This is a genomic window from Allobosea sp. LjRoot9, assembly GCF_964252745.1.
In the GTDB taxonomy this organism is placed as follows: domain Bacteria; phylum Pseudomonadota; class Alphaproteobacteria; order Rhizobiales; family Beijerinckiaceae; genus Allobosea.
Genome location: NZ_CAXUPC020000004.1, coordinates 55,466 through 166,818, shown reverse-complemented (window position 1 = coordinate 166,818; position 111,353 = coordinate 55,466). Strand labels below are relative to the sequence as shown.

104 protein-coding genes, 2 tRNA genes and 1 riboswitch (2 of these 107 running past the window's edge) are annotated in these 111,353 nt (G+C 65.6%); of the genes, 34 read left to right on the top strand and 72 right to left on the bottom strand.

From position 1 onward, the window contains the following. The 3 genes in view from ACSQ3P_RS18080 to ACSQ3P_RS18070 are tightly spaced (at most 28 nt apart) and all read right to left on the bottom strand, a layout consistent with a single transcriptional unit that may run on beyond the window. Positions 1-784 carry the 5' portion of an ABC transporter permease gene (locus ACSQ3P_RS18080; protein ID WP_436166900.1) on the bottom strand. It extends 155 nt beyond the left edge of the window, so 784 of the gene's 939 nt are visible here — the first part of the coding sequence; the start codon lies at positions 782-784; the stop codon falls past the left edge of the window. Continuing rightward, positions 781-1,758: an ABC transporter permease gene (locus ACSQ3P_RS18075; RefSeq protein WP_436166899.1), complete on the bottom strand. Its 978-nt coding sequence runs from the start codon at positions 1,756-1,758 to the stop codon at positions 781-783. The genes ACSQ3P_RS18080 and ACSQ3P_RS18075 overlap by 4 nt, the downstream gene beginning before the upstream one ends. Positions 1,759-1,786: 28 nt before the next feature. After that, positions 1,787-3,412 (bottom strand): ABC transporter substrate-binding protein, encoded by a 1,626-nt coding sequence (locus tag ACSQ3P_RS18070; protein ID WP_436166898.1) that lies wholly within the window; start codon positions 3,410-3,412, stop codon positions 1,787-1,789. Positions 3,413-3,513: 101 nt separating this feature from the next. Here ACSQ3P_RS18070 and ACSQ3P_RS18065 point away from each other — a divergent pair, with 101 nt between their 5' ends. Further along, positions 3,514-4,386 carry a MurR/RpiR family transcriptional regulator gene (locus ACSQ3P_RS18065; RefSeq protein ID WP_436166897.1) on the top strand — a complete coding sequence of 291 codons (873 nt, stop codon included), beginning with the start codon at positions 3,514-3,516 and terminating at the stop codon, positions 4,384-4,386. A 198-nt stretch (positions 4,387-4,584) separates the two neighbouring features. On the opposite strand, the gene ACSQ3P_RS18060 is transcribed toward ACSQ3P_RS18065, so the two are convergent. From ACSQ3P_RS18060 to maiA, 4 genes are all read right to left on the bottom strand, one after another. After that, positions 4,585-5,412, bottom strand: coding sequence for a Bug family tripartite tricarboxylate transporter substrate binding protein (locus ACSQ3P_RS18060; RefSeq protein WP_436166896.1), 828 nt, complete (start codon positions 5,410-5,412; stop codon positions 4,585-4,587). 269 nt (positions 5,413-5,681) lie between these two features. Beyond that, positions 5,682-6,992, bottom strand: a complete 1,311-nt coding sequence (gene fahA / locus ACSQ3P_RS18055; protein ID WP_436166895.1) for a fumarylacetoacetase — start codon at positions 6,990-6,992, stop codon at positions 5,682-5,684. 79 nt (positions 6,993-7,071) lie between these two features. Next, complete coding sequence (gene hmgA, locus ACSQ3P_RS18050) at positions 7,072-8,433, bottom strand: homogentisate 1,2-dioxygenase (RefSeq protein ID WP_436166894.1); 1,362 nt, start codon at positions 8,431-8,433, stop codon at positions 7,072-7,074. Positions 8,434-8,503: 70 nt separating this feature from the next. Further along, positions 8,504-9,136, bottom strand: a complete 633-nt coding sequence (gene maiA, locus ACSQ3P_RS18045; RefSeq protein WP_436166893.1) for a maleylacetoacetate isomerase — start codon at positions 9,134-9,136, stop codon at positions 8,504-8,506. A gap of 218 nt (positions 9,137-9,354) precedes the next feature. Here maiA and ACSQ3P_RS18040 point away from each other — a divergent pair, with 218 nt between their 5' ends. Then, on the top strand, positions 9,355-9,819 hold the full coding sequence (locus tag ACSQ3P_RS18040) for a MarR family winged helix-turn-helix transcriptional regulator (protein WP_436166892.1): 465 nt from the start codon (positions 9,355-9,357) through the stop codon (positions 9,817-9,819). Between the two features lie 817 nt (positions 9,820-10,636). On the opposite strand, the gene ACSQ3P_RS18035 is transcribed toward ACSQ3P_RS18040, so the two are convergent. From ACSQ3P_RS18035 to ACSQ3P_RS18025, 3 genes are all read right to left on the bottom strand, one after another. Then, entirely contained in the window at positions 10,637-11,620 is a 984-nt protein-coding gene (locus ACSQ3P_RS18035; RefSeq protein ID WP_436166891.1) for an HNH endonuclease, read from the bottom strand. Between the two features lie 121 nt (positions 11,621-11,741). Continuing rightward, on the bottom strand, positions 11,742-12,386 hold the full coding sequence (locus ACSQ3P_RS18030; RefSeq protein WP_436166890.1) for a DarT1-associated NADAR antitoxin family protein: 645 nt from the start codon (positions 12,384-12,386) through the stop codon (positions 11,742-11,744). Continuing rightward, positions 12,386-12,919, bottom strand: a complete 534-nt coding sequence (locus tag ACSQ3P_RS18025) for a DarT ssDNA thymidine ADP-ribosyltransferase family protein (RefSeq protein ID WP_436166889.1) — start codon at positions 12,917-12,919, stop codon at positions 12,386-12,388. Before ACSQ3P_RS18025 ends, ACSQ3P_RS18030 begins: the two co-directional genes overlap by 1 nt. A gap of 318 nt (positions 12,920-13,237) precedes the next feature. Here ACSQ3P_RS18025 and ACSQ3P_RS18020 point away from each other — a divergent pair, with 318 nt between their 5' ends. Further along, complete coding sequence (locus ACSQ3P_RS18020) at positions 13,238-14,977, top strand: DUF6119 family protein (RefSeq protein WP_436166888.1); 1,740 nt, start codon at positions 13,238-13,240, stop codon at positions 14,975-14,977. A gap of 125 nt (positions 14,978-15,102) precedes the next feature. Then, complete coding sequence (locus ACSQ3P_RS18015; protein WP_436167184.1) at positions 15,103-15,996, top strand: HNH endonuclease; 894 nt, start codon at positions 15,103-15,105, stop codon at positions 15,994-15,996. A 151-nt stretch (positions 15,997-16,147) separates the two neighbouring features. Here ACSQ3P_RS18015 and ACSQ3P_RS18010 read toward each other — a convergent pair. Then, positions 16,148-16,222, bottom strand: a tRNA-Gly gene (locus ACSQ3P_RS18010). A gap of 197 nt (positions 16,223-16,419) precedes the next feature. Here ACSQ3P_RS18010 and ACSQ3P_RS18005 point away from each other — a divergent pair. The 4 genes from ACSQ3P_RS18005 (at position 16,420) to ACSQ3P_RS17990 (ending at position 20,113) form a co-directional block, all read left to right on the top strand. Continuing rightward, positions 16,420-17,022, top strand: a complete 603-nt coding sequence (locus tag ACSQ3P_RS18005) for a prolyl-tRNA synthetase associated domain-containing protein (protein WP_436166887.1) — start codon at positions 16,420-16,422, stop codon at positions 17,020-17,022. An 85-nt stretch (positions 17,023-17,107) separates the two neighbouring features. Further along, positions 17,108-18,007 (top strand): thioredoxin, encoded by a 900-nt coding sequence (trxA, locus tag ACSQ3P_RS18000; RefSeq protein WP_436166886.1) that lies wholly within the window; start codon positions 17,108-17,110, stop codon positions 18,005-18,007. Positions 18,008-18,047: 40 nt separating this feature from the next. Further along, entirely contained in the window at positions 18,048-18,719 is a 672-nt protein-coding gene (locus ACSQ3P_RS17995) for an LON peptidase substrate-binding domain-containing protein (RefSeq protein ID WP_436166885.1), read from the top strand. Next, on the top strand, positions 18,716-20,113 hold the full coding sequence (locus ACSQ3P_RS17990; protein WP_436166884.1) for an MFS transporter: 1,398 nt from the start codon (positions 18,716-18,718) through the stop codon (positions 20,111-20,113). The genes ACSQ3P_RS17995 and ACSQ3P_RS17990 overlap by 4 nt, the downstream gene beginning before the upstream one ends. Before the next feature lie 221 nt (positions 20,114-20,334). Here the strand turns inward: ACSQ3P_RS17990 and ACSQ3P_RS17985 are convergent, their stop codons facing one another. The 7 genes from ACSQ3P_RS17985 to ACSQ3P_RS17955 form a co-directional block, all read right to left on the bottom strand. Next, positions 20,335-22,227, bottom strand: coding sequence for a tetratricopeptide repeat protein (locus ACSQ3P_RS17985; RefSeq protein WP_436166883.1), 1,893 nt, complete (start codon positions 22,225-22,227; stop codon positions 20,335-20,337). Further along, entirely contained in the window at positions 22,212-23,339 is a 1,128-nt protein-coding gene (locus tag ACSQ3P_RS17980; protein ID WP_436166882.1) for an SEL1-like repeat protein, read from the bottom strand. The genes ACSQ3P_RS17985 and ACSQ3P_RS17980 overlap by 16 nt, the downstream gene beginning before the upstream one ends. Before the next feature lie 89 nt (positions 23,340-23,428). Next, the gene (locus tag ACSQ3P_RS17975; protein WP_436166881.1) at positions 23,429-24,865 is read right to left on the bottom strand and encodes a homospermidine synthase; all 1,437 of its coding nucleotides are present in this window, start codon (positions 24,863-24,865) and stop codon (positions 23,429-23,431) included. 115 nt (positions 24,866-24,980) lie between these two features. Further along, the gene (locus ACSQ3P_RS17970; protein WP_436166880.1) at positions 24,981-25,808 is read right to left on the bottom strand and encodes a phosphodiesterase; all 828 of its coding nucleotides are present in this window, start codon (positions 25,806-25,808) and stop codon (positions 24,981-24,983) included. 141 nt (positions 25,809-25,949) lie between these two features. Beyond that, the gene (locus tag ACSQ3P_RS17965) at positions 25,950-27,281 is read right to left on the bottom strand and encodes an ABC transporter substrate-binding protein (RefSeq protein WP_436166879.1); all 1,332 of its coding nucleotides are present in this window, start codon (positions 27,279-27,281) and stop codon (positions 25,950-25,952) included. A gap of 12 nt (positions 27,282-27,293) precedes the next feature. Continuing rightward, positions 27,294-28,127: a carbohydrate ABC transporter permease gene (locus ACSQ3P_RS17960; protein ID WP_436166878.1), complete on the bottom strand. Its 834-nt coding sequence runs from the start codon at positions 28,125-28,127 to the stop codon at positions 27,294-27,296. Further along, positions 28,124-28,984, bottom strand: coding sequence for a carbohydrate ABC transporter permease (locus ACSQ3P_RS17955; RefSeq protein WP_436166877.1), 861 nt, complete (start codon positions 28,982-28,984; stop codon positions 28,124-28,126). Before ACSQ3P_RS17955 ends, ACSQ3P_RS17960 begins: the two co-directional genes overlap by 4 nt. Before the next feature lie 237 nt (positions 28,985-29,221). Here ACSQ3P_RS17955 and ACSQ3P_RS17950 point away from each other — a divergent pair, with 237 nt between their 5' ends. Together ACSQ3P_RS17950 and ACSQ3P_RS17945 are read left to right on the top strand one after the other, a co-directional pair. After that, the gene (locus tag ACSQ3P_RS17950; RefSeq protein WP_436166876.1) at positions 29,222-29,473 is read left to right on the top strand and encodes a type II toxin-antitoxin system RelE family toxin; all 252 of its coding nucleotides are present in this window, start codon (positions 29,222-29,224) and stop codon (positions 29,471-29,473) included. A 29-nt stretch (positions 29,474-29,502) separates the two neighbouring features. Beyond that, positions 29,503-29,874 (top strand): helix-turn-helix domain-containing protein, encoded by a 372-nt coding sequence (locus ACSQ3P_RS17945; RefSeq protein ID WP_436166875.1) that lies wholly within the window; start codon positions 29,503-29,505, stop codon positions 29,872-29,874. Between the two features lie 73 nt (positions 29,875-29,947). Here ACSQ3P_RS17945 and ACSQ3P_RS17940 read toward each other — a convergent pair whose 3' ends face one another. From ACSQ3P_RS17940 to ACSQ3P_RS17930, 3 genes are all read right to left on the bottom strand, one after another. Next, positions 29,948-30,499: a GNAT family N-acetyltransferase gene (locus ACSQ3P_RS17940; protein WP_436166874.1), complete on the bottom strand. Its 552-nt coding sequence runs from the start codon at positions 30,497-30,499 to the stop codon at positions 29,948-29,950. Positions 30,500-30,745: 246 nt separating this feature from the next. Next, entirely contained in the window at positions 30,746-31,891 is a 1,146-nt protein-coding gene (locus tag ACSQ3P_RS17935; RefSeq protein ID WP_436166873.1) for a type III PLP-dependent enzyme, read from the bottom strand. Between the two features lie 551 nt (positions 31,892-32,442). Further along, on the bottom strand, positions 32,443-33,036 hold the full coding sequence (locus ACSQ3P_RS17930) for a glyoxalase superfamily protein (RefSeq protein WP_436166872.1): 594 nt from the start codon (positions 33,034-33,036) through the stop codon (positions 32,443-32,445). A gap of 296 nt (positions 33,037-33,332) precedes the next feature. Here ACSQ3P_RS17930 and ACSQ3P_RS17925 point away from each other — a divergent pair, with 296 nt between their 5' ends. Continuing rightward, on the top strand, positions 33,333-34,919 hold the full coding sequence (locus ACSQ3P_RS17925) for a glucan biosynthesis protein (RefSeq protein WP_436166871.1): 1,587 nt from the start codon (positions 33,333-33,335) through the stop codon (positions 34,917-34,919). 135 nt (positions 34,920-35,054) lie between these two features. Here the strand turns inward: ACSQ3P_RS17925 and ACSQ3P_RS17920 are convergent, their stop codons facing one another. Then, the gene (locus ACSQ3P_RS17920; protein ID WP_310158266.1) at positions 35,055-35,444 is read right to left on the bottom strand and encodes a RidA family protein; all 390 of its coding nucleotides are present in this window, start codon (positions 35,442-35,444) and stop codon (positions 35,055-35,057) included. A gap of 294 nt (positions 35,445-35,738) precedes the next feature. Here ACSQ3P_RS17920 and ACSQ3P_RS17915 point away from each other — a divergent pair, with 294 nt between their 5' ends. Both ACSQ3P_RS17915 and ACSQ3P_RS17910 read left to right on the top strand, forming a co-directional pair. Next, entirely contained in the window at positions 35,739-36,449 is a 711-nt protein-coding gene (locus ACSQ3P_RS17915; protein ID WP_436166870.1) for an AprI/Inh family metalloprotease inhibitor, read from the top strand. Positions 36,450-36,454: 5 nt separating this feature from the next. After that, entirely contained in the window at positions 36,455-36,982 is a 528-nt protein-coding gene (locus tag ACSQ3P_RS17910; RefSeq protein WP_436166869.1) for a DUF6653 family protein, read from the top strand. Positions 36,983-37,007: 25 nt separating this feature from the next. Here the strand turns inward: ACSQ3P_RS17910 and ACSQ3P_RS17905 are convergent, their stop codons facing one another. The 17 genes from ACSQ3P_RS17905 to ACSQ3P_RS17825 form a co-directional block, all read right to left on the bottom strand. Beyond that, positions 37,008-37,625 (bottom strand): N-acetyltransferase family protein, encoded by a 618-nt coding sequence (locus ACSQ3P_RS17905; RefSeq protein WP_436166868.1) that lies wholly within the window; start codon positions 37,623-37,625, stop codon positions 37,008-37,010. A 117-nt stretch (positions 37,626-37,742) separates the two neighbouring features. Continuing rightward, positions 37,743-39,161, bottom strand: a complete 1,419-nt coding sequence (locus ACSQ3P_RS17900; protein ID WP_436166867.1) for an ABC transporter ATP-binding protein — start codon at positions 39,159-39,161, stop codon at positions 37,743-37,745. Continuing rightward, positions 39,158-39,907, bottom strand: a complete 750-nt coding sequence (locus tag ACSQ3P_RS17895) for an ABC transporter permease (protein WP_436166866.1) — start codon at positions 39,905-39,907, stop codon at positions 39,158-39,160. Before ACSQ3P_RS17895 ends, ACSQ3P_RS17900 begins: the two co-directional genes overlap by 4 nt. Before the next feature lie 206 nt (positions 39,908-40,113). Next, complete coding sequence (locus ACSQ3P_RS17890) at positions 40,114-41,067, bottom strand: ABC transporter permease (RefSeq protein WP_436166865.1); 954 nt, start codon at positions 41,065-41,067, stop codon at positions 40,114-40,116. Next, on the bottom strand, positions 41,064-42,602 hold the full coding sequence (locus tag ACSQ3P_RS17885; RefSeq protein WP_436166864.1) for an ABC transporter substrate-binding protein: 1,539 nt from the start codon (positions 42,600-42,602) through the stop codon (positions 41,064-41,066). The genes ACSQ3P_RS17890 and ACSQ3P_RS17885 overlap by 4 nt, the downstream gene beginning before the upstream one ends. Positions 42,603-42,626: 24 nt before the next feature. Beyond that, a complete protein-coding gene (locus ACSQ3P_RS17880) occupies positions 42,627-43,439 on the bottom strand; it encodes a class I SAM-dependent methyltransferase (RefSeq protein ID WP_436166863.1) in 813 nt (270 codons plus the stop codon). Positions 43,440-43,566: 127 nt separating this feature from the next. Continuing rightward, a riboswitch (cobalamin riboswitch) is annotated at positions 43,567-43,762 on the bottom strand. A gap of 71 nt (positions 43,763-43,833) precedes the next feature. Further along, complete coding sequence (locus tag ACSQ3P_RS17875) at positions 43,834-46,038, bottom strand: TonB-dependent receptor (RefSeq protein WP_436166862.1); 2,205 nt, start codon at positions 46,036-46,038, stop codon at positions 43,834-43,836. A 57-nt stretch (positions 46,039-46,095) separates the two neighbouring features. Then, positions 46,096-47,325, bottom strand: coding sequence for a GTP-binding protein (locus ACSQ3P_RS17870; RefSeq protein WP_436166861.1), 1,230 nt, complete (start codon positions 47,323-47,325; stop codon positions 46,096-46,098). A gap of 160 nt (positions 47,326-47,485) precedes the next feature. Continuing rightward, positions 47,486-49,144 (bottom strand): OFA family MFS transporter, encoded by a 1,659-nt coding sequence (locus ACSQ3P_RS17865; RefSeq protein WP_436166860.1) that lies wholly within the window; start codon positions 49,142-49,144, stop codon positions 47,486-47,488. A gap of 97 nt (positions 49,145-49,241) precedes the next feature. Beyond that, the gene (locus tag ACSQ3P_RS17860; protein ID WP_436166859.1) at positions 49,242-49,514 is read right to left on the bottom strand and encodes a formate dehydrogenase subunit delta; all 273 of its coding nucleotides are present in this window, start codon (positions 49,512-49,514) and stop codon (positions 49,242-49,244) included. Further along, positions 49,511-50,353 carry a formate dehydrogenase accessory sulfurtransferase FdhD gene (fdhD, locus tag ACSQ3P_RS17855; RefSeq protein WP_436166858.1) on the bottom strand — a complete coding sequence of 281 codons (843 nt, stop codon included), beginning with the start codon at positions 50,351-50,353 and terminating at the stop codon, positions 49,511-49,513. Before fdhD ends, ACSQ3P_RS17860 begins: the two co-directional genes overlap by 4 nt. After that, entirely contained in the window at positions 50,340-53,222 is a 2,883-nt protein-coding gene (fdhF, locus tag ACSQ3P_RS17850) for a formate dehydrogenase subunit alpha (protein WP_436166857.1), read from the bottom strand. The genes fdhD and fdhF overlap by 14 nt, the downstream gene beginning before the upstream one ends. 10 nt (positions 53,223-53,232) lie before the next feature. Beyond that, positions 53,233-54,789, bottom strand: a complete 1,557-nt coding sequence (locus ACSQ3P_RS17845) for a formate dehydrogenase beta subunit (RefSeq protein ID WP_436167183.1) — start codon at positions 54,787-54,789, stop codon at positions 53,233-53,235. 5 nt (positions 54,790-54,794) lie between these two features. Further along, entirely contained in the window at positions 54,795-55,277 is a 483-nt protein-coding gene (locus ACSQ3P_RS17840) for an NAD(P)H-dependent oxidoreductase subunit E (RefSeq protein ID WP_436166856.1), read from the bottom strand. Positions 55,278-55,510: 233 nt separating this feature from the next. Continuing rightward, positions 55,511-56,425 carry a LysR family transcriptional regulator gene (locus ACSQ3P_RS17835; RefSeq protein ID WP_436166855.1) on the bottom strand — a complete coding sequence of 305 codons (915 nt, stop codon included), beginning with the start codon at positions 56,423-56,425 and terminating at the stop codon, positions 55,511-55,513. A 250-nt stretch (positions 56,426-56,675) separates the two neighbouring features. Continuing rightward, positions 56,676-57,125: a MucR family transcriptional regulator gene (locus ACSQ3P_RS17830; protein ID WP_069688922.1), complete on the bottom strand. Its 450-nt coding sequence runs from the start codon at positions 57,123-57,125 to the stop codon at positions 56,676-56,678. Between the two features lie 347 nt (positions 57,126-57,472). Beyond that, positions 57,473-57,548 (bottom strand) — tRNA-Ala (locus ACSQ3P_RS17825). A 133-nt stretch (positions 57,549-57,681) separates the two neighbouring features. Between ACSQ3P_RS17825 and ACSQ3P_RS17820 the strand changes: the two genes are divergently transcribed. The 4 genes from ACSQ3P_RS17820 (at position 57,682) to ACSQ3P_RS17805 (ending at position 59,889) form a co-directional block, all read left to right on the top strand. Next, the gene (locus ACSQ3P_RS17820; RefSeq protein ID WP_310158177.1) at positions 57,682-57,972 is read left to right on the top strand and encodes a YggT family protein; all 291 of its coding nucleotides are present in this window, start codon (positions 57,682-57,684) and stop codon (positions 57,970-57,972) included. A gap of 13 nt (positions 57,973-57,985) precedes the next feature. Further along, positions 57,986-58,300: a DUF167 family protein gene (locus tag ACSQ3P_RS17815; protein WP_436166854.1), complete on the top strand. Its 315-nt coding sequence runs from the start codon at positions 57,986-57,988 to the stop codon at positions 58,298-58,300. A gap of 70 nt (positions 58,301-58,370) precedes the next feature. Continuing rightward, positions 58,371-59,072: a carbonic anhydrase gene (locus tag ACSQ3P_RS17810; protein ID WP_436166853.1), complete on the top strand. Its 702-nt coding sequence runs from the start codon at positions 58,371-58,373 to the stop codon at positions 59,070-59,072. Between the two features lie 136 nt (positions 59,073-59,208). Next, positions 59,209-59,889 (top strand): cold-shock protein, encoded by a 681-nt coding sequence (locus ACSQ3P_RS17805; protein ID WP_310158173.1) that lies wholly within the window; start codon positions 59,209-59,211, stop codon positions 59,887-59,889. Positions 59,890-60,041: 152 nt separating this feature from the next. Here the strand turns inward: ACSQ3P_RS17805 and ACSQ3P_RS17800 are convergent, their stop codons facing one another. The 6 genes from ACSQ3P_RS17800 to ACSQ3P_RS17775 all read right to left on the bottom strand — a co-directional run bounded on the left by ACSQ3P_RS17800 (position 60,042) and on the right by ACSQ3P_RS17775 (position 65,489). Further along, entirely contained in the window at positions 60,042-60,599 is a 558-nt protein-coding gene (locus tag ACSQ3P_RS17800; protein WP_436166852.1) for an MOSC domain-containing protein, read from the bottom strand. A gap of 191 nt (positions 60,600-60,790) precedes the next feature. After that, positions 60,791-61,276, bottom strand: a complete 486-nt coding sequence (gene bfr / locus ACSQ3P_RS17795; protein WP_069688927.1) for a bacterioferritin — start codon at positions 61,274-61,276, stop codon at positions 60,791-60,793. Positions 61,277-61,378: 102 nt separating this feature from the next. Beyond that, positions 61,379-61,666: a (2Fe-2S)-binding protein gene (locus ACSQ3P_RS17790; RefSeq protein WP_310158168.1), complete on the bottom strand. Its 288-nt coding sequence runs from the start codon at positions 61,664-61,666 to the stop codon at positions 61,379-61,381. Next, complete coding sequence (gene irrA / locus ACSQ3P_RS17785; RefSeq protein WP_310158167.1) at positions 61,663-62,196, bottom strand: iron response transcriptional regulator IrrA; 534 nt, start codon at positions 62,194-62,196, stop codon at positions 61,663-61,665. The genes ACSQ3P_RS17790 and irrA overlap by 4 nt, the downstream gene beginning before the upstream one ends. A gap of 209 nt (positions 62,197-62,405) precedes the next feature. Then, positions 62,406-63,995 carry a DHA2 family efflux MFS transporter permease subunit gene (locus tag ACSQ3P_RS17780; RefSeq protein ID WP_436166851.1) on the bottom strand — a complete coding sequence of 530 codons (1,590 nt, stop codon included), beginning with the start codon at positions 63,993-63,995 and terminating at the stop codon, positions 62,406-62,408. Between the two features lie 300 nt (positions 63,996-64,295). After that, entirely contained in the window at positions 64,296-65,489 is a 1,194-nt protein-coding gene (locus tag ACSQ3P_RS17775; protein WP_436166850.1) for an HlyD family secretion protein, read from the bottom strand. Between the two features lie 143 nt (positions 65,490-65,632). Between ACSQ3P_RS17775 and ACSQ3P_RS17770 the strand changes: the two genes are divergently transcribed. Both ACSQ3P_RS17770 and ACSQ3P_RS17765 read left to right on the top strand, forming a co-directional pair. Further along, positions 65,633-66,310 (top strand): TetR/AcrR family transcriptional regulator, encoded by a 678-nt coding sequence (locus tag ACSQ3P_RS17770; protein ID WP_436166849.1) that lies wholly within the window; start codon positions 65,633-65,635, stop codon positions 66,308-66,310. A gap of 236 nt (positions 66,311-66,546) precedes the next feature. Beyond that, the gene (locus ACSQ3P_RS17765; protein ID WP_436166848.1) at positions 66,547-67,500 is read left to right on the top strand and encodes a phosphoribosylaminoimidazolesuccinocarboxamide synthase; all 954 of its coding nucleotides are present in this window, start codon (positions 66,547-66,549) and stop codon (positions 67,498-67,500) included. Positions 67,501-67,741: 241 nt separating this feature from the next. On the opposite strand, the gene ACSQ3P_RS17760 is transcribed toward ACSQ3P_RS17765, so the two are convergent. Further along, positions 67,742-68,191: a YybH family protein gene (locus ACSQ3P_RS17760; RefSeq protein WP_436166847.1), complete on the bottom strand. Its 450-nt coding sequence runs from the start codon at positions 68,189-68,191 to the stop codon at positions 67,742-67,744. A gap of 149 nt (positions 68,192-68,340) precedes the next feature. Here ACSQ3P_RS17760 and ACSQ3P_RS17755 point away from each other — a divergent pair, with 149 nt between their 5' ends. The 3 genes from ACSQ3P_RS17755 to arsB are packed head-to-tail and all read left to right on the top strand — an operon-like array spanning position 68,341 to position 70,210. Further along, positions 68,341-68,673, top strand: a complete 333-nt coding sequence (locus ACSQ3P_RS17755) for an ArsR/SmtB family transcription factor (RefSeq protein WP_436166846.1) — start codon at positions 68,341-68,343, stop codon at positions 68,671-68,673. An 11-nt stretch (positions 68,674-68,684) separates the two neighbouring features. Then, entirely contained in the window at positions 68,685-69,116 is a 432-nt protein-coding gene (gene arsC / locus ACSQ3P_RS17750; RefSeq protein WP_436166845.1) for an arsenate reductase (glutaredoxin), read from the top strand. Continuing rightward, complete coding sequence (gene arsB / locus ACSQ3P_RS17745; RefSeq protein ID WP_436166844.1) at positions 69,113-70,210, top strand: ACR3 family arsenite efflux transporter; 1,098 nt, start codon at positions 69,113-69,115, stop codon at positions 70,208-70,210. The genes arsC and arsB overlap by 4 nt, the downstream gene beginning before the upstream one ends. Positions 70,211-70,231: 21 nt before the next feature. Here the strand turns inward: arsB and ACSQ3P_RS17740 are convergent, their stop codons facing one another. Next, the gene (locus tag ACSQ3P_RS17740; RefSeq protein WP_436166843.1) at positions 70,232-70,717 is read right to left on the bottom strand and encodes an Lrp/AsnC family transcriptional regulator; all 486 of its coding nucleotides are present in this window, start codon (positions 70,715-70,717) and stop codon (positions 70,232-70,234) included. Between the two features lie 254 nt (positions 70,718-70,971). On the opposite strand from ACSQ3P_RS17740, the gene ACSQ3P_RS17735 reads away from it, so the two are divergent. Beyond that, a complete protein-coding gene (locus tag ACSQ3P_RS17735; protein WP_436166842.1) occupies positions 70,972-72,258 on the top strand; it encodes a PLP-dependent aminotransferase family protein in 1,287 nt (428 codons plus the stop codon). 120 nt (positions 72,259-72,378) lie between these two features. Here ACSQ3P_RS17735 and ACSQ3P_RS17730 read toward each other — a convergent pair whose 3' ends face one another. The 6 genes from ACSQ3P_RS17730 to ACSQ3P_RS17705 are packed head-to-tail and all read right to left on the bottom strand — an operon-like array spanning position 72,379 to position 78,378. Continuing rightward, positions 72,379-73,074 carry a GntR family transcriptional regulator gene (locus ACSQ3P_RS17730; protein ID WP_436166841.1) on the bottom strand — a complete coding sequence of 232 codons (696 nt, stop codon included), beginning with the start codon at positions 73,072-73,074 and terminating at the stop codon, positions 72,379-72,381. Further along, positions 73,071-74,105, bottom strand: a complete 1,035-nt coding sequence (locus ACSQ3P_RS17725) for a Gfo/Idh/MocA family protein (protein WP_436166840.1) — start codon at positions 74,103-74,105, stop codon at positions 73,071-73,073. Before ACSQ3P_RS17725 ends, ACSQ3P_RS17730 begins: the two co-directional genes overlap by 4 nt. After that, on the bottom strand, positions 74,105-75,262 hold the full coding sequence (locus ACSQ3P_RS17720; RefSeq protein ID WP_436166839.1) for an ABC transporter ATP-binding protein: 1,158 nt from the start codon (positions 75,260-75,262) through the stop codon (positions 74,105-74,107). Before ACSQ3P_RS17720 ends, ACSQ3P_RS17725 begins: the two co-directional genes overlap by 1 nt. 9 nt (positions 75,263-75,271) lie before the next feature. After that, a complete protein-coding gene (locus ACSQ3P_RS17715; protein WP_436166838.1) occupies positions 75,272-76,132 on the bottom strand; it encodes a carbohydrate ABC transporter permease in 861 nt (286 codons plus the stop codon). A 1-nt stretch (position 76,133) separates the two neighbouring features. Continuing rightward, a complete protein-coding gene (locus tag ACSQ3P_RS17710) occupies positions 76,134-77,090 on the bottom strand; it encodes a carbohydrate ABC transporter permease (protein WP_436166837.1) in 957 nt (318 codons plus the stop codon). Positions 77,091-77,097: 7 nt separating this feature from the next. Next, complete coding sequence (locus ACSQ3P_RS17705; RefSeq protein WP_436166836.1) at positions 77,098-78,378, bottom strand: ABC transporter substrate-binding protein; 1,281 nt, start codon at positions 78,376-78,378, stop codon at positions 77,098-77,100. A gap of 197 nt (positions 78,379-78,575) precedes the next feature. Between ACSQ3P_RS17705 and ACSQ3P_RS17700 the strand changes: the two genes are divergently transcribed. Together ACSQ3P_RS17700 and ACSQ3P_RS17695 are read left to right on the top strand one after the other, a co-directional pair. After that, positions 78,576-80,288 carry an IlvD/Edd family dehydratase gene (locus ACSQ3P_RS17700; protein ID WP_436167182.1) on the top strand — a complete coding sequence of 571 codons (1,713 nt, stop codon included), beginning with the start codon at positions 78,576-78,578 and terminating at the stop codon, positions 80,286-80,288. Next, the gene (locus tag ACSQ3P_RS17695; RefSeq protein ID WP_436166835.1) at positions 80,285-81,166 is read left to right on the top strand and encodes an amidohydrolase family protein; all 882 of its coding nucleotides are present in this window, start codon (positions 80,285-80,287) and stop codon (positions 81,164-81,166) included. The genes ACSQ3P_RS17700 and ACSQ3P_RS17695 overlap by 4 nt, the downstream gene beginning before the upstream one ends. 209 nt (positions 81,167-81,375) lie before the next feature. Here ACSQ3P_RS17695 and ACSQ3P_RS17690 read toward each other — a convergent pair whose 3' ends face one another. After that, the gene (locus ACSQ3P_RS17690; RefSeq protein WP_436166834.1) at positions 81,376-82,278 is read right to left on the bottom strand and encodes a DMT family transporter; all 903 of its coding nucleotides are present in this window, start codon (positions 82,276-82,278) and stop codon (positions 81,376-81,378) included. Positions 82,279-82,487: 209 nt separating this feature from the next. Continuing rightward, the gene (locus ACSQ3P_RS17685) at positions 82,488-83,522 is read right to left on the bottom strand and encodes an aspartate-semialdehyde dehydrogenase (RefSeq protein ID WP_436166833.1); all 1,035 of its coding nucleotides are present in this window, start codon (positions 83,520-83,522) and stop codon (positions 82,488-82,490) included. Positions 83,523-83,971: 449 nt separating this feature from the next. On the opposite strand from ACSQ3P_RS17685, the gene ACSQ3P_RS17680 reads away from it, so the two are divergent. Both ACSQ3P_RS17680 and ACSQ3P_RS17675 read left to right on the top strand, forming a co-directional pair. Next, complete coding sequence (locus ACSQ3P_RS17680) at positions 83,972-85,090, top strand: hypothetical protein (protein WP_436166832.1); 1,119 nt, start codon at positions 83,972-83,974, stop codon at positions 85,088-85,090. 296 nt (positions 85,091-85,386) lie between these two features. Further along, a complete protein-coding gene (locus ACSQ3P_RS17675) occupies positions 85,387-85,692 on the top strand; it encodes a hypothetical protein (RefSeq protein ID WP_436166831.1) in 306 nt (101 codons plus the stop codon). Positions 85,693-85,962: 270 nt separating this feature from the next. Here the strand turns inward: ACSQ3P_RS17675 and ACSQ3P_RS17670 are convergent, their stop codons facing one another. Next, complete coding sequence (locus ACSQ3P_RS17670) at positions 85,963-88,356, bottom strand: transketolase-like TK C-terminal-containing protein (protein WP_436166830.1); 2,394 nt, start codon at positions 88,354-88,356, stop codon at positions 85,963-85,965. A gap of 123 nt (positions 88,357-88,479) precedes the next feature. On the opposite strand from ACSQ3P_RS17670, the gene ACSQ3P_RS17665 reads away from it, so the two are divergent. Further along, positions 88,480-88,965 carry an Lrp/AsnC family transcriptional regulator gene (locus tag ACSQ3P_RS17665; protein WP_436166829.1) on the top strand — a complete coding sequence of 162 codons (486 nt, stop codon included), beginning with the start codon at positions 88,480-88,482 and terminating at the stop codon, positions 88,963-88,965. A 121-nt stretch (positions 88,966-89,086) separates the two neighbouring features. Then, the gene (locus tag ACSQ3P_RS17660) at positions 89,087-90,436 is read left to right on the top strand and encodes an MFS transporter (protein ID WP_436166828.1); all 1,350 of its coding nucleotides are present in this window, start codon (positions 89,087-89,089) and stop codon (positions 90,434-90,436) included. A 175-nt stretch (positions 90,437-90,611) separates the two neighbouring features. On the opposite strand, the gene ACSQ3P_RS17655 is transcribed toward ACSQ3P_RS17660, so the two are convergent. Next, positions 90,612-91,778 (bottom strand): patatin-like phospholipase family protein, encoded by a 1,167-nt coding sequence (locus tag ACSQ3P_RS17655; protein ID WP_436166827.1) that lies wholly within the window; start codon positions 91,776-91,778, stop codon positions 90,612-90,614. Positions 91,779-92,022: 244 nt separating this feature from the next. Here ACSQ3P_RS17655 and ACSQ3P_RS17650 point away from each other — a divergent pair, with 244 nt between their 5' ends. After that, a complete protein-coding gene (locus ACSQ3P_RS17650) occupies positions 92,023-92,805 on the top strand; it encodes a 3-hydroxybutyrate dehydrogenase (RefSeq protein WP_311912431.1) in 783 nt (260 codons plus the stop codon). A gap of 16 nt (positions 92,806-92,821) precedes the next feature. Continuing rightward, positions 92,822-93,568 (top strand): acetoacetate decarboxylase, encoded by a 747-nt coding sequence (locus tag ACSQ3P_RS17645; RefSeq protein WP_069688955.1) that lies wholly within the window; start codon positions 92,822-92,824, stop codon positions 93,566-93,568. Between the two features lie 34 nt (positions 93,569-93,602). Here ACSQ3P_RS17645 and ACSQ3P_RS17640 read toward each other — a convergent pair whose 3' ends face one another. The 9 genes from ACSQ3P_RS17640 to ACSQ3P_RS17600 are packed head-to-tail and all read right to left on the bottom strand — an operon-like array spanning position 93,603 to position 100,878. Continuing rightward, positions 93,603-94,367, bottom strand: a complete 765-nt coding sequence (locus ACSQ3P_RS17640; RefSeq protein WP_436166826.1) for an ABC transporter ATP-binding protein — start codon at positions 94,365-94,367, stop codon at positions 93,603-93,605. Next, a complete protein-coding gene (locus tag ACSQ3P_RS17635) occupies positions 94,364-95,377 on the bottom strand; it encodes a FecCD family ABC transporter permease (protein WP_436166825.1) in 1,014 nt (337 codons plus the stop codon). Before ACSQ3P_RS17635 ends, ACSQ3P_RS17640 begins: the two co-directional genes overlap by 4 nt. A 39-nt stretch (positions 95,378-95,416) precedes the next feature. Beyond that, positions 95,417-96,448, bottom strand: coding sequence for an iron ABC transporter substrate-binding protein (locus ACSQ3P_RS17630; RefSeq protein ID WP_436166824.1), 1,032 nt, complete (start codon positions 96,446-96,448; stop codon positions 95,417-95,419). Then, positions 96,435-96,914, bottom strand: coding sequence for a tRNA (N6-threonylcarbamoyladenosine(37)-N6)-methyltransferase TrmO (gene tsaA / locus ACSQ3P_RS17625; protein ID WP_436166823.1), 480 nt, complete (start codon positions 96,912-96,914; stop codon positions 96,435-96,437). The genes ACSQ3P_RS17630 and tsaA overlap by 14 nt, the downstream gene beginning before the upstream one ends. Before the next feature lie 15 nt (positions 96,915-96,929). Beyond that, the gene (locus ACSQ3P_RS17620; RefSeq protein ID WP_436166822.1) at positions 96,930-97,694 is read right to left on the bottom strand and encodes a molybdate ABC transporter substrate-binding protein; all 765 of its coding nucleotides are present in this window, start codon (positions 97,692-97,694) and stop codon (positions 96,930-96,932) included. Positions 97,695-97,699: 5 nt separating this feature from the next. Then, positions 97,700-98,509 (bottom strand): molybdate ABC transporter substrate-binding protein, encoded by an 810-nt coding sequence (locus ACSQ3P_RS17615; RefSeq protein ID WP_436166821.1) that lies wholly within the window; start codon positions 98,507-98,509, stop codon positions 97,700-97,702. A 4-nt stretch (positions 98,510-98,513) separates the two neighbouring features. Then, a complete protein-coding gene (locus tag ACSQ3P_RS17610) occupies positions 98,514-99,392 on the bottom strand; it encodes an extracellular solute-binding protein (RefSeq protein ID WP_436166820.1) in 879 nt (292 codons plus the stop codon). Between the two features lie 56 nt (positions 99,393-99,448). Continuing rightward, positions 99,449-100,171, bottom strand: a complete 723-nt coding sequence (locus ACSQ3P_RS17605; RefSeq protein ID WP_436166819.1) for an ATP-binding cassette domain-containing protein — start codon at positions 100,169-100,171, stop codon at positions 99,449-99,451. A gap of 5 nt (positions 100,172-100,176) precedes the next feature. Further along, positions 100,177-100,878, bottom strand: coding sequence for an ABC transporter permease (locus ACSQ3P_RS17600; RefSeq protein ID WP_436166818.1), 702 nt, complete (start codon positions 100,876-100,878; stop codon positions 100,177-100,179). A gap of 178 nt (positions 100,879-101,056) precedes the next feature. Here ACSQ3P_RS17600 and ACSQ3P_RS17595 point away from each other — a divergent pair, with 178 nt between their 5' ends. Next, positions 101,057-101,947 carry a substrate-binding domain-containing protein gene (locus tag ACSQ3P_RS17595; protein WP_436166817.1) on the top strand — a complete coding sequence of 297 codons (891 nt, stop codon included), beginning with the start codon at positions 101,057-101,059 and terminating at the stop codon, positions 101,945-101,947. 264 nt (positions 101,948-102,211) lie between these two features. On the opposite strand, the gene ACSQ3P_RS17590 is transcribed toward ACSQ3P_RS17595, so the two are convergent. Beyond that, positions 102,212-102,997 carry a hypothetical protein gene (locus ACSQ3P_RS17590; RefSeq protein ID WP_436166816.1) on the bottom strand — a complete coding sequence of 262 codons (786 nt, stop codon included), beginning with the start codon at positions 102,995-102,997 and terminating at the stop codon, positions 102,212-102,214. A gap of 19 nt (positions 102,998-103,016) precedes the next feature. Continuing rightward, the gene (locus ACSQ3P_RS17585) at positions 103,017-104,153 is read right to left on the bottom strand and encodes a DSD1 family PLP-dependent enzyme (protein WP_310158124.1); all 1,137 of its coding nucleotides are present in this window, start codon (positions 104,151-104,153) and stop codon (positions 103,017-103,019) included. A gap of 179 nt (positions 104,154-104,332) precedes the next feature. On the opposite strand from ACSQ3P_RS17585, the gene ACSQ3P_RS17580 reads away from it, so the two are divergent. Further along, positions 104,333-106,153 carry an ABC transporter ATP-binding protein gene (locus ACSQ3P_RS17580; protein WP_436166815.1) on the top strand — a complete coding sequence of 607 codons (1,821 nt, stop codon included), beginning with the start codon at positions 104,333-104,335 and terminating at the stop codon, positions 106,151-106,153. 135 nt (positions 106,154-106,288) lie between these two features. On the opposite strand, the gene ACSQ3P_RS17575 is transcribed toward ACSQ3P_RS17580, so the two are convergent. From ACSQ3P_RS17575 to ACSQ3P_RS17565, 3 genes are all read right to left on the bottom strand, one after another. Further along, entirely contained in the window at positions 106,289-106,876 is a 588-nt protein-coding gene (locus tag ACSQ3P_RS17575; protein ID WP_436166814.1) for an invasion associated locus B family protein, read from the bottom strand. Between the two features lie 116 nt (positions 106,877-106,992). Next, positions 106,993-108,036 (bottom strand): GTPase ObgE, encoded by a 1,044-nt coding sequence (obgE, locus tag ACSQ3P_RS17570; protein ID WP_092172299.1) that lies wholly within the window; start codon positions 108,034-108,036, stop codon positions 106,993-106,995. A 202-nt stretch (positions 108,037-108,238) separates the two neighbouring features. Further along, the gene (locus ACSQ3P_RS17565; protein WP_436166813.1) at positions 108,239-109,105 is read right to left on the bottom strand and encodes a LysR family transcriptional regulator; all 867 of its coding nucleotides are present in this window, start codon (positions 109,103-109,105) and stop codon (positions 108,239-108,241) included. A 108-nt stretch (positions 109,106-109,213) separates the two neighbouring features. Here ACSQ3P_RS17565 and ACSQ3P_RS17560 point away from each other — a divergent pair, with 108 nt between their 5' ends. Beyond that, a complete protein-coding gene (locus tag ACSQ3P_RS17560; RefSeq protein ID WP_436166812.1) occupies positions 109,214-110,125 on the top strand; it encodes a DMT family transporter in 912 nt (303 codons plus the stop codon). 27 nt (positions 110,126-110,152) lie between these two features. On the opposite strand, the gene ACSQ3P_RS17555 is transcribed toward ACSQ3P_RS17560, so the two are convergent. Beyond that, positions 110,153-111,353: the 3' portion of a molybdopterin guanine dinucleotide-containing S/N-oxide reductase gene (locus ACSQ3P_RS17555; protein WP_436166811.1), read on the bottom strand. It continues 1,133 nt past the right edge of the window; only the last 1,201 of its 2,334 coding nucleotides appear in the window; its start codon lies off the right edge, out of view — the gene reads right to left on this strand; it ends in the stop codon at positions 110,153-110,155.

The following is a 111,353-nucleotide window of genomic DNA, read 5'->3' as shown; positions in this document are numbered from 1 at the left end:
GCTGTGTCACCGGCACGCCGACGCCGAGGAAGGACAAGGTCGCCTCCAGCGTGATCGCCGAAGCGATGCTGATGCTGGCGACGACGAGCACGGCGCCGACCGAGTTCGGCAGCAGATGCGCCAGCATGATGTGGCGGGTCGGCAGGCCGAAATTGACGGCGGCCTCGATATACTCCTTGCGCCGCTCGACCAGCGCTGCCGCCCGCATCAAACGGGCGTACTGCGCCCATTGCACCAGCACGATGGCGAGGATGACCTTGTCGACGCCGCGCCCGATCGAGGCCAGCAGCACGAGCGCGACCAGGATCGAGGGAAAGCCGAGCATGAAGTCAACGATGCGCATCAGCACGGCGTCGACCGCGCCGCCGAACTGCGCCGCGGCGAGCCCGGCGAGGATGCCGATGGTGAGCGCGCCAATGGTCGAGGCGAGGCCGACGAGCAGGCTGGTGCGCAGGCCGTAGAGGATGGCGCTGAACATGTCGCGGCCCTGGGCATCGCTGCCGAGCCAGTAGGTGAAGCCGCCCATGCCCTGCTCGCCGGGCGCCAGCCGGTTGTCCATCACGCTGAGCGCGCCGAGATCATGCGGGTTCTGCGGCGCGATCACCGGCGCCAGCAAAGCGAGCACCACCATGATGCCGAGCAGGATCACGGCGCCGCGCGTCGTCGGCCGGTTGCGCAGGCGGGCCAGCACCTTTTCGCGCAGGGGCGTATCGGCCTGCACCGGCCCGGCGAGGCGGGGCAAGTCCGGGCGAGGCAAGTCCGAGCGGGGCATGTCGAGGCTCATGCCTGCTCTCCGGCGAGCTTCACCCGCGGGTCGAGCGCGGCATAGAGCACGTCGACCAGGAAGTTGACGGTGACGAAGAGCAGCGTTGCCAGGAGGACGTAGGCGACGACCACAGGCCGGTCGAGCTGGTAGACCGAATCGATCAGGAGCTTGCCCATGCCCGGCCAGGCGAAGACGGTCTCGGTGATGGTCGAGAACGCGACGAGGCTGCCGAACTCGACGCCGACCACGGTGACGATCGGGATCAGGATGTTGCGCAGCACATGCCGATTGACGATGCGCCGGGGCCGCACACCCTTGGCGCGGGCATATTTCACATAGTCCTGCGTCATCGTCTCGGTGGTGCCGGCGGCGACGAGGCGCACGATCAGCGCGAGGTTCGGGATCGCCAGGTTGAGGGCGGGCAAGGCGATGTGCCTGAGCCCGTCCAGCGTCAGCAGGCTGGTCTGGAGGCCGAGCAGCGAGACCGTCTCGCCACGCCCTGCCGTCGGCAGCCAGCCGAGCAGCACGGCAAAGAGCAGGATCAGCATCATGCCCTTCCAGAAGCTCGGCAAGGAGAAGCCGAGCACGGTTCCCGCCATGACGATGCGGGCGCGCCGGCTGTCGGGGTTGAGGCCGACCATCAGCCCGAGCGGGATGCCCGCAGTGAGCGCCAGCGTCATCGCCAGCAGCACCAGCTCGAAGGTCGCCGGCAATCGCGCCAGGATCAATTGCAGCGCCGATACGCCATGGACGAAGGAGCGACCGAGATCGCCCTTCAGGGCGTTGCCCATGAAGGTCAGGTATTGCTGCCAGACCGGCAGATCGAGCCCGAGCCGGCGGATCAGCGCCTGCCGCTCGGCATCGCTGACCTGTGGCGAGACCAGGAGCTCGATCGGGTCACCGATACCGTAGACGGCAAAGAAGACCACGACCGAGACCGCGAGCAGCACGAGCACGCTCTGGATCAGCCGCTGCAGGACATAGGCGGTCATGCCGAACCTCGAAGAGTTGGCGGCCGGCTTACTTGGCCGGCTTCACCGACATGGCGAGCATGAACTGGTCGGCACGGCCTGCGACCGCCAATTCGGACTTGAAGGCCCAGATGCCGCTTTCGAAGTGCAGCGGGATGAAGGCGCCGTCGGCAAGGACGAGTGTCATCGCCTGCTGCAGCAATTCGGCGCGCTTCTTGTCGTCGAGCGTCGTGACCGCGGCGCGGATCACCTTGTCGAATTCGTCGTTCTTGTAGCCGCCATAGTTCGAGCCACCGAGCGTCTTGGCCTCGTTGGGGGTCGGCGGCCACTGGCGCAGGAAGGAGGCGGCCTCGCCGGTCCCCGAGCCCCAGCCGCCGAGCGCGACGCTGAATTCCTTCTTGGCGCGGCGCGGGAAATAGATCGCCCGCGTCATCGCATCGACCTCGGTCTTGATGCCGATCTGGGTCAGGTACTGCGCGACGGCCTGGGTGATTTGGCTGTCGTTGATGTAGCGGTCATTGGTCGAGGACAAAGTGAGCTGGAAGCCGTTGGGGTAGCCGGCCTCGGCCAGCAGCTTCTTGGCCGCAGCCGGGTCATAGGCAAGCTTGGGCGGGTTCGCCAGCGTGCCGGACATGCCGGTCGGCAGGTACTGGTAGGCCGGCTCGGCGGCGCCATCCATGATGCGCTTGACGATGGCGTCGCGGTCGATGGCGAGCGACATCGCCTTGCGCACGCGGGCGTCCTTGAGCGGGTTCTTGCCGTCCTCGGCCTTGACGAAGGGGCTCTGGTCGCGGCCGACGTCGAGCTGGAAGTAGATCACCCGGGTCGAAGGCGTGATGACATGGCCGAAGCGCTTGTCGCCCTTGATCCGAGCAAGGTCGCGCGCGGCGGGGTTCTCGATCACGTCGTAATCGCCGGCGAGCAAGCCAGCGAGGCGCGGGCCGGCATTGGTCACCGGCACGAAGCGCACGGTTGCCCAGGGCTCGGCAGGGCCCCAATAGGTCGGGTTGCGCTCGAGCTCGATCGCCGAGCCACGCACATAGGACTTCAGCTTGTAGGGGCCGGTGCCGATCGCGGCCGTGCCGTCGTTGAAATTATTGACCGCAGGCCAGGGCCCGGTGACGCCGCAATTCTTGGCGACGTCGTAGCTGATCGGGCCATGCTCGACGATGGAGGCCGTGAGGATCGGCAGGCCCGAGAGCAGGGTCGGCAGCAGCGGCTCGGGCTCGGTCGTGTTGATGACGAGCGTGTGCGCATCCGGTGTCTCGACCGAGGCGAAATTGCCGGTGATGTCGGCGAAGGAACCGGAGACCTTGGTCTCGTTCTTCAGCGTGCGGCAGAAGGTGAAGACCACGTCCTCGGCGGTGAAGGGCTTGCCGTTCGTGAACGTCACGCCCTGGCGCAGCTTGAAGGTCCAGCGATTCTTGCCGTCATTCTCCCAGGACGCGGCAAGGCCGGGCCGCAGCGCCTGCTTCTCATCCTGAAGCACGAGCCCGTCGAAGATATGCATCGCGAGCGCGTTGTTCGGGGTAAGGTCGTGATAATGCGGATCGACGGCGGTCGGCTCTGAGGCGAGCGCGATGCGCAGGGTCTGCGCCATGGCAGGAGCGCTGAGCATATTGGCGCTCAGCAAGCTGGCGCCGAGCAGGATGGTGATGAGCGCGCGCTGACGCATCGGTTTCGTCTCCGTTCCCGTAGCTGGTCGATTTTTTGACAGCTTTATTTTCACGGTCTAGAAAACATGAAAATTATCCGACGTCAATCAGCGGGAAAGCCATGTCACGCGCCCTGAAGCCGACGACGGACCTCGCCAATCGCATCGCCCAAATCTACCCCTCGCTTAGCGAGGGCCATCGCAAGGCGGCCGACTTCGTGCTGCAGAGCCCGCTCGATTCCGCGACCGTGACGATCGAGGGGCTGGCCGAAAAGAGCGGCACCTCGACCGCGACTGTAACCCGCTTCGTCCGGGCCCTGGGCTACCGCAATTACGGCGATTTCCGCGCAGCCTTATCGACGGCGCTCAAGGTCGCGATGGGGCCGGTGGAAGGCCTCGCCGATGCCCGCGCCACGGCCGGCTCGGTCTTCGCCACCATGGCGGCGACCCTGAAGCGCGAGGCCAACAATCTCGACGAGGCGATCGCGACGCTGGAGGAGGAGACGGTCAACCGCGCCATCGCCCTGTTCCTGAAGGCGCGCCGCATCTTCATCGTCGGCTCCGGCGCTAGCTATTATGTCGGCGCCTTCCTGGAGGACGGGCTTGCGCTCTATCTCGACGCCGACGTCGTCTTCGCCTCCTCGCGCGGCGGGCCGGAACGCGCCGTCCGCCATATGCTCTCGGCCGGGCCCGACGACGTCGTCATCGCGATCTCGCTGCCGCGCTATTCGCGCAACACGCTCGAGCTCGCCAAATTCGCCAGGAAGCGCGGCGCCGTCCTGATCGCCCTGACCGACGGACCGTCATCGCCGCTGGTGCCGCTGGCCGACATGACCTTCTTCGCACCGGCTCGCAACAGCTTCCTGCCGAACTCGCCGACCGCAGCCTTCGCCGTCGCTGGCGCGCTGATCACCACGCTGGCCCGCGAGCGCCCCGATGCGGTCGAGGCGCTGAAGGGGCTGAGCGAGAGCCTGCTCTGGACCTTCCACTATTAGAGCAATCCCCGGGGAATAGGCCCCAAACTCTCCGTGAAGATTATGGGATACTCTAGGGCGGTTTTCGATCTGAGTGAAACACAGATCGTCATTGCGAGAAGCGAAGCGACGAAGCAATCCAGGAGGACGTAGAGCTCTGCAGTTCCTGGATTGCTTCGCTGCGCTCGCAATGACGATTCAGTCAGATCGAAAACCGCTCTAGTTGAGATTGAGCCCGAGCTCACGGATGAGCGGCACCCATAATTGTCTTTCGGACTGGATCAACTGCGCGAATTCCGCAGGCCCGCCCGCCAAGGGCTCCACGCCCAACTCGTTCATCCGCGCGCGCAAGGCAGCGTCTCCCAGGGCGGCGGCGTGAGCCTTGCCAAGAATTCCGGCCACCTCGTCGGAGGCCTTCCCGGTCGTCATCAAACCCTGCCATGCATAGGCTTCGAACCCTGATCGGCCATAGGCCTCGTCGATCGTCGGGACGTCCGGCAAGGCCGCCAGTCGCTTCGGCGAGCACACGGCGAGCGGGCGGACCTGGCCTGAGCGCATCAATTCGCCGCCTGCGGCGTAGTCGACCATTCCGGTTTCGACGCTGCCTGACAGCAGGTCGGCGATCATCGGCGCCATCCCGCGATAGGGCACATGGGTCAGGCGCAGGCCCAGATCCCGCGTCAGCCTCGCCATGGTCAGGTGATGCGGAGATCCTACGCCAGGCGAGCCGAAATTGAGGCCATCTGGCGTCGACTTGGCGCGCTCTGCAAAATCTTTCGCGCTCGCGATCGGCGATGAGCGTGCTGCGCTCAGCACGAGATGGAAGCGTGCCAGCAGCCCGACCGGCCGCAGGTCGCGATCCGGATCAAAGGGGAGTTTTGCGAAGAGGGCGGTGTTGTTGACCAGCGTGCCGTTATCCGCGGTCAAGAGGGTGTAGCCGTCCGGAGGCGCCTTTGCCACCGCGTCCGCCCCGATATTGGTCGACGCACCCGGCCGGTTCTCGATGACGATCGCTTGACCCAGCTTCGCGCTCATCGCGCTGCCCACAAGGCGCGCGATGATGTCGGCTCCGCCGCCGGCAGCATATGGCACGATCCATTTGATCGGCCGGTCCGGATAGGCAGCGTAGGCTGGCGAAGCCAAGGCCAGGGCACTAGCGCCGGTTGCCGCCAGGAAGCTTCTGCGTGTCAGTGTGTTGGTATCGGTCATCATCTCCCCCTTTGTGATGTCTTCTTGGAAAACTCGGTTGCGTGACCCCAGGATTGACTGTGATCGCCGGCCTCAATGCCGGGGATGGCTGATTTCATGGACCTGTCTCACGGCGCCGCCTGGATCTGTGCGCGGCACTCGCCAAAGCCGATCGCGGCGAAGCCGGGCCGGCGGCAGCGGGCGCGCAAGATGACCTCGTCACCATCCTCGAGGAAGCGCCGTTCCTCGCCACCTGGCAACAGGATCGGGTTCCGCCCGCCCAAGGTTGCTTCCAGGAGCGAGCCGGCCTCAGTCGGCGCAGGGCCCGATATCGTTCCGGTGCCGATGAGATCGCCGGGCCTGAGGTTGCACCCGCCGCTGGCGTGGTGAGCCACGATTTGGGCTGCCGTCCAATACATGTAGCGCGCATTCGAGCGCGCCAGGCTGTGGGCGGCCAGCTCCTGCATGGCCATCATCCGGCTCGAAATCAGCACTTCCAGCTCGATGTCGAACGCGCCGGTCAGCATATCATCGGCATCGACGAGATAAGGAAGCGGCGACGGGTCGCCCTCGGGACGTGCCGGCTGAGCTATCGCATAGGGCGCCAACGCCTCCGGCGTGATGATCCAGGGCGATACGGTCGAGCTGAAGTTCTTGGCGAGGAAAGGCCCGAGGGGCTGATACTCCCAAGCCTGAATATCCCGAGCCGACCAGTCATTCAGCAGGCAGAAGCCCGCAATATGCTCCGACGCCTCCGCAATCGGAATTGGGCTTCCCAGATCGTTGCCAGGACCGATCCAGATTCCCAGTTCCAGTTCGTAGTCGAGCTTGCGGCAGGGGCCGAAATCAGGCGGCGAACCTCCCTCGCCCCTGGTCTGCCCGTTGGGTCGGCGGACGGACCGTCCGGATGCGCCGACGGAGGATGAGCGTCCGTGATAGCCGATCGGGACATGCTTATAATTAGGCAATAGCGGGTTATCGGGCCTGAAGAGCTGACCGACGTTTCTCGCGTGATGGATGCCGACGAAGAAGTCGGTGAAATCACCGATCGTGACAGGCAAAGGCAAGCTGCACGAAGCGGCGTGGTGCAGCATCGGCTCCACCCTGGAGCGCTCGACCGCACCCGTCCGAAGCAATTCGGAGAGCCTGATCCTCAACGCGCGTCGTGCGGCCGAGCCCAATGCCAGGGCATCATTGAGCACCCCGCTCCCGGCAGCCTCCACGAACGCCGCACTCCCGCCCGATAGCAAGCCCGCACTCAAAGCAGCGGAAAGGTCGAAGATGCCGTCACCGATCGCCGTGCAGGGCCGCCTCCGACCATCCTCGGCAGTAAAGATGCCGACCGGCAAGTTCTGGATCGGGAAATCGGCATGACCATTCGCCGATGCCACCCAGCTCGTCAGCTGCACATCGTGCGTTTCATCGATACGCTGTCTCATGGGGTCACTGTTTGCACTGACGGGCCGATCCATTCAGGTCGAGTTCCATTCGCGCAGAAATCTGCGCGCTGCAGGGCGCTTATCGCGGTTCGCGACGTCCCGGATCGAAATGCTTGGCGAGCTTGGCTCCGTAGTGTCCATAGTCCCGCTGCAAGGTGCCGTTCTCAGCGGCATAGGGGGTCACGGCCTGCGGGAAACGGGACTCGAACATGAAAGCGAGGGTGTTCTCGAGTTTGTGGGGCTTCAACTCGCTGTTCGAGGCCTTCTCAAAAGCGTCGACATCGGGACCATGCGGCAGCATGGTGTTGTGGAGGCTGATGCCGCCCGGCACGAAACCGCCTTCGGTCTTGGCGTCGTAGACGCCGTAGACCAGCCCCATGAACTCGCTCATGACATTGATGTGGTACCAGGGCGGCCGGAAGGTGTTCTCCGCCACAAGCCATCGGTCGGAGAAGAGGACGAAGTCGATATTGGCGGTGCCGGGCGTCTCGGAAGGCGAGGTCAGCACGGTGAAGATCGAGGGATCTGCGTGATCGAACAGGATCGGGCCGACCGGCGCATATCGACGCAGATCGTATTTGTACGGGGCATAGTTCCCGTGCCACGCCACGACATCCAGGGGTGAATGGGCGAGATCGCAGGCCCAAAGGTCTCCCCCCCATTTCACCATCATCTTGCCCGCCGCATCCCGGTCCTCATAGGCGGCAACGGGCGTGAGGAAGTCGCGCGGATTGGCAAGGCAGTTCGCGCCGATGGGACCGCGCTCCGGCAGCGTCAAGGCGCCACCATAATTCTCGCAGATGTAGCCGCGAGCCGATCCCTCAACGAGTTCGACAGTGAACTTGATGCCACGAGGAATCACGACGATCTCGCCGGGCTCGATCGTGATCACGCCAAATTCGGTTCGAAACCTCAGCCGGCCCTGCTCGGGCACGATCAGCATCTCCGCATCGGCATTGTAGAAATACTCGTCCTGCATCGAGCGTGTGGCGACGTAGACATGAGCCGCCATGCCGCTTTGCGCGCTGACATCGCCGCAGGTCGTGATCGTGCGAATGCCCTCGATGAAGGAGATCGGCTCGCTCGGGATCTCCTGCGGGTCCCAGCGCAGCGGCCCGATCGGCAGATCCGCTGCCGGATGCGGCGCCGAACACCACAAACCGGGAGCCATCCTGGTGAAGCGTCCCCAATGCGCCACGGTCGGGCGGATCCGATACAGCCAGGATCTCTCATTGGTGGTGCGCGGTGCCGTAAAAGGCGAACCCGAGATCTGCTCGGCATAGAGACCGTAGGGACATTTCTGGGGCGAGTTACGGCCGACCGGCAGGGCTCCGGGCAGTGCCTCGGTCTCAAAGCCGTTGCCGAAACCCGACATGTAGCCCGCCGTGATTCCCGAGCCCGACGCGATCTGGCCGAGGGGCGATGGTGCTGGAGCGTTCATGGTCGCCTCTTTTGTTGCCGGTGTTTGGATTGGCGGCGTTCGATCTTGAAGCAGATGGCAGCGCGGCGCCTCACTCGGCATCCGCCTGCTTGTCAGGGGCGGCCTCAGTAAAAGCGGCGAGTGCCATGCAGCTCGCTTCTGCCGCCAGCAGGCGTGGCACGGCCGACAAATCGCAGCCGAAGCGGCGGGCGTTGGAAAGCTGCGGAACGAGACAGATATCCGCCAGAGTGGGCGAGGCGCCAAAGCAGAACGGCCCCGGCGCGCCGACGAGCAGCGCTTCGCAGGCCTTCAGCCCGTCCTCGATGACATCGCGAGCCCAGCCCGTGACCGCGGTCTCGGGCAAACCGAGTGTCCGGAGCCGCGCCAGAACCCTCAGATTCTGCACGGGATGGATGTCCGCCGCGATAGCGAGTGCAAAGGCCCGCACGCGCGCGCGAGGCAGCGCATGTTCGGGCAGCAGCGGCGGCATCGGATGGGTTTCCTCCAGCCATTCGCATATCGCCAGCGACTGCGTCAGAACGCCTCCGGCCAGCTCCAGAGCGGGAACCAATCCTTGCGGATTCAGTCGCAGGAAATCCGGCGCCCGCTGCTCGCCATGGCGCAGATGGTGCGAGACATGCGTCGCCGCGAGGCCCTTGAGGTTGAGCGCGATGCGCACGCGCCACGCCGCGCTCGAGCGAAAATAGCCGTGGAGGGTGAGCACCCCTGCTCCCTCCCCGCCCGAAGGCGCGGTATTTGCGTCGAGGCCTGAGCGATCCGGATCCTGCGCTGTGCCGTCGCGCGCCACGACTTCCCCCTATGTGCAACGAGAAACGTTGGATACGATATCAATATCCCGGCCATTTAATATCATTTCATATGAAATCAAACAAGCCGCCTGACCGGAAATTTTCCCAGAGGGGCGATGGGAAGGATCCGGATATGCCTGCCGTTTCGGACGAGCCGCTGGTGCTGGCGCGTTTTCTGCCCTATCGATTCTCCATCCTGGCCGAGCGCATCAGCCGCGCCTTCGGAGCGCGCTATGGCGCCGCCTTCGGCCTCGGCATCCCCGAATGGCGGGTGATGGCCGTGCTCGGCGAGCTGAACAAATGCTCGACGAAAGAGATCATCGCCCGCACCGAGATGGACCCCGTCAAGGTCAGCCGCGCAGCGGGCCGGCTGGTGGATCTCGGCCTCGTCCAGCAAAAGCCTCACCCCGAGGACAAACGCGCGCAGATGCTGAACCTGACCCGCAAGGGGGGCGATGTTTACGGCAGGATCCTGCCGATGGCGCGCTCGCTCGAGGCTGAATTCACCAGCGTGCTGGATGCCGAGGAGAGGCGCGCTTTGGATCTCATCCTGACCAAGCTGCATGTCAGCGCAGGGCGCCTCCAGGAAACGTCTTGAGGACCGGGCCGTGGTCACGGCCGATCGTGACCCTGCGTGGCTCATGCGTGACGACAAGACATCCGTGGTCGACAAGACTTCCGCCGAAATGCTGGAGGCATATATCGCCGGACGTCTGATCGCGGATCACCACGCTGGCACGCGAGCGCCCCGATGCGGTCGAGGCGCTGAAGGGGCTGAGCGAGAGCCTGCTCTGGACGTTTCATTATTAGGCGCGGTGGCGGGTTTTGGGGTGGCCGCGTGCGGGTTTCTGTGGGGCGTTGGTCCGCTCGCATTGGGCGCCGGCTTTGGCTTACCCCCATCAATCTCCAAGGCAGCTTTCATCGGGGCCTTCTCGTCGTACTGATCGTAACAGTCATTCACGCGGCCTACTTCGACACAATCATCACCAAAGAAGCCGCCGTTGATGCATCTAAGATCTATGCGCGACAGCTCATGCTAGCAACGGAATCGCCGCACCTGAAGAAGGTTGATGACACTAAACGAAGGCGGGAAACGGCCTGACTATTGGCGATACCCTTCCAGCCAGATGCCTGCCCCATTGCGCCGAGGATCATGACGACGATACCGTGGTTTGAGGTACATGAAGGGCTTCGGCGATGACGAGCAGCGACCGCACATACGTATGGTGGCCGCTCACTCAAGGGGCGCTGCAGCAACCCAGTCGCCCGGTCGACCATCAACGAATTGAGCTTCGGAATCGAAGCACGGGTGTCATTGAAGCAATGCGTCCTAGCGAATTGGATCCGGCGCTCGACACGGTGATTTATGAATGGCGACCTGTCGAGGTCGGGAGCGAAGGCTCTGAGGAGCAGCGTTAGAGAGACCCGGCCGGCGAGCTTGTGCGCGCGATGGCTTCCCGCAGGCGGGCGTGCTCGACGCGATGACAAGTTGGACAGAGCAGAGCAAAGTCGCCCGTCGTCGTGTAACGAATCCCTTCATCGAGCGGGTTTTTGTGGTGCACGTCAAGCAAAGATCGCGGTCTGATTAGCCCCGAAGGAAATAACGGTGCGGGGTCGAAACTACACTCGTCGCATAAGAGCTTCCCGTCTCGAATTCTCATTCTGATAAACTTGCCAGCGAGCCAAACAGCACGTCGGCGCACTTTCCTACGACGCTCTTCCTCTATTCCTTCAAACGCGCCGGCCGAGAAGTCTTCGTCTAAATCCTTGGCAAAACGTCTGCTTATCGGACTCGCATCCGCGAGTGCGAATTCGTCCTCAATACCTATCCATGCATTTTCTGATGGCATGATCTCAATTTCGAGCATCGCAATCTTTTCGCGATCAGCGTCATTGAGATCTCTCAGAACAGCGGACGGTCTTTTATACAGGCGGTGGTAGGAATCCTCGCCGAAAACTTCAGCGGCGATCGGATTTCCGACGATTGAATAGCTCTCAACAATCGGGAAAGCTACTGACCACCGCCAACGTTGGTCCGGATCCGCCCACATATCTTGGATCTTCTTGAATTCGATAGCGCCCAGAATCTGTTCGAGTGGTCTCGATGTTGTGCGGAGCTTGTGAATCCCCACAAGCCTACCGGCGATAGCCTTGTGTGCTGCTCGCTCGGCTAGGAAATCGGGATCGCGCTCGAATCCCGGATTTGGTTGGCCGAAATTCTTGACGATGTATTCAAGCACGTACCCTCTGCCGAACTGACGTTGGATGGTGCTTTGCCGAAGGTTTCTGGCTTTCAGGCCGCCGTCTTCTGGGGTGAAGCCAAGCCAAGTCGAGGCAGCGAGCCAATCGGCCTTGGATACAGTGACAGGGTATTTCAAATCTTTGATGAGCAAGGGCATTGTACGGCTGGAAACGGCGACAATTGAAGATGATCGCGCTGAGCAGAATTGGCTGCCCAGCTGTCAACATGGCCGGAGCCTTGGCGATCTTTATGGTAAAGACGTATCAAGAAAAGGCCGCCTAAATCGGCGATAACCTGGATGCAAAATAGTCAAAGTCGCCTACCGCCTGCTCAAGCTCTGATCTTGCGGAGAGACTCTTGAGTTCTGCGAAAGCTCGTGCCTGGCAGTTGACTTGTTTCTCAGGATTAAACTCAATGTCCGTGTAGCCGTCGTAATCGATGTTCGCCGCAATCCACTCGGAATGCCCGGCCAAGGCTCGAATATAGAGCCAGTCATAGTAAGCGTTCTTCGGGCTGAGCGGGAAGCGCTTCGTCTCCAGTTCAAAACCGACCAGGTTGCCGGCGTCGATTTCGCGGATGAAGCGTTTCGCCTCGCGCGGCTGGAATTCGAATATCTCTGGGAACGGTCCCTGACGCTCGAAGACCTTCGAGCCTTGGTAGACGCTTTCCAGGGGGTATTGAAACCCTTGCAGATTGATCCTGAGGCTGAAGGCGCTCAGCCTGCGGCCAACCTCGACATCGGATTTTGTCGAGATTTCGAGGACGTTTTCCAGACCGGCGCGCTTGGCGGCATTATGCAGCGCGACGACGTTCTTCTTTTTCTGACTTTCTGCGAACCCCGAGGACCAGTTGAACTCGAAGGATCGCTCATGGGTCAGTTGGGCGCCCGCTAGGGTCGGAATGAATACCGGTCTGCTGGCCACTAGTAACGCACCATGATCATTGCCCTGGGTACCAAAGTTGGAACGAGCACTTCGAACTTTTCGGCTGTGCGCAGTCTCGTCTGGATCGCCGCGTCGTTCCAATCGGTCCGACTATAGAGGACCTCAATGTCCATATGGGCGATCGCCTCGGCTATCGGCAAGATCAATACGCCGTTTGCGTTGGCCACGCCAAGGGCGACCTTCACTCCTGGAGTGGCCAGCACCGCTGGACTGATGCCGAGATAGTGCGGCTTTGGAAGCCGCCCGGCCTGTTGCGCCAAGAACTTCATGCCATGGTTTCGGGTCATGCATAGGCTGACGTATGGATCGATCCCCCGCTCCAAATCCAGCCTCTGGCTTAGATCATTTCCACCGGTAGCGCTTGGCGGCCAAAGGCTTTTGGCGCGTAGCTCTGCCTTCGACAGGATGCCGTACTTGTTGATTCCCTCGAAATTCCCTTCATCCGTGAAATGGTAGAGATGCTGATGCTGCGGGCTCGCGGCGATATATCTTACCAGTTCGTCGACTGTCATTTTTGGCCCCCCCGCGCCATCTAACGGCGAGAAGGAGCGCTCTGACAACCTATGCGTTAGGTGTATCGTCATGCCTCCATTAGCGGCCGCCAACTTGCGAAGGCCAGTCGTCACCGGCTCTCCCGCATCAGCGGAGCTATAGCCATGGCCGAGTCAGCGTGTCTGTCCGCTTTCTGGCAGAGGGGTATGGCAGCTAGTGGCGCTTAGATCTCTAGTGACAATGTCTGAGGGGGATTTCTGGGCAAGCGCTCGTATAGCGCTCAGAATTCGATGTTCACAGCCTGGCCTTGTGTTAGCGATGTAGCCAGGGAGGGCATCATGGACAAAGAAAACGCCGAACTTGCTCAGATTTCGTTTTACCTGGCCAAGCAAGACCAGACCTTCGACACCATTATCGATTCGGAGGCGGCGATCACCGCTCAAGTAGCGTATCAAGCGCACGACTTCGAGGTCGGCCACGCGGCATGCCGTTTTCTGTACTTCGAGCACGTATCCAAGAAATCCAATCCGCCGTGGCTGGATTTCGCCAATGAGCAGCTGTCGGCGGCGGCTCCTTTAAATTTCTCGGCGACCAGCCGCAGTCCAAACGGATTGATCCTAATCGCGCTGGACGGGCGGTTATTGGCCGCCGTATTTGGGCGAAGCGCCTCCAGTTGCCTACTTAGTAGGGCACTGGAGCCTGACTTCGGCATCCGCACGGCGATGAACCTGTGCGGCAATGAGGAAATTCGCCAGACTAGGAGCCAGAGCAACACCATTACGCCGACGCACATTGACCGTCAGGTCGCCAAGCCAGCGGACACTTTTGCCTTCGGCATGAACGAGGCGGAAGACCTTCGCTACATCTCAGCCCACGTGAAGGGCGATCGCAAAGTCACACTGCAAGGACGGAACAGCCTCACCGTCAAGGTGATCGGCGAAGATAAGCTGAGTTGGGACAAGATTATCGTTCAATGCCGGAGCTTCCTAGAGGCATTCGTCAGCCATGACTTTGCCACGCTGTTTCCCAACTACAAGAATTTCCGCCCGGCGAACGAGGAGCAGACTGCCAAACTCGACGATGCCCTTATCAAGGCACTGCAGGCGCGCGACTTCTATCGGCTGAACATAGGCATTCCGGAATTCGTGTCAGAGGAAGAGTACGGATTTAGCTATTCGAACCACGCTAAACGCGATGACATCATCCACGCGTTCCTCGATCCAGCGCAGCTGAAGGATTGCCTGCCGCTCGACGGCGTCACTATAGACCAACTCAAGCACAAGAAAATCTATGCCTACTCACCGGTGGAGAACCGAGTGCTGTCTTGGAAGAAATGGTACGTTTACGACTGCCTGAACTTCGAGCATGAGCTCGACGGCTGCTACTTCATCCTCAGCGATGGTCGCTGGCTAAAGATTGATGTCGATTTCTACAAGGCCATAGAAACCTTCATTGAGGCTCTGCGGGTCGAGCCCTGTGAAGCGGTCTACGCCGGCATCGATATCAGCAACCCTCAAGCCATGCGCAACGAGGAGCGGATTTTTAACGACCAGGTCTGCGCTCTCCGCCCTTCGAACGTTAAGTTTGATCGGGCTAAGCTGAAGATCGGGACCGGGCGTCGCGACAAGGAGTTCTGCGACATTCTTGACTTAGAGGACGATGGGGTCATCCGGATCGTGAACTGCAAGCCATGGAAGGATGCGGCCTCGATGAACTACCTATTCTCGCAGGCGAAGTTCTACTGTGAGTCCTTCTTGCGCGATGAGACCTTCCTAGCCGAAATCCGGGGGCACATCGCTAAATCGAACAACCCGCGCAAGGATGATTATCTGGCCCGCATTTCCGAGCGGATTGAGGACTTAAAGGGGCAAGACTACCGCGTCTGCCTCTGGCTGCTCTACGACCAAAGGGAGCCGCCACCGAGCCCATCTGACATACCGTTTATCGCGCGTTACGAGTTGAAGCTGATGCATGAGCATCTGCGCAAAGTCTGCAAGTTCAGGGACATCATCGTTCGTTTCGTGCCGGTGCATCTCACCCGCTTCCGTACCGCCAAGGCGCCAGCACAGGCCGCGTGAGTAGATTCCCACGTCAGCGGAATGTACGCTTCCCGACACAGCGCCAAGCCCTTCTTTTGGCGCACTACCAGAGCAGGTTATCGGATCGGTCTCGCCAACTCTGAATGTCGCGCTATCATACCGGCATGGCCTTCGGCGTCTTCATCCACCGTCACGATTCGATCTACGACGACAGCCCTGCCGAGCGCTATCAGTTCCCGCGCCAGTATCTCGGCCGCGTGCAGGCCTGTATTGGCGATTGGATCATCTATTACGAGCCGCGCAAGGTCGCCGAGACGCGCGGATATTTCGCCATTGCCAGGGTTCAGCAGGTGATCCCGGACCCTGCCGCGCCTGACATGTTCATCGCGATCATCGAGCCAGACAGCTATCTCGACTTCGCCCGTCCTGTCCCCTTCAGCGATGCGAATGGCGTCGTCGAGCGCGGCGTCCTGAATGAACAGGGGCAGATATCGGGCCGAGCCCAGGCGGCCGTGCGCGCGATCTCACCGGTCGACTTCGACCACATCCTGGCTCTCGGCCTCGACGAGAACGAACCACTGCTACCGCGCGTCGATCAACCCCTTTCCGGCTTCGCCGAGGAGCAGACGCCCTTCGCGTTCGATCAAGAGCGTGAGCGGCTGACGTTGATCACATCGCGGCTGGTCCGGGATCGGGTGTTCCGGCGCGTCGTCCTGCGCGCCTATGACGAGCGCTGCGCGGTGACTGGGCTGAAGCTCATCAATGGCGGTGGGCGTGCCGAGGTCGCGGCCGCCCATATCCGCCCCGTCGCAGCACATGGCCCCGACATCGTCAGCAACGGCATCGCCCTCTCAGGCACTGCCCATTGGATGTTCGACCGTGGCCTCATCAGCCTGTCCGACGATCTCGACATCCTGGTGTCGCGACAAGCCAACGACCCGGGTGGGATTCGCAGTTTCATCAATAGGACGGGACGCGCCTTCGCGCCGATGAAGCCGCGCGAGCGACCGCACCCACCGTTTCTGAAGTGGCACCGGGAGAACTGCTTCAAGCAGTGAGATCGCGCCGAGGACATCGCCTGGCCTTGTAACCACGGCAACCGTGGTCTTTCGAAAACCCGCGCCGGATCTCCCGTGCGCTCCCAGCCCCAAAACGCAAAAAGCGCCGGAAAACCCGGCGCCTTTGGCAGTCTGTAAAGCTAAGATGTCCTGGAGCGGGAGAAGGGATTCGAACCCTCGACCCCAACCTTGGCAAGGTTGTGCTCTACCCCTGAGCTACTCCCGCGTCAGGACATGGTCGCGTCGTTGCCGGCGCGAGGCCGGCTTATTGCCCCAATCCGGAGCGCAGCGCAAGCGCCTAAATCCAACAAATTTCACAACCCCGGCTTTTCGCAGGCCTGACCGCTTCGGCCTGAGCTTGCCGCTGGGCTCAGCACATGGTTAGGCATCGCTTCGACCCGCTTAAGCCCCATATGAGCCGCAATGCCCGCTCCCCTGACGCCAGACGAACTCTGCGCCCATCTCTCCACCCAGGGCCTGTCCTTCCACCGGCTCGACCATCAGGCCGTGTTCACGGTCGAGGAATCGGCGTCGCTGCGCGGCAAGGTTCCGGGATTGCACTCCAAAAACCTGTTCCTCAAGGACAAGAAGGGCCGGCTCTTCCTGGTCTCGGCGCGGGAGAACGCCCGCATCGACCTGAAGCGCCTGCATGAGGTGATCGGCGCGAGCGGGCGGCTGTCCTTCGGCTCGGCCGAATTGCTGCTGGAGAAGCTCGGCGTCACGCCGGGCTCGGTCACCGCCTTCGCCGTGATCAACGACCGCGCCAACGAGGTCACCATGGTGCTCGACGCCAATCTGATGACCGGCGGCGAGATGAATTTCCACCCGCTGATCAACACTGCGACGCTGCGAATCGGCCGCGACGATATGCTCGCCTTCCTGCGCGGCACCGGCCATGAGCCCATGATCGTCGATTTGCCGATCCCTCCCGACGGTTTGCCGACCTCTCCCAATGGACAGAACGACTCATCCTCCCCATCTATGGGCGGGATTGCGGCAATGGCCCGGTCCGAGGCTAAAATTTGAGAGCATTGCTCCTGCGAAAAACCGGTACCCAGTTTTTCGCGCAATGCTCTAATTCCGACGATCTGATAGCGACGAAGGACGACCCATGCTGGTCAATGGCGATGCGGCCGAACAACCCGGCCTGATCAAGGACACCACGACGCAAGCGTTCCGCCAGGATGTCGTGACCGAATCGATGACGCAGCCCGTGCTCGTCGATTTCTGGGCGCCCTGGTGCGGCCCCTGCAAGCAATTGACCCCGATCATCGAGAAGGCGGTCAAGGACGCCAAGGGCAAGGTCAAGCTCGTCAAGATGAACATCGACGAGCATCCGCAGATCCCCGGCCAGCTCGGCATCCAGTCGATTCCCGCGGTGATCGCCTTCAAGCAGGGCCAGCCGATCGACGGGTTCATGGGCGCGCAGCCCGAAAGCCAGGTCAAGGCCTTCATCGAGAAGCTGGTCGGGCCGGTGGGGCCGGGCGAGGCCGAGGAACTGATCGCGGCCGCCCAAGCCGCCATCGAGGCCGGGGACGCCGCTGGTGCGAGCGAACTCTATGCCGGGGTCCTCGAGCTCGAGCCCGAGAACCTCAGTGCCATCGCCGGCCTCGCCCGCCTGCATCTCGATATGGGCGATCTCGAAGGTGCCAAGGGCATCCTGGCCATGACGCCGGAGGACAAGGCGGCCGACCCGGCGATCGCTGCGGTGCGGGCCGCGATCGAGCTCGCCGAACAGGCCGCCTCGCTCGGCGACACCGCCGAACTGGAAGCCAGGGTCGCGGCCGATCCCAAGGACTATCAGGCCCGTTTCGACCTCGCCGTGGCGCTGAACGCCCGCGACCGGCGCGAGGAGGCGGTCGATCATCTGATCGCCATCATCAAGGCCGATAGAACCTGGAACGACGATGGCGCGCGCAAGCAGTTGCTGCAGTTCTTCGAGGCCTGGGGCCCGATGGACGAGAACAGCCAGGCCGGCCGCCGCAAGCTCTCGACCCTGCTGTTCTCTTAAAGCCGTCCAGGGTCTCGTAAGCACTAAGGAGCCACCGCAGATGGGCATGAATGCCGTCTACAACGGAGCGCAGGATTGCCCGCTGGTGATCCCTGTCTTCCCGCTGGCCGGCGCCCTGCTCCTGCCGCGCGGGCAGATGCCGCTCAACATCTTCGAGCCGCGCTACCTCGCCATGGTCGATGACGCGATCCGCACGCATCGCGTCATCGGCATGATCCAGCCCGAGCCCGAGAATGGCCGCCAAACCGGCGAGCCGGAATTGCTCAAGGTCGGCTGCCTCGGGCGGATCACGCAATTCGCCGAGACCGGCGACGACCGCTATGTGCTGACGCTGACCGGCATCAGCCGCTTCCGGATCGTCGAGGAGCTCACGGTCAGCACGCCCTATCGCCAGGCCCGCATTTCCTATGACGATTTCCTGATCGACTTCACCGCCCGGGCCGGCGAGGACGAGGTCGATCGCAACGGCCTGCTCAAGGCGCTGCGCGCCTTCGCCAAGGCCAATGAGCTCAAGATCGACTGGAAAGGCGTCAACGAGGCGCCCAACGAGGCGCTGGTCAACGCGCTCTCGATGATGTGCCCTTTCGGCCCGCGTGAAAAACAGGCGCTGCTGGAGGCGCCCAGCCTGAAGAACCGTGCCGAGGTGCTGGTTGCGATCACCGAGATCGAGATCGCGCGCGGCGGCGGCGCCCCGGAGACCACGCTGCAGTGAACCTGGCCGTCGCGAGCGCGGATGCGCAAACCATCAGCTATCCGCCGCGTCGCGCCGTCACGGCCTGGCTGTTCTTCGATTGGGCGGCCCAGCCCTTCTTCACCCTGATCACCACCTTCGTCTTCGCGCCCTTCTTCGCCGCGGCGCTGGCCTCGGACCCGATCGAGGGCCAGGCGCTCTGGGGCTATGCGACCGGCTTCGCCGGCCTCTGCATCGCCTTGCTCTCGCCCCTGCTCGGCGGCATCGCCGACCGCACCGGCCCGCGCAAGCCCTGGATCGCGACCTTCGGGGCGCTGCTGGTGCTGGGCTCCGGCATGCTCTGGTTCGCGGTGCCGGGCTCTAGCTTGGCGGTGCCGATCGCGCTCGCCGGCTTCGTCATCGCGACCATCGGCGCCGAATTCGCCACCACCTTCAACAATGCGATGATGACGCGGCTCGTCCCGCCGGAGCGGCTGGGCTGGCTCTCGGGCACCGGCTGGGCGATCGGCTATCTCGGCGGCCTGCTCTCCCTGGCGATCACGCTGGCCTTGCTTGCAGCCGACCCGCAGACCGGCAAGACCCTGGCAGGGCTGACGCCGATCCTGGGGCTCGACGCCGCGGCCCGCGAGGGCGACCGCTTTTCCGGGCCGCTGACAGCGCTCTGGTTCATCGTCTTCGTCGCGCCGATGTTCTGGCTGACGCCGGATTCGGCCAAGACCGGCATGCGGCTTGGCGAAGCGGCCAAGGGCGGCGTCGGCCGGCTGAAAGCCACGCTCGCCGAATTGCCGCGCCTGCCATCGCTTGGCCGCTTCCTGCTCGCCAACATGATCTATCAGGACGCGCTGGTGGCGCTCTTCGCCTTTGGCGGCATCTACGCCGCCGGCGTCTTCGGCTGGCAGACCATCGAACTCGGCATCTTCGGCATCCTGCTCACCGTCACCGGCACGCTCGGCGCCTGGCTGGGCGGCAAGCTCGACGATGCGATCGGCGGCAAGCCCGTGGTGCTGGGCGCGATCGCCTGCCTGCTGATTGCCTGCCTCGGCATCCTCTCGCTCGGATCAGACCATATCCTCTTCGTGGTCACTGCGGCTCCCGCCACGCCCGGCGACGGCCTCTTCGCCTCGCTGCCGGAGCGGGTCTATCTCGGCCTGGGGCTCCTGATCGGCCTCGTCGCCGGCCCCTTGCAGGCCTCCTCGCGCAGCCTGATGGCGCGGATCGCGCCCGAGGGCCGCGTCGGCGAGTTCTTCGGGCTGTTTGCGCTCTCGGGGAAGGTCACATCCTTCATGGGGCCGACGCTGGTGGCGCTGGCGACGACGATCTTCGACAGCCAGCGCGCGGGCCTGGCTGTGCTGATCGCCTTCTTCCTGGCAGGCGGGGCGCTGCTGGCCGGCGTCAACGTGAAACGCGGGCTGTAGGGCGCGGGTCATCCCGCACGCGTTGCGGCACGAAGTGCTGCGACGCAGATGCGGGACCGCATCGGTCAGAAAGAGCCTTGCTCGTCACGCGGTCCCGTGTCTGCGCCGCGGCATTGCATGCCGCAGCGCGCACGGGATGACAGCCCTCACCGCATCAGGATGTTCCGGAACTGCCAGGGATCGCTCTCGTCGATGTCCTCGGGGAAGAAGCCCGGGTGGCCTCAAGGCGACAAGCCCAGCCGCCTGAGCGCCTCGCGCGCCTCCTGGAGCTGCGAATCGAGCGAGAGCGCGCGCCGGTAATCGGCGATCGCCTCGTCGCGACGGCCGAGCGCCTCCCGGACATGGCCGCGCGTGTCATAGGCGTAGGCCGCGCTGGGCGCCTTCGCGATGGCGCTGTCGGCGGATGACAGGGCCTCGCTGGCGCGGCCGAGCTTGAACAATGACCAGGCCCGCAGATTATGCGCCGTCGCCTCGTCCACGCCGCGCGCAAGCGCCTTGTCGACATCGGCAAGCGCGGCTGCAAAATCGTCCTTGTCCGCCATCAATCGCCCGCGCTCGTAAAAGGCCGCGGCGAGCCTCGCCTGGCCGATATCGATCACGGCGTTGAAATCGGCGATCGCCGCTTCGGCATCGCCCTTACGGGCGCGCAATCTCGCCCGCTCGAACAGCACGGCGCCGGGGTTACCCGGATCCAGCTCCAGTACGCGGCCGAGATCGGCGATGGCGCGGTCGAAGTCATCGAGCCTGGCGCGCAGGAAGGCGCGCGACCAGTAGAGCCGCGAATTCGCCGGTTCGCGAGCGATCAGGTAGTCGTAATCGGCCAGCGCCTGATCGACTTTCTGCTGGCGGGTCAGGATCTCGGCGCGCAGGCGCAGCGCCTCCACCGTGTCGGGCGCGCGCAGCAGCGCCTTGTCGAGATCGACGAGTGCCTCCTCGGCGCGATCCCGCTGTGCCAGGACACTCGCGCGCACCGTGAGAGCGCCGGGCGATGCCGGATCGAGCGCCAGCGCCGCCTGCGCATCGGCGAGCGCGCCATCGAGATCGCCGCGCTGCGCCTTGGCCTGGGACCGGCCGAGAAGGCCTTGCAAGGCCTGCGGCGCCAGCCGCACCGCATCGTTGAAATCGAGGATGGCGCGGTCGAGATCGCCGCTCGCGCGATAGGCCTCGCCGCGCCCGGCGAGCACCGCAGCGTCATTGGGGCGCAAGCGCAGCAGATTGGTGTAGTCGGCCACAGCGCGTGCCGGCTCCTTCAGGCGCAGCGCCGCCTCGGCCCGCAATTGCAGGGCCTCGGTCGAGCCCGGCGCCAGGCGCAGGGTCTGCGAGAATTCGGCGACCGCGCGCTGGTCGTCGCCCTTCAGGGCCAGCACCTTGCCGCGTTTGACATGCACCGAAGCGTCCTGCGGCACGAGCCTGACCGCCTCGTCGAGATCCTTCAGGGCATCGTCGAGCCGGCCCTGCTCGAGGCGCAGCACGCCGCGATTATAGCGGGCATTGGCGAATTTCGGGTCCAGCGTCAGGGCCTTGTCGAAATCGGCCTCGGCAGCCGTGAAATCCTGCTTGAGGAAGAAGGCGGCGCCGCGATTGTCATAGGCCTCGTGGAAATCGGGCTTGAGCCGGATGGCTTCGCTGAAATCCGCGATGGCGAGATCGAACTCGCGGCCATCGGCATATTCGACGCCGCGGTTGAAGTAATGCAGCGAGTTCCGCGGATCGCGCGCGATGATCAGGCCGTAATCGGCGATCGCCCGGTCGCGCTCGCCCTTATAGGAATAGGCCACGGCCCGGTTGGAGACATAGCGCAGAGTGTCGGGGTCGAGCGCGATCGCCGCGTTCAGCTCCTGGATCGCCCGCTCCTGGTCGCCGCGCTGACGGAACAGATCGGCGAGGCGGCCATGCGCCCGCGCCCGGACCGCCGGCGCCTCCCGCGCGATGCCGACAGCGGCGCGGCAATGCTTCCACAGCCCGGCCTCGTCGCGCACCGAGAAACAGGCGCGCGCCTCGCGGCTGCTCTGGGCGGATGCGGTCTGCGCCGCGCCCAGCCCAAACAGCAAGGCGGCCGATGCGAGCAAGCTCGCCCGACCGATATGGAGAGCACGCTTCACTCGTTCTCGCATGCCCTCTCCTGGGTTGTGGCGCCGCTACCGGCAGCCGCCGGGCGCGGGCGCCAGCTGCGCGCCATCTCCTCGCCCCGCCGAATCTGCGCCGGGGTCAGCTTCGGCTTCAGCCCGTCGAGGGCGCTGCGCACATCCGCACCGTTCTGCGCGGCAGCCAGCGTCAGCCACATCAGCGCCTGCACCGGATCTGCCGGGACGCGGGTGCCGTCCCGGTAGAAGGCGCCGAGATTGGTCTGGCCGTCGACATTGCCGCGCTCGGCGGAGAGGCGGAACAATCGCAGCGCCTCGCCGAGATTCTGCGCCACCACGGTTCCGCGCATATGCATCACGCCGAGCGCATTGAGCGAATAGGCGAAATCCTGGTCAGCCGCCTTGCGGAACCAGCCGAGCGCGGCGGCATCGTCGCGGGCGACGCCCTCGCCACGGGCATAGCGCAGGCCGAGATTATGCTGCGCCGCCGGATCGCCGGCCTCGGCCGCCTCGCGATAGAGCGCGACCGCAACCGAAAGATCGGCGGGCAGGCCGAGCCCGCGCTGATAGGCGAGCGCCAGCGAGGTCTTGGCCGGGGCGCAGCCGGCAGCCGCCGCCTTGCGCAGCCAGTCGACGGCCTGAGCCGGATCGCGCGCCACGCCGCGGCCGTTCTGGAGCATTTCGGCGAGCCCACGCTCGGCGTTGACATGGCCCTGCTCGGCCGCCTGGCGCAGCAGCCCGGCGGCACGGCGATCGGTCTCGGCCTCAGTCGGCTTCGCCTTCAGCAGGGCTGCCGCCAGATTGTATTGCGCCACCGCATAGCCCGCCGCGGCAGCCCGCTCATACAGCGCCAAGGCACGCGCGGCGTCGGTGCGAACGCCGTCGCCGCGTTCATAGGCGGCGGCGAGATTATTGACCGAAGGCCAGTGATCGAGCGCCGCGGCCCGGCGGTAGAAGGCCAGCGCCTTCTGCTGGTCGTGCCGCACATCCAGGCCATGCTGATAGGCTTTTCCGAGCGCGAACAAGGCTGCCGCATCGCCGCCATCGGCGCGGCGTTGCAACTCTGCGAGATCAGGAGCGGCGCTCGCCGGCGCAGCGAGCGCGAGCGAAACCGCAAGGCATAGCAAGGCCAGGCGCAGCATGATTCCCAGGCAAGCGGCGAAAGACGGCGATTTTGGGGAAAGGACCGGCCGCGTCTCCAAGAGATGCGGCCGGCCCATGATAGCGCGTCTCACCGCACCAGAATGTTCCGGAACTGCCAGGGATCGCTCTCGTCGATATCCTCAGGGAAGAAGCCCGGGCGGTTGTCGAGCGGCGTCCAGTCGGTATAGGCGCCGGTGACCGGCCCGAGATAGGGCAATTGCACCTCGAGGCAGCGGCGGAAATCCATCTCGTCGGCCTCGACGATGCCGGCCTTCGGATTCTCCAGCGCCCAGACCATGCCGGCAAGCACGGCCGAGGTCACCTGCATGCCGGTGGCGTTCTGATAGGGCGCGATCCGGCGCGTCTCCTCGACGGAGAGCTGCGAGCCGTACCAATAGGCATTCTTGCCATGGCCGTAGAGCAGCACGCCGAGCTCATCGATGCCGTCGACGATCTCGTCCTCCTCGAGGATGTGCTGCTCCTCCTGCACCTGGCCGGCATTGCCGAACATCTCGTGCAGCGAGAGCACGGCGTCATTGGCGGGGTGATAGGCGTAATGGCAGGTCGGCCGGTAGACGGCTTGGCCCTTCTCGTCACGCACGGTGAAATAGTCCGCGATCGAGATCGACTCGTTATGGGTCACCAGGAAGCCGTATTGCGGCCCCGGCGTCGGGCACCAGCTCCGGACGCGGGTGTTGGCGCCGGGCTGGAGCAGGTAGATCGCGGCCTTGCAGCCGGCCTCATGCTCGCGGCCGTTCTCCGGCATCCAGGTCTCATGTGTGCCCCAGCCGAGCTCGGCCGGCTGCATGCCCTCGGAGACGAAGCCCTCGACCGACCAGGTGTTGACGAAGACGCCACGCGGCTTGGGGTGCTTGGCGCGCTGCGTGTCGCGCTCGGCGATATGGATGCCCTTGACGCCGACCTGCTGGGCGAGCTTGCCCCACTCCTCGCGCGTCTTCGGCTCTGCCACCTGCAGGCCGAGATCGGCGGCGATGTTGAGCAGGCCCTGCTTGACGAACCAGGAGACCATGCCGGGGTTCGCCCCGCAGCAGGAAACCGCCGTGGTCGTGCCGGCCGGGCGGGCATGCTTGGCCCCGATCGTGGCCTCGCGCAGCGCATAGTTGGAACGCTCGGCCGCGCCCTTGCTGTGGTCGAAATAGAAGCCGAGCCAGGGCTCGTTGACGGTGTCGATATAGAGGGCGCCGAGATCGGAGCAGAACTGCATGATGTCGAGCGAGCCGGTATCGACCGACAGGTTGACGCAGAAGCCCTGGCCGCCGCCGATCGTGAGCAGCGGCTCCAGCAGCGTCTTGTAGTTCTCCTGCGTCACCGCCTCCTGAATGAAGCGGATGCCCCGCTCGTCGAGCAGGTCACGATCGGCATCGTCGGGCGCGATCACCACGAAGCGCGACCGGTCGTACTCGAAATGCCGCTCGATCAGCGGCAGCGTGCCGCGGCCGATGGAGCCGAAGCCGATCATCACGATCGGGCCGGTGATCTTTCCGTGTACAGGCCAGTTGCTCATTCTCGGGTTGTCTCCTTCGCGATTGCGCGTCGTTGGTGGAAATGGCCTTGCATGGCCATCGCCGGCTCGTAGGGGGGAAGCGCTCCTTGAGTCAAATCCTGACCGGCCGGTTCTGCTAATGGGCCCCGGGATAATCGGCATCGAGCACGAAGGGATACGGCCCCGCGAAACGCTCGACATAGGCCGTGTGACTGACGAAGCCCGCGCCCTCGCGCCAGCGATGCAGCAGATAGGCCGCCGGCTCCATATGGAAGGTCGCGGCGCCGTCATCGCTCAGATCGAGCGTGACCTGATGCGTCACGCTGGGTGCGATCTGCGCGATGGTGCCGGCAAAGCGCGTCACGATCGGCCGGTGGTGATGGCCGCAGACGATGCGCTCGACATTGGGATGGCGCGCGACGATGGCGGCGAAATCCGCCGCGCCCTCGAGCAGGCGGATGGCATCCATATGCGCGATGCCGCAATCGAAGGGCGGGTGGTGCATGAAGATCGCCACCGGCTTGCCGTTCGCCTCGGCGAGCGCCCGTTCGAGCACGGCAAGCCGCGCCGAGCAGAGCTCGCCAAAGCTCTGCCCCGGCACCAGCGTGTCCAAGCCGATCAGGCGCATCGGCCCGAGATCGGCGACGAACTGGATGAAGCCGCCATCGCGTACGGTATGCGGATCGAGCTTCAGCCCGGCGAGCAGCGTCTCGCGGCGGTCGTGATTGCCCGGCAACAGCAGAACCGGCATGTCGAGCCGGCTCAGCAGGCTCTGCAGCAACTCATATTCCTCGGCCAGCCCGCAATCCGTCAGGTCCCCGGTGATGACGAGGACATCGGGACGCGGCCGCAGGGCGGCGACCGCGTCGAGCGCGCGCTCGGTCAACGTATTGGTCTCGGAGACGCGATAGGCCGGCTTGCCGCGCGGGCGGACATGCAGGTCGGTGATATGGGCAATGAGCATGGCTGGTCTCTGAGATGGCAGCTGCGCCGTCATGGCCGGGCTTGTCCCGACCATCCACGTCTTCATCTGCCGAGGCTGGTGTTCAAGACGTGGATGCTCGCCACAAGGGCGAGCATGACGGTTGTGCGCAGGCGGCCGGCCTCAATTCGTCGGCAGCTTCAGCGCGGTCTGCTCGACATAGGGGCGCATGACCTCGTCGGCGGTTTTCTGCGCCGCGACGAGCGCTTCCTTCGGCGACTTCTTGCCCGCGAGCACGGCCTGCAATTCGTCCTCGATCGCCTTGCGGACGGGGACGGTCTTGTAGGTCGCGAACCACGGCTTGGCGAAGGCGAGCTGCTTCACCGCGATTCCGGCATCCGGGTTCTTGGCCAGGAACTCCTTCATCTCGGGCAGGTCATAGGCGGCCATGTTCGGCGCGAAATAACCGGTAGCGCGGCTCCACCAGCCGGACTTTTCGGGTGCGGTCATCCATTTGATCAGCGTCCAGGCAGCCTCGCGGCGCGCGCCCTCGACACCCGTCGGGATGACGAGCGAGGCGCCGCCGATCGGCACCTCGTTCTTCACGTTCTTGGGCACGAAGGCGACCTTGTAGGGGAATTTCGCATTGCCGCGGATATGGGTCAGCGAACCGGTCGAGAGCAGCACCATCGAGGACTGGCCCGAGAGGAAGGCGCTGGAGACCGCGCCGCCCGCCTGCACACCGGCGGGATGAACCTTGGCCTTGGCGACGAGGTCGGACCAGAAGGTCAGAGCGCCGAGCATGGACGGGGTGTCGTAATAGACCTCGCCGCCGTAATCGACATTGAACCACTGCCCGCCATTGGACTGGGTCAGCGCCTGCAGGATCCAGCCGCCGTAGTCGTAATTGGAGGGCATCGTGATGCCCCAGCGGGTGACGCGGTCGCCTTCACGCTTGGTCAGCTTCTTGGCGGCGGCAGCGAGCTCTTCCCAGTTGGTCGGCAGCTTGTCGGGGTCGAGGCCGGCTTCCTTGAAGTGGTCGGCATTGATGTAGAGCAGCGGCGTCGAATTGTGGAAGGGCACGCCATAGACCGAGCGGTCGAGCACGGCGTTGCCGTAGAGCGCCGGGAAGAACTGGCCCATGAACTGGTCGTTGCTCTTGCTGTCGGCCTTGATCAACCCGTCGAGCGGCTGGATCTCGCCCTCGATCTTGAGGTCGAGCAGGAAGTTCGCCGACATGATCGCCGCCGCCGGCGGCTTGCCGGCCTTCATCGCGGCGCGGGTCTTGATCAGCGTCTCGTCATAGCTGCCAGTGTAGACCGGCGTCGCCTTGATCGCGGGATGCTTCTCGTTGAACTCCTTGATCATGGTGGCCATGTCGCGGGCGAGCTGCCCGTCGACCGGAACCGGGAAGAACAGTTCGATCTCGGTGGGGGCCTGCGCGAAGGCAGGCTGGAGCGCAAAGCTCGCGGCGAGAGCCGCGCCTGCGAGGACGGAGCGACGCGTGGTCGTCATGTTGGCTACCTCTTACTTGATGCCGGATGAGACGAAGGAATTGACGAAGGCGCGCTGGAACAGCGCAAAGGCGATCAGCAGCGGTGCGCTGACCAGAAGCGTGCCGGCCGCGATGACGCCCCAGGCCTGCGCGCCCTCGGCGCCGCGCGTGAAGCTCGCGAGCCCGACGGTGAGCGGGCGAAGATCGGGCGAATTGATCACCATCAACGGCCAGAGGAACTCGTTCCAATGCGCGGTGACGGAGACGATCGAGAAGGCGATCAATGAGGGCTTCGCCAGGGGCAGATAGATGAAGCCGATGCGCTGCCAGACATTGGCGCCGTCGATCAGCGCCGCATCCTCGAGCTCGCGCGGGATCACCTTGAAGGCCTGGCGCATCAGGAAGGTGCCGAAGGCCGAGGCGAAATAGGGCGCCATCACGCCAAGCAGCGTGTCGTAGAGCCCGAGCTTGGCGACCATCACCAGATTGGGCACCATCAGCACGACCGGCGCGAGCATGAGCTGGAGCAGGAAGAGATAGAAGCAGAGCGTGCGGCCGGGAAACTCGACCCGTGCGAAGACATAGCCGGCTAACGTTACCGTGACGAGCTGGACGGCGAGGATGCCGAAGCTGATGATCATGGTGTTCAGCGTGTAGCGCGGGAAATCGGCCGAGCCCCAGGCCTCGGCGAAATTGGCCAGCGTCGGGATATAGCGCGGCACCAGCGAGGCCATGCCGGCGCCGATGCTCTCGGGGTTGAAGGCCGCGACCAGCATCCAGATGAAGGGCACCATCCAGAGCGCCGCGATAGCAAGCGTGGCGCCATAACCGAGCCTGGGCGAGATCTCGCGATTGGCGACGCTCATGCCTCGCGCTCCCCGAAGGAGCGTTCGAGCGTGCGCAGCGAGGATGCGGTGATGGCGAGCAGCAGCGCCAGCATCACCAGCGTGCCCGCCGCGGCGCGGCCCGCATCATAGCTCTCGACCGCCTGCTGATAGACATAGAACAGCAGGAGATTGGTCGAATCCGATGGCCCGCCCTTGGTCAGCACGAAGACGTGGTCGACCTGCGTCACCACATTGAGCAGGCCGATCACCAGCACGAAGCCGATCGTCGGCTTGAGATAGGGCAGCGTGATGTAGCGCAGGCGCTGCCAGGGGCCGGCGCCATCGAGGATCGCCGCCTCATAGGCGTCCGCCGGCACGGCCTGGAGGCCCGCCAGGAAGAACAGCATGTAGTAGCCGGCATTCTTCCAGATCGTCAGACCCATGATCGAGTAGAGCGCGACATCGGGATCGCCGAGCCAGTTCGGCCCGCTCAAAGCGAGCTTGGCGAGATGGTAGTCGAGCAGGCCGACATTGGGCAGGAACAGGAACAGGAAGATCGAGGCCGCGGCGACCAGCGGGATCAGGACCGGCAGGAAGAACAGCGCTCGGACAAGCGTATTGACCCGGTTCGACCTAGCCAGCGCCATGGCGAAGCCGAGCGCCAGGACGAGGCTCGGAACCACCGTGCCGAAGGCATAGACCAGGTTGTTGGCCAGCGCCTTGCGGAAGGCTGCGTCAGCGAAGAGCTTGAGGAAGTTGTCGAGGCCGACATAGACCTGCGGCCCGCCGACTTTTCGCTGGTTGTGCAGCGCCTGCCAGGCGACCTCGACGACCGGCCAATAGGTGAACAGCGCCAGGAACAGGAGCGAGGGCGCCAGCATCGCGAAGGCAAGCATGGTCGTGCGCCGCGGCCGCCATTTCGCGACCCGCCACTGCGTTGCCATTCCCGTCACAAGTACCGCGTCCGCCATCATCCCACCTTTGGCGGGGGTCATGGCGGCGATGGGCGACGGACAGGTGACGACGCCATGACAGTAGCGTGACATATCCTCTTGGTCCCGAAGACGCCTCTCTCAGCGCGTCGAGCGGGTTAGTCTCTGGGCTTTTTAGTAGCGATATGCGATACTCATGGAATGCGATCCATCGCGTATAGCAAAGACGCCTTGAGAACATTGGCCCGCATCCCGGCCAATACGGCGATGCAGATCCGCAGGAAGATCGAGAGCTACGCGGCCGACCCGGCCTCTCAGGCCAACAATATTCGCGCCCTGACGGGAAGGCCGGGTTTTCTGCGCCTGCGGGTCGGCGATTGGCGGGTGATATGGGATGACGGACGCGTCGTCGCCGTCATCAAGGTCGGCCCGCGAGGCGACGTCTATGATTGACGGAAACTGATGATGGGAAGAACCGAGACATGACCGTCCAGACGCTCAAGACACCCACTGGCGACACGCTCGTGGTCTTGCCGGAAGCCGACTATCTGGCACTGATCAGCGCCGCCGAAGACGCCAGGGACATGGCCGCAGTCGATGCGTTCGAGCGGCGGCTCGCCCTGGGCGAGGAAGAACTGATCCCCTCCGAAATCGCCAACCGTATCCTCGACGGTGAAAACCGCATCCGCGTCTGGCGTGATCATCGCGGCTTGAGCGCGGCTGCACTGGCGGAGAAAGCCGGGCTTGCTCAGTCCTATCTCTCGCAGATCGAGACCGGCAAGCGCAGCGGCACGATCGAGACGATGAAGAAGCTCGCAGACGCGCTTGGCATCGGCCTGGACGACCTTGTCTGAAGCGAGCCCGACCACGCCCAGGCCCGTCGCCACTCGGGGCCTCCGGGTGGCGACGGCAAGACCTAGAACCTGATCAGGCGGCGCGCCGGATCGGCTCCGCCAAGACCGGCACGGCCAAGGCCGGCGCGGCGTCCAGACGCCCCGTCGCGGTCAGCATGCCCCTGGCGCCGGCGAGCGCGCCGTCGCGCAGCTCGAGTGCGAGGAAGCGCTCGCGCTCCACCGGGCCCGGCATGGCGAGATCGCGCGTCAACGCGTCCGAGAAGCCGAAGCGCTCGTAATAGGGCGCATCGCCGACGAGCAGGATCGCGCCATGGCCACGGCAGGCCGCGCGCCAGATCACCTCCCGCATCATCGCCTTGCCGACGCCCTCGCCCTGCAGCTCAGGCGCGACGGCCAGCGGGCCGAGCAGCAGCGCCGGGACGCCGCCGGCCTCGACATGCCAGAGCCGCACGGTCGCGACGACGACGCCATCTCGCTCGGCGGTCAGGGCGAGACCCTGCGCCGGCAGCCGGCCCTCGCGCAGGCGCTCGCTCGACTTCGCCGCCCGGCGCTCGCCGAGGCACAGATCGAGCAGGGCCTCGCGGGCCGCGACATCGGAGGGGATTTCCTCGCGGATCGTGATCATGACGCACCTCCGGCCGGAGCGCCTGCAAGACAACCAAGGTTGCGCAGACCTTCCCGGCGCCGCGCGAACGCGGCCACAAATGACAAACGATGTGGGATAGAGGGTCCGGCGGGAGCCACAATCGAGCACTCCATTCTTGGAGGCATGATTGCTCCGCCCGAATTGCGGGCGGCCTGCCGCTCATGGCAGGGCGCTTCGCCGGACCCGATTGGTGAGGAGCGCTAGTCTAAGTCGCGCCCCGTTTCGTCAGATGACGTATTGCCTCAGCGGCGGGAAGCCGTTGAAGGCGACGGCCGAATAGGTCGTCGTATAGGCGCCCGTGCCCTCGATCAGCACGCGATCGCCGATCTCCAGGCTGAACGGCAGCATGTACGGGGTCTTCTCGTACATGACGTCGACCGAATCGCAGGTCGGGCCGGCGAGCACGCAAGGCACCGTCGCATCGCCGTCGCGGGTGGTGCGGATCGGATAGCGGATCGCCTCGTCCATGGTCTCGGCGAGACCGTTGAACTTGCCGATATCGAGATAGACCCAGCGCACATCATCGCTCTCGGCCTTCTTCGAGATCAGCACGACCTCCGCCTCGATCAGCCCGGCCTCGCCGACCATGCCGCGGCCCGGCTCGATGATCGTCTCGGGCAGCTGGTTGCCGAAATGCTTCGACAGAGCCCGGAAGATCGCATCGCCATAGGACGGCACGCCCGGAATCGGCTTCAGGTAGCGCGCCGGGAAGCCGCCGCCGAGATTGACCATCGACAGCGAGATACCGCGGGTGGCGCATTCCTTGAAGACCGCCGAGGCCGAAGCCAGGGCGGAATCCCAGGCGTTCACATTCGCCTGCTGCGAGCCGACATGGAACGAGATGCCATGGGCGGTCAGGCCCAGACGATGGCCGTGCTCAAGCACGTCCGCGGCCATTTCGGGCACGCAGCCGAACTTGCGCGAGAGCGGCCAGTCGGCACCGGCGCCGTCGCAGAGGATGCGGCAGAAGATGCGCGCATCCGCCACGCCGACCTTCTCGGCCGAACGGGAGACCTTCTCGACCTCGGCCGTGCAGTCGACGGCGAAGAGGCGCACGCCGAGCTCCATGGCACGCACGACGTCGCGCTCCTTCTTGATCGTGTTGCCGAAGGAGATGCGGTCGGCGGTCGCGCCGGCCGCGAGCGCGAGCTCGATCTCGACGACCGAAGCGCAATCGAAGCAGGAGCCGAGCTTGGCCAGCAGCCCAAGCACTTCCGGCGCGGGATTCGCCTTCACGGCGTAGAACACGCGCGTGTCGGGGAGAGCCCGCGAGAAGGCATGATAGTTCTCGCGCACGACATCGAGGTCGATGACGACGCAGGGCCCATCCTCACGGCGGGTGCGAAGGAATTCACGGATGCGCTCGGTCATGAGACGCTACTCCTCCGGCGCAAGCGGCGCCGATGCGACGTGAAGCCGGCTGAGCCGTCAGCGATTCAAGGCGCGATGGAGACGCCGAGAACAGCCGAACAACTAAGTCCGGACTCTGATAACCGTCGCTTGGGGAGACCCCGCACGCCCGGCAATGAAGGACAAGCCTCTTCGGTGCTGGTCTTTGGAGGACCAGCGAGACCAAAAAAAGCCCGTTCCGTCGTTGCTTTAAGCTGCGTCCCCCGTGGAGATTCGGGGTTCGCCGGTTTCGCCTCCGGCTGCCAGTCGCTGTTCGGTGACAGTTCCCTTGGGAGGAACCGGGAGCGTGATTTGAGGGGATATCCATCCCCCTCCATCCGTCTCCAACACCTGGCGGCTGTCCGGCCTCTTGTCCGGATGCCCACCGACTGACACGCGGCCACAGGCACGTGCGAATTGGGTGAACGCGATATACGGATTGCGGACCCCGACTACAAGTTTTTTTTGACCCTCGCCGCGGATTTTTTGACGAACGCGGTCCGCGGGCCGCGTTCGTCTTTCCCGCGAAGAACTCAGGCCCGCTTCTCGCAGAAACGGATGCGGTTTCCGAACGGGTCCGGCACTTCGAGCATGCGCCCGCCCGGCCCCTCCTCCTGGATTCCGGGCTTGGAGTAGGCGTAGTCCCTGCCGATCAGCTCGGCGCGATAAGCATCGACGCCCTGCATCCAGACGAACACGGTCGAGCCCGGGCTGGCATCGCCGTGATGTTCGGAGAGGTGCAGCTTCAGACCGGAGCGCGAGAGCTGCATGTAGATCGGGAAATTCTCGCCATAGCGATGGTCCCAATCCAGGCTGAAGCCGAGAAAATCCAGATAGAACTCCCTGGCCTTCCCAACATCGAAGATCCGCAGGATCGGAATGCCCATCTGCAGGCTGACGCCGTCAGCAGCGGCGCCCTCGCCAGCCGGCGCCGCACCGGCATCGCCGATCTTGTCGCCGATCTTGGCGGCGAGCACGTTCCAGTCGTCATAGCCGAACTGGCGGGCGACGATCTCGAGCGACTCGGAATGGGAAAGCGGGACGTGTCGTGCGGCCCGGGTCTCACGCAGAGATAAGGTCTCGCGCAGAGTCCTGGCCATCAGCTTCGCATCGCGAAAGCTACGCATCCTAGTGATCCTTCTCGTCGGCGGACGCAGCGATCAGGGCTCGCCTTGCTGATGACGTCCACCGGATCGAGCGGGATCAGGAACGGGATCTGGATGCATTCACCATACCCTTGCGGGCGCGAGCGGCTGGCTGCATCCGGCCAGGACGAAAGAGTAGAAATCCGCTTGCGAGATTGTCAACGGCGCGGGGGCGCCGCAGGCTGCCGCGCCTGTGCCCTAGACCGGCCCCAATTCATCGCCTAAGTCACTGTCTCGACACGCCTTCACGGGCAATCGCGATAGGGTTTCCGCGTCACATGATCCAGACCGACCGCCGCCAGATCCTGGCAGGCCTCGCCGCCGTTTTGAGCCTCTCAGCGGCGCCTTCCGCCTTGCTGGCCCAGCAGCCCGAGCCGCAGCAGCCGGCGCCTGCGCCGCCGCAGCCGCGCTTCGGCTTCGATGAGGTGGTGCGCCGCGCCCGCGAGATCTCCGGCGTGCCCTATGAACCCGGCCCGACGCTGCCGGAGCCGCTCTCGAGGCTCGACTTCGATTCATGGCGCGACATCCGCTTCCGGCCCGACCGGGCACTGCTGGCGCAGAACGGCTCGCCGTTCCGGATGCAGATGTTCCATCCCGGTTTCCTGTTCACCCGGCCGGTCGTGGTCAATGTGGTGCGCGACGGCGTGCCGACGCCGGTGCCCTACTCCGCCAGCCTGTTCGACTACGGCAAGGTCAAATTCGAGAAGCCGCTGCCGGTCAATCTCGGCTTCGCCGGCTTCCGGCTGCACTACCCGCTCAACGACCCGCGCGTGCTGGACGAATTGATCTCCTTCATCGGCGCGAGCTATTTCCGTGTGCTGGGCCGCGAGCAGCGCTATGGCCTCTCCGCGCGCGGACTGACCATCGGCGCGGGCGTGCCCGGCGGCGAGGAGTTCCCGATGTTCCGGGAGTTCTGGGTCGAGGCGCCCGCCGCCAATGCCGACCGCGTCACGGTCTACGCCCTGCTCGATTCGGCCTCCGTCACCGGCGCCTATCGCTTCCATATCTACCCCGACGTCGACAGCGTGGTCGACATCGCCGTCACCCTGTTCCCGCGCAAGCCCATCGAGAAGCTCGGCCTCGCACCGCTGACCTCGATGTTCTTCACCGGCGAGAACGATCGCCGCTTCCATGACGATTTCCGCACCGAGCTGCATGATTCCGACGGGCTGATGATCCATTCCGGCACCGGCGAATGGATCTGGCGCCCGCTGCGCAACCCGCGCCAGCAGGCGGTCTCCTCCTTCGTCGAGCGCAATGTGCGCGGCTTCGGCCTGATGCAGCGCGACCGCGTCTTCGAGCACTATCAGGATCTCGACCTGAGCTATGAGTTGCGGCCGTCCTACTGGATCGAGCCGCTGGGTGATTGGGGCGAGGGCGTCGTCGAACTGGTCGAACTGCCGACGACCGACGAGACCAACGACAATGTCGTCGCGCTCTGGGCTCCGAAGGCGCCGCTCGAACCCGGCCGCGAATTCTCCTTCGGCTACAAGCTCACCGCGATGCTCGACTCGGCCGATCTGCATCCCGGTGGGCGCATCATCAACACCTATCAGGCCAAGCCCAAGGCGCTCGGCTCTGGCGAGCCGGTCACGGAAGGCGCCCGCCGCTTCATCGTTGATTTCGCCGGCGGCGACCTCGAATACCATCTGCGCCAGCCCGACAAGGTCGAGATCGTGCCATCGATCGCCTATGGCCGCATCGACCGCGCCTTCATCGTACCCAATCCCAAGACGCAAGGCTTCCGCGCCTTCATCGACATCGTCGTCGAACCCGGCCAGATCGCGGAGATGCGCGCCTTCCTGAAGAGCGGCGAGAAGACCCTGACGGAGACCTGGAGCTATCCCTGGCGGGCGGAAAGCTGAGCAAAAAACGTCATGCTCGGGCGTGACCCGAGCATCTCGGAATCGGGAGCGCGGTCTTCTCGATATGGTCGGGTCAAGCCCGACCCTGACGCGCATCGACTTGAAACCACTCGGCTCCAATCCGCGCGGCCGCTCTCACCCGTCCGAAGCCGCTGCCACGACCTCGATCTCGACCTTGAACGCCGGCAGCGTGAAACCCGAGACGATCATCAGCGTCGAGGCCGGCGGCGGCGAACCGACATGGGCGTCGCGGGCTTCCATATAGCCCTTCATATGGGCGCGGTCGGTGACATAGGCGTTGATGCGGACGATATCGGCCAGCGTCATGCCGGCCTCACCGAGGATTGCCGCGATATTGGAAAAGCAGAGATCGGCCTGGGCGCGGACATCCTCCGGAACCGTCCCGTCCGGGGCGACGCCGAGCTGACCCGAGCAGAAGACGAGCCGCTGGCCGGCCGGCACTTCGACGCCATGGCTGTAGCGGGCGAAGGGTTTGGCGATCGTGGACGGCGCGAGCGGCTTCATGGCAAAGGTCTCCGGGCAGGCGGCAAGACTATGCCTCGCGAATACGCTTGGAACCAGAGCGCGCGACGCGGGTTCGCAAGCAGCCGGGCCTGCTCTGGATCATCGGCCCGAAAAGTCAAACCGGTTTTCGGGGCAAGCCGATGCATGATCAAAAATTTACAGCAAGAGACCGAATACGATATTCGCTCAGTTGCTGTAGAAGGGCCCTAACGATGTCCTGCTCATGCCATGTTCAGCCGGCGTGGCCATGATCGGAGACAAGACGTGCAGAATGATGATCGGACGGAACGCCGCATGACGACCAAGACCGCAGGCAGGCCTCGCACCGCAGGCGCGGCCATGCTCCTCAGGGCCGCCGGCCTCGTGCCTCTGCTCGCCTTGACCGCCTGCGCGGGCTCGCAGCGTTTCAGCTTCGACGGGCCTGGCCGATCAGGCATGCCGACCTATGACCCGCCGCCGCTGCAATCGGCGCCGCCGATCAGCTCCGCGCCCGTGACCTCGGAGCCGTTGCCCCCGCCGGGCGGTTATCCGACCGCCTCCGCGCCGGCCTCGCCCGGCGCCTTGCCGCCGCCGCAGGACCCCTACTACAACCCCAATGCCGGCGCCCCTGTAAACGCGGCCCCGCCCTCGGCCCAGCCCGGCGAAGTGCCGACCTTGCGCGGTGGTGGCGGCCAGGTCGCCACCCTGGGCGGCGGAGCCGGCCCGGCGCGCGGCGCAGTGTCGTCACGCGATGGCGTGGTCGGCAACTGGACAGCGCGCGAAGCCACCGGCGGCTCCTGCAAGGTCCAGCTCTCGAGCGCGCCCGCGCTCGACCTCTACCGCGCCAACGCAGCCGGCTGCGCCAATCGCGACCTGCAGAAAGTCACCGCCTGGGACTATCGCGACGGCGAGGTCTATCTCTATCAGCAGGGCGGCTCGGTGGTTGCGCGCCTGCGCGCCAGCGATGGCGGCGCGATGAACGGCGCGGTGACGAAATCGGGCGCCGCGCTCTCGCTCAACCGCTGAGACGGATGCCCGCCCACCATTCTCAACCCAATCCAACAGCGAGGACGCTGCTCGATCGGATCGCCAGGCTTTTCCGAATGACCGACGAAGCCTGGCGTCGGCACGCTAATCCCTGGAGCGTCTATACGCGCTTTGCCGCCATTCCCGCGCTGGTCCTGGCGATCTGGAGCCGCGTCTGGATCGGCTGGTGGGCATTTGGTGCTTTGGCGGTGGTGATCGTCTGGTTGCTGCTGAACCCACATGTCTTCCGACCGGTCAATGTTCCACAAAGCTGGGCGGCAAAAGGCATCTATGGCGAGAAGCTGTGGCTGGAGAGCAAGGGAAACCTGCCACCCGGCTATCGCACGGCTTTCCGCTGGTTGATGATTCCGGGTCTGGCGGGCATCGCCCTGCTCGTTTGGGGGCTGGTCGCGCTTCTGATCTGGCCGACCGTATTCGGAGCGACGCTGATCGCGCTTGCTCAGCTTTGGCGCATCGACCGGCTTGGCTATCTCTATGACGAGGTCATGCGCCGCAGATTGAACGGGAATTAGCGGCGGCCCAAGCCGGGTCTAGCTCTCATGGATGCGAGGAGACCCGCCCGAAAAACGCCGGCCGCCAGAATTTGCGCTGCAGCGACAGCGCCAGCGTGGCAAAGCCCTTGGCGTTGTCGAAGGCCTCGTCGAGGATGGTGAAGGGCGTCGGTCCGCCGGTCGCGATCGAGCCCTCGACATCGTTGTAGCCGCCGACGAGATCGGCCTCGAACTTGCGTGCGAGGCGGCGCATCGCCGCATTCTCCGGGAGGCAGGTCATATAGAGCGTGCGGATGCCGCGATTGCGCCCGGCCGTGATCAGGCGGCTGAACAATTGCTCGCCGAGCCCGCGCCGGCGCCAGGCCTTCTCGACGCTGAAGGCGGCCTCGCCGGTCTGGGTGACGATGTCCTCCAGCCCGCGCAATTCGGCCGCACCGCGAACCTCGCCCTGTTCGATATAGGCATAGACCAGCCCGCCGACGCCGAAGGTCGTCGCGGCGTAGTTGACGAGGAAATCGTCGTTCACGGCCGTGCCGAAGCGCTCGCGCCGCGTCACCGCGTCGAGCCGGAGCAGATGGGCGGTGAAGAGGTCGCGTTCCGTGGGCCAAAGCCGACGGATTTCACCATGGCCGGTCACAGCGCCGGCTTGTTTGGAACTTGCCAATGTCATCTCCTGTAACAGCGCGAAATCGCTGCGCTACCGACCAGGAGGCGTGTCTTCCCTAACTCGGGCGTTAGATCGTATGTTGCAGCGCACAATGCAAGAGGCACACCGCTGAATTCAACGCCCGATCGTGATCACGTCGTCGGCCGTCGCTGCCAGCAGGGCCCGGTCATGCCCGATCAGCACGAGCCCGACCCCCTCGCCCGCGACGACCTCCCGCAGCAGCGCGATCGTCTCGCGCTGGACCAGCGGATCGAGCCGCGAAGTCGGCTCATCCGCCACGATCAGCTCCGGCTTCATCAGCAGGATGCGCGCCAGCGCCAGTCTTTGCGCCTCGCCGCCCGAGACGTCTCCTGGCCGGCGCCGCAGCAATCGCGGATCAAGCCGCAGCCGCTCGAGCAGGGGCGGCAGATCGCGGGCGAGATCGAGCTCGGGCGCGACCTCCGTGAGGTCGGCAAGTTGCAGGCCGATGCTGCGGCCAGGCAGGAAGACGCTGGCGGGGTCCTGATGCAGCTTCTGGTAGCGGCGACGCAGGCGCTTCAGTGCCGCGCGATCGCGATAAGGATCGGCGCCGGCCCAACTCACCTGGCCGGCATCGGGCGCCTGCAGCCCGAGCAGGATATTGCCGAGCGTGGTCTTGCCGCAGCCGCTGGGGCCGGTGAGTGCGAGCACGCCACCGCGCGGGACATGGATGTCGAGCCCCTCGAACAGCGCAGGCCCGCCCCGGAAGCCGAAGCGCAGACCATGGCCGGCAAGCACCGGAGAATCGACCGCGCAGCAGCGCAGGCTCGGCCGCCAGCGCGAGGGATCGGCCTCGATCCAGGCGCGGGTATAGGGTTGGCGCGGCGCTGCAAAGACGGCCACGCTCTCGCCCTGCTCGACGATGCGGCCCTCGCGCAACACCGCAAGCCGTCCGCCGAGCGCGCGCGCCAGCCCGATGTCATGCGTGATCACCAGGAGCGCCCGCCCGGCCTGGCGAAGCGACAGCAGGAGGTCGCGCGTCTGGTCGAGCCTTTCGGAATCCAGCCCCTTGGTCGGCTCGTCGGCAATCAGCAGCGGCGCGCGCCCGACCAGCACGGAAGCGACGAGCACGCGCTGCGCCATGCCGCCCGACAGCATCAGCGGATAGACCTGCGCAACCTCGGGCGCGAGCCCGACCGCCTGCAGCGCCGCCACCGCATCGCCCCGCCCCGTCCTCTCGAAGAGCTGGCGGCCGATGCGCATCGTCGGATCGAGCGCCGCTCGCGGCTCCTGTGGCAGCAGCATGGTCTCGCGCGCCCAGAACAGCCGCAGGAGCCCGGCTTGCCCGGCATCGACCGCCGCATGGCCGTTGATCGCGATCGTCCCGCTCGCCGTAAAGCCCTGCGGCAAGAGCCCCATCACCGCCTGGGCGATCAGGCTCTTGCCGCTGCCGGTCTCGCCGATCAGGACCAGCGTCCCGCCGGCCTCGACCTCGAGATCGACCTCGGCAACAACCAATGCGCCATGGCCGTCGCGAATGGCGAGACCGCGGATGACGAGGGCGGGCGGGCTCATCGTTCGATCTCCTTACCGGAATCGGGCTCCGACAACGCCTGCCCAAGCAGGGTCGCGCCGAGCACGGAGATGAAGATCGCCAGGCAAGGCGCCGCCATCTGCACCGGCGCTTCGGAGATGTACGGCAGGAGTTCGCTGATCATCGCGCCCCATTCCGGCGTCGGCGGCTGCAGACCCAGCCCCAGGAAGCCGAGCGCCGAGATCGACATGATCGCGGCCCCCAGCCCCAGCGTCGCCAGCGTCGTGGTCTGGCGCAGCACGGCGGGCAGGACGTGGCGGATCAATAGGGTGCGCGCCGGAAAGCCCGCCAGCCGCGCGGCCTCGACATGGGGCTCCTTGAGCTCGCTTTGCGCGATGGCGCGCGCCATCCGGGCGAATTGCGGCCACAGCGTCAATTTGATGCCGATCAACATCGGCAGCACACCGCCGCCGAGAAAACCGGAGATCAGCAGCGCCAGCAGGCTGCCGGGAAAAGCCAGCATCAGATCGGCGAGGCGCATGATCGCCATGTCGCTCCAGCGCCCTGCATAGGCGGCGGTCAGGCCGAGCCCGAGACCAATCCCCGTGGCAGCGCCGACGCAGGCGAGCGCGATCCCCAGCGAGCGGCCCGCCCCATGCGCCAGCCGCGCGAACACGTCGCGCCCGACATGGTCCGTTCCGAGCGGATGCGCGAGCGAGGGTCCTTCGAGCGCATGCAGCAGATCCTGCGCTGTGGGGTCATGCGGCGACAGCAATGGTCCAAACATAACGAGCCCAACTACGGCAGCCAGCAGGACAAGCGGCAAAGCGAGACCGGCCTTTGGTCCGTATCCGCCCACAGCCTTCATCGTGAGGAGCGTTCGGAACGAGTGCCTCTCGAAGGATGAGCCGGCACGCTCTGGATCATCGTTCGAGACGGAGCTGCGTGGCTCATCAGGACGAGGCTTGGTGAGTTCGGAAAACGCCTGGCTGCTCATGCCGCGGCCCTCGCGGCTTGGCGCGGATCCAGCGCGAGGCAGGCGAGATCGGCCAGGAGGTTGACGCCCGCATAGACCAGCCCGATCACCAGCCCCGCGCCCATCACCACCGGCACGTCGCGGGCCAGCAGCGCCTTGACCAGCAATTCGCCCAGCCCCGGATAATTGAACAGCATCTCGACCACGACGAAACCATCGACCATGTAGGCGAATTGCAGGGCCGCAAAAGTCGCGACCGGGATCGCCGCATTGCGCACGCCGTGATGGCGGAAGGCCGATGCGGCCGAGCGCCCTCTGATCCGCGCGAAGGTCATGTAGAAGGCGCCGCGCACCTCGACCACCGCGTTGCGGATGATCCTGACCGAGAAAGCCGCCAGGCCCAGCGCCAGCGTCAATGCCGGCAGGACCATATGCGCGCCCGTCCGGTAGCCGGCCGGCGGCAGCAAGCGCAGGCTGAGCGCGAAGACCGAGATCAGGCCGATGCCGACGAGGAAGCTCGGCAGCGAGGCAAGCGCGACCGCGATACCCGTCGTCACACGGTCGAGCCAGCCGCCCGGCGCAAAACCGCAGGCGATGCCGAGCGGCAGGGCGATGAGATAGGAAACCAGCCAGCCGAGCGCGCCCAGGCCGAGGGTGAAACGGCCGTGATAGGCGATCTCCTGCCGCACCGGCTGACGCGAGACCAGCGACTGGCCGAGATCGCCGGTCGCGATGCGGCCGAGCCAGGCGACGTATTGCACGGCCAATGGCCGGTCGAGACCTTCCTCGCGGCGGATGCGTTCGGTCGTCTCGATCGTCACCCGCTCATCGCCGACACGGGCCGCGGCGACGCGAAGCGCCATGTCGCCGGGCAAGGCATGGATGAAGGCGAAGCACAAAGTCGCCAGCAGCCAGGCCGTCAGCGCGGCCTGCGTCGCGCGTGTCCCGAGCAGCGTGAGCGCCGGCCTCACTTCCAGGTCATCCGTTCGATGAGGTAGCGCATCTCATAGGGGTCGATCGCGACATTCTTGATCCGCCCGGAAACCGCGACACCATGTTCGGTCCAGGAGACCGGGACGACGGGCATCTGGTCGTGCAACAGGGCGATGATCTGCCCGCGCAGCGCGTCCTTGCGGGCGTCGTCGAAGCTCGCGAGATAGGCGTCCGCCAGGGCCTTGACCTGATCCCGGCCATCCCAGCGCACCGTACCCCAGACCGAGCGCTCGCGCGCGAAATCGGGAATGATCGTCGCGATCGGCTCCGGCACATTGACATAGGTGCGCGAGACCAGCGTGAACTGCATGGTCCCGTCCTTGATCGCGGCGGGAACGCTGTTGCCGGGGCCGACCTCGATCGCGACATCCATGCCGATCCCACGCAATTGCGCCTGAATGGCTGAAGCCATGACCGGCAGCTCCGGCCGGTTGACCAGCGTCAGGAGCTTGGCCGCGAGGCGGACGCCGTCCTTGACGCGGATGCCGTCGCCTCCCGCGATCCAGCCGGCTTTGTCGAGCAGCTTGCGCGCCGCCGCGGGATCATGGGCGATGGCGGGCAGACCCTGGCGATGCCAGCCCGTCATGATTGGCGGCAGCAGCTGCGAGGCGCTCGAATCCGGATGGCGCAGGATCGCCTTGGCGATGCCGTCGCGATCCACAGTCATGGCGATGGCGCGGCGGACGCGAAGATCGGAAAATTGCGGCAACCCGCTGTCGAAAAACAGCGCGCGGACCCGCGGAATGGTCAGGCTCTCGACCTTCATCTGGCCGGCGGCATTGATCCGCGGCGTCGCGGTGGGGCTCAGCGTATAGACGAGGTCGGCGTCCCCGGCGATCGCGATATTGGCGCGGGTGTCGCCATTGACCACCGCCGTGTAGCGCAGCTTGGCGATGGCGGGCTTGGTCCGCGCATAGCCTTCGAAGCGGTCGAGCTCCAGCGTCGTCTTGCCGTCGATCAAGGCGAGCTTATAGGGCCCGGTCGCGACGATCTTGATGACCTTGCCCTCAGTGCCGTAAGCGGAGGGCGCGAGCACGATCGAAGCGTAATCGCACAGGAAAGCCGGCAGCACGCTGAAGGGCGTCTTGGTGCGGATCACCACATCGGCGCCATCGAGCGACACGCTGTCGAGCGGCACGGCCGAGAGGCTCTCCCCGATGAAGGACTGCTGCAGGCTCGCCGCCACGGCCTGGGCCGTCACCGGGCTTCCGTCATGGAAGCTCAGCCCCGCGCGCAGCTTGAAGCGCCAGCTCAGCTTGTCCTCGGAGACCGACCAGCTTTCGGCGATGCCGCCGACGAGCTGGCCTTCCGGCTCGACCTGCACCAGCGTCTCCGCGACCCCGAGGCGGGTCAGGATATAGCCGATATCGGCCGGATCGTTCGAGGTGTACTCCCAGGGCGCTACCACGCGCAGGACACGCTCGCCCTGCTGGGCCATGGCTGGCACGGCCGCGAGCGGCAGAATGAATGCGCCAGCAAGCAGGCGGCGGCGGGTCAGGGCCCACGATGTCATGATCAGATCTCCGGTTAAGGCGGTTCAGCCCGGCTTGCGGGCGGACAGGATGAAGGACTGGCCCTGGGCCGCGAGCAGACGCAGTCGCTCGCTCCAGGAGGCCGTCGCGAATTGCCGGTGCGCGATGCCGCTGAGCGGGCCGACACGCAGGGGCTCGAAGCCCACCTCGCGCAACATCGCCTCGAGCGCCGGCGCCCGCAGGCCATCGCGGAAATGCACACCGTTCAGGATGCGTTGATGCGTCGCCTGATCCCAGGTCGAGGCGACCCCGGTAAATCTGTCGATCAATCCCGAGAACCGCTTCAGCAGCACGGATCTGCGCGAGAGCGTGACCCAGTCGCCATCGATCACGACGAGCGTCCCACCGGGCTTGAGAACGCGCAGCCAATCGGCGAGTGCGAGCGCGGGATCGATCAGCGTCCAGACCAGATGCCGGCAGATGACGAGGTCATAGGCCTCATCCGCCATCATCGTGTTCTCGGCATCGCCGAGGTGGAAGCGCACGGCCGCATCCGCATGCTTCGCCCGCGCCCGGGCGATCATCGGTTCGCAGAGATCGACCGCATCGACGCTGCAGCCGAGCGAAAGCAGCACGCGCGTGATCTCGCCGGTGCCTGAGGCAAGCTCCAGCGCCCTGGCCCCGGCGGCGACCGGGGCATGGCTCGCGATCAATCGTGCCCAGGCCTCCAGCTCGGCATCAGAGCGGATCCTGTGGCCATAGGAGAGATCGAAGGTCTCGGCGCGTTTGCTCCAATAGGCGCGGATTTCGTCCTTCAGGCCGAAATTCGTTCCTCCGGAGGCGATCGCCTCGATGTCTAGGGGGGCAGCATTCGACATCCGTCACCGGCTTCCCATGGATGGGACGCGGCCGGTGCTTCGGCGCCGTTCGAACCCGGTTGCGCGACCAGAACGCGCAAGTGAGCGACCGTCATCAGAGCTCCTTCCGGGGCACCCCGCCCGGTTGCATGGCTTCACGACGTCGGCAGGTCTCCTGGCTCGCGGGTCCAAGCTTCGTTCGGCCTTCCCGGGCAAGCCCAGTGGCATGATCGAACGTCGCTCGCCGCTGACAGTTGCGGGGGCAGCTCCGGAATCGCGCACTTGCGCGCGCTCACCGGATTCCCTTTTGATCTCTTTCGAGAACCGACCCCGCCAAGGAAGCACAGCGCCTTGCGTTGCACAAGGCGGGATCGACCGGCCGCGAGACCCGGCTTCACGCCCGATCGCCACGCTTTCAGAACTTCGCGCTCAGGAAGGCGCGCACGCCGCGCCCGGGCGCCACGACATCGTCCTTGCGGAAGGACACCGCGTTGCGGATCGTCTCGTTGAGCAGATTGGTGCCGTTGACGCCGGCAGTGAGTTCGATCGGCCCGAGCGGCCCGTCCTTGAGCTTGACCTTGTAGCTGAGCTCGGCGTTGAGCAGGTTGTAGCCGCTGGTCGGCGTCTCCTCGGGCGCGATACGCCGCTGCGAGAAGGCGTGGATCAGGTTGACCCTGGCGAACCAGGCATCGCCGCCGCGCCAGAACAATCCGCCGCCGAGGCGTTGAGGAGGAATGCGCGGCACATTCTCGTCGCCGGAGAACTTCGCCCGGACAATGTCGTATTGCCCCTCGACCCCGAAGACGTTCGGGCCGATCTCGAAGAGGTCGTATTGCGTCTTGAATTCGCCGCCGAGGAAGGTGGCGTTGCGCTGGGTGTAGACCACCTGCGTCAATGCGTTGCCGGTGCCGCAACTGGCGAAATCATCGTCGCAGTATACGCCGGTGACGCGGCGATAGATGAAGCCCTCATAGCGCGTCGCATAGAGCGAGGCGTCGAAGCGCCAGGGACCTGCCGTGCGGCGCAGGCCCAGCTCGACCGTCTTGGCGGTCTCCTTCTTGAGATTGGGATCGCCGATCTCGAAGGTGCCGGGCGCATCATGCGCGCCGCGCGAGAACAGTTCGGAAGCCTTGGGCGCGCGCTCGGTATAGGACCCGGTCAGGCTGCCGGTGAAGCCGAAAGGCAGATCCTGCAACAGGCCAAGGCTCGCACTCATCGGCATGAAGCGGCGCCGCTTGGCCTGCGAGGTCGGATCGTCCGCCGTCGCAACTTGCGTCGCTGCGCCAGTCTCTGGGTCGATGCTCTCCACAGCCGTGAAGCTCGGCAGATAGCCGGCTGGAAAACGCGTCGCGGTGCCCTTGACGTCGACATAGTCGACACGGCCGGCGGCCTGCAGCTTCGTGCCGGGTAGCAGCTGCAATTCGTTGAAATTGTAGAAGCCAGCGCTGTTGGTGTCGGCCGGCGGCAGCAAACCATCGGCTTCCCCGGAGGTTCCGATCTCCTGGCGGCCGAGTTGCAGGCCGAAGGCGGAGGTCAGGCGGCCGATACCGGTTTCGAGCGGCTTGAGCTGCGCCTCGACGCGCCCCTCGATCTCGCGATTCTTGAACGTAGCGGCGGTCTCGAAACCGCCGCCCTCGTTCAGCCCCTGCTCCTGATGCCTGTAGACGGAGCCGCCGACCCAGAAGCGCAAGGTGTCGATGAAGCCGCCATCGATCTGGAACTCACCCTTGCTCGCGAGTTTTGTCTGTTCGAGGTCGATGCGGGTGCGCGTTGCCCGCGCATCGGCGCCGGGGATGCCGTAGAGGCTGGTGAAATGCGACAGCGAGACGCCGATGAAGCCGCGATTATCGGGCAGAAAATAGGAACCGCCGATCGCCTGGCCGTCGGAGCGGACATAGCTGTTGAACTGGGTGCCGCCGGGGATGTGATAATCCTCGGCATTGCGGTGATAGATGTCGCCATGGACGACGAACTGGCCCGAGCGCGCATCGATCAGCGCCGAATTCTCGATGCCGCGATCGACCGAGGAGACCGAGGAGCGCGTCTCGGCATGGAAGCCCGGCGCGATCAGGAATGACGGGATGCGGTTGTTGTCGACGCTGACGACGCCGCCGATCGCCTGCGAGCCGTAGCGCAAGGTGCCCGGCCCGCGAATGACCTCGACGCGCTGCGCCGCCAGCGGATCGATCGGCACGCCGTGATCCTCGCCGAGATCGGAGACATCCTGCGAGCCGATGCCGTTTTCCTGGATGCGGACGCGGAAATTGTCGAGGCCGCGAATGATCGGGCGGTCGGCAGCCCCCGGCGCGAAGCCGGAATTGGTGATGCCCGGCTGATTGGCGAGCTGGTCGCCGAGCGTGCGGCCGCCATTGCGCAGGAGTTCGCCGGCAGTGAGGAAGGTGACCGTGGAGAAGCTGCGATTGACCGCAACCGCGTCGCCACTCGGCGCGGGCTCGGCATCAGACAGATTGCGCGGCTGGATCGGGCTTGGCGCCGTCACGGTGATCTCGGGCAGTTCGATGGCCGTTTGCGCCAAGGCGCCGGTCGCAATGATGGCGCCAAGCGCGACGCCGGCACTGAGGATGCCGGCGCGCCGCGCCACGGCAAGGTCGATGATCATGACAAGATCCGCTGTGAAAAGGGGCTATGCGGCCGCCCGAAGGCGGCGGGAGACAGCTCAAGCCGCCTGCCGGTCCCAGGCGGGGAACGGGTCGTCGAGCGCGAGCAGGGCTTTCGAGAGGCCTGTCGTGGAACTTCCGGTCAGGCAGGCATCGAGCGCCGCACGGATCGCGGCCTCATCCATCTCCGGCCCGCCGATGAAGACCAGCTCCTGCCGGCGGTCGCCCCAGATCTGCGACCAGTGGCGGCGCATCAGCGAGGCGAACTCCTCCGAGCGCGGCCAGAGCTCTTTCGGCACCGCCGCCCACCAGCTGCCCAGCCCTTCGGTCCGCGTGATCCGCCCGGCGAGCGAGTATTCGCCGACCCAATGCGGCCGCGTCGCCAGCCAGAAATGCCCCTTGGCGCGGATCACGCCGGGAAAGCGGCGGTTCATCAGTTCGTGCAGCTGGCGCGGATGGAACGGCCGCCGCGCCTGGTAGACGAAGGAGCGTATGCCGTATTCCTCGGTTTCCGGCACATGGTCGCGGAAACCGAACAGCTCCTTGTGCCAGAGCGGATGCGTTTCCGCCTTCTCCTCGTTGAACAGCCGCGTGTTCAGCACCTGGTCGAGCACGACCCGGCCGAAATCGGCCTCGACGATCCGGGCATCGGCATTGAGCCCGCGCACGACGCGGCGCACCTTGTCGCGCTCCCCGGCCGAGACCTCGCCGGCCTTGTTGATCACCACGACATCGGCGAATTCGATCTGCTCGACCAGAAGATCGACCAGCGTGCGCGCATCGCCCGCGCCGGCGGTCTCGCCGCGATCACCGAGGAAATCGCGGCTGTCGTAATCGGCGAGCAGGTTGATGGCGTCGACCACCGTCACCATCGTGTCGAGCCGTGCGACATCGTCGAGCGAGCGGTCGTCCTCGTCGCGGAAGGAGAAGGTCGCCGCGATCGGCAACGGTTCGGCGATGCCGGTGCCTTCGATCAGCAGGTAGTCGAAACGATTCTCGGCCGCGAGCCGGCGCACCTCGCTCAGGAGATCGTCGCGCAAGGTGCAGCAGATGCAACCATTGCTCATCTCGACCAGCTTTTCGTCGGTTTTGGACAGGTCCGCTCCGCCCTCGCGCACGAGATCCGCGTCGATATTGACCTCGCTCATGTCGTTGACGATGACCGCGACGCGCTTGCCCTCGCGATTATTGAGGATGTGGTTGAGCAAGGTGGTCTTGCCGGCCCCGAGGAAGCCGGAGAGCACGGTCACCGGCAGGCGGCGGTCGGTCAGGAGCGAGGCTGGAAGCATGATGGGCTCGGGTAGCTGCAGAAGAATTCTGTTACATTATAACATTACTCTTCTGTCAACCCGCGAAATCGCGGACACGCCCGGGCGGCCAGGAAAGCACCCAAGAAAAAGGCCCGCATCGGATGATGCGGGCCTCGGTATCCTCACTGCTGCGGCTCTCTCAGCGGAACAGCGCCAGCGATTTGGACAGGGTGATCCAGACGCCCCAGGCCAGCGGAATGCCGACAACGGCCCAGGCGAGCAGCGCCGTACCGTCGAAGCCACCCTTGCCGATGCCGAAGGAGCCATGCGGGCCGCTCGCCGCGGCGCTGGCCGTCCTGGCCTGGAGGGCTGCGACTTCCGCATCCCTCATGAACCATTTCTGCACCACCGGCCGAACCAGCAGATTGGCGATGAAACCCGCCACCAGCATGCCGGCGAGGATATACATCGTCCGGTCATAGACCTGGGCGCGCGGCACGCCGGCATTGATCTGAGCCTCGCGGATATAGTTGACCACGACCGGGCCGATGATGCCCGCCGTCGACCACGCCGTCAGCAGCCGGCCATGGATAGCGCCGACGAACTGGGTGCCGAACATGTCGGCGAGATAGGCCGGCACGGTGGCGAAGCCCCCGCCATACATCGACAGGATGATGCAGAAGAAGGCGACGAACAGCGCCAGCGACCCGGCATGGGCGGCCCAGGGCGAGAGCCCGTAGAGCACGATGCCCAGGCCGAAGAAGGTCGCATAGGTCAGCTTGCGGCCAAGCTTGTCCGAGAGCGAGGCCCAGAAGAAGCGCCCGGCGATGTTGAACAGCGAGAGCAGGCCGACGAAGGCCGCAGCGATGGTGGCGATCTGCTTCTTCTGCTCGGCGTCGAGCGCCGCGAACCCGATCTCGGGCTTGCCGATCAGCGAGCCGGCGAAGATCTCCTGCAGCATCGGTGAGGCCATGCCGAGCACGCCGATGCCGGCCGAGACGTTGAGGCAGAGCACGGCCCAGATCAGCCAGAACTGCGGCGTCTTATGCGCGTCCTTGAGATGGACATGGCCGGACGTGATCATCGCGTTCTGGGTCGCAGGCGGGGTCCAGCCGTCCGGGCGCCAGCCCGAAGGCGGGATGCGGTAGCCGAAGGCGCCAGCCATCATGAAGACGAAGTAGATCGCCGCCATCACCACGAAGGTCTGCCAGACGCCGACCGAGGTCGAGGTCTTGAAAGCGTTCATCAGGATGTCGGCCAAGGGCGAGCCGATCATCGCGCCGCCACCGAACCCCATGATCGCCATGCCGGTCGCCATGCCGCGCCGGTCGGGGAACCATTTCACCAGGGTCGAGACCGGCGAGATGTAGCCCAGGCCCAGCCCGATGCCGCCGATGACGCCCGAACCCAGCCACATCAGCCAGAGCTGGTGGGTGTAGACGCCGAGCGCCGAGATCAGGAGGCCGCCGCACCAGCACAGCGCCGAGACGAAGGCGGCCTTGCGCGGACCCGAGCGTTCGAGCCAGCCGCCCCAGATCGCAGCCGATGAGCCGAGCAGCACGAAGAACAGCGTGTACATCCAGCCGAGATCGGCGACCTTCCAGTCGCAGGCCGTGGTGAAGAGCGAGCCGATCAGCCCGACATCGGCCGCACAAGTGACCGGCTTGGTGACGCCGATGGCCTGGCTGAGCGGCAGCCAGAACACGCTGAAGCCATAGGCCATGCCGATGCAGAGATGGATGCAAAGCGCAGCCGGCGGCACCAGCCAACGGTTGAAGCCGGCCTTCGCGATGATCCTCTCTCGGTCCAGCAGTCCCGAGGCAGGCGCGACCTGCCCTATATCCTGTGCGATGCTCATGTCAGTCCCTTTCCCCAAGATTCTCTAATCGGGCCGGGTTGCTCCCGGCTCGTTGAAATCGCGTTGTGCACGCCTTTTTCAGGCGCGCTCTGCTCCGCTATCCGCCCCGCGCCGGCCTGATCAGCGCCAAGGCGCGCCGCACAAGGGGTTGGAGCTCCTGGGAATCGCCCTTGAACGCGGCGAGGAAATCCTCGCGCATGCGCCGGCTCCAGAACTGGTTGATGTGGTCGGCGATGGCGGGCACCGCCTGCTCGTCGGGATAGGATTTGAAGAAATCGGCGATCTGCCCGGCCATGCGCGCGAGCTTCTCGCATTGCTCGGCCTTGTGGGCGTCCCGCGCCTCGCTCGTCGACAGCACAGCTTCGCTCATCGTGCCTGCGTCTCCAGTTCCGACGCCAGCGCCCCAGTGAAAACGATGCAGCCATCGTCACGGGCGACGCAGACAAGATTCAAGCCAAGCCGCTTCGCCCGCTCGATCGCGAGCGAGGTCGGTGCCGAGATCGAGACCAGCGTGCCGGCCCCGAAGATCGCCGCCTTCTCCACCATCTCGAAGGAGGCCCGGCTGGTGACGAGCACGAAACCACTGCTGGCCTCATGGCCGGCGCGCAAACGCGCGCCGATCAATTTGTCGAGCGCGTTGTGCCGGCCGACATCCTCGCGCGCCGCCAGGATCGCACCTGAAGCGTCACACCACACGGCGGCATGGACGGCATGGGTGAGCCGGTTCAAGGGCTGGTGGCGCTCCAGGCTCGCCAGCGCCGCATGGATGGCGTTCCGCGCGATCGGTTGCCGCTCCCGCGCTCCCGCCCGCGCCATCGGCAGTTCGCTCAGCGTCTCGACACCGCAGAGCCCGCACGAGGTCCGGCCCGAGAGGTTGCGCCGCCGCGCCAGATGCTCGCGGAAACGGCCGGGCTCAAGATCGACGGTGACGACGATGCCGTCCGACTGCGGCTGGACCGTGATGCCCCTGATCTCGTCGATACCGGTGACGATGCCTTCGGTCAGGCTGAAGCCGGCGACGAAATCCTCGAGATCGGACGGCGTCGCCATCATCACCGCATAGGGCAGGTTGCCATAGACGATGCTGACCGGCGCCTCGACGGCAACCTCGGCGCTCACTGCCAGGCCCCGGCCGCCATCGAAGCGGACCGGCGCGGCCGGCACGGCGCAGGAGGCCGGCGGCTGGGCGGGCGGGCTATTCCGCGGCATCGGGCAGACGCCCCGCGATCTGGCGCAGCGAGATGTCTTCCTCGCGGTTGCGCTCCTGCCATTGCGAATAATAATTCGTCCGCCTGACCTCGACCGCCGTCACCTTGTATTCCGGGCAATTGGTCGCCCAGTCCGAGAAATCCGTGGTGATCACGTTGGCGCCGGTCTCGGCATGGTGGAAGGTCGTGTAGACCACGCCGGGCTGCATCCGCTCCGAGACCTCGGCGCGCAAGGAGATGTCGCCGGAGCGGCTGGCGAGCGCGACGAGATCGCCTGATTTGATGCCGCGATTCTCGGCGTCGAAAGGGTGGATCTCCAGCACGTCCTCGTCATGCCAGGTGGAGTTGGCGGTGCGCCGCGTCTGCGCGCCGACATTATATTGCGAGAGGATGCGCCCCGTCGTCAGGATCAGCGGGAAGCGCGCCCCGGTGCGCTCCTCGGTGGGCACGAATTCGGTGATCATGAACTTGCCCTTGCCGCGCACGAAGCGGTCGACATGCATCAAGGGCGTGCCGGTCGGGGCCTTCTCATTGCAGGGCCATTGCACGGAGCCGAGCTTGTCGAGCTTGTCATAGCTCACCCCGGCGAAGCTCGGCGTCAGCCGCGCGATCTCGTCCATGATCTCGCTGGGATGCGCATAGGCCATCTCGTAGCCGAGCGCCCGGGCGAAATCGATCGTGACCTGCCATTCGGCCTTGCCCGAGAGCGGCGCCATCACTTGCCGGACGCGGTTGATGCGGCGCTCGGCATTGGTGAAGGTGCCGTCCTTCTCCAGGAAGGAGGAGCCCGGCAGGAAGACATGGGCGTATTTCGCCGTCTCGTTCAGGAACAGGTCCTGCACCACGACGCATTCCATCGAAGACAGGCCGGCGGTGACGTGCTGCGTGTTGGGGTCGGACTGGGCGATGTCCTCGCCCTGGACATAGAGCGCCTTGAAGGTGCCGCCGACCGCCTCGTCCAGCATGTTGGGGATGCGCAGGCCCGGCTCCACGTCGAGCGGCACGCCCCACATCATCTCGAAGATCTGGCGCGTCGCATCGTCCGAGACATGGCGGTAGCCGGTGAACTCGTGCGGGAAGGAGCCCATGTCGCAGGCGCCCTGGACATTGTTCTGGCCGCGCAGCGGATTGATGCCGACGCCGTCGCGCCCGATATTGCCGGTCGCCATGGCGAGATTGGCCATGCCCATCACCATGGTCGAGCCCTGGCTGTGCTCGGTGACGCCGAGCCCGTAGAAGATCGCGCCGTTGCCGGCGGTGGCGTAGAGCCGCGCCGCGGCGCGGACATCGGCCGCCGGCACACCAGTGAATTCCTCGCTCGCCTCGGGCGAATTATGCGCCTGCGCGATGAAGCGGGCCCAGATCTCGAAATCGGCCAGGTCGCAGCGCTCGCGGACATAATCCTCGGCGATCAGCCCCTCGGTGACGACGACATGGGCGATGGCGTTGATCAGCGCGACATTGGTGCCGGGCAGGAGCTGGAGATGGTGTTCCGCCTTGATATGGGGCGATTTCACCATGTCGATCCGGCGCGGATCGGCGACGATCAGCTTGGCGCCCTGGCGCAGGCGCTTCTTCATCCGCGAGGCGAAGACGGGGTGGCCGTCGGTCGGATTGGCGCCGATCACCAGGATGACATCGGCCCTGGCGACCGATTTGAAATCCTGCGTGCCGGCCGAGGTGCCCAGCGTCGTCTTCAGGCCGTAGCCGGTCGGCGAATGGCAGACGCGGGCGCAGGTATCGACATTGTTGTTGCGGAAGCCGGCGCGCACCAGCTTCTGGACGAGGAAGACCTCCTCATTGGTGCAGCGCGACGAGGTGATGGCGCCAAGCGATTCCCGGCCATAGCGCGACTGGATGCGCTTGAACTCGCAAGCGGCATGATTGATCGCCTCCTCCCATGACACTTCGCGCCAGGGATCGGTGATCTTCTCCCGGATCATCGGCTTGGTGATGCGGTCCTTATGGGTCGCATAACCCCAGGCGAAGCGGCCCTTGACGCAGGAATGGCCCTCATTGGCCTTGCCGTCCTTGTAGGGCACCATGCGGACGACCTTGTCGCCCTGCATCTCGGCCTTGAACGAGCAGCCGACGCCGCAATAGGCGCAGGTCGTGACCTTGGAATGCTCGGGCTGGCCCATCTGGATGACGCTGTTCTCCATCAGCGTCGCCGTCGGGCAGGCCTGCACGCAGGCGCCGCAGGAGACGCATTCGGAACCCAGGAAATCGGTCGGGCCCGGGGCGACGCGCGAATCGAAACCGCGGCCCGTGATCGTCAATGCGAAAGTGCCTTGCACCTCCTCGCAGGCGCGCACGCAGCGATTGCAGACGATGCATTTGGTCGGATCATAGGTGAAATAGGGGTTGGAGGTGTCCTTGGCCAACCAGTTCTCATTGGCGAGGCCGTCCGCCGTTTTGGCGAAGACATGGTTCTCGCCCTCATAGCCATAGCGGACCTCGCGCAGGCCGACCGCACCCGCCATGTCCTGCAATTCGCAATCGCCATTGGCCGAGCAGGTCAGGCAGTCGAGCGGGTGGTCGGAGATGTAGAGCTCCATCACACCCTTGCGCAGCGTCGAGAGCTGTTCGGTCTGCGTGCGAACGACCATGCCCTCCTCGGCCGGGGTGGTGCAGGAGGAAGGCGTGCCGCGCCTTCCCTCGATCTCGACGAGGCAGAGCCGGCACGAGCCGAAGGGCTCGAGCATGTCGGTGGCGCAGAGCTTGGGGATCTTGGTTCCAGCGCTCATCGCAGCCGCCATCACCGAGGTGCCGGCCGGGACCGTGACGCTCTGCCCGTCGATCGTCAGCGTGACCTGCTTTTCGGAAACGCGGATCGGCGTGCCGAAATCGATCTCCTTGATCAGGCTCATGACAGGCTCCTCATTCGGCGGCCAAAGCAGGGAGCGGCCGGTCGAAATCCTCGGAAAAATGGTTCAGCGCGCTCATCACCGGCATCGGGGTCAAGCCGCCCATGGCGCAGAGCGAGGCGTCGGTCATCAGGCGGTTGAGATCGCGCAGGACCGCCATGTTCTTCGGGCGTTCGGTGCCGGCGATGATGCGGTCCATCACCTCGACGCCGCGCACCGCGCCGATGCGGCAGGGCGTGCACTTGCCGCAGGATTCCTTGGCGCAGAATTCGAAGGCGAAGCGGGCTTGCCTGGCCATGTCGACCGTATCGTCGAAGACGACGATACCGCCATGCCCGAGCATGGCTTTCATGCTCGCCAGCGCCTCGTAATCCATGACGACGTCGAGCTGGCCCGCCGTGAGGTAAGCGCCGAGCGGCCCGCCGACCTGCACGGCGCGGATCGGGCGGCCCGACAATGTGCCGCCGCCCATATCCTCGATGATCTCGCGCAGCGAGATGCCGAAGGCTAGCTCGATCAACCCGCCTCGCCTGACATTGCCGCCGAGCTGCACCGGCAGCGTGCCGCGCGAGCGGCCCATGCCGTAATCGGCATAAGCCTTTGCGCCATGCTGGAGAATCCAGGGCACGGCCGCGAAGGAGAGCACATTGTTGACGACGGTCGGCTTGCCGAAGAGCCCTTGCAGGGCCGGCAGCGGCGGCTTGGCCCGCACCAGCGCGCGCTTACCCTCCAGGCTTTCGAGCAGCGAGGTCTCCTCGCCGCAGATATAGGCGCCTGCCCCCAATCGCACTTCCAGATGGAAGGCATGGCCCGTGTCCAGCACGGAGTCGCCCAGGATGCCGGCATTCTCCGCCTTCAGGATGGCGCGCTGCAGAGTACGATGCGCATGCGGATATTCCGAGCGCAGATAGATGAAGCCCTTGGTCGCACCGACCGCGACGGCAGCGATCGCCATGCCCTCGATCAGCAGGAAGGGGTCGCCCTCCATCAGCATCCGGTCGGCGAAGGTGCCGCTGTCGCCCTCATCGGCATTGCAAACGATGTATTTCTGCTCCGCTTGCGCGTCGTGCACCGTCTTCCACTTGATGCCGGTCGGGAAGCCCGCGCCGCCGCGCCCGCGCAAACCCGAGGCTTTCACCGTTTCGACGATCGCCCCTCCGGTCATCGCCAGCGCAGCTTTGAGTCCGGCCAGGCCGCCATGGGCGCGATAATCCGCAAGCGAGAGCGGGTCGATGACGCCGATGCGCGCAAAAGTCAGGCGCTGCTGGCGCTTCATCCAGTCGAGTTCTTCGGTGACGCCCAATCGCAGTGCATGGGCGCCGTCGGAGAGGAACCCCGCCTCGAACAGGCCCGCGACGTCCCTCACTGCCACCGGGCCATAGGCGATACGCCCCGCCGCGGTCTCGACCTCGACCAGGGGCTCCAGCCAGAGCATGCCGCGCGAGCCGTTGCGAACGAGCTCGATCGCGACGCCACGCGCCTGCGCCTCGCGCAGGATCGCCTGCGCGACGCCCTCGGCCCCGACCGACAGCGCGGCGGCATCGATCGGCACGAAGATTTTGACCGGCACCGGGCTCATGCGCGCGCTCCCGCATGGGAGCCGCAGAGCGCGGCGAGCCGGTCGGCATCGACACGGCCGATCAACTCGCCATCGACCAGCGCAGCCGGCCCAAGCGCGCAATTGCCGAGGCAATAGACCGTCTCGACTGCGACATCCGCCCCAGCCCCATGATCATCGACCGCAATGCCGTGCTCACGCGCCAGCTCCGCGACCAGCGCCTCGCAGCCCAGCGCCTGGCAGGCCTCGGCGCGGCAAAGCTTGATCACGCGCCGTGGCGGCGGCGATGTCCGGAAGTCGTGATAGAACGAGATCGCGCCATGGATTTCGGCGCGCGACAGGTTCAGCGCCTCGGCGATCACCGGCACCGCCTGCGGGTCGACATGGCCGAACTCCTCCTGCAGCGCGTGCAGGATCGGCAGCGTCGCGCCTTCGAGATGCGCAAGGCCCGCAATGATCGAGCGTGCGCTATCCTGGTCCCAGGCGGGGTATCCGGCCATCATTCCTCCATTCGACGCGGTTCACCCGACGATAGCTTTTGATGAATGGTGGTCCATACTGGAATGATTTCAAATCGTTTGTTCCAACTGAATGATAGTTCTTAGCTATCATAAATCACCCCGCCGGCCCTCAAAGAGGGGCGCCATTCTCAATCGGCTTGCGATAATCTTGGCTTATCACCTCATTCTGCGGCGCAGCCATCGTTTCACCGGCGGAAGACGATAGGCCTCGGCTATCGCACAATTGGTCGCCGCGGCAGAGCCGCCTCGGGCACCGGCCGCGACATCATCAAGAGGTTCCTGGCCAGTGGTGCAAAGGGCTGGCGGTCGGCGACGATCAGGCCGATCGTGCGCTGCGCCTCGGGCTCGACCAGCGGCAGGGCCTTGGTGCCCAGGGGCACGCCGAAGAACTCCAGCAATTGCAGCGAGACGATGCTGGAAACGCCCTGGATGCCGGCATGCGAGCATAGATTGAAGATCGAATTGGTCTCGATCGCCGGCCTCGGAGCAAGCCCGACCGAGCGGAAGATGCCGTCGATGATGCGCCGGTTCTGCATATCGGAGGTCAGCAGGCAGAGTTTGAGCTCACCTGCCTCGGCCCAGGAGATGCTCTCATAGCCGCCGAGCGGGCCGTCCTCCCGCGTCAGCAGCACATAGGATTCCTGATAGATCGGCTTCGAGATCACCCGGTCGAGCGGCTCGTTGTCGAGATAGGTCAGGCCGACATCGAGCTCGAAATTGTCGATGCGATCCTGGATCTCGTTCGAGGTCAGCGACAGCACGGTCAGGGAGACAGCCGGATAGCGCGAGGAGAACGGCGCGGTGATATGAGCGATCATCGGCAGGGCGGTCGGGATCGCGCCCAATCTGATGCGGCCGCTGACGCCTTCCTTCAGTTCCGCGATCGATTCCTTCATCAAATCGGCTTCGGCGAGGATGCGCCTTGCATGGGCGAGCACAACCTCGCCCTCCTTGGTCAACCCCTGGAAGCGCCGCCCGCGCTCGACGATCAGCACGCCGAGCTCCTCCTCGAGCTGGACGATGGCCGCCGACAAGGTCGGCTGCGAGACATGGCAGGCCTCGGCCGCCCGGCGGAAATGCTTCTCGCGGGCCAGCGCATCGAGATAGATCAACTGACGGATGATCATGACGGCGGAAGAGCCCGGCTGGGTTGACGGCGCGGCGCTCGGAAACAGGCGCACGCCCAAGAACTGGCATACCAAGAGCTACTGTGCCCACGCGTGAACAGGCAAGCGCATCGGCGCTGGAGTTCTTGGTATGCCAGTTCTTGGGCGTGCGCAGGCCGGAGCGGCAGATCTTCAAAACAAAACGCCGCGCGAAGAGCGCGGCGTCCGTATGCGACAACAGGCTCTCGCGGGTTCCCGCGAAAGCCGCCGATCAGGCCGGGACCTTCTTGCTGCGACGGGCAGGCTGGGTGGAACGCGCGGCGGCAGCCTTGCGGCCGAGGCCCATCGTCTTGGCCAAAGCGGAGCGCGCCTCGGCATAGTTCGGCGCGACCATCGGATAATCCGCCGGCAGGCCCCATTTCGTGCGGTACTCGGCCGGCGTCATGCCGTAGGAGACGCCGAGATGCCGCTTCATCGACTTGAACGCCTTGCCATCCTCCAGGCAGATGATGGCGTCGGGCGTCACGGACTTCTTGATCGGCACGGCCGGCACCAGCGGCCCCGCGGGAGCGGCAGCCGGCTCCTCGCCAAGACCGGCCAGGGCGGCATGAGTGCTGGCGATCAAGCCGGGCAGATCGGCGCGCGGAACATTGTTATGCGCGACATAGGCCGCGACGACCATCGCCGAGAGACCAATAAGCGCTTCGCTATCGTCGGACATTCTTCGACCCTAGACTTGAGACAATAAGCGACAATATTGCTCTACATCAAGGCAGAAGCAAGGCCTTATAGAGAAGCCGGCATCTTTAGCTGCCCGAAAACTCTAGTCGTAAATGCAGATCGCCCAACGAGGGAGCAACCTGCCAGCACAGAACGCCGTTACCCGCCACGACACCACCAACGAGCCGGAAATACAGCGCCATTCGCGCGCGCCAACGATGAAACAGGGATGAGCCAAAGCATTGGGCGAGGGGCTTGCCCAAGAGGCGGCTATCTCAAGACGCGGCCTGCCGCCTGCGCCGCAGCTTGGATATCCACCAGGCCTTTCAACGATCTACGAGAAAAGCCTGGTGGAGCTGAGGGGAATCGAACCCCTGACCTCTGCAGTGCGATTGCAGCGCTCTCCCATCTGAGCTACAGCCCCAAGGCGCTGGCCTTCTAGGCCGTGCGTCGCGTGGATGTCAATCACCCGCACCACGACTTCGCGCATGACGTCGTCGCGGAGTCGGCGGAAGCATCGCGCTGCCGGTCAACACTGATTCTCAAGAGGAATGCCGATGCGTGCCGTTCTCGATGTGGTGATGCTCGCCTTGAACATCTACACATGGCTCCTGATCGCATCGGCCGTGCTGAGCTGGCTGATCGCCTTCAATGTCGTCAACACACGCAACCAGTTCGTCGCGACGGTCTGGGATTCGCTCTACAAGATCACCGAGCCGGCTCTGCGGCCGATCCGCGAACGCCTGCCCAGTCTCGGCGGCATCGACATCTCGCCGATCATCCTCCTGCTGCTGATCTTCTTCATCCAGAGCGTCATCGTCCGCTACATCTACCCCGCCGTCTTCTAGATTCGGGGACTGCGTGCCCGCCTGGCGCGAATCGCCGGACGGCCTCCTCCTCTCCGTCAGACTGACGCCGCGCGGCGGGCGCGATGGGCTCGACGGCGTCGAAACCCTGGCCGATGGGCGCGAGGTCCTGAAGGTCAGGGTCCGCGCCGCACCCAGCGATGGCGAGGCCAATGCGGCGCTGGTCGCGTTTCTGGCCAAGCTCCTGGGCCTGCCGCGCTCGCGGGTGACGCTGGTCGCGGGCGCCTCGGCCCGCTTGAAGAGCGTGCTGCTGGAGGGTGATTCGGCAACGCTTCTGGCGCGGCTGGAGGCATTTCTCGCAGCCGGGTGACTGGTTTCTGCCCAACGCTGCGACGCAACATGCGCTTGACGAAAGCCCCCGCATCCTGTTCGAGAAGGGCATGGACAAGCCAGCGCCCCTATTCCCCGAGCGCCTGACCGAAGGTTATCGCGCCTTCCTCGACGACCGTTTCGACCGCGAGAAGAGCCGCTACGAGGAGCTCGCCGATAGCGGGCAGACGCCGAAGATCATGCTGATCGGCTGCTGCGATTCGCGCGTCTCGCCCGAGATCATCTTCGACGCACGACCGGGCGAGATGTTCGTCGCCCGCAACGTCGCCAATCTGGTGCCGCCGTTTTCGCCCGACGACCAGCTCCACGGCACCTCGGCCGCGCTCGAATACGCCGTGCAGGCGCTGCGGGTCGAGCATATCGTCGTGCTCGGCCATGGCCGTTGCGGCGGCATCCGCGCCTTCGCCGACGATACGCAAGGCCCGCTCTCGCCCGGCGACTTCATCGGCAGATGGATCACGCTGATCGGCCCCGCGGCGCAGCGCACCGGCGGACGCGGTCGCAATGAGAGTTTCGAGGATTATGTCGAGCGGCTCTCGCTCGCTTCGATCCAGCAATCGCTTACCAATCTGCGCACCTTCCCTTGCGTGCAGATCCTGGAAGGCAAGGGCCGCCTGCAATTGCACGGCGCCTATTTCGCGGTGGCGACCGGCGTGCTGATGCTGCTCGATCCGGTAACCGGGCAGTTCGTCCCGGCAGTCGGGGAGATGCCGAAAAAGGTGCAGATGATCCGCTGCGACGAACCGGGCTGAGAGCCTCGCGCGAGTGGCCTCGCGCGGGTGAATGGATGCAACTTCGGGTGCGATAATTTCCTCTCGCGCCCCCGATGACGGCCGGGTCGGCTTGCGCTAGATTGCTGCCTTCCGATCACCGCATTCTTGAAGCTCCATGTTCGATCGTCGCAAGCCTCCCGCTGCCCAGCCTTTCGTCACCCACGAGAATATCGAAGCCAAGGTCAAATGGTTCGACCCCGAAAAGGGGTTCGGTTTTGCCTCGCCGGCCGACGGCTCCGGCGACGTTTTTCTGCATGTTTCGGCCCTTGGCCCGCTCGACCAGCAGGACCTTCAGCCTGGCGCGACGATCATCGCCGATCTCGGCGAGGGCCGGCGCGGCCTGCAGGTCGTCGCCGTTCACGAGATCGACGCCTCGACCGCGCAGCCGGCAGCGCCCCGCTCCGACCGCGCGCCCCGTCCCTTCTCGCCGCGCCCGCCGCGTGACGATTTCGGCGGCGGTGGTGGATATGGCGGTGGTGGCTACAATGATCGCGGTGGCGATCGTGGCGGCTATGGCGGTGGCGGCGGCTACAACGACCGCGGCGGTGATCGTGGCGGCTTCGCCAGCCGCGACAGCGGCCCGATGGAAGGCCCGTTCGACGGCGCCGTGAAGTTCTTCAACTCCGATCGCGGCTTTGGCTTCATCGCCCCCGACAAGGGCGGGCCGGACGTGTTCCTGCACGTCTCGTCGCTCGGCCGCAGCGGCCTGCAGCCGCCGATGGACGGGCAGCGCGTGCGCTTCTCGATCCGCGCCGGCAAGAAAGGCCCCGAAGCGGCCAATGTCAGCTTCATCTGAAGCTGCCGAAAGAACGCGCACCATATCCTGATAGCTGGCCCTTGATGCACGACCTCACGGTCGCGGCATCAAGGGCCATGTTTCGATGAAGCCCCCCGCCTCGTCGCGCTCTTGGTGCCCGGCCCGCGCCAGAGCGCTCTGTAGAACCTGCCTCAGACCCGCTCCAGGGCCCGATGCGGCTGCGCCGGCAATGTGACGCCGACTGCATCGCCGGGGCGGATTTCGCCGCCTGCCAGCACGATCCCCATGATCCCGGCCTTGCGGATGAGCTTGCCGTTTTCGTCGCGACCGAGCACGGCGGCGAGAAGCTTTGGCCGGAACGCCTCGATCTGCGCGCAGGGATTGCGCAAACCGGTGATCTCGACGAGCGCGTCAGGTCCCAGCTGCAATCGCGTCCCGACCGGCAGGCCGAGCAGATCAAGCCCGCGCGTCAGCACGTTCTCACCCATCTGCCCGGGCCCGACGTCGAAACCCGCCGCATTCAACGCGTCGAGCAATTCGGCCTGGAGCAGATGGACTTGGCGCAGATTGGGTTGCGTCGGGTCGACCGCGACGCGCGAGCGATGCTTCACCGTCTCGCCGCAATGGGCATCACCCTCGACGCCGAGGCCGGCGAGCAGGCGGATCGCAGGCAGGTTCGGCTTGCTGAAGGCATGGCTCGAAGCCGCGCTCACCGCGATGACCTTCGCCGCCAAAATCTGCGCCGCCATACCCAGACCTCCATATGCCCCGCAATGGCCGCCTTCTGCCATGGCTCTCGGGCGCTGGCGAGCCCGCAGGCTGCCCGGGCAGGATCAGGCGGGTCGCCCGCCGCGCAAGGCCCACTGCTCCAGACACGAAAACGCCGGACCCGCGATGCGGATCCGGCGCGCGATTCGCGATGGCTGAAAAGGACGAAGGCTCAGTGTCCTTCGTCGAGCCCGCCGACATGCTTCTGGGTGTAGAGTTCGAGACCGATGCGCGCGATCAGTTCGAGCTGCGTCTCCAAGAAATCGATATGGCCTTCCTCGTCCTTCATCAGCGCCTTGAACAACTCCTCGGAAGGGTAATCGCCGACCTCGCGGCAATACTTCGCCGCTTCCTGATAGAGCGCGCGCGCCTCGATCTCGGCCTTGAGATCGCACTCGATCAGTTCGGGAACGGTCTCGCCGATCCGCAGCGCATCCAGCGTCTGCATGTTCGGGAAACCTTCGAGGAAGAGGATGCGGTCGACGAAGCGGTCGGCATGGACCATCTCCTCGATCGACTCCTTCTTCCAAGTCTTGGCCATCTCCTTCAGACCCCAATTATCGAGAATCCGGTAATGCAGCCAATACTGGTTGATCGCAGTGAGCTCCGAGCGAAGCCCCTTATTGAGATACTCGATGACCTTCTTGTCACCCTTCATGGCGGAGCTCCTCAGTACACTGGAATGATACCAATGTAGACTGAGCTTTTACAGAAGGAAAGACCGGAAATCACGCGAAAGGCGCTTTTCTGCGTGGATAGCTCAGGCCGCGACGCGGTCGCTGGCGATCTCCAGCCCATCCATCATCTGGCCGACGGAGATATGCACAGCACATTCGATGTCGCGGCTGGCGCAGGAGCCGCACTGGCTCATGCAGGCGGCGCGCGCCTCGGCCAGGATCGCGCGGACCTGCCGGGCGCAGCCGCCGCAGCTCGCGCTGCAGCCAAGGCAGTCATAAGCCTGGTTCGCCGTCGCCGGGCCACTGCCATCAGGAGCGATCGTGCCCTTGATCTGCCGGCACGACAAAACGTTACAGGAGCAGACGATCACGCGTGACGGCCCCCAGTCATGCGCGTCTCGATTTCCTCGCCATCGGCGCGGCGCAGCCGCACGATGACCTCGACGGAGGAGATTTCCATGCCTTCCGGCGCCTGCGGCAGGCCGGCGACCTGGATCGTCGAGCCCGGGATGTCGACGACCGTCTCGTCGTCCTCATTGTAGAAATGGTGGTGCTCGGAGACATTGGTGTCGAAGAAGGTCTTCGGCCCCGAGACCGAGACCTGGCGCAGCAGCCCGGCTTCCGAGAACTGGCGCAGCGTGTTGTAGACGGTGGCAAGCGAGAGCGGCTCGCGGGCGCGGATCGCCTCCTCATAGAGCATCTCGGCGCTGACATGGCGGTCGCCCTTGGCGAAAAGCAGCCAGCCCAAGGCCATGCGCTGGCGCGTCGGCCGCAGGCCCGCGGTGCGCAGGCGCGCCTTCACCGCGCTGATCGGGCAGGAGGCCGGGCTTTTCTGCGGCCACGGGATATGGTCCGCGGCAATGCGGGGCTGACCCAAGTCCTTCGCAGGCAAAACACTCATGAATAACGCCTTCCAACAATACCGGCTGACCGGCTTCGCAGTTTAGAAAACATCTAAACTACTGATATTGTTGTTATATTTGTCGGAACGACAGGGAAATGTCAATCTGAGCAGGTGCGACATGACGCATCAGGCAGGGACGATCGGCGCGATCTCCGCCGTCATTCCAGGGCGGTCCGAAGAGCCGAGCCCGGAATCACGGCGTGGTCTCAATGCCCCCCGCCGCCGCCGGCCGGCGCGACCTTGGGCGGCTTGCTCATGAACAGCGCCATCAGCACGAGCGCGCCGAAGATCAGGGTCAGCCCGAGGAAGACGTCGCCGAAGGCCATGATCAGCGCCTGCTTATGGGCGCGCTGGTTGATCAGGGCCAATGCCATCGACTGGGCGGCGTCGCCGAAATCGGAGAAGCGCTGCGTCAGCGCCGCGATGTTCTCCTCGGCGATCTGGCGACCCGCAGCGACCATCTCATGCAGCCGCGTGATGTGCAGGTCGGTGCGCGTGTTCAACACCGTGTTGATCAGGGCCAGGCCGACAGCGCCGCCGAGATTGCGGGTCAGGTTGTAGAGGCCCGACGCATTCTTGAGCTGATGCGGCGACAAGGTGCCGAGCGCGAGATTGTTGATCGGCACCATGCACAGCATCAGCGAGCAGCCGCGCAGGATCTGCGGGACCAGCAACTCGTAGAAATCCCAGTCCGCCGTGATCGCAGAGGCGATATAGGTTCCCAGCGCAAAACCGCCGAAGCCGATCATCATCATCACGCGCGGGTCGAGCTTGGTCGAGAGCCGCCCGGCGATCGGCGCGGTCAGGAACATGCACAGGCCGGTGACGAACATCGTCTCGCCGATCATCAGCGCGTCATAGCCGCGGATGCGCCCGAGATAGACCGGGTAGAGATAGGTCAGCCCGTAGAGGCCGATGCCCATGCAGAAGGAGAACAGCGAGCCGAAGGCGAAGTTGCGGTTTGTGAAGGCGTAGAGATCGACCAGCGGGTCGTCCCGCGTCAGCGCCCGCCAGAAGAACAGGACCGCGCCGGCGACCATCACGAAGGAGAAGAACACGATCTCATGGCTCTCGAACCAGTCGAGCCGCGTGCCTTCCTCCAGCACATATTCGAGGCTGCCGAGGAAGGAGGCCATGCCGAGCAGGCCGAGCCAGTCGAAGCGCTTCAGCAGCCCGGCCTGCGGCTTGTCGAAATCGATCAATGTCCAGGCCGCAATCGAGACGCAGATGCCCGGCACGACATTGACCAGGAAGAGCCAGTGCCAGGAGAAGGCATGGCTGAGATAGCCGCCGACGGTCGGCCCGATCGTCGGCGCCAACGTCGCGACAAGGCCGATGATCGGCGAGACGATCGGCCGCTTGGACGCAGGGAAGATGGTGAAGGCCGCGGCGAACACGCCAGGGATCATGCCCCCGCCGATAAAGCCCTGGACGGCGCGCCACAGGATCATCTCGTTGATCGAGGACGACGTCGCGCAAAGCACGCTGGAAATGGTGAAGCCGGCGGCCGCGATCGAGAAGAACACCCGCGTCGAGAAGGCGCGGCTCAAATAGCCCGAGAGCGGGATCATGATCACTTCGGCGATCAGATAGGCGGTCTGGACCCAGGCGATCTCGTCCGAAGACGCGGACAGGCCGGCCTGGATCTCGGCGAGCGAGGCCGAGACGATCTGGATGTCCAGGATCGCCATGAACATGCCGAAGACCATGGCGATGAAGGCGAAGATCCGCCGCCTCGGAATGGCGTCCTCCTTCGGAGGCGCACCGGCTGGACTGGTCAGCGTCGCGGTGGCCATGGCGGCCCGCCTTTCAATTCGCTCGGCGAAGACGAGAGCAGGATGCGAAAAAGTGGGAACCGGTTTTTCGCATTGATCCTGCTCTCACTCTTGGATGAGAGACGGATTCAGATTTCAGATCGGATCATTTTGTGAGCCCATCTGACATCATCCGGCTCTGGGAACTCGAGCCCTCATCCTGAGGAGCGCCGAAGGAGCGTCTCGAATGATGTTCCAGGGGGCGCTGGACCATCCCTCGAGACACCATTTCTCATGAAATGGCTCCTCAGGATGAGGGTTCGAGATTTTTCGAACCGATGCTCAGCGCTGCGAAGCAGGCCGCGGATCGATGCTCACCACGACCGACATGCCCGGGCGCAGCACATGCTTGCCGGCCGATTCCGGCGCAAGCGCGATGCGCACCGGCACGCGCTGGACGATCTTGGTGAAGTTGCCCGTCGCATTGTCGGGCGGCAGCAGCGTGAAGACCGAGCCCGTACCGCCGGCGATGCCGCTGACCTTGCCCTCGAAGACCTGGCCGGGCAGCGCATCGACCGTGATCGAGGCCTTGTCGCCGATCTTCAGCGGGCCGACCTGCGTCTCCTTGAAGTTCGCATCGACATAGACCTGGTCGAGCGGGACGATCGACATCAGGCGCTTGCCGGCGCTGACGAGATCGCCGAGCTGGACATTGGTGTTGGCGACGAGACCGTCAATCGGCGCGGCGACCCTGGTGAAGGTGAGATCGCGCGCGGCCTTCTGCTCGGCCACCTTGAGTTCATCGGCCTGGCGAGCCGCCTCGACGCTCTGCGCCTTCAGCACCTCGACATTGGCGTCAGCCTGCACGACGCCGGCCTTGGCGCTCGCCAGAGAGGCAACAGCCTGGTCGCGCGCCGCCCTGGCGGCGTCGAGCGTGGCCTGCGAACCGTAGGATTTGGCGGCAAGGCTGTTGGCACGGTCGAAATCGGCAGCCGTGCGGGTGACGGCCGCCTCGGCCGAGATCTGCTGGGCCCGCGCCTGCACCAGCGCAGCGCGGCCGGCTTCGATCTGGCTGTCGATACGCAGCAGCGTCGCGGTGGCGGTCGCGCTCTTGGCCTTGGCGCTGTCGAGCGCAAGACGCCAGTCGCCATCGTCGAGCGCCACCAATGGCTGACCGGCCTTGACCTCCTGGTTCTGCACCACGGAGACCGTCGCGATATTGGCCGCGAGCTTGGCCGAGATCGTCGCCATCTCGGCGCCGACATAGGCGTCATCGGTCGACACGATGAAGCGGCCATTCTTCCACCAGTCGACGCCGTACCAGGCGCCGACGCCCACCGCCGCCGTCGCCAGCAGCATCAGGCCGGCCCGGCGTACGCCGCCGCGCTTCGCCTTCGGCGCCGCAGCCGTCTCGGCCGCGTCCTGGGGCGCAGCCTCGCCGGGCTGGCGGGCATGGGCGGGTTGTGTGGTATCCATTGCGGGGTCGACCAGCTTGAGCCGGTCGCGACGCTGGTCGGTGATGGTCTCGGCGGACATGGAAACATCCTGGCGACGTTCAATTCGAACCAGTAGGTTCGATTTCGGTTGAAATAGCGCCATCGATGACGCATATCAAGAGGAATCGAACCAGTCGGTTCGATTCTTTTTTCAGGGCGGCCGAGAGGCGCCGGACGGGCAGTATGAGCGAAATACTTGAGCAAGCCATTAAGTCGACATCGCGGAATCGGCGCATCGCGGGAGCAGACCCCGACAAGCGCCGCCAGATTCTCGATGGCGCGCACGAAGTCTTCACGGCGCGCGGCTTCGATGCGGCGAGCGTGAGCGACATCGCGGCCGCCGCGAATGTCTCCAAGAGCACGCTCTATGTCTATTTCGAGGATAAGGAGCATCTCTTCGTCGCGCTGATCGAGCGCGAGCGCGAGGCGCAGAAGCGCGGCCTTTACGAGATCTTGAATAGCGATCTCGATCTCGCCCATGGGCTGGCGGGCTTCGGCGAGGGGCTGGCGCGCATGCTGACCAGCGATTTCGCCGTCAGCGCCCACCGCATCGTGCTCGGCGTCGCCGAGCGCATGCCCGATCTCGGCAAGGAATTCTACGAGCGCGGCCCTGGATACGGCACCCAATGCCTCGCGGGTTACCTTGCCCGCCAGGTCGAGAAGGGCGTGCTCGACATCGACGACACCGAGCTCGCAGCCATGCAGTTCCTCGACCTTTGCCAGTCGACCCTGGTACGCCCGCGCCTGTTCAACGCCAAGCGCAGCCCCGCCCCCGAGGCCGAGATCAAACGCGTCGTCGCTTCGGCCGTCACGATGTTCCTCGCCCGCTATGCGCGAGACGCTGGGAAATCGAAGGCTTGAGGCCCTCAGCCTTCATCCTGAGGAGCGCCGCAGGCGCGTCTCCTTAGGATGAGGGCTCATCTTTCCAATTGTCCTTGAGCCGATTTGCCACGAGGCCTCACCGCCAGATCCCGCTTGACCCCGTAGGCTTGCGCGATTTTAAGCGGTTGCAAGCCTAGAGCGTTTTCGAGCGAACTGGACACCGGTTCGCGTGAAGAAAACGCATTGAGATAAAGCGCTCCAGCGAAAGACCCCCGATGAGCGATTCCCGCGTTCTGTCAGATGCGTTCATTCCGGAACTGCCGAACCGCTACAACGGCAAGGTCCGCGAGAATTATGATCTGCCCGATGGCCGCCGCATCATCATCGCGACCGACCGCCTGAGCGCCTTCGATCTGATCTTGACCGCGATCCCGTTCAAGGGGCAGGTGCTGACCCAGACGGCGCGCTACTGGTTCGAGGAAACTGCCGATATCTGCCCCAACCACGTGCTCGCCTATCCCGACCCCAATGTCGTGATCGGCACCAGGCTCGACATCCTCCCGGTAGAGATCGTCGTGCGCGGCTATCTCGCCGGCACGACCAGCACCTCGATCCTGACGAAATACAGGAACGGCGAGCGCGAGATGTACGGCATGCGCCTGCCAGACGGTCTGCGCGACAACGAAAAGCTGCCCGAGGCGATCATCACCCCGACCAGCAAGGCCTTCGACGGCGGCCATGACGAGCCTTTGTCGGGCGCCGAGATCCTGTCGCAGGGGCTGTTGAGCCAGGAACAGTGGGACACCGTCTCGCGCTATGCTTTAGCGCTGTTCGCGCGCGGCCAGACCCGCGCCGCCGAGCGCGGCCTGATCCTCGTCGACACGAAATACGAATTCGGCACGGACAAGACCGGCGCCATCATCCTCGCCGACGAGATCCACACGCCCGACAGCAGCCGCTACTGGGTCGCCGACAGTTATGAGAAGAGCCTGGCGGAGGGAACGCGACCGGTCAGCTTCGACAAGGACTTCGTCCGCGCCTGGGTTGCAGCGCGCTGCGATCCTTACAAGGACCCGATCCCGCCGATTCCCGCCGCGCTCGTCGAGCAGACCTCGCGCGTCTATATCCAGGCCTATGAGATGATCACGGGCCAGACCTTTGCGCCCGATCTCTCCGGTGCAACCGTCCTGGACCGCATCCGGGCAAATCTTGCGCCCTATTTCACCTGACCGGCGAGGCGCTCGACGGGCGCTGACATCCGCCCGTAAAGCATGACGTTCTGGTTCGGAAACGCACCGTCATTCCGGACAAGCCGCGTCAGCGGCGCAGATCCGGAATCCATCGGAGGCCTCCGGAGCTCGACGATGGATCCCGGATCTCCGCGGAGTTTATCCTTGGGCCGATCGAAGATCGGACCCGGGGGCTGCGTCCGGGATGACGTGCAGTGTTTCCGAAACCAAAACTCCCGCGCTAACCCGCGCCCAATCGCTTCGACGGCTCGTATTGATCCTCGAGCCGGTTCGCGTGCCGGTGCAGCAGGCGCCAGCCGCCATCCTCGAACCGGAACACATGGGTAACCCGATTCGACCATTGCGTCGGCTGCTCCATGCCCGACATTTTGACGCTGAAGGTCTCGATATCGGTCGTGTAGGCCAGATCGGCCCCCAGCACGGTGGTGATGTTCCTGTGGCTGACCGTGCCGCCCTTGAAGCGTTCCGCCGCCCAGTCCCAGCGCTGCGAGACCTCGTCCCAGCCCTTTTCATATCCGCCCCAGCCATAGAAGCTGGTCGCGTCGTCGCGATGCGAATAGAACGCCTTGATCGGCCCGACATCGCCATTGGCGACATGGGCGAGCGCCGCTTTCAGCACGCCAAGGGCAGCCTCGAAAGCCTCTTTCGCCGATTGTGATGCGCTGTCCATTCCGACCTCCTGCAAGCCCGTCAGGCTAGCATGACCGGCAGGGCGGCGGGCAAGAGCGGCGGCAGCAAACCTGCATCGGCAAATCGTGACAGCCGTCATTCGCAAAACGCCGGGCTTGCATGATCACAAATATCCATTAATCTGGATATATGGAAAGTGAAACAGCCATCACCGCGCTCGGCGCATTGGCGCAGGCGACCCGCCTCGACAGCTTCCGCCTTCTGGTTCGCCATGAGCCCGCAGGCCTGGCCGCCGGCGAGATCGCCCGCCTTCTCCAGGTGCCGCAGAACACCATGTCGGCGCATCTGGCGATCCTGTCGCGCGCCGGCCTCGTCAAATCGGAGAGGCGCAGCCGCTCGATCGTCTACCGCGCCGATCTGGATGGGTTGCGCGCGCTGACCCTCTTCCTCGTCAAGGATTGCTGCGCCGGAAAGCCCGAGCTCTGCGCGCCGTTGATCGCTGAACTGACCCCGTGCTGCTGAGTGGGACCCGCATGAGCGCCGACATCGTCATCTACCACAACCCGGCCTGCGGTACCTCGCGCAACACGCTGGCGATGATCCGCAATGCCGGCATCGAGCCCCATGTCGTCGAATATCTGAAGACGCCGCCAGCAAGGGCGTTGCTGGTCCAGTTGATCGCCCGCGCCGGGATGGCGCCGCGCGACCTGCTGCGCGAGAAGGGCACGCCCTATGCCGAGCTCGGCCTTGGCGACATGTCCTTGCCCGACGCTGCGCTGATCGACGCGATGATGGCGCATCCCATCCTGATCAACCGGCCGCTGGTGGTCTCGGCCCTCGGCGCCAGGCTCTGCCGACCCTCGGAAGCCGTGCTGGACTTGCTGCCCGCCCCCCAAAAGGGCGCTTTCGCCAAGGAGGACGGCGAGCGCGTCATCGATGAGACCGGAACGAGGATTTCGGCATGACGACCGCGCCTGCGCCCGAAAGGCTCTCCTTCCTCGATCGCTACCTCACGCTCTGGATTTTTGCGGCGATGGCGCTCGGCATCGCCCTCGGCACGGTCTTCACCGGCCTGCCCGCCGCACTCGAGAGCCTCTCGATCGGCACGACCAACGTCCCGATCGCGATCGGCCTGATCCTGATGATGTACCCGCCGCTGGCGCGCGTCCGCTATGAGGAATTGCCAACCGTCTTCGCCGACAAGCGCGTATTGGCGCTGTCGCTGGTCCAGAACTGGCTGATCGGCCCCGTCCTGATGTTCGCGCTGGCGGTGATCTTCCTGCGCGATCAGCCGCATTACATGACCGGGCTGATCCTGATCGGGCTCGCGCGCTGCATCGCCATGGTGCTGGTCTGGAACCAGCTCGCCAAGGGTGACAACCAATATGTCGCCGGCCTCGTCGCCTTCAACTCGCTCTTCCAGATCCTGTTCTTCAGCGTCTATGCCTGGTTCTTCCTCAGCGTTCTGCCGCCGCTGTTCGGACTGGAGGGCAGCGTCGTCGCGGTGACCTTCTGGACGATCGCGCAAGCGGTCGCGATCTATCTCGGCATCCCCTTCCTGGCCGGTTACCTGACGCGGCGTGTCCTGACCGCGCGCCGAGGCCAGGAATGGTACGAGGACACCTTCCTGCCGCGCATCGGGCCGGTCACCCTGACCGCGCTGCTCTTCACCATCGTCGCGATGTTCAGCCTGAAGGGCGGAGATCTGGTGCGCCTGCCTTTCGACGCGGTGCGGATCGCAATCCCGCTGGCGCTGTATTTCGTGCTGCAGTTCCTGATCAGCTTCGTCATGGGCAAATGGATCGAGGCCGACTATCCCCGCACCACGGCCGTTGCCTTCACCGCCTCGGGCAATAATTTCGAGCTCGCCATCGCCGTCGCGATCTCCAGCTTCGGCCTCGCCTCGCCGGTTGCGTTTGCTGCCGTGATCGGCCCCCTGGTCGAGGTGCCGGTCCTCGTCCTGCTCGTCCATGTCGCGCTCTGGCTCGGCCGCCGTTGGTTTTCCCTACCGATTCCGGCGAGCGAGCTCCCGGCGCTCGCCGGGCGGGCACCACCGTGACACCGGTAGCGACGCGCGAGGCTATGTCCTGGACCTGGCCTTGCCGGGCACCGACAGAAGCCGGTTCGACGTCGTCGCCTCCAGAATGACCATCGTCGAGGTTTCGGCGACGCAGGGGATCGATTGCAGCGCCTCGGTGATGAAACGCCTGAGCGCCTCGATATCCTTGACCCAGACCCGCAGCAGGTAGTCGACATTGCCGGTCACGAGCAGGCATTCCGTGATCTCGGGCCGCCCCTGTATCGCGGTTAGGAACTGGCTCGCCGCATCCGGGCTTTGCTTGGCGAGGCGCACGCTCACCATCACGCAGATGCCGAAGCCGAGCGCCGCCGGGCTGATCCGGGCCGCATAGCCCTCGATCACGCCGGTTTCCTCGAGCCGCTTGATGCGCCGGCTGCACGGCGTCGGCGACAGCCCGACCTGCTCGGCAAGCTCCAGATTCGAGATCCGCCCATTGGCCTGGAGCGCGGCCAGCATTCGGCGGTCGATCTGATCCAATTCGACCATGAGGTTTTTTCGCTCCCAAAGGCCATGATGCGAGCGAATAACGCTCCATCACCCGGTGTTTGTGCGAAACATTGCACGGACTCTCTCCGATCGCGACCGCTATTGTCTTTTGAGCTGGAGCGTTTTCGAGCGAAGTGGACACCGGTTCGCTCGCGACAAACGCGAAGCGTTTGCGCGGAGAAATCGCGTTAAACCAAACAGCCAGAGCAGCTTCCGATCCAATTGGATCGGAAGCTGCTCTGGAGGAGCAGGACATGACGATTTCGAAAGGCCCGGCGGCCGGGAAACGCCCAGGCTGCGCGCAATGGCTCAAGACGAGCAACAATATCTCCCAGCAGTTTCTCGCCTTTGGCGGCCGCCCCGATGTGGTGAGCCTCGCCGGCGGCCTGCCCGCGGCGGAGCTCTATCCACTCGCGGCGATCCAGTCCGCGACGCAGCGCGCGCTCGTGCGGCACGGGCCGGCGGTCCTGGAATATGGTGCGATCGAGGGCTTTCCCGCCCTGCGCCAGCTGATCGCGGCGCGCATCTCGGCCGAGACCGGCGGGCATTTCACGCCTGAGAACGTGTTGCTGACCAGTGGCTCGATGCAAGGGCTCGACCTGATCGGCAAGGTGCTGGTCGATCCCGGCGATCTGATCGTCGCGCAATCGCCGACCTATCTCGGCGCGCTCGACGCCTGGCGCCCGCGCGCACCGCTCTATCACAAGCTCGACTGGGATCTGCGGGAACCCGGTTTCGACGATGCCCTCGCCCGGGCCAAATTCGTCTATACCGTGCCGAACTATTCCAACCCGACCGGGCTACTGGTTTCGCAGGAGCGCCGCGCCGCCCTGCTCGACAAGGTGCTGGCCGCAGGCAGTTGGCTCGTCGAGGACGATCCCTACAGGACGATCCAATTGGATGGGCCGCCCGGCCAGAGCATCCTTGGCCATTATGTCGCGCGGCGTTCGCGCGCCTATGACGGCCCGGTGATCTATCTCGGCACCGTCTCCAAGAGCCTGGTTCCGGGCCTGCGCGTCGGCTGGATCATCGCCGAACCCGGCATGATCCAGGCGTTGACGCTCGCGAAACAGGCGACCGATCTCAGCAGCAGCATGCTGACCCAGGCGATCACGCTCGAGCTGCTCGAACAGGATTTCGACAGCGAGCATGCCAAGGCGATCGTTCCACTCTACCGGGAGCGGCGGGACGCCTTGTGCAACGAGGCGGCCCTGCGCCTGAGCGAATGGTTCGAATGGGAGGTGCCGGTCGGCGGCATGTTCGTCTGGATGCGGGCCAGGAACCAGGCGATCGACACCGACGAGCTCTACCAATTCGCGGTCGAGGAGAAGGTCGCCTTCGTGCCCAGCAGCGTCTTCGATTTCACCGGCCAGGACCGCTTCGCGATGCGGGTCAATTTCACCCGGAGCTCACCGGAGGTCATCACTGAGGGCGTGCGGCGGTTGGAGCGTGCCATCGCCAATTACGTCTCGTCGCGCGCCCAGCTTCAGCGCCGGGGTGGGCCGGAAGCCTCGATGCGTGATGAGCCCATCGAGGCCTGAAGCTACCTAGAGCAGGATGCGAAAAAGTGGGAACCGGTTTTTCGCATTGATCCTGCTCTAACCCCTTGATCAGAGACGGATTCAGAGCATTTCCGGCACTGAGGACGCCTTGCACAGCGTTCAATCGACGAGCCCCAGCGGCGCTCGGCCCGCGATCGAGGCCGTCCGCGCGAGATAATCGGCCTTGCTGGATTGCATATGGTCGATGTTGATCTGGGCCAGCGCCCAGGAATCCGTGCCCTGGAGCAGCTCGATCATGATGTCATGCTGACGCAACGAGAGCCGCAGGCCGTCGCGATCGGCGAGGTTCTTCGCCCGCATCGGCAAGGTCAGACCCATGTAATCCTGCAGGCTGCGCACCAGATACGGATTGCCGCAGGCGCCAAACAAGGCGATGTGGAAGGCGTCATTGGTCTCGTGGATTCCGCGCAGATCGCCGGCCTCGGCATGCTGGGCATAGTCGGCCTGGATCGCCTTCAGCCGCGTGATCAGTTCGGCTGGGGCAGGCAGCGCGATCATCAGCACCGCCTGCCGGGTCAGCATCTCGCGAACCTCGTAGATCTGCCGGACCTCCTCGGCCGAATAGGACGAGACGGTCGCGCCGATATTCTTCTCGCGACGGACCACGCCGGTGCGTTCGAGCTGGACCAGAGCCTGCCGGATGAAATGTCGCGTCGCGCCGTAGCGAGCCATCAGGCTGTCCTCGACAAGCCGCGAGCCCGGCGCGAGACGCCCGAAAATGATGTCCTCCTCGAGCCGACGGAGAATCTCCGCCTGCTCCTCGACACGCGAGGCTGATGCCGGTGCTTCGCTCATGCAACCTGTCCTTCTGCCTTGCTTGCGCCTGCCGTTTCCCAACCAGAGAGCCGATAGCAGTCCTCGACGAGACGCAAGGTTTCGAGATTGTCTTCAGGCGAGCTCTCGAACGCAGTGCCCTCCCGCAGGCAACGGGCGAAATGGGCGAGCGTCGCGGTATAGGCGCCCTGATAGACCTCAGCCTGGTCGAATCCGACCTGCTCGTCATCGCGCCCGCTCAGGCGCAGTGTCGCGCCGTCGAGGCGGATCGCCCCGCGGTCGCCGAGGATCGTCAGGCGATCGACCTGCTCGGGCTGGGCGCCATGCGCCGCGAAGCTCGCAAACACCGAAACGCCCGCGCCCGCAGCCGTTTCGAGATGCACGACCGCGCCGTCCTCTCCGGCAAGCTCCGGACAGGTCCGGCTCAGCACGGCCGCGCGCACGCTCATCGGGCCGAGCAGCATGCGCAGCGTATCGAGATGGTGGATCAGCACCTCGGCCACCAGCATCCGCTGCTCGCCGCGCAGCATCGGCTGTCGCTCCAGCGCGGTCAGCCGCCCCTCCGCATTCGGCACCGTGCCGGAGGTGACCAGCGACAGCGAGGCGGCCTTGACTGCGCCGATCCGGCCCTGTGCGATCCACTGCGCCGCCTGACGGTAATAGGCGCGGAAGCGCCAGTTCTCATGCACCATCAATCGGACCCGGCCGGAAACGTCTGCGACCAGCCGCTGCGCCTCGCCCAGGGTCGGAGCCAGCGGCTTCTGGCACAGGATCGGCAAGCCGTGATCGGCCGCCAAACGGACAAGCTCGGCATGGACCGCGCGCGGCGCGGCGATATCGACGGCATCGAAACCGCCCGCCGCCAGCATCTCGCTTGCGCTCCGGTAACGAGCGCCAATGCCGAACTCTTCAGCACGGCGCTCGCAAGCGTCATGCTCGGGGTCGGCGATCGCCACGACGACGGCATCGTCGGCAAGCGCCCGCCAGCCGCGCAAATGATAGAGCGTGACCCAGCCGGCGCCGATCAGCCCGATCCTGAGCGGCTGCGCCATCAATGCGGTCTCCGCTGCGCAGCGGCTTTCTGCGCGGCAGGCGCGGTCTCCAAAGCGGGAATCGCCCCGCCGGTTTCGCCGTCGAAGAGATAGCCGGCCTCAGTGGAGAAGAAGAGTTCGACGAGCTCGCCCGGCGCGGCCACGACATGGCGCGGCAGACGCGCGATGCATTCGGCCCCGCCTTCCGTCTCGACCAGCAGCAGCGTCTCGGCGCCGAGCGGCTCGACGGCGATGGTGCGTCCCCGGATCGTACCATGGGGCTGGCCGTTCAACGCGGCCGCATCGATCAGCAGATCCTCGGCGCGCACGCCGAAGGTCATGTCGCGCCCGGCGACGCCGGCAAGCGTGGCAGCCGCCCAGCGCGTCAGCGGCGCCTCGACCGCGGCGCTGCGCGCATGCAGGCCATCCCGGGAGATCGCAGCCTTCAGCAGGTTCATCGGCGGCGAACCGAGGAAGCGCGCCACGAAGGTGTCGGCCGGCTGCCAGTAGACCTCCAGCGGCGCACCGATCTGTGCCACCCGGCCGGCATTCATCACGCAGATGCGCGTGCCCATGGTCATCGCCTCGACCTGATCATGCGTGACATAGATCATGGTCGAGCCGAGCCGGTGATGCTGCTTGATGATCTCGCTGCGCGTGTTGACTCGCAGCGCGGCATCGAGGTTCGAGAGCGGCTCGTCGAACAGGAAGACCTGCGGCTCGCGCACCATGGCCCGCCCCAGCGCGACGCGCTGCCGCTGCCCGCCCGACAAAGCGCTCGGGCGCCGCGCCAGCAGCGGCGTCAGGCCCAGCAGGCCGGCGGCTTCATTGACGCGTCGATCGACTTCCGTCTCGGCGATTTTGCGTCGGCGCAGGCCGAAGGCGAGGTTTTCCGCCACGCTCATATGCGGGTAGAGCGCATAGGACTGGAACACCATCGCGATGTCGCGGTCCTTGGCCGGGACATTGTTGACGGCCCGTCCGTTGATCGAGAGCGTGCCGCTGCTGATCGTCTCCAGGCCGGCGATCATCCGCAGCGTCGTCGATTTGCCGCAGCCCGAGGGGCCGAGCAGCACCATGAACTCGCCATCGCCGATGGTGAGATCGACGTCCTCGACCACGACCGGGCCGCTGCTGCCATAGCGCTTGCTGATCTTGTCGAGTCCGACGACGGCCATGACGACCTCCTACTTGATCGCGCCGGCAGTCATGCCGCGAATGAGTTTCTCGGAGAAGAAGACATAGGCGATGATGACGGGGATGACCGAGATCATCACGCCGGTCGCGATCATGCCGATGTCCTGGAAATGATCGCCCATGAAGGCGCGGATGCCGATCGGCAGCGTGCGCTTCTCAGGGTCGGTGATCAGCACCACCGCGAACAGGAACTCGTTCCAGAGCTGGATGAAGTTCAGGATCAGCGTGGTCGCGATCGCCGGCATGCCGACCGGCAGGACGATGCGCCAGAAGATCTCGAGGTCGCCATAGCCGTCCATCTTGGCGGCATCGAACAGGTCCTGCGGGATGCGGGCGAAGAACCCCTCGAGCAGGTAGACTGTCAGCGGCAATTGTAGGGAGACATAGACGAGGCTCAGGCCCAGCAGGCTGTTGTAGAGATTGTAGTCGACCAGGATCTGGTAGAGCGAGATCAGCGTGATCTGCGGCGGGAAGATGATCGACGAGAACAGGATGCCATAGATCAGCCGGTTGCCACGGAAGCGGTAGCGCGCCAGCGCATGCGCCGCTGCCGCCCCGATCAGCGTGACGATGGCGACGGCGCCAACCACGACCAGCGTCGAGTTCCAGAAATAGGTCGCGAAATCGGAATCGACCCAGGCACTCCTGAACTGCCCCCAATGAAACGGCCGCGGCCAGGCATAGTGGTCGGCGCTGATCTCGGCGGTGGTGCGCACCGACATCGTCGCCAGCCACAGGAAGGGGCCGAGCGTGTAGAGCGTGTAGATGCCCAGCACCAGGGCAAGCGCCCCCCGGCTGAACAGGCGCGGCATGGCCGCATGACGAGCGGCCTGATGAGGGACTGCGGCCATCTCAGTACTCCAGCCGCTCTTTTGTGCCCAGAAGGCGGTTGAGGATCACGACGGAGGCGCACACCACCAGGAACCACACCGTCGCGATTGCGGAGGGGTAGCCGAGGTCGAAGGTGTTCCAGTTGAAGGCGCGCTTGTAGACATAGGTCGAGACCGTCTCGGTCGCCCAGAGCGGCCCGCCCTGCGTCATGATCCAGACCAGGTCGAAGATCTTCATCTTGCCGATGAAGGCGAGGATATAGAGCGAGAGCAGCGTCGGCCGCAGCATCGGCACGATGATGTAGCGGAGCTTCTCGCCCCAGCCGCAATTGTCGAGTTCCGACGCCTCCAGCACCTCGCGCGGCAGCGAATGGATCGCGGCGAGGCAGACCACCATGTTGAATCCGGCCCATTTCCAGGCATGGGTGACGATCACCGAGGCCAGCGCCAGATTGGGATCGCCGAGCCAGGACGAGGCGAGGCTGTCGAGCCCGACCGCGCGCAGCATCACATTCAGCGCGCCCCAATCGTAGTTGAAGATCCACATCCACAGGATCGCGACCACGACATAGGAGAGCAGCACCGGCGTGAACCAGGCAACCCGCAGGAAGCGGGCGAAGGGCACGCCGGCATAGAGCGCCAGCGCCAGCAGCAGGCCGGTCGCGACGTCGAGCACCGGTGCGACGAAGGACCAGATCAGGGTGTTGCGCACCGCGATCCAGAACGTCTCGTCGGAGACCAACTCGCGATAATTGGCGAGGCCGACGAAGCTCGCCTCCACCCCTTCGATCGTGAAGAAGCTGTCGAAGATGGTCCGAAAGGCCGGATAGGCGGTCAGCCCGCAATAGACCAGAAGCGCCGGCGCCAGAAAGATCGCAAGCACGACGCGGCTCGCGCGGCGGGGGTCGGCGAGCGACCGGGCGGAGGTGGAAGCCTCCCGGCCGCTCGTCTTGACGTTCAAGGCCATCGCCTCCGGCATGATCGGCTCACTTCTTCAGGCAGGCGCCGTCCATCTTCTCGGCTGCCTCCTGAACGCTCAGCAGACCGGCCGGGAAGGCGTTGTTCATGACTTGCACATAGGTGTCGGCGCATTTGGCCCGATAGTAGAGCAGCGGCGTGCCGAAGAAGTATTTCACGTCCTTGTTGCGTGCGTTCAGCTCGGCGAAATAGTCCTTGCGCGGGCTGACGATCTTGTCCTGATCGGATTTGAGCCCGCTCTGGAGCGAGACCTCGCCGATCCATTTGGTGCCGTTCTCAGGCGTCGCCATCGATTTCAGCATGGCGCCGGCGCAATCCTTGTTCTTGCTCTTGGAGAACATCACGAAGCTGCCGCCGATCGCCAGCGTCTTGCATTGCGGACAATCGCCCTTGTCCATGGCGGGGAATTTCATGATGCCGAGCGGAAAATTCGCCGGCATGCCGCCCTTCTCGGGCTCTGCGAAAGCGCGCCCGGTGAACCAGCTCGGATCGGGGAAGGTCAGCGCGCCCGGCGTGTTGTAGAAGTAGAAATGCGACTCGCCGAGCTTCAGCGTCGCGAAGCTCTTGGGATAGGCGCCGGCGTCGACCAGTTGCTTGACCCAGTTCATCACCTCGACGACGCGCGGATCCTTGAACGGCAGCTCGCCATTGAGCAGCTTGGCGTAATCGTCGGAGCCGAGCTTGCGCAGCAGCGACTCGAACAGAAGCTGGCCCCCCGGGAAGGGCCGGTCGCCGACGCCTTGCGAAACCGGGGTGATGCCGGCGGCTGCGCCCTTCTTCACCAGGTCAAGGAACTGCGCCTGCGTCAGCTGGAAGGAGGCGGGCACATCCACGCCGACCTTCTTGACCAGATCCTTGTTGTAATAGAGCTCCACCGTATAGGCCTCGACCGGCACGCCATAGACCTTGCCCTTCGATGTCCATGCCGGCTTGGCCCAATCCTCCAGATTCGCCAGGTCGACATAGGAATCGAGCGGTTCCAGGAAGCCGCCGGCGAGGAACTCCGGCTGGTCCGGCTCCATGTAGAAGATGTCGGGCGCCTGCCCTGTCCGCACCGCCGATTTCGCCTGGGTGTAGATGTCGGCCTTGGGGATGAAGCTCAGCTTCACCGAGCACTGCTTGTTGTTGGCTTCGAACTCCTTCACCCGGGCCGAGACCCAGTCCTTCTTGGCCGGCTCGTCGGGCCAATTGCTCCACATGGTGATCTGCTTCTCCTGGGCGAGCGCGAAGCCCGCGCTACTGAGGGAAGCGGCCGTCAGGACGGCCAGACCGATAGCGCGAAGTCTCATGATGCGTCTCCTCCGAGGTTGGTCGTTCTTATTTTGCGGGCAGGCTACGCGGAGCAGCTAGATTGTCAATAATAATATGGAAATATCGCTTCAATCGCGCCATATCAGCAGTAGGCCCGCTTCATTATTGACAATAAAGCGCCGCATGCGGATGCTACATCATGTCTTGGCCGGTCACGGCCCTGGGAGGAACGACGATGGCCAAAGGCCTGCGCAAGGGACTGACGAGCTATGGCGACGAGGGGTTTGCGCTGTTCCTGCGCAAGGCCTTCATCAAGGCGATGGGCTATTCCGACGATGCGCTGGATCGTCCGATCGTCGGCATCACCAACACCTACAGCGACTACAACCCCTGCCATGGCAATGCGCCGGCCCTGATCGAGGCGGTGAAGCGCGGCGTCATGCTGTCAGGGGCGATGCCGATGGTGTTCCCGACCATCTCGATCCATGAAAGCTTCGCCCATCCGACCTCGATGTTCCTGCGCAATCTCATGGCGATGGACACTGAGGAGATGATCCGGGCCCAGCCGATGGATGCGATCGTCGTGATCGGCGGCTGCGACAAGACATTGCCGGCGCAGATCATGGCGGCCGCGAGCGTCGACCTGCCCACCGTCGTTGTCCCGGTCGGGCCGATGGTGGTCGGCCATCACAAGGGCGAGGTGCTGGGCGCCTGCACGGATTGCCGGCGCTTGTGGAGCGCCCATCGCGCCGGCGAGATCGACGAGGCCGAGATCGAGACCGTGAACAGCCGCCTGGCGCCTTCCGTCGGCACCTGCATGGTAATGGGCACGGCCTCGACCATGGCCTGCATCACCGAGACGCTTGGCCTGTCCCTACCGATGAGCGCGACGATTCCAGCCCCCCACGCCGAGCGTATCCGCTTGGCCGAAGCCAGCGGCGCGGCTGCTGCGCGCATGGCGGTCGATGGTGGCCCACGACCCAGCGAATTGCTGACGCCGCGCGCCTTCCGCAATGCGACGGTCGTGATGCAGGCGATCGGCGGCTCGACCAACGGCATCATCCACCTGACCGCGATCGCCAATCGCACGCCGCATCGCTACGACCTCGACATGCTCGACGAGATCGGCCGCAAGGTGCCGGTCCTCGTCGATCTCAAGCCCTCGGGCGCCCATTATATGGAGCATTTCCACCATGCCGGCGGCGTGCCCAAGCTGCTCGCCCAGCTCGGCGAGCTGATCGACCTCGATGCCGGCACGGTCGCTGGCGGGACATTGCGCGATATCGTCGCCAAGGCCGAGGATGTGCCGGGGCAGGACGTGATCCGGCCGCGCTCGGCCCCGATCAAGGCCGAGGGCTCGATGGCGGTGCTCTATGGCAATCTCGCCCCGGGCGGGGCGATCATCAAGCAGGCGGCGGCATCGGCGCGGCTGCTGCAGCATACCGGCCGGGCGGTGGTGTTCGACTCGGTCGAGGACATGGCGGCCCGCATCGACGATCCCGAGCTTGACGTCGGCGCGGACGACGTCCTCGTGCTCCGCAACACCGGCCCGAAGGGCGCGCCCGGCATGCCCGAGGCCGGCTATCTGCCGATCCCGAAGAAGCTCGGCCGCCAGGGCGTCAAGGACATGGTGCGGATTTCGGACGCCCGCATGAGCGGCACGGCCTTTGGCACGATCGTGCTGCATATCACGCCGGAATCGGCCGTCGGCGGGCCGCTTGCGCTGGTCGAGAGCGGCGACATGATCCGTCTCGACCTGGCCGGCCGCCGCATCGATCTCCTGATCGACGATAGCGAATTCGCGCGCCGCCGATCCCTGCTGAAGACCTCGCCTGCACCGGCGATGCCCAAGCGCGGCTATGCGCGGCTGTTCCAGCAAACGGTGCTGCAGGCCGATGAAGGCTGCGATTTCGACTTCATGGTCCGCCCGCCCGATGAGGCGTCGTGACCAGCGACGCCAGGGTCGAGGCGCCGCTATGCCTGCCACCGCATCCGCCCGGCGCCGCGCCGTCCCGGCCGCTGCCGGACGGGACCTGCGACAGCCACATGCACGTCTTCGGACCCCGCGACCACTATCCGCTGGCGCCGCTGCGCAGCTACACGCCCCATCCCCTGACGATCGACGACTACCGCGCTGTGATGGCGGCGTTGGGGATCGCGCGCGCCGTGCTGGTCCAGCCGAGCGTCTATGGCATGGACAACCGCGCCCTGCTCGACGCGCTGGCAATCGCTCCCGATCAGCTGCGCGGGGTGGTCGTGGTGCCGCCCGATATCCCCGATGGCGAACTCAAGGCCATGCATCGGCTCGGCGTGCGGGGCATCCGCATCAACCGCCGCAATCCCGGCGGCCTTGGCCTGAGCGCCATCGGAACACTCGGGCAGCGGATCGTGCGGCTGGGCTGGCATATCCAGCTCCAGATCGAACTGGCGACGTCGTGCGATCTCGATGTCCTCGTGCGTGGCTCCCCGGCGCCGATCGTGATCGATCATCTCGGCTTCGCCGATCCGCAGGCCGGCGTCGTATCATCGGGATTCCGGCAACTCTTGCGTCTGCTGGAAGACGGCCTGCTCTGGATCAAGCTGTCGGCGCCGTACCGAATGAGCAAGACCGGGGCGCCCTATGCCGACATGGCGCCAATCGTCGAGGCCCTCTTATCCGCTCGCCCCGATCGCCTGCTATGGGCAACCGATTGGCCGCATACCGAATTGTGGTCCGGGATGCCGCACGACGGGGACCTCCTGGTCACGTCGCCGCTCTGGCAGGCTCCGCCTGGCGTTCGCAAAGCCGTGTTCGTCGACAATCCCAACAGGCTCTACTGGGCCTAGAGCATTTTCGAGCGAAGTGGACACCGGTTCGCGTGAAGAAAATGCGATAAAACAAGGGGCTAAAGCGCTTCCGCGATTCGGAGAAACGCGGAAGCACTTTAGAGCATCGGTCCTGCATATCACAGGACTGTGCGGCATCCGACTAACCCTGCGCCGCGCTGCGCAAACGCGCGCCCCTGGGCTAGCAGGATGCCGGAAGCGCTCCTGTCTCAGGCGCTCAGCAGCCGCGCCTTGATGCGCTCGCGATGCGCGGTGTAGAGGCCCGATCCTGCGATGATCACCGCACCGACCAGCGTCCAGATGTCGGGCAAAACGGCGAACAGGAAAAAGCCGAAGATCGCGGCCCAGAGCAGTTGCATATAGGAGAACGGCGCCAGCAGCGAAGCGTCGGCATGGCGGAAGGCCTGCACCACCAGCCAGTGACCGATCGTCGAGGTGGTGCCTACGAAGACGCCGAGCCAGACCATCTCCGCCGTGAGCGGCTGCCAGGCGAAGGGCATCACCGCGCTGACGATCGCAAAGCCGATCACCGCAGAATAGGCCAAGGTCGTCAGCGGGCTCTCGGTCCGGCTCATCATGCGGGTCACGATCAGCGCGAAGGCCCAGGTCGAGGCCGAGACGACCGGCAGCAGCGAGGCGAGCTGGAAGCCGGCGCCGCCCGGCCGCACCACGATCAGCACGCCGAGCAGCCCGACCAGCGTCGCGGTCCAGCGCCGCCAGCCGATGGTTTCGCCCAGGATCGGGATCGACAAGGCCGTGACGAACAAGGGCGCGATGAAGCTCGTCGCCGTGGCGTCGGCGATCGGCAGGTATTTGAGCCCGATCACGAACAGGATCGAGGAGCCCGTGACGCCGAGGCCGCGCAGGAACTGCAGCATCGGCTTGCGCGTCCGCAACCGCTCCAGGCCGCCGCTGCGCGCCACGATGGCGAGCATGATCACGGTGAAGACGCCATAGCGCAGCCAGGTGATCTGCAGAGGCGGCACCGTGGCGGTGAGCAGCTTCGAGACCACGTCCGACGCGGTCAGGAAGAAGGTCGACAACAGGATCAGCCCGATGCCGCGAAAGGCATTGTCGCGACGCAGCGGCAACGCCGCCGTCACAGGCGGCAAGGGTGTCGGTTCTGGGTGGGGAGCGTTTGGCAAATCATCGACGCGCAGGATTGAAACCCGACGCTAATCGATTTGATCGGCCCCGCGTTGCGCAAAGATCGAACGGCGACCATGCATGGCCGCGTCCGGGCATGGGCACAGCCACAGGACCCATCAAGAAAAAGGCGGGCTTACGGCCCGCCTCGATCAGCAGATGACTGCGCCTCGCTTCACGCCGCCTGCTTGCGCGGCTGGATCAGCTTGCGATTGATCAGCACCTCGGCGATCTGCACTGCGTTCAGCGCCGCGCCCTTGCGCAGATTATCGGAGACGCACCAGAAGGCGAGGCCGTTTTCGACCGTGTTGTCCTCGCGGATGCGCGAGATATAGGTCGCGTCCTCACCGGCCGCCTCATGCGGGGTGATGTAGCCGCCAGGCTCATGCTTATCGATGACGAGAACGCCGGGAGCGGTGCGCAGCACCTCGCGCGCCTCATCGGCCGTGACCGGCTTCTCGCACTCGATGTTGACGCTCTCGGAATGGCTGATGAAGACCGGCACGCGCACGCAGGTCGCGGTCAGCTTGATCTTCGGATCGAGGATCTTCTTGGTCTCCGCCATCATCTTCCACTCTTCCTTGGTGAAGCCGTCCTCCATGAAGACGTCGATCTGCGGGATGAGGTTGAAGGCGATGCGCTTGGGGAACTTCTTGGTGGTCATCTCGCCGGCGGCGAAGATCGAGCGCGTCTGGTTGAAGAGCTCGTCCATCGCCTCCTTGCCGGCGCCGGAGACCGACTGATAGGTCGAGACGACGACGCGCTTGATCACATACTTGTCGTGCAGCGGCTTCAGGGCGACGACCAGCTGGGCGGTCGAGCAGTTCGGATTGGCGATGATGTTCATCTTGGTGAAGCCTGCGGCGGCAGCCGCGTTCACCTCCGGCACGATCAGCGGCACGTCGGGATGCATGCGCCAGGCCGAGGAATTGTCGATGACGACGCAGCCCTGCGCGCCGATCTTGGGCGACCATTCCTTGGAGACCTCGCCGCCGGCCGACATCAGGCAGATGTCGGTGTCGGAAAAGTCGTAATGCTCCAGCGCCTTCACCTTCAGGACCTTGTCGCCGAAGGAGACCTCGGTGCCGATAGACCGGGAAGAGGCGAGCGCTACGACCTCGCTGACCGGGAAAGCGCGCTCGGCCAGAATATCGAGCATCTCATGGCCCACATTACCCGTGGCGCCGACAATCGCGACCTTGAAGCTCATTGTGATGGTCCTTTTGGATGAAACCGGTTTGGTCTCCCCCGGGATGCCGGCCCGCTCGATGATGTGAAGCAGGTTCGGCGATTATCCCCGCCGGGGGGAGAGAACCCGGAACCGAGGCGAAGGTCAGCGCGACGTAACCGTTTTACCGGTCGTCGTTTTGGTCGTGCGTTTCGTCGTCTGACGGACGTTCACAGGGCCAATCCCGAAGGGCTGAAGGCTTCGCGTCGGCGCAAGGCAGGTTTCCCCGCGCGCCTTGCCGCAAGTCAAAACACCCAAGGCAGCCAAAAGTCAACGTCCCCCGCCGTTAACCCTGCTCCTTGACCTCCGATTTACGCTGTTTCCGGATCGCCCGCCGGCGGTAACCCGGCGCTGACTCCCCCCCGGCCAGTCTCCGCGCGAGTTGAGGACGAGCCGCGCACACGACGCGGCCTACAAGGTGAGTTCCGGTCGTGTCGCGTGATGTCACATCGATCCTGCTCGGCACGGTCCGTTCGCATTGGCCGGCGGTCGCGTCCGTCGCCAGGGCTGTTGGCCGGATCGCCTGCACCGCGATCGATCGAGTCAGGCCTCGTCTTGCGCGCTTCGGTCTGGCGCGCTTCGACGGCGTCACGACGCTGATCCGCTGCGCCGACGCGATCGAAACCGGCTTCGCTATGCTGCTGCGCGGCGCCTTCGCCGCTTTCGGCCGTCGCGGCTCGGGCCTGAGTCGCGGGTTGGGCCTGACCGGCGGATTGGTCTGGCGTGGGCTTGCCGCCCTGACCGGCATCGGCCTGACGGCGAGCCTCATCACCGCCTTGTCCGCTGCCGGGGATAGCGAGCCGCGCCTCGCCAGCCTGACGATTCCCGCCGCAAGCGAGAGCCGCCCGGTCCGCGACGTGCTCCTGGAGCCGCGCCAGCAGGCGCTCATTGGCGACAACTGGCTCAAGATCGCCCGACCGATCGCGATGTTCGGCCTGGAATCGCCCGAACTCGACCGTCAGCAGCCAGCCTATGAGGCGATGCGCAGCCAGGACGGCGCCCGCCGCCAGGACACGCTGAGCTTCGGCGCCTTTGATGCCGACAAGCCGCATCTGCGCTTGCGCCTGCTGGTCACCCATAACAACGAGGCGCGGCCGCAGCCTTTCGTCATAGCCTTGGTGCGCGAGGCCTCCGAGCGCGGCATGTCGATCCAGCGCAGCGGCGTTCCGACTTCGATCGAGACCCGCTTCGGCACGGTCGAGACCGCCGATACGACGCTGAGCGACGGCGACGCCAGCCGCCCCTGCATCGCCTTCCGCAGGAGTCCCGGCGACATGAAGAGCGCTGGCGACTTGCCGCTCGGCCTCAGCGGCTGGTGGTGCGGCGCGCCCAGTCGCCCGGCCGACCGCCAGCAGCTCGTTTGCCTGATCGACCGGATCGACCTGCTCGCCGCCGGCGAGGACAAGGCCCTGCGCTCGGCCTTCGCCCGCACCGAGCTCGCCCGCCAGCCGGCCTGCGCGCCGCCGCGCCTTTCGGCCACCGGCCGCAAGGCCTCCTGGCTCGACGCCGACGGCTCCGCCCCCGCGCTCAAGACCGCCGCAAGGCGCTGACGATTGACCTCAGAACGCGCGAAGTCCTCATCCTGAAGAGTGGACGAAATCCGCGTCTCCAGGGATGTTCCCGCGCCCTCTGAAGCGCCCTTCGAGACGCCGCGGGACGGCTCCTCAGGACGGGGGCTGTGTATCCCAAAACGACCCCTGAAATCGCTAGAAACGCAAAATCTCACTTTCGCGTGCGTTGCCTCTGGCGAAGGCGAACAAAACCGTTAACTACGAAGGTGTATCGTCGCGCCATCCCGCATCGTGACCGATGCCCCGCCGTTCGTCGCCTCAGGAGACCTTTCGTCATGCGTTCCTTCCAGCGTTTCGCCGCCGGCTTCGGCCTCTCGCTCGTGGCGCTGACCGTCGCGACGACGATCGCCGAGGCGCAGAATCGCCGTGGCCCGCTGCGCGTCACCGTGCAGAAGCGCAGCTATTTCGACCTCGGCAATGTCGTGCCGGTCGGCTCGATGAACAATTACGCCAGCCAGCATTTCGCCGCCACGCCGGTCTATGCCAGCACCGGCGAACTCTACGGCGAGGGCACCTTGCCGAGCCGCATCGGCTCCGGCGTCAACCCCTTCGCCAACAGCTTCTCGACCCCGCGCTTCTGAGACGGGCGTCATCCCGCACGCGCTGCAGCACGAAGTGCTGCTGCGCAGATGCGGGATCGCGCGACGAGAAGGCGCTTCTTTCTGATGACGGTCCCGTGTCTGCGCAGCGGCATGAATGCCGCAGCGCGCACGGGATGACAGCGCTCAAGAGCAGGATGCGAAAAAGTGGGAACCGGTTTTTCGCATTGATCCTGCTCTAACTCCTTGATGAGAGGCGGATTCAGATTTTAGACGGAGTCACTTTGTGACTCCGTCTAAAATCATCCGGCTCTAGGGCAGCGCCTTCAGATAGCGCACCGGCCGGCCCGGAGCCGCCGCCTGCGCGGCATGCACGATCGCATTCGCGTCGATGCCGAAATGGCGGTAGAGGTCGGCGACCGTGCCGGTCTGGCCGAAATGCTCGACGCCGAGCGCCTTCTGCTTATGGCCATGCACGCTGCCGAGCCAGGCGAGCGTGGCGGGATGCCCGTCCAGCACCGAGACGATGCCGCAATCGCGTGACAGCTCCCCGAGCAGGCGCTCGATATGGCTCGTCGCCTGCTGGTTGCCGCGCTGGCGCGCCCGCTCGGCCGCCTGCCAGCCGGCATTGAGCCGGTCGGCCGAGGTGATCGCGAGCAGGCCGACATCGCGCCGGTCCTCACCGAGCAACCCGACGGCCTCGATCGCCTCCGCCGCGACAGCGCCGGTATAGGCGACCACCACCGAAGCGTTGGGGCCGGGCTTGCGCAGCCAATAGGCGCCGTCGATGATCGCGTGCTCGAGCTCCGGCGTCATCGCCCGCTTCGGCTGCTCGAGCTGCAACGTCGAGAGCCTCAAATAGACCGAGCCGCCGGTCTCGTCGCGCAGCCAGGTCCGCTCATTGGGATCGCCTTCGCCATCCCGCTGCAGATAGTCGAAGGACCAGCGCATCATCACCGAAAGCTCGTCGACGAAAGCCGGCTCGAAGGCGCAAAGCCCATCCTGGCTCATTCCGATCAGGGGCGTGGCGATCGACTGATGCGCGCCGCCCTCGGGCGCGAGTGTGACGCCCGAGGGCGTCGCCACCACCATGAAGCGCGCATCCTGGTAGCAGGCATAGTTGAGCGCATCCAAGCCGCGCGAGATGAACGGGTCGTAGAGCGTGCCGATCGGGATCAGGCGCTCGCCGAAGATCGAATGCGAAAGGCCCAGCGCCGAGAGATTGATGAACAGATTCATCTCGGCGATGCCCAGCTCGATATGCTGGCCCTTGGGCGAGAACTCCCATTTCTGCATCGAGGGAATGCGCTCGTCCTTGAAGGTGTCGGCCATCTCCGCCCTGGCGAACAGGCCGCGCCGGTTGACCCAGGGCCCGAGATTGGTTGAAACGGTGACGTCGGGCGCGGTCGTGACGATGCGGTCGGCCAAGGGCCCGCCGCGCTTGGCGAGATCGTCCAGAATCTTGCCGAAGCCCATCTGGGTGGACATCGTCGCCTGGATGCCGGCCTCCAGCGTCTCGGGCACCGGCAATTTCGGTGCGCTCTTGCGGCGCCGGCCCTCGGCGAAGAACGGCACCTTGTCGAGGAAGGCGCGGATCTCGTTCTCGGGCAGGTTCAGCCCCTCGAACAGATCCCATTCATGGCCGGGCCGGACCGTATTGGCGGTCTTGAAGCCCTCCATCTGGTCCTTGGTCATCAGCCCGGCATGGTTGTCCTTGTGCCCGGCGAGCGGCAGCCCGAAACCCTTGACGGTATAGGCCAGGAAGCAGACCGGCCGGTCATGGTCGATCGCCTCGAAGGCTTCGAGGAGCGAGGGCAGGTCATGGCCGCCGAGATTGCACATCAGCCTGGACAATTCGGCGTCGGAGCGGCTTTCGATCAGCTTGGTGACTGGCCCCTGATCGCCGAGATCGTCCATCAGCCGCTTGCGCCAGGCCGCCCCACCCTGGAAGGTCAGAGCGGAATAGAGCTGGTTCGGGCAGGAATCGATCCAGGCCTTCAGCCGCTCGCCGCCCTTCTCCTTGAAGGCCGCCTGCTGCAGCGAGCCGTATTTCAGCGTGACGACGTCCCAGCCGAAATTCCTGAACATCTGCTCGAAGCGGTCATAGAGCCCCTCGCGGATGACCGCGTCGAGCGACTGGCGATTATAGTCGATCACCCACCAGGTGTTGCGCAGGCCGTGCTTCCAGCCCTCCATCAGGGCCTCGAAGATGTTGCCTTCATCGAGCTCGGCATCGCCGATCAGCGCGACCATGCGGCCGTCCTGGCGCTTCTCACCCCAGCCATGCGCCTTGACGTAATCCTGCACCAGCGAGGAAAACAGCGTCTGCGCCACGCCGAGGCCGACCGAGCCGGTGGAGAAATCGACGTCGTCGATATCCTTGGTGCGCGAGGGATAGCTCTGCGCGCCCTTGTAGCCGCGGAAATTCTCCAGCTTCTCGCGCGTCTGCAGCCCCATCAGATAGTTGATGGCGTGGAAGATCGGCGAGGCATGCGGCTTCACCGCGACCCGGTCCTGCGGCCTCAGCGCCGCCATGTAGAGCGCCGTCATGATCGTGCAGAGCGAGGCCGAGGAGGCCTGATGCCCGCCGACCTTCATGCCGTCCTCGCTGGCGCGGAGGTGATTGGCGTTGTGGATCGTCCAGGAGGCGAGCCAGAGGATCTTCTTTTCCAGCTCGGCGAGAATGGGCAGGCGCGGGTCCGACATGCATGTGCCTCCAAAAGAGGCCGTGATCATGCATGGTTTCCGCAGCGTTGGCAGCTAAAGACGTGAGCCGCGGCTTCCCCAATTGGTGGTTTCCGCTAATCCTGGGCCGGAAAGCGAGAGACCATGCCAGAGCACAGACTAGACGACATCGACCGCCGCATCGTCCAGGCTCTCCAGGCCGACGGGCGCATGAGCATTCAGGATCTCGCCGGCAAGGTCGGGCTCTCGCCAAGCCCTTGCGCGCGGCGGGTCCGGCTGCTGGAGGAGGCCGGTGTGATCAAGGGCTATGTCGCGGTCGTCGACCAGGACAAGCTCGGCCTGCCGGTCTCGGTCTTCGCCTCGATCAAGCTCGAGCGCCAGCGCGAGGAGGAGCTCGACCGCTTCGCCGCCATCGTCGCCCGTTGGCCCGAGGTCGCCGACTGCTATCTGATGACCGGGCCGCGCGATTACCTGCTGCGCATCATCGTCAGCGATCTCGCCGCCTATGAGCGCTTCCTCAAGGACAAGCTGACCCGGCTCGACAATGTCGCCTCGATCGAGTCGAGCTTTGCGCTCGGGCAGGTGAAGCGTTCCTTCTCGGTGCCGGTGGAATTGGGCAAGGGGGCCTGAAGCAAGGACGCCCGGGACAGAGCGGCCATTGGCAATGAAGTGATGCATGAGCAGCATAGCGACGCAATTATATGACGTCAGACATGCGTTTGGCGCATTGATTGCAAATCGGCTTTCCGCTATGGCCGCCAGCGTCCCAGGCTCGATCACCGAAAGCTGTCCCGTGTCGTCCCCCGTTGCCGCTCCCGCCGCCAATTCGCCGGCCCGCATTCTCTTCGCCAGCCTCATCGGCACGACGATCGAGTTCTTCGACTTCTATATCTACGCCACCGCCGCCGTGCTGGTGTTCCCAAAACTGTTCTTCCCCGGCGGGGATGCGACCTCGGCGATGCTGCAATCGCTGGCGACCTTCGCGATCGCCTTCTTCGCACGGCCGATCGGCGCGGCGATCTTCGGGCATTTCGGCGACAGGATCGGGCGCAAGGCCACGCTCGTCGCCGCCCTGATGACGATGGGCCTCTCGACGGTCCTGATCGGCTTGCTGCCGACCTATGCCAGCGTCGGTGTCCTGGCTCCGCTGCTGCTGGCGCTGTGCCGTCTCGGCCAGGGCCTCGGGCTCGGCGGCGAATGGGGCGGAGCCGTGCTGCTCGCCACCGAGAACGCCCCTCCCGGCAAGCAGGCCTGGTACGGCATGTTCCCGCAGCTCGGCGCGCCGATCGGCTTCATCTGCGCCACCGGCAGCTTCCTTTTGCTGACCGACCTGCTCAGCGACGCGCAGTTCTATTCCTTCGGCTGGCGCATTCCGTTCCTGGCCAGCGCGCTTCTGGTCTTCGTCGGGCTCTATGTCCGGCTGCGTCTGACCGAGACGCCCGAATTCCAGAAGGCGATCGACAAGCATGAGCGCGTCCGCATGCCGATCGCCGCGGTTATGTCGCAGCACAAGGCCCATCTCCTGCTCGGCACCATCGCGGCGCTGGCAACCTTCGTGCTGTTCTACCTGATGACGGTGTTCTCGCTGAGCTGGGGCACCACGGCGCTGGGCTATGCGCGCGGGCAGTTCCTGCCGGTGCAGATGGTCGGCGTCGTCTTCTTCGGGCTGGCGATCCCGCTCTCGGCCCTGCTCGCCGACCGTTTCGGCAATCGCCGGGTGCTGTTCTGGACCACGCTGGCGATCGCAGCCTACGGCTTCCTGTTCACGCCGCTGTTCGTTCCCGGCAACCTGACCGCGATCACGCTGTTCTTCGTGCTCGGCTTCGGCTTGATGGGCTTCACCTATGGCCCGCTCGGCACCGCGCTGGCCGAGCTCTTCCCCACCGCCGTGCGCTATACCGGCGCCTCGCTGACCTTCAATCTCGGCGGCATCGTCGGCGCATCGCTTGCGCCCTATATCGCGACCTGGCTCGCCAGCCATTACGGCATCGCCGCCGTCGGCTGGTATCTCACGCTCGGCGCGCTGCTCACCGCCGCGGCGCTGGCGGCGATCGGCGCCGTGGTGCGCACCCGCCTGCCGGCTGCGGGGAAGCTCGCCTGAGGGCCGCTCCGCTAGCGCCGCAGTTAGGCTGGGAAACACCGCGTCATCCTGGACCAGCGGCGAAGCCGCGCAGATCACAGGGATCCATCGTAGAGCGCAGTTCCCTACGATGGATCCCGGGACGACCTTCGGTCGCCCAGGATGACGGCGTGGTTCAGAGCCAGGACGACAGGCCTTACCGCCGCTCGAAATCCCTGTGCACGTCATGCGCCACGATTCCGGCGCCGTCTGGCGGGATCGTCAGCCAGTCCTTGCGGGTCAGCGTCTGCTTGGTGTCCTCATAGCCCGACTTCCAGTGTTCCTGCATCGAAGTGCGCGAGAACTCGTAGTCCTTGGCGTGGCCCTCATAGGATTTCTGCTGGTAGATCAATTGCAGGATGGTGTGTTCGGGCATCAGCGCGAGCTCGTCGCGCAGCGTCCGCTCCTCCTCGCTCAGGCTGCCATCGGGCACTTTCGAGAGCGCCTGATGCGTCTTCTTCTTCCAGTTCTGGATCAGCGCGAACAGGTCGGTCGTCAGGCGCGTGCGCGAGGAATAGGTGATGTCCTTCTGCCGGCCCATCACGTCCTGCAGCGTGCGCGGCAGTGCCCCGCGCGCCGAGAACAGGTCGACCTGGAAGATCAGCGAGTTCAGCGTGTCGTCCTGGGCCAGGAGATGCTGCAGCGGCGTATTGGAGACGATGCCGCCATCCCAGTAATGCTCGGTGCCGATCTGCACGGTCGGGAAGGCCGGCGGCAGCGCTCCCGACGCCATCACATGCTCGGGCCCGATCGCCTCCTGGGCGTTGTCGAAATAGACGAAATTGCCCGAGGCCGCATTGACCGCCCCGACCGAGAACCGAACCGCCTTGCGGTTGATCAGGTCGAAATCGACCAGCTCCAGCAGGGTCTCGCGCAAGGGCTTGGTGTCGTAGAAGCTGGTGGCGTCGCCCGCGCCGGCTGCCGCCAGGAGCGGGCTTGTCTGGCGCGGCTCGAAGAAGCCCGGCTGGCCCAGCAGGGTGGTGAAGAAGGACGAGGTCGCATTGCGCGCCTGGCGGTAGATGTCGCCCTCAGGCGTGAACCACCAGACCTTGCGATCAGTGATGCGGTCCCAGAACGCCCTGAGCCGCTCCATCCGGCGCTCGCGCGGATTGCCGGCGATCAGGGCCGAATTGATCGCGCCGATCGAGACGCCCGAGACCCAGTCCGGTTCGATATCGGCCTCGTGCAGCGCCTGGTAGACCCCGGCCTGATAGGCGCCGAGCGCCCCACCGCCCTGGAGCACGAGCGCGACACGGTCGCAGCGCTCGGGCCGCCAGCCGAGATAGCGGCTATCAGAGAGGGAGACGGAGGGAGGAGCGTTCATGGCGCGGATGTCCTCAGGCTGATCGCACTGCAACAATGATAATGCCGAAGTCGCTCAGGAGACAGCGCTATCGAGTGACAGCGATATGACGCCAAGACACGGTCATCATCCCGCAAGACGCTGTCATCGTCCCGTCAGGCAAGCTTCATCGCCGCGTCAGCTTCCACCATCACCCCTCAGGCACGGATTTTGCGGCGCAGCATGCGCCGGCGGACCGGTCCGGGGTTTGGAGGGAGAGAGCAGCATGCTGAAGGGCAAGACAGCCGTCGTCACCGGCTCGACCTCCGGAATCGGCCTCGCCATCGCCCGTGCCTATGCGGCTGAGGGCGCCAACATCGTCATCAACGGTTTCGGTGCGCCAGACGCCATCGAGACGGAACGCGCCGGCATCGAGGCCGATTTCGGCGTCGCCGCGCGCTATTCCCCCGCCGACATGGCTCATGGCGGTGCCATCGCCGCGATGATCGCCGAGGCCGAGAGCGAGTTCGGCTCGGTCGACATCCTGGTCAATAATGCCGGCATCCAGTTCGTCTCGCCGATCGAGGACTTCCCCGTCGAGAAATGGGACGCGATCATCGCGATCAACCTCTCGGCCGCCTTCCACGCCATCCGCGCCGCGCTTCCGGGCATGAAGGCGCGCAAATGGGGCCGCATCATCAACACGGCCTCGGCCCATGCGCTCGTCGCCTCGCCGTTCAAATCAGCCTATGTCGCAGCCAAGCACGGCATTGCCGGCTTGACCAAGACGGTCGCGCTCGAGGCCGCCACCTTCGGCGTCACGGCGAACGCGATCTGCCCGGGCTATGTCTGGACGCCGCTGGTCGAGAAGCAGATACCGGAGACCATGGCGGCGCGCGGTCTCACCAAGGAGCAGGTCATCAACGACGTGCTGCTGCACGCCCAGCCGACCAAGCAATTCGTCACCAGCGAGGAGGTCGCGGCGCTTGCCGTCTTCCTCGCCTCGGACGCCGCGAAATCGATCACCGGCGTCATCCTCCCGATCGATGGCGGCTGGACCGCTGAATAAGCAAGGGACGCGCGCCATGAATCGCAAGGACATCCTCGATCTGCCTTCGATGCCGCTGGCGGGGCCGAGCTACCCGGCCGGGCCCTACCGCTTCGTCGACCGCGAATACATGGTCATCAGCTACGAGACCGACCCCGAGGCGATCCGCCATCAACTGCCCGAGCCCTTGATGCCGTTGGCGACGCCGATCGTCAGCTATGAATGGATCAAGATGCCCGACTCCTCCGGTTTCGGCAGCTATACCGAGAGCGGCATCGTCATTCCCTGCAAGTTCGGCGAGGAGGAGGTTTCCTTCGTCTCGCAGATGTATCTCGACGACGAACCGCCGATCGCGGCCGGCCGCGAGATCTGGGGTTTTCCCAAGAAATACGCCCATCCCAAGCTGGAAGTGGTCAAGGACACGCTCACCGGCACGCTCGAATATGCCGGCCAGCAGGTCGCCATGGGCACGATGGGCTACAAGCATGAGAGCCTGGCCGGCAACGGCGTCAGGACCACGGCGATGCTGACCAAAACGCAGGTCAACCTCAAGATCATCCCCGGCGTCGACGGCGAACCCGAGATCTGCCAGCTCGTCGCGCTGAACCTCACCGACATCACGGTGAAGGGCTCTTGGATCGGCCCCGGCCGCCTCCATCTGATCCCGCATGTCAACGCGCCGGTCGCCGACCTGCCGGTGCGAAAGGTGATCGGCGCGCACCACTTCATCGCCGACCTCACCTTGCCCTTCGGCCGGAAGATCCATGACTACATGAAGGCATGACTACATGAAGGGGTGAGGCGACAGATCCGGCCACTTACCCCGGCAGGAACGCGACCCGCCCGTCCGCGCCCCGCACGGTCTCGATTGCCACCCCATAGAGTTCTGCCAGCCGCTCCGGCGTCAGCATCGCGGCAGCGTCACCCGTCGCGATTGCCTGCCCGTCACGCAGCAGCATCACCCGATCGGCATGGGCCAGCGCCTGGTTGGGATCATGCGTGGTGAAGAGTACGCCCAGTCCCTCGGTCGCGAGCTGCCTGATCTGGCCCATTACCTTGCCCTGATTGCCGAAATCGAGGCTCGCCGTCGGCTCGTCCAAGATGACATAGGCCGGCTCCTGCGCCAGCGCGCGGGCGATCAGCACGAGCTGGCGTTCGCCGCCCGAGATCTGCGTATAGGGGCGCTGCGCCAGCTTCACGATGCCGAGCCGCTCCAGCATGGCTCGTGCGACCTCGTGGTCATGGCTGGACGGCGCGGCAAACAGCCCGCCATGCGCGGTGCGCCCCATCAGCACCACCGAGAACACCGTGAAGGCGAAGGTGCCGGCATGGGCCTGGGGCACATAGCCCAGCGCCCGTGCGCGCTGGTTGACCGAAAGCACCGCCAGCGGCCGGCTGTCGAGCGTCAGCGTTCCGCCATGGGGCGGCAGCAGGCCGAGCAGGGTCTTGAGCAGCGTCGTCTTGCCGCCGCCATTGGGGCCGAGCAGCGCCAGGACCTCGCCGGCCTTGAGATCGAGCCCGATATCGCGGCCGATCCGGCGCTCGCGATAGCCATAGGCGAGGTTGGCCGCGCTCAGGCTCACGACCAGCCTCCGCGCGCCGAGGCCAGCAGCCAGATGAAGAAGGGCGTGCCGATGACGGCGGTGAGGATGCCGAGCGGCGTCTCGACCGGGGCTGCGGTGCGCGCCAGCGTGTCGATGATCAGGAGATAGCCGCCGCCAAGCAGCGCCGCCGTCGGCAGGAGCTTGCCGAAATCGGGCCCGACCAGGAAGCGCGCCAGATGCGGCACCACGAGCCCAACCCAGCCAATGATGCCGGCCGCCGCGACGCTCGCCGCCGTCACCAGCGTCGCCGCCGCCACGATCGCGATGCGCAGGGGGCCGGTATTGAGGCCGAGCGCGCGTGCTTCCTCCTCCGGCAGCGACATCACATTCATCCGCCAGCGCAAGGCGACGAGCACGGCCGTGCCCAGCAGCACCGGCCCGAGCAGCGGAATGAGGTCGGGCTTGGCCGTGCCGGCGAGGCTGCCGAGCAGCCAGAAGGTCATGGCGGGCAGTTGGTTGTAAGGATCGGCCCAGTATTTCACCAACCCGATGCCCGCCCCCAGGAGCGAGCCGACGACGACGCCGGTCAGCACCAGAACCAGCACCGGATCGCCGCGCCGGATCGTCGAGCCGATCGCATAGACCGCGCCGACCGCCACCAGCCCGCCAGTGAAGGCCGCGAGCTGGATCGCGAACAGCCCGAGCGAGAAATAGATCCCGACCACCGCCCCCAGCGCCGCGCCCGAGGACGCGCCCAGGATATCGGGCGAGACCAACGGGTTGCGAAACAGCCCCTGGAAGGCCGTGCCCGCGACCGCCAGCGCCGCCCCGCAGAGCACGGCCGCCACCACGCGCGGCCCACGAATGTTCCAGATCACGGCCTCGATCTGCGGCAACAGGCCCGAGGGCTGACCGCTCAGGGCCGCCCAGACGAGCCGCGCCAGATCGGCGAGCCCGACGGGAAAGCGCCCGAGCCCGAAAGCGAGCAGTACCGCGACGCCGAGCAGGCCAAGCGCAAAGGCATTTCCGCGAAGGGAGGACGGCGGCATGGCGTCAGGATCGATCCAGTCGGCTGGGAAACACGCCCGTCACCCGCGTCCCGACAGGATCAGGTCGAGCTGCGCCTCGCTCGGCGTGACCTGATAGAACAGCGTGTGGAAGTCGCGCGCGATCGCACGGATATCCTCGGGAAACGGGGCCGGGTAGAGCAGCTTCGCCAGCCACCACAGGCCGACCATGCGGTTGACCGAGGGCGGGAAATCGACCCAGCCGAAGGGTAATTTCGGCGAGAGATGCACCCGCCCCGCCTTCACCGCGCGGATGCTCGCCCAGCCCGGATCGGTATGCACGCTCACGGCAAAGCCGGGATCGATGGTGACGATCACCTCCGGATCCCAGGCCATAACCTGTTCAAGCGAGACCTGCGCCAAGCCGCTGCCCGGCTGCTCGGCCGCGACATTGCGCGCGCCCAGAAAGCTCAGCGTCTCCACATTGATCGAACCGCTCAGGCCGGTCTCGAGCCCGCGCGGCCCGCGCGCGTAATAGATCGAGGGGCGCCGGTCGGGGGGAAGCGTCGCGATGCGGCCCTTGATCACCGTCATGGCGGTCTCGCACCAGCGCGCCAGCGTCTCGGCCCGCTCCACGCGCCCGGTGAGCTGGCCGAGGATGCGATAGCTCGCTGGGATCGCCTCGAAGCGCCCGTCGAGCAGCGCATAGGGAATGCCGGTCTGGCTCTGCACGCGCTCGGCGAGCTCGACATAGCTGCCCCCGGTCGAGCCGGCATCGACGATGAGGTCGGGCTTCAGCATCAGCACCGCCTCCAGATTGGCGCTGTTGCCGCGCCCGGTGATGCGGCCGATCTGCGGCTTGTTGCCGATATCCGGCAGCAGGAAGGGCAACTCCTCTGGCCCGTTGGCGCGCGGCCAGCCCAGCAACAGGTCCGGCGCCAGCGTATAGAGCTGGATCGCGGCCGGCGGCCCGGCCGGGAAGATGCGCTCGACCTTGGCCGGTATCGCGATCTCGCGGCCAGCTCCATCGCGGATGGTGGCCGCCCAGGCCCGGCGCGGCGCCGCGAGCGTGGCAAGCCCGGCCAGAACCAGGCGGCGGTCAGGATGCGGCATGGTGATGCTCCTGCGCTGGCGACTGGGCGCAACGGTTCGGCTTCACATCGAGCAGGGGCGTGCCGTCGAGACAGTCGAGCCCGCGCACGATCAGGGCGCCGTCCTCGACGCGCAACAGCCGCACCCGCGACAGCGCGATCGGATTGGGCCGCACCGGCGAGCGCAAGGCAAAGGTGCCGAGCGGCTCGGCCCCGCGCGGTGTCTGGGTCACGAGATCGCGCCGCGCCTCATGCATCCAGTAGAGCAGGTCGAGATGGGCGAAGGCCGCGATCCCCATCAGCGCCGCATGCCAGGGCGCGTCGATCTCGACACGGCATTCCGGACCGTTCTCGCTGTCGCCCTGGCGCGGACACTGGTCGCGCGTCGCGAAAGGCGTGCGAATCCGGCCGATGAAGACGAGATGCGCATCCTGCCTCTCGGGCAGGGGCGCGGATGTCTCGCCCGGTCGCGTCGCCTGCCAGTCCATCCGCGCTTGCTCCGTTCAGTTCGTGTCGCGCGGCAGGGTCGGCGCGGCGAAGCCATGCTTCGCCAGGATCTCCTGCCCGGCATGCGAGAGGATGAACATGGCGAGCCACCCAGCATTTGGCGAGGCCTCGGCCATCACTGTCAGGCCGTAATCGGCCCCGACCGACAACGCGGCCGGCAAGCGCACCAGCTGGAGGCCGGGCTGTTCCCGCGCGATCGCCTCGGCATTGGTGCGATAGGCCAGGAACAGATCGGCCGCGCCGGTCGCGAGCTTGTGACCGTAGACATTGACGCCGGGGGGCGCCGCGAGGCTCGCCGACCCGCCGGTCAATTGCAGCGCCTTGGCCTCCAGCGCCGCCTTCGCCCCGGCTTGCAGGACCTCGGCCCGGGCAAAAACCTGGAAGGCGTAGTCGCCGGAGGGGTCAGCCTTCGGCGTCGAGGTGCCGAGCTTGATCGCGGGATCGAGCATGCGTCCAAGCAGAGTCTCGGAGGTGATCGCAACCTCCGGCCGCGCGAAGGCGCAAAGCTCGTTGCGCGCAAACAGCACGACCGGCCCCGCCAGCCCCGCTTTCGCCAGTGCTTCGGGATTGCCGAGATCGGCCGAGGCGAAGAGATCGGCCGCCTCGCCCTGGGCGATCCGCTCCTTCAGCAGGCCCGACGCGCCGCAGACCAGTTCGACCGCCTGTCCGGTCTTGGCTTCATACGCCGCCGCGACCTCGCCGAGCGCCGCGCGCAAACTGCCCGCAGCCAGGAGCCGGATCGGCGGGAGGGCCGCAGCCATCGCCGTCAACTGCCCTCGCGTGGCGCGGTCGGAGCGGTGAAGCCGTGCTTGGCGAGGATGCGCTGCCCCTCGGGCGACAGGATGAACATCGCCAATCGGTAGGCATTGGTCGAGGCGCCGTTCATCACCGTCATCCCGTAATCGGCGCCCACGGCCAGAGCCGGCGGCAACCTGACCATGCTCTGGCCCGGCTGTTCGCGCGCGATCGGCAAGGCATTGGTGCAATAGCCCAGGAAGAGATCGGCCGCCCCGCTCGCCAGCAAATGGCCCGTGCCGTTCCTGTCGGCGGGGGTCGGCGCGCTGTTGGGGCCGCCGACGAGCTGGAGCGCCTTGGCCTCCAGGGCCGCCTTGGCGCCCGGCTGCAGCGCCTCGGCCTTGGCGAAGGTCTGCCAGGCATAATCGCCGGACGGGTCGGCCTTCGGCGTCGAGGTGCCGAGCTTGACCGCAGGGTCGAGCATGCGCGCCAGCAGCGTCTGCGTCGTCACCTCCAGCCCGGCGCGGGCAAAGGCGCAGGTCTCGTTGCGGGCGAAGAGCACGACGGGCCCGGCCTTGCCCTCCTGCGTCAGGGCAAGCGGATGGCTCATATTGGCGGAAGCGAAGACCTCGGCCGCCTCGCCCTTGGACAGGTTTTCGCGCAACAGGCCAGACGGTCCAAAGCTGGTCTTGACCGGCAGCTTGGCCGACGCCTCGAAGGCCTGGGCGACCTCGGCCAGCGCATTGCGCAGGCTGCCCGCAGCATGGAGCAGCACGGGTTGCTCGGCCTGCGCGACGGAGCAGGAGAACCCGAACAAGGCCGCAAGGATCAGGCGCCGCATCGATTCAGGCTCCCGCCTGCGTCGCATTCGGGAAGAATAATTGCTGCCCGTCGATCTTGTAGTCGGCGATCGCCTTCTGGCCTTCCGGGCTGATGAGCCAGTTCACGAAGGCCTGGCCGTCATTGACCTTCACATGCGGATGCTTGGCGGGATTCACCGCCATGACGCCATATTGGTTGAACAGGCGCCGGTCACCCTCGACCGCAATCGTGAGATCGCCGCGGTTCTTGAACGAGATCCAGGTGCCGCGATCCGCGAGCACATAGGCGCCCATGCCGCCGGCCGTGTTGAGCGCAGCCCCCATGCCCTGGCCGACATCGCGATACCAGGAGCCCTTCTTCTGGTCGAGATCGATGCCCGCGACCTTCCAGAGCGCCAGTTCGGCGGAATGCGTGCCGGATTTGTCGCCGCGCGAGACGAAGGGCACGCTTTTCTCCTGGATCGCCTTCAGCGCCGCGACGATGTCCTTCGTGCCGGCGACGCCGGCCGGGTCGTTCTTTGGGCCGATCAGGACGAAATCATTATACATCACCGGCTTGCGCTCGAGCGCAAAGCCCTCAGCCAGGAACTTCTCCTCCTGCGCCTTGGCATGGACGAAGACGACATCGGCATCGCCGCGCCGCCCGGTGTCGAGCGCCTGGCCGGTGCCTTGCGACACCACCCGCACCTCGATGCCCGTCCTGGCCTGGAACAAGGGCAGGATATGCCCGAACAGCCCGGAATCCTGCGTCGAGGTCGTCGAGGAAACGATGATGAAGCGCGTGCCCGCTGCTGTAGGGGCCGATGCCGCCGGCGGCGCGATCGTGGTCGTCTGGGCGAGCGCCAGGCCGGCAAAAGCGGCCGAGAAGCCAGCAGCGAGCAAGAGGCGTCTGGTCCTGATCATGGTCGTCTCCTCGAATTTCTGGTTTTGGGTGCAATCGGTTTCTCTGAAAGCGCGTCTCACCAGATCAAGTCCCCGGCGAGGAAAGCGCAGGCCTCGATCGTCTGCGGCTCGGCAAAGAAGTACTCGGCCAGCGAATCCTCGATCAGCCGGCCCCGGTGCAGGAACAGCACGCGATCGGCCAGTCGCTTGGCCTGGCCGAGATCATGCGTCGACATCAAGACCGTGATGCCCTCCGCCACGAGACCGGTCAGCAACTCCTCGATCTGCCGCGTCGCGGCGGGATCGAGCTGCGAGGTCGGCTCGTCCAGGAAGAGCAGTTCGGGCTTCAAACTCCAGGCGCGAGCGATGGCGAGGCGCTGCTGCTCGCCGCCCGAGAGCAATCGCGCCGGCTGCGTCGCGCGCTCGGACAGGCCGAAGCGCTGCAGCGCGGCCTGGGCGCGTTCGCGCCGCTGCGCGCGCGCGACGCCCGCCGATGCCAGCGCATGATCGATATTGGCCTCGACCGAGCGGCGCAGCATGATCGGCTTCTGGAACACCATGGCGTGGCGTTTCGCGCGCCCGGTCGCGCTTGTCGCCCAATGCACGCGGCCCTCGCTCGGCGTCAGCAGGCCGTGGCAGAGCCTGAGCATCAACGATTTGCCGGCGCCATTGGGCCCGAGCAGCACGGTGACCCCGCCCGCAGGCACGACGAGGCTGACCGCATCGACCAACTTGCGCCCCTCCCCGAGGAAGGAGACGGTCTCGAGGCTGAGCGGCAGGATCGAGGTCACGTCACGCATCATGTTCACCCGGCATAGCGGGCGCCGATGCGGCTCGCCCCGAAGGCGACCGCATTGATCGCCAGCGTCAGCGCGATCAGCACGAGCCCGAGCCCCAGCGCCAGCGGCAGGTCGCCCTTGGAGGTCTCCAGCGTGATCGTCGTCGTCATGGTGCGGGTGTAGCCGGCAATGTTGCCGCCGACGATCAGCACCGCGCCGACCTCGGCGCTCGCCCGGCCGAAGCCGGCGAGCAGCGCGGTCGCCAGCGCAAAACGCCCATCGAAGAGCAGGGTCGGGATCGCGCGCATCCCCTCCAGCCCGACCGAACGCAGATGGTCGCGATACTCGCTCCAGAGATCCTCGACCGTCTGGCGTGTCAGCGCGATCACGATCGGCAGGACCAGGATCACCTGCGCCACGATCATCGCGGTCGGCGTGAACAACAGCCCGAGCGGGCCGAGCGGGCCCGAGCGCGAGAGCATCAGGAAGACGAAAAGCCCGGCCACGACCGGCGGCAGGCCCATCAGAGCGTTGAGGCAGACGATGACGACCGAGCGGCCGGGAAAGCGCGCCAACGCCAGGGCCGCTCCGAGCGGCAGGCCGATCAGCCCCGCGATCAGCACGGCGGTCAGCGTCACCCTGAGCGACAGGCCGACGATCGCCAGGAAACCGGGATCGAGCCCGACCACCAGCGCAAAGGCCGCCTTGAAGATCGCCGCGAAGTCCACCGTCCGTCGCGCTCCCCCGAAAGCCCAAATCTGCCTGAAAGCTCAAGCCCGCCTGAAAGCCCAAATCTGCCCGAAAGCATAAGCCTGCGAACAACCAAGACCTGCAGACACTTGTGATTTCTAGAGTTCAATGCGACCAATTGCCAATCTTGGAACAAGAACAGCCCAGCGCAGCCGAATGCAGGACCGGATTTATCTGACCACTGAGGAGGCCGCCGCCTATCTGCGGCTCAAGGAGCGCAAGCTCTACGAGCTCGTCGCGCATAGCGCCGTGCCCTGCACCAAGGTCAGCGGCAAATGGCTGTTCCCGCGTGCGGCGCTCGACCGCTGGCTCGAGGCCGGGCTGGCGCGGCCCGAGGGCATGCAGCCCGCAAACCCGCCGCCGATCATCGGCGGCAGCCAGGATTCGCTGCTCGAGGTCGCCGTGCGTGATTCCGGCTGCGGGCTGGCGCTGTTGGCGGAAGGCTCGCAGGCCGGGCTCGACCGGCTGACGCGCGGCGAGGTCGCCATCGCCGCGATCCATCTCCATGCGACGCCCGATGATGACGCGGCCAACCCGGCCGCGATCCGGGCGGAGCCCGGCCTGTTCGACGCGGTGGTGATCGGTTTCGCCCGGCGCGAGCAGGGCCTGCTGACGGCGCCCGGCAATCCGCTCGCCCTTGCCGGCCTCGCCTCGGCGGTCGAAAGGCGTGCCCGCTTCGCCCGCCGCCAGCAGGGCGCCGGCGCGCAACTGCTGCTGACGAGCCTGATGGCGCGCGACGGCGTCCCCGACGGCCGCATGGTCATGGCCGAGGGCATCTGCGCCACCGGCCAGGACCTGGCCTTGGCGATACGCACCGGCCGCGCCGATTGCGGCGTCGCCTCGCGCGCCATCGCTGCCGCCTTCGGCCTCGATTTCCTGCCGCTGGTCTGGGAGCATGTCGATCTGGTGATGCGCCGCCGGACCTATTTCGAACCGGCGACACAAACCCTGCTCGCCTGGATGCGCAGGCCCGACATGGCGGCAAGGGCGCGCGAACTCGGCGGTTATGACCTGGCGCAGAGCGGCGAAGTCAGGCTGAATCGCTGAGCGAGGGCGGGGCGCGGCCGGCAGGGCTTTCGGTGTGGGCGCCACTTCCCTTCCCCCCTGGCGGGGGAAGGTGGATCGGCGAAGCCGAGACGGATGAGGGGGCGCTGTGAGCTTTCCGCCTCAGCGCAACACGACGCCAACCGGACAGGGCACGGCGCCCCCTCATCCGGCGCTGCGCGCCACCTTCTCCCGCCAGGGGAGAAGGGAAGTGGGCCGCGCGAGCCAAGCTCCCTCCGGGAGAAGGTTCCACGCGCCAACCGGTTTTCACGCAGGACCACCAAAACTCCGCCAGGCGCCGACCCGGTGCACCGCCTCCCGGTCCCGCCTGATCTCCCCGAATGGCGAAACCGGCCAGTCCCAGCTCTCATCCGGCTCGGGGAGCGCCACGCCGCGCATCAAATCGAGCCGCTCGATCACCGCCCCGGCCCTGTCGCGCTCGACCATCTCGACATCGCTGAGCAGGACGACGCGCCCCTGAAAGCGCGCGAGATCGTCGAGATGCCAGGCGATGCAGCGCGCCGGCAGATCAGCTGGAAAGGCGGCAGCCCGCCCCGGATTCTCCTCCAGCCAGTCCTCCACCGGCCAGGCGAGCTGCGAGAGCAGATTGGCCGAAATCACGAGATCGACGCTCGCATCCGTGACGAGATCAGCAACGGGGTCGATCCGTCCCTGGCTCTCCCCGGCGAGCCAGCCCATCACGCCGCTGAGATCGCGCGTCAGGAGCGTAACCTTGCGGCGAAAGGCCATGCGCAGCCTGACCGGCGGCAGATGCACCGCGTCGACCAGCAGCACGCGCGAAAAGCGTCGACAGAGCAGGTCGAGCGGCACATCCCGCACCAGCCCCGAGCCCAGCACGACGACGCAACGCCTTGATGGCAGCGCCGCGACCACATCCGTCACCACGGCGCGGCAGCGCTCATGATGCACGGCCCAGGCCTTGCGGTGGCGCAAGCCGCGCGCCCACAGCGCCGTGCTCTCCGACACCAGCCCCAGCCGCCGCGTCATCCGCCCGGCCGGGGTGATCAGCCTGAGCGCGAGTTCGGCGAGCATCGCGTGCTCCGGGAAGGGTTCAGGTCAGAGCGCCGCGCGCCGCCACCGGCCAGAGCGCCTCGACATGGGCGTCCGGCCCGTGCATCCCGCGCACGCAGACATACCAGTCGTGCAGGTTCACCGTCGGGTCGCAATGGCCCGGCACGAGCAGGATATGCTCGCCGCGATGCGGCAGCGCGATCGGGTCGCCGGTCAGCACGCCATGCTCGTCGGAGGGTTTCGTGTAGACGGCGCCCTCGCGCCGGAACGGCATCGGCATGCCGGAATCGATCGCCGCCGCCTTGTGCCCGGCATCGACGACGGCGCGGTCGGGCACCGGCTTGCTCATCACCCCGGTGAGGATGAAGAGCGCATGCTCGAAGGCGCGGAACGGCGTGCCGTCCGCCTGCCGGTTGCGGGCGTAATCGGCGTCCATGAAGATGTAGGAGCCCGCCTGGATCTCGTTCCAGATGCCCGAGGCGGTCTCGATCTCATAGGTGCCGGTGCCGGCCCCGCTGACGACGCCGCAGCTCAGGCCGGCCTGGGCCAGGCGTTCGACCGTGTTGCGGGCCGAGAGGCCTGCGCGCTCGATCGCCTCGCGCCGCTCGTCGATCGAGCGCATATGCTGGGCCGTGCCGTGATAGGCCTGCAGGCCGCCGAAGCGCAAAGTGTTGCTGCGCGAGACCGCCTCGGCGATCCGGACCGCCGCCTCGCCGGGCGCGACGCCGCAGCGCCGCCCGCCGACATCGATCTCGACCAGGACATCGAACACGACATCATGGCGCGCAGCGGCTTCCGCAGCCTCGCGCACGCCGTCGAGATGGTCGACACAGAGGCTGATCTTGGCGCTGCGGGCGAGCTGCGCCAGCCGGTCGAGCTTGGCGGCGCCCGCGACCTCGTTGGAAACCAGCACGTCCTGCACGCCGCCTGCGACCAGGATCTCGGCCTCCGAGACCTTCTGGCAGCATTGCCCGACGGCGCCATGGGCGATCTGGCGCAAGGCGATCTCCGGGCTCTTATGCGTCTTGGCGTGCGGCCTCAGGCGGATGCCATGGGCCTGCGTATAGGCCGCCATGGCGACGAGGTTGCGTTCGAAGGCATCGAGGTCGAGCACCAAAGCGGGCGTGTCGATCTCGCTGAATCTCTGGCCGGCTTGGGCCGGCGGATGCAAGGGCATGGGCTGTCGCAATCTCCTGAATCGGTTGTGGCTATCGGACGCCAGCTTCGTGTCTGGAGCAAGACCTCGCTGCGCGTGCCTGCCTTCCTCGCTGCGCGTGCCTGCCTTGCGAGGCTCGAATCCTTCGGAAACACGAAGCCCGGTAGCGCTTGCGCCAGCGTCGTGATAGGCCCCGCGCCATGAAGATCGGCCGCGTTACCGACGACACTTTCGCGCTTTTCGCCCGCGTCTGGCGCGAGCAGGGCAAGACCTACCTGCCGCAGATGGCGATGATCATGGGCCTCGTGGTCGTGATCGCCGCGACGACGAGCTTTTATCCACTGCTGATCAAGGCGGCGTTCGACGCCTTCGCCGACCCGCTCAGCGCCGAGGCGACCGGCTTCGTGCGCCGGATGGAGCGCCTCGTCTCGAAATCGATCGACATCGAGATCGGCGTCGTCAACGCCGTCGCGATCGTCGTCGTCATCGTCACCGCGATCAAGGGCTTCTCCCTGCTGACGCAGACCGTGATGACCAACAGCGTCGTCAGCCGCATCGAGGCCGATATGCAGACGCAGCTCTACGCGCATCTGATCGACGCCGACCTCGCCCAGCTTCAAAAAGAGAATCCCGCCTCTCTCACGCAGCGTTTCACCACCGACTTCACCTTCGTCAAGGAGGCGTTGACGCGGCTCGTCAACATCGCCGTGCGCGACGTGCTGACCGCGATCGCGCTCGTCGGCGCCCTGCTCTGGATCGACTGGCAGATGACCTTGGTCGTGCTGCTGATCGCGCCGATCGTGGCGCGGCCGATCGGCCGCATCGGCAAGAAGCTGCGTCGCATGGCGGTGTCGCAGCAGGAACAGACCGGTGTGATGGCAAGCCTCGTCACCGAGAGCCTGCAGGGCGCGCGCGCCGCCAAAACCGATTCTCTCGAGCCCTATCTCAAGGCCCGCGCCGCGGCCGCCTTCGAATCGATCCGCGCCGTCAAGATGAAGTCGGCCAATGCGCGCGGCCGGCTCGACCCGCTGCTCGAGGTCGCGGGCGGCATCGCGGTCGCGGGCGTGCTCGCCGCGATCGGCGTGCGCATCACCTCGGGCGGCTCGACGGTCGGCGATTTCACCGGCTATGTCTCGGCGCTGCTGCTGGCGGCGCAGCCGATGCGCTCGCTCGGCAACCTCAACGCCATCGTCCAGGAGGCCGGCGCCTCACTGAAGCGCTATTACGCCCTGATCGACGAAAAGCCGGTGATCACGCAGCGCCCCGACGCCAGGCCGCTTGCGGTCGGGGCCGGCGAGATCGCCTTCAAGGGCCTGCGCTTCCGCTATCGCGACGATGCGCGGGCGCTGGAGGGCATCGATCTCACCGTCCAGGGCGGCAAGATGACGGCGCTGGTCGGCCGCTCCGGCTCCGGCAAATCGACCTTGCTCGCTTTGGTGCCGCGGCTCTACGACCCCAGCGAGGGCCGCGTCGAGATCGACGGACAGGACCTGCGCGACCTCTCGCTCGCCAGCCTGCGCAGCCAGATCGGCGTGGTCAGCCAGGATGTCGTGCTGTTCGACGATACGGTGCGCGCCAATATCAGCTTCGGCCGGCCCGACGCGACCGAGGAGGAAATCGTCGCCGCCGCCAAGGGCGCCGCCGCGCATGACTTCATCATGGCGATGCCGGAGGGTTATGACAGCCAGGTCGGCGAGCGCGGCTCGAAGCTTTCGGGTGGCGAGCGCCAGCGCATCGCCATCGCCCGCGCCATCCTGAAGGACGCGCCGATCCTGCTGCTCGACGAGGCGACCAGCGCGCTCGACACCGAATCCGAGCGGCTCGTCCAGCAGGCACTGGCCCGCCTGATGCAGAACCGCACCACGCTGGTGATCGCCCACCGTCTCTCGACCGTGCGCGAGGCTGACCTCATCGTCGTGCTGGACGAAGGCAAGATCGTCGAGACCGGCAGCCACGACGCGCTGCTGACGCGCGACGGCAGCTATGCCCGGCTGCACCGGCTGCAATTCGTCGAGAGCTGAGGCGAACTCATCTCAGCCCTCATCCTGAGGAGCGGGCGAAGCCCGCGTCTCGAAGGATGCTTCAGTGTGCTCGGAACCATCCTTCGAGACGCCGCTGACGCGGCTCCTCAGGATGAGGGCTGCATGCTGGAAGTCTCAAGGCTCCCTTGCCAGGGCGTCGGCCGCCGCCTGGAAGCCCCGGAAGGAGAACGGCAACGTCACCGGCCGGTTCGCCGCGTCCTGGAAGCGCAATTGCCCGCCTTCCGAATAGCCGCGCCAGCGCTTCAGCAGATCTTCGCTCATCGACACTTCGGCGAAGCAGCCGCCGGGAATGCAGCGTGAATACGCAGCCAGCGTGCCCTCGTCCTTCTCGCCCAGCGCGACGCGCACACCGGCATTGGGTCCCAGCGTCACATTCGGCGCCACCTGCACGACAAGCTTATAGGGCTCGGTCTTGACCGGCCGGCCGACCGCCACGAGCGCGACCGGACCCTGCTGCCCCTGGACCTGCAAGGTCTGCACGACCTCGCAGATGCGAGTGCCGACGCCCTGCTGGCAGCGATGCGTCCAGTCACCATAGGTCGCGGTGGTGTTGTCGGGCTGCGAAACACCACCGGGGGCGGGAGCCGCTGCCGCCGGGCGCTGTTGCCCTTGGGCCGCAGCCGGGCTGCGTTGCGCCTGGGCAAAAGCCGAGCCGGCGCAGATCAGGGCCAGCAACACGGTCGGGGAAGTGAGGTGCTTCATGTCGCGGCGTTTCCAGAGATTTCGTTGGAAACACTATTGACGCGACGCCGTGCCCTTAGGCAAGAGCCGCCGCCCTCTTGGGAACGGCGGTTCGCAATTCTGTCAACGAACAGCCATCACGGCCGCCAGCCGGTCTCCTCGACAGGGGCGTTCTCGCGCGCCTCGTCCTTGCGCGCCTCGTCGACGATCGCAAACAGCGCCCGCAGCGCCGCTTCGACGCCCTCGCCCGAGGCCGAGGACAGAATGATCGGCATGCGCTTGCAGGCCCGCTTCAACCGCGCCACCTGCTCCTTGAGCAATTCGGGGCTGAGCGCATCGACCTTGGAGAGCGCCACGATCTCGGGCTTCTCGTCCAGGCCTTCGCCATAGAGGCTGAGTTCCTGCCGCACGGTCTTGTAGGCCTTGCCCGCATGTTCGCTGGTGCCCTCGACAAGGTGCAGCAACACGCGGCAACGCTCGACATGGCCGAGGAACCGGTCGCCCAGGCCGTGGCCCTCATGCGCGCCCTCGATCAGGCCGGGAATATCGGCGAGCACCATCTCACGGCCGTCGACCCGCACCACGCCAAGGCCCGGATGCAAGGTAGTGAAGGGATAATCGGCGATCTTGGGCTTGGCCGCAGTCACCGTGGCAAGGAAGGTCGATTTGCCGGCATTCGGCAGGCCGATCAGCCCGGCATCGGCGATCAGCTTCAGCCGCAGCCAGACCCAGCGCTCCTCGCCGATCAGGCCCGGATTGGCATGACGCGGGGCCTGGTTGGTCGCGGTCTTGAAATAGGCATTGCCGAAGCCGCCATTGCCGCCCTTGCACAAAACGAAGCGCTGCCCGGCCTGCGTCAGGTCGGCGATCAGCGTCTCGCCGTCCTCGTCGAAGATCTGCGTGCCCGGCGGCACCTTCAGCACCTTCACTTCGCCATTGGCGCCATGCCGGTCGGCGCCCATGCCGTGCCCGCCGATCTTGGCCTTGAAGTGCTGCTGGAAGCGGAAGTCGATCAGCGTGTTGAGGCCTTGCACGCATTCGATCACGACATCGCCGCCGCGCCCGCCATCGCCGCCATTGGGCCCGCCGAACTCGATGAATTTTTCGCGCCGGAAGGAGACGCAGCCCGCGCCGCCATCGCCTGCCTTCACATAGATTTTTGCTTGGTCGAGGAATTTCATAGCGCTTCAGTAGTGGGGCGGGCGCGGAAGGGCAATGCGCCTCTCTTCCCTTCTCCCCTCGCGGGGAGACGAATGAGGGGCCGCCGCGCCCTTCGTCATGGTCGGGCTTGTCCCGACTATCCGCGTCTTCTTTTGTCGAATGCCGCGTTCAAGACGTGGATGCTCGCCACAAGGGCGAGCATGACGGGGGGATACAGGCCCCTCACGCCGCCAGCCGCGGCGCGGCCATTTCGTCGCGCAGCGCGTCGGCGAAGCGCCTCGCCGCGAGCCCCGGCTGCGGCCCGATGATCAGGCCGACCGAGAGATCGAACAAGGGCGGCAGGTCGTCTGCCGGGCCCAGGCGCCGCAGGCTCGGCGGAATCGCGCTCTCGGTCAGGGCCGTGACGCAAAACCCGGCCTCAACAGCCGAGAGCATGCCCGAGGTGTGCGAGCAGGAGAACACCAGCCGGTGCGCCTTGCCCGCCGCACCCAGCGCCGAGAGGATGCGCGGGCGCGCCCGGCAACCTTCCGCGAACAGCGCCAAGGGCAGCACCTCCTGCAGTTCCGGGCGATGGCCGCGCCCGGCGACCCAGACCATAGGCTCGCGCCGGAGCACCTCGCCGATCGGCCGGTTGGGATCCTGCGTCACCACGCCGAGGTCGAATTCTCCGGCCGCCAGCGCCGGCTCGATCCGCTTCGAGAGATCGCAGCGCAATTCGAGCTCGACCTTGGGGTGTTCCGCCGCAAAACGCGCGATCAGCGGACGCAGATAAGCGTCGACATAGTCGTCCGGGATGCCGATGCGCAGCCGGCCCGAAGCCATCTCGCCGCCGAGATCTGCCAGCGCCTCGCGCTCGATCGTCAGGAGTCGGCGCGCATGGGCGATCAATCGCTCGCCCGCATCGGTCGGCGTCACGCCCCGGCGCGAACGCTCGAGCAGGCGATGGCCGATCTGGCTCTCGAGATCCTGGATGCGCACCGAGATCGCCGATTGCGTGCGGCCGAGCCTGGCGCTCGCGGCGGTGAAGCCACCGGTCTCGGCGACCGCGACCAGCATGTCGAGCGCGGCGAGATCGAAATGCGCCGTCATGAGACAATCTCCATCGATCGATTTTAGGAATGGTTAAATCAGAATAATCCGTTTTTCCGATCGATGGAAGTTGGCTATATCGCGGGCGATTGCTCAGGAAGTCGCCAGATGTCCACGCCGGCCCTCGTCATGCCCCGCCCCGCCGCCCCCGCGCTGGCGATGTTCGTTGCGCTGCTCACCGGCGCGACCTGCATCGGCTTTTCCGGCGTGTTCATGCGCCTGGCCGATGTCGGCCCGGCCGCCGCCGGCTTCTGGCGCATGCTGTTCGCACTTCCCGTGCTCGCGCTCTGGGCCGCGATGGAGCAGCGCAAACCGGTCTCAGGCGCGGTCCGTCCCGGCGCGCTGATCCCGATCGCGCTCGCCGGCCTCACCTTCGCGATCGACGTGGTGCTCTACAACGCAGCGCTTGGCCACACCACGATCGCCAACGCCTCGCTGCTCGGCAATCTCTCGCCCGTCGCGGTCGTGCTCGGCGGCTGGCTCCTGCTCGGGGAAAAGCCGACGCAGCGCATCCTCGGCGCGCTTGCGCTCGCGCTTGGCGGCGCGCTGATGCTGGTGCTGCCGAAATTCATCGGCGCCCCCGGTGCCGCCTCGCCTGGCGGGCTCTTCGGCGACATGCTGGCGACCGGCGCGGCCGTCTCCTATGCCGGCTATATCCTCGCCGTGCGCCGTGCCCGCGAGCGGGCCGATGCCGGCCGGATCGGCCTGATCTCCAGCGCGCTCTGCGCCGTCTTCTGCCTCGCGGCGGCGCTCGCGCTCGGCGAGACCATCATCCCGGCAAGCCTGCAGGGCTGGCTTGCGGTGATCGCGCTCGGCCTGGTCTCGCATGCGCTCGGCCAGGGCCTGATCACGCTCTCACTCGGCAGCTACGGCGCCAGCGCCGCCTCCCTCGTCATGGTCTGGCCGGCGCTCGTCAGCGTGCTCGCCGCCTGGGCGATCTTTGGTGAGCAGCCCTCGCCGGCGCAGGCCTTTGGTGGCGTCGCGATCCTGGCAGCGGTGCTGCTGGTGCGGCGCGGCTGAGCCGCGCCCGCTTCGCCGATCAACCGCTCACGAAGCCTTCCGAACCGGCGGGTCATAAGCCTGGATCGGCGGCAGGTTGCCGTCGAAGCGCTCGACCTGGACGGTGGTCAATTGTCCCGTGCAGCCCTGCGCCAGCGCCGAGGTGCCGACATCCCGGGTCAGGACGTTGGGATTGCCGTGGACGCAGAGCGGCTTGTCCTCCTCGGGATCGACGGGATCGTACCAGGCGCCGGTCGGCAGCTGGACCACGCCCTGGCGGATGCCGTCGGTGACATGCACCCCAGCCAGGCAGGCACCGCGCTCGTTTGAGATGCGGATGATGTCGCCGTCAGCGATGCCGCGCTCGGCTGCATCCTGCGGATGCATGCGCGCGACCTCGCGGCCGCGATGCTTGGCCCCGCTGCTGTGGCCGCCGAAGTCGAACTGACTGTGCAGCCGCGTACGCGGCTGGTTGGCGACGAGGACGAAGGGCGAGGCGGCGTCGGGCACGTTGGTGTCCCCAAGCCAGGTCGGATGGCCGGGGCAGTCCGCCTCGCCGAAGCTTGCGATCCTCTGCGAGAAGATCTCCAGCTTGCCGCTCGGCGTCGGCAGCGGATGCGCCACCGGGTCGGTGCGAAAAGCCCGCAGGCGCCCGCCATCATCGTCCTGCTGGGGCATGTCGTAGCCCTCGCTCGCCTGGAACTCGGCAAAGCTCGGCGCCGGCAGGCCGGCTTCGGCGAGTGCGGCCCGCGTCGGCTCATAGAGATGCTCGAGCCATTGCCGGACCGTACGGCCCTCGGTGAAGGCCTGGGCCGTGCCGAGCCGCTCGGCGAGCTCGGCGAAGATCGCGTAGTCGTCGCGCGCCTCGCCATAGGGAGCGATCACGGGCCGCATCGGCACGAGCAGCGGATCGTTGGCATTGCCGCCGATGTCCTCGCGCTCCAGCGTCATCGTGCATGGCAGGACGATGTCGGCGTGGCGGGCCGTCGCCGTCCAGGCCAGTTCGTGGACGACGAGCGTGTCGAGCCTGGCGAAAGCCTGCTTCAGCCGGTTCAGGTCCTGGTGATGATGGAACGGATTGCCGCCGGCCCAGTAGACCAGCTTGATCTCAGGATAGGTCCGGGTCTGGCCGTTATAGCGGTAGCTTGTGCCGGGGTTCAGCAGCATGTCCGAGATGCGCGCCACCGGAATGAAGTCGGTGACGGCGTTGCGCCCCTGCGGCAGGGTCGGCATCGGCACGGCGTTGTAG

What these genes read in the sequence shown, in the direction of transcription:
- ACSQ3P_RS18075 (WP_436166899.1), bottom strand. Translation starts at nt 1,758, where the DNA reads ATGACCGCCTATGTCCTGCAGCGGCTGATCCAGAGCGTGCTCGTGCTG.
- ACSQ3P_RS18070 (WP_436166898.1), bottom strand. Translation starts at nt 3,412, where the DNA reads ATGCGTCAGCGCGCGCTCATCACCATCCTGCTCGGCGCCAGCTTGCTG.
- ACSQ3P_RS18065 (WP_436166897.1), top strand. Translation starts at nt 3,514, where the DNA reads ATGTCACGCGCCCTGAAGCCGACGACGGACCTCGCCAATCGCATCGCC.
- fahA (WP_436166895.1), bottom strand. Translation starts at nt 6,992, where the DNA reads ATGAGACAGCGTATCGATGAAACGCACGATGTGCAGCTGACGAGCTGG.
- hmgA (WP_436166894.1), bottom strand. Translation starts at nt 8,433, where the DNA reads ATGAACGCTCCAGCACCATCGCCCCTCGGCCAGATCGCGTCGGGCTCG.
- ACSQ3P_RS18040 (WP_436166892.1), top strand. Translation starts at nt 9,355, where the DNA reads ATGCCTGCCGTTTCGGACGAGCCGCTGGTGCTGGCGCGTTTTCTGCCC.
- ACSQ3P_RS18035 (WP_436166891.1), bottom strand. Translation starts at nt 11,620, where the DNA reads ATGCCCTTGCTCATCAAAGATTTGAAATACCCTGTCACTGTATCCAAG.
- ACSQ3P_RS18025 (WP_436166889.1), bottom strand. Translation starts at nt 12,919, where the DNA reads ATGACAGTCGACGAACTGGTAAGATATATCGCCGCGAGCCCGCAGCAT.
- ACSQ3P_RS18020 (WP_436166888.1), top strand. Translation starts at nt 13,238, where the DNA reads ATGGACAAAGAAAACGCCGAACTTGCTCAGATTTCGTTTTACCTGGCC.
- ACSQ3P_RS18015 (WP_436167184.1), top strand. Translation starts at nt 15,103, where the DNA reads ATGGCCTTCGGCGTCTTCATCCACCGTCACGATTCGATCTACGACGAC.
- ACSQ3P_RS18005 (WP_436166887.1), top strand. Translation starts at nt 16,420, where the DNA reads ATGCCCGCTCCCCTGACGCCAGACGAACTCTGCGCCCATCTCTCCACC.
- trxA (WP_436166886.1), top strand. Translation starts at nt 17,108, where the DNA reads ATGCTGGTCAATGGCGATGCGGCCGAACAACCCGGCCTGATCAAGGAC.
- ACSQ3P_RS17995 (WP_436166885.1), top strand. Translation starts at nt 18,048, where the DNA reads ATGGGCATGAATGCCGTCTACAACGGAGCGCAGGATTGCCCGCTGGTG.
- ACSQ3P_RS17985 (WP_436166883.1), bottom strand. Translation starts at nt 22,227, where the DNA reads ATGCGAGAACGAGTGAAGCGTGCTCTCCATATCGGTCGGGCGAGCTTG.
- ACSQ3P_RS17980 (WP_436166882.1), bottom strand. Translation starts at nt 23,339, where the DNA reads ATGCTGCGCCTGGCCTTGCTATGCCTTGCGGTTTCGCTCGCGCTCGCT.
- ACSQ3P_RS17975 (WP_436166881.1), bottom strand. Translation starts at nt 24,865, where the DNA reads ATGAGCAACTGGCCTGTACACGGAAAGATCACCGGCCCGATCGTGATG.
- ACSQ3P_RS17970 (WP_436166880.1), bottom strand. Translation starts at nt 25,808, where the DNA reads ATGCTCATTGCCCATATCACCGACCTGCATGTCCGCCCGCGCGGCAAG.
- ACSQ3P_RS17965 (WP_436166879.1), bottom strand. Translation starts at nt 27,281, where the DNA reads ATGACGACCACGCGTCGCTCCGTCCTCGCAGGCGCGGCTCTCGCCGCG.
- ACSQ3P_RS17960 (WP_436166878.1), bottom strand. Translation starts at nt 28,127, where the DNA reads ATGAGCGTCGCCAATCGCGAGATCTCGCCCAGGCTCGGTTATGGCGCC.
- ACSQ3P_RS17955 (WP_436166877.1), bottom strand. Translation starts at nt 28,984, where the DNA reads ATGCTTGCCTTCGCGATGCTGGCGCCCTCGCTCCTGTTCCTGGCGCTG.
- ACSQ3P_RS17950 (WP_436166876.1), top strand. Translation starts at nt 29,222, where the DNA reads ATGCGATCCATCGCGTATAGCAAAGACGCCTTGAGAACATTGGCCCGC.
- ACSQ3P_RS17945 (WP_436166875.1), top strand. Translation starts at nt 29,503, where the DNA reads ATGACCGTCCAGACGCTCAAGACACCCACTGGCGACACGCTCGTGGTC.
- ACSQ3P_RS17940 (WP_436166874.1), bottom strand. Translation starts at nt 30,499, where the DNA reads ATGATCACGATCCGCGAGGAAATCCCCTCCGATGTCGCGGCCCGCGAG.
- ACSQ3P_RS17935 (WP_436166873.1), bottom strand. Translation starts at nt 31,891, where the DNA reads ATGACCGAGCGCATCCGTGAATTCCTTCGCACCCGCCGTGAGGATGGG.
- ACSQ3P_RS17930 (WP_436166872.1), bottom strand. Translation starts at nt 33,036, where the DNA reads ATGCGTAGCTTTCGCGATGCGAAGCTGATGGCCAGGACTCTGCGCGAG.
- ACSQ3P_RS17925 (WP_436166871.1), top strand. Translation starts at nt 33,333, where the DNA reads ATGATCCAGACCGACCGCCGCCAGATCCTGGCAGGCCTCGCCGCCGTT.
- ACSQ3P_RS17920 (WP_310158266.1), bottom strand. Translation starts at nt 35,444, where the DNA reads ATGAAGCCGCTCGCGCCGTCCACGATCGCCAAACCCTTCGCCCGCTAC.
- ACSQ3P_RS17915 (WP_436166870.1), top strand. Translation starts at nt 35,739, where the DNA reads ATGACGACCAAGACCGCAGGCAGGCCTCGCACCGCAGGCGCGGCCATG.
- ACSQ3P_RS17910 (WP_436166869.1), top strand. Translation starts at nt 36,455, where the DNA reads ATGCCCGCCCACCATTCTCAACCCAATCCAACAGCGAGGACGCTGCTC.
- ACSQ3P_RS17900 (WP_436166867.1), bottom strand. Translation starts at nt 39,161, where the DNA reads ATGAGCCCGCCCGCCCTCGTCATCCGCGGTCTCGCCATTCGCGACGGC.
- ACSQ3P_RS17895 (WP_436166866.1), bottom strand. Translation starts at nt 39,907, where the DNA reads ATGTTTGGACCATTGCTGTCGCCGCATGACCCCACAGCGCAGGATCTG.
- ACSQ3P_RS17885 (WP_436166864.1), bottom strand. Translation starts at nt 42,602, where the DNA reads ATGACATCGTGGGCCCTGACCCGCCGCCGCCTGCTTGCTGGCGCATTC.
- ACSQ3P_RS17880 (WP_436166863.1), bottom strand. Translation starts at nt 43,439, where the DNA reads ATGTCGAATGCTGCCCCCCTAGACATCGAGGCGATCGCCTCCGGAGGA.
- ACSQ3P_RS17875 (WP_436166862.1), bottom strand. Translation starts at nt 46,038, where the DNA reads ATGATCATCGACCTTGCCGTGGCGCGGCGCGCCGGCATCCTCAGTGCC.
- ACSQ3P_RS17870 (WP_436166861.1), bottom strand. Translation starts at nt 47,325, where the DNA reads ATGCTTCCAGCCTCGCTCCTGACCGACCGCCGCCTGCCGGTGACCGTG.
- ACSQ3P_RS17865 (WP_436166860.1), bottom strand. Translation starts at nt 49,144, where the DNA reads ATGAGCATCGCACAGGATATAGGGCAGGTCGCGCCTGCCTCGGGACTG.
- ACSQ3P_RS17860 (WP_436166859.1), bottom strand. Translation starts at nt 49,514, where the DNA reads ATGAGCGAAGCTGTGCTGTCGACGAGCGAGGCGCGGGACGCCCACAAG.
- fdhD (WP_436166858.1), bottom strand. Translation starts at nt 50,353, where the DNA reads ATGCCGCGGAATAGCCCGCCCGCCCAGCCGCCGGCCTCCTGCGCCGTG.
- fdhF (WP_436166857.1), bottom strand. Translation starts at nt 53,222, where the DNA reads ATGAGCCTGATCAAGGAGATCGATTTCGGCACGCCGATCCGCGTTTCC.
- ACSQ3P_RS17840 (WP_436166856.1), bottom strand. Translation starts at nt 55,277, where the DNA reads ATGGCCGGATACCCCGCCTGGGACCAGGATAGCGCACGCTCGATCATT.
- ACSQ3P_RS17835 (WP_436166855.1), bottom strand. Translation starts at nt 56,425, where the DNA reads ATGATCATCCGTCAGTTGATCTATCTCGATGCGCTGGCCCGCGAGAAG.
- ACSQ3P_RS17830 (WP_069688922.1), bottom strand. Translation starts at nt 57,125, where the DNA reads ATGTCCGACGATAGCGAAGCGCTTATTGGTCTCTCGGCGATGGTCGTC.
- ACSQ3P_RS17820 (WP_310158177.1), top strand. Translation starts at nt 57,682, where the DNA reads ATGCGTGCCGTTCTCGATGTGGTGATGCTCGCCTTGAACATCTACACA.
- ACSQ3P_RS17810 (WP_436166853.1), top strand. Translation starts at nt 58,371, where the DNA reads ATGGACAAGCCAGCGCCCCTATTCCCCGAGCGCCTGACCGAAGGTTAT.
- ACSQ3P_RS17805 (WP_310158173.1), top strand. Translation starts at nt 59,209, where the DNA reads ATGTTCGATCGTCGCAAGCCTCCCGCTGCCCAGCCTTTCGTCACCCAC.
- ACSQ3P_RS17800 (WP_436166852.1), bottom strand. Translation starts at nt 60,599, where the DNA reads ATGGCGGCGCAGATTTTGGCGGCGAAGGTCATCGCGGTGAGCGCGGCT.
- bfr (WP_069688927.1), bottom strand. Translation starts at nt 61,276, where the DNA reads ATGAAGGGTGACAAGAAGGTCATCGAGTATCTCAATAAGGGGCTTCGC.
- irrA (WP_310158167.1), bottom strand. Translation starts at nt 62,196, where the DNA reads ATGAGTGTTTTGCCTGCGAAGGACTTGGGTCAGCCCCGCATTGCCGCG.
- ACSQ3P_RS17780 (WP_436166851.1), bottom strand. Translation starts at nt 63,995, where the DNA reads ATGGCCACCGCGACGCTGACCAGTCCAGCCGGTGCGCCTCCGAAGGAG.
- ACSQ3P_RS17775 (WP_436166850.1), bottom strand. Translation starts at nt 65,489, where the DNA reads ATGTCCGCCGAGACCATCACCGACCAGCGTCGCGACCGGCTCAAGCTG.
- ACSQ3P_RS17770 (WP_436166849.1), top strand. Translation starts at nt 65,633, where the DNA reads ATGAGCGAAATACTTGAGCAAGCCATTAAGTCGACATCGCGGAATCGG.
- ACSQ3P_RS17765 (WP_436166848.1), top strand. Translation starts at nt 66,547, where the DNA reads ATGAGCGATTCCCGCGTTCTGTCAGATGCGTTCATTCCGGAACTGCCG.
- ACSQ3P_RS17760 (WP_436166847.1), bottom strand. Translation starts at nt 68,191, where the DNA reads ATGGACAGCGCATCACAATCGGCGAAAGAGGCTTTCGAGGCTGCCCTT.
- ACSQ3P_RS17755 (WP_436166846.1), top strand. Translation starts at nt 68,341, where the DNA reads ATGGAAAGTGAAACAGCCATCACCGCGCTCGGCGCATTGGCGCAGGCG.
- arsC (WP_436166845.1), top strand. Translation starts at nt 68,685, where the DNA reads ATGAGCGCCGACATCGTCATCTACCACAACCCGGCCTGCGGTACCTCG.
- arsB (WP_436166844.1), top strand. Translation starts at nt 69,113, where the DNA reads ATGACGACCGCGCCTGCGCCCGAAAGGCTCTCCTTCCTCGATCGCTAC.
- ACSQ3P_RS17740 (WP_436166843.1), bottom strand. Translation starts at nt 70,717, where the DNA reads ATGGTCGAATTGGATCAGATCGACCGCCGAATGCTGGCCGCGCTCCAG.
- ACSQ3P_RS17735 (WP_436166842.1), top strand. Translation starts at nt 70,972, where the DNA reads ATGACGATTTCGAAAGGCCCGGCGGCCGGGAAACGCCCAGGCTGCGCG.
- ACSQ3P_RS17730 (WP_436166841.1), bottom strand. Translation starts at nt 73,074, where the DNA reads ATGAGCGAAGCACCGGCATCAGCCTCGCGTGTCGAGGAGCAGGCGGAG.
- ACSQ3P_RS17725 (WP_436166840.1), bottom strand. Translation starts at nt 74,105, where the DNA reads ATGGCGCAGCCGCTCAGGATCGGGCTGATCGGCGCCGGCTGGGTCACG.
- ACSQ3P_RS17720 (WP_436166839.1), bottom strand. Translation starts at nt 75,262, where the DNA reads ATGGCCGTCGTCGGACTCGACAAGATCAGCAAGCGCTATGGCAGCAGC.
- ACSQ3P_RS17715 (WP_436166838.1), bottom strand. Translation starts at nt 76,132, where the DNA reads ATGGCCGCAGTCCCTCATCAGGCCGCTCGTCATGCGGCCATGCCGCGC.
- ACSQ3P_RS17710 (WP_436166837.1), bottom strand. Translation starts at nt 77,090, where the DNA reads ATGCCGGAGGCGATGGCCTTGAACGTCAAGACGAGCGGCCGGGAGGCT.
- ACSQ3P_RS17705 (WP_436166836.1), bottom strand. Translation starts at nt 78,378, where the DNA reads ATGAGACTTCGCGCTATCGGTCTGGCCGTCCTGACGGCCGCTTCCCTC.
- ACSQ3P_RS17700 (WP_436167182.1), top strand. Translation starts at nt 78,576, where the DNA reads ATGGCCAAAGGCCTGCGCAAGGGACTGACGAGCTATGGCGACGAGGGG.
- ACSQ3P_RS17685 (WP_436166833.1), bottom strand. Translation starts at nt 83,522, where the DNA reads ATGAGCTTCAAGGTCGCGATTGTCGGCGCCACGGGTAATGTGGGCCAT.
- ACSQ3P_RS17675 (WP_436166831.1), top strand. Translation starts at nt 85,387, where the DNA reads ATGCGTTCCTTCCAGCGTTTCGCCGCCGGCTTCGGCCTCTCGCTCGTG.
- ACSQ3P_RS17670 (WP_436166830.1), bottom strand. Translation starts at nt 88,356, where the DNA reads ATGTCGGACCCGCGCCTGCCCATTCTCGCCGAGCTGGAAAAGAAGATC.
- ACSQ3P_RS17665 (WP_436166829.1), top strand. Translation starts at nt 88,480, where the DNA reads ATGCCAGAGCACAGACTAGACGACATCGACCGCCGCATCGTCCAGGCT.
- ACSQ3P_RS17660 (WP_436166828.1), top strand. Translation starts at nt 89,087, where the DNA reads ATGGCCGCCAGCGTCCCAGGCTCGATCACCGAAAGCTGTCCCGTGTCG.
- ACSQ3P_RS17655 (WP_436166827.1), bottom strand. Translation starts at nt 91,778, where the DNA reads ATGAACGCTCCTCCCTCCGTCTCCCTCTCTGATAGCCGCTATCTCGGC.
- ACSQ3P_RS17650 (WP_311912431.1), top strand. Translation starts at nt 92,023, where the DNA reads ATGCTGAAGGGCAAGACAGCCGTCGTCACCGGCTCGACCTCCGGAATC.
- ACSQ3P_RS17645 (WP_069688955.1), top strand. Translation starts at nt 92,822, where the DNA reads ATGAATCGCAAGGACATCCTCGATCTGCCTTCGATGCCGCTGGCGGGG.
- ACSQ3P_RS17635 (WP_436166825.1), bottom strand. Translation starts at nt 95,377, where the DNA reads ATGCCGCCGTCCTCCCTTCGCGGAAATGCCTTTGCGCTTGGCCTGCTC.
- ACSQ3P_RS17630 (WP_436166824.1), bottom strand. Translation starts at nt 96,448, where the DNA reads ATGCCGCATCCTGACCGCCGCCTGGTTCTGGCCGGGCTTGCCACGCTC.
- tsaA (WP_436166823.1), bottom strand. Translation starts at nt 96,914, where the DNA reads ATGGACTGGCAGGCGACGCGACCGGGCGAGACATCCGCGCCCCTGCCC.
- ACSQ3P_RS17620 (WP_436166822.1), bottom strand. Translation starts at nt 97,694, where the DNA reads ATGGCTGCGGCCCTCCCGCCGATCCGGCTCCTGGCTGCGGGCAGTTTG.
- ACSQ3P_RS17615 (WP_436166821.1), bottom strand. Translation starts at nt 98,509, where the DNA reads ATGCGGCGCCTGATCCTTGCGGCCTTGTTCGGGTTCTCCTGCTCCGTC.
- ACSQ3P_RS17610 (WP_436166820.1), bottom strand. Translation starts at nt 99,392, where the DNA reads ATGATCAGGACCAGACGCCTCTTGCTCGCTGCTGGCTTCTCGGCCGCT.
- ACSQ3P_RS17605 (WP_436166819.1), bottom strand. Translation starts at nt 100,171, where the DNA reads ATGCGTGACGTGACCTCGATCCTGCCGCTCAGCCTCGAGACCGTCTCC.
- ACSQ3P_RS17595 (WP_436166817.1), top strand. Translation starts at nt 101,057, where the DNA reads ATGCAGGACCGGATTTATCTGACCACTGAGGAGGCCGCCGCCTATCTG.
- ACSQ3P_RS17590 (WP_436166816.1), bottom strand. Translation starts at nt 102,997, where the DNA reads ATGCTCGCCGAACTCGCGCTCAGGCTGATCACCCCGGCCGGGCGGATG.
- ACSQ3P_RS17585 (WP_310158124.1), bottom strand. Translation starts at nt 104,153, where the DNA reads ATGCCCTTGCATCCGCCGGCCCAAGCCGGCCAGAGATTCAGCGAGATC.
- ACSQ3P_RS17580 (WP_436166815.1), top strand. Translation starts at nt 104,333, where the DNA reads ATGAAGATCGGCCGCGTTACCGACGACACTTTCGCGCTTTTCGCCCGC.
- ACSQ3P_RS17575 (WP_436166814.1), bottom strand. Translation starts at nt 106,876, where the DNA reads ATGAAGCACCTCACTTCCCCGACCGTGTTGCTGGCCCTGATCTGCGCC.
- obgE (WP_092172299.1), bottom strand. Translation starts at nt 108,036, where the DNA reads ATGAAATTCCTCGACCAAGCAAAAATCTATGTGAAGGCAGGCGATGGC.
- ACSQ3P_RS17565 (WP_436166813.1), bottom strand. Translation starts at nt 109,105, where the DNA reads ATGACGGCGCATTTCGATCTCGCCGCGCTCGACATGCTGGTCGCGGTC.
- ACSQ3P_RS17560 (WP_436166812.1), top strand. Translation starts at nt 109,214, where the DNA reads ATGTCCACGCCGGCCCTCGTCATGCCCCGCCCCGCCGCCCCCGCGCTG.